The sequence below is a fragment of the Pandoraea iniqua genome (assembly GCF_902459685.1).
GTDB lineage: Bacteria > Pseudomonadota > Gammaproteobacteria > Burkholderiales > Burkholderiaceae > Pandoraea > Pandoraea iniqua.
In genome coordinates, this window is the sequence record NZ_CABPSF010000006.1 from 1 (window position 1) to 111,732 (window position 111,732).

A 111,732-nucleotide genomic window follows, 5' to 3' on the forward strand; every position below is an offset into this window, starting at 1 on the left:
TGCGGGAGTAGCTCAGTTGGTAGAGCGCAACCTTGCCAAGGTTGAGGTCGCGAGTTCGAGACTCGTCTCCCGCTCCAGTTTTCACACTGGACATTGAGTGAATGAATCCTTGATGTCGGGTGTCATGCGGGAGTAGCTCAGTTGGTAGAGCGCAACCTTGCCAAGGTTGAGGTCGCGAGTTCGAGACTCGTCTCCCGCTCCAAATCCAGAGGGAAGCCTGGCTTCCCTTTTTATTTGCCGAAAAGCCCACGGCGATCGATCCGAAGGGCGCCCTCGATGGCGACAGCGAGTGGTTACAATGCGGCATACCCGATGGCGGGATGGCAGAGTGGTCATGCAGCGGCCTGCAAAGCCGTGTACGCCGGTTCGATTCCGACTCCCGCCTCCAAAATTCAAAAGCCCTGACTTGTCAGGGCTTTTTCTTTTGCTGCGCCCGATTTCATACCCACGTAATGCCGCTGAAAGTGGCATAAGTCGGTCTCTGCCAACCGGGAATTGGTGTTTCGCCACCCGGAATACATGAATATTTGCCGTGTACGTGAGTTGAGGAATGGCAATTAAAAGGCTTCGGGGTAGTGCGTGAGAGTACGTCGTCAAGCGCAGCGGCCTGTTGCCCAAACCAATCTATCTGCGATTTGAGAGCGAGGTCGGGGGTGGCGATTATTTGCACCGTCTCGAAGCGCTGCTAGATGCGGGTGTCGTGCCCGAAGAGTTTTCGTCGACTGCGGCCGGTAAGTTGACGCTCGCCGAGCTGAATCGAGAATACCAAGTTGCTTTGCACGTGCCTGACGAAGATCGAGTGCTGCTAAATGCCATTCACGCACGTCTTGGTAAAACGCTGTCGTTGACGCTCGTCGACAAGTGGGTTGAGCGTTGGGTGTCCGATATGAAGCGCGAGCAGAATCTCGCGCCGTCGACGATCTGCCATTATGTTGGAGCGCTGATCCGGTGTTTCGCTTGGGTGTGCAGATCCGGCCAACACCCCGAACTGGTGATTAACCCGCTCGAGTTGCTGCGAGCAGACGTCCTTCTACCTTGGTCCGTCTTACTGGCAGACGGAGGGGGTACGGCGTCGCGTTTCCGTTTGCCGAGTATGAGCGCATGGCGCATTTGCTGCGGACGATCAAAGGGAAGGCGATTGTTAGCCTAAATGATCATCCAGATATTCGGCGCGTATTTGTGGGATTCGAGATCGACGCGTGCGATATCAAATACACGGTCGGGGGCGCGGGTAAGGCCGCAGATCGGACGGAGGTGATTATCTACAGTTGAGGCCGGCACGCGGAGCCAACTGGGCTCTTCGGGTGGGCCGTGTGCGCCCGTCGACTACACATCGACCGCTGTGCAAGGCAGTGGTGCGGGCGCTTCCGAGCGTCAAGCCGTTGCGGCCTCCGCCGGCTCAGAATTTGCCGTCAATGTGAGGTGCAGGCCAAGGGCACTTACGACTTTCACGATGGTGGCAAATTCGGGGTTGCCTGTGTTAGACAGTGCCCGATACAGTGCTTCACGAGCGATTCCGGATTCTCGTGCAAGCGTACTCATTCCTCGCGCGCGGGCGGCCGTGCCGAGTGCCCGCTGAATCTCGCGCGGGTCTCCCCCTTCGAAGGCGAGCGACAGATAGTGTCGGATCGTCTCGTCGTCTTTGAGCGCCTCTGCGGCGTCAAATTCTTTCAATTCACTCAGTTTCATTTCTCAGTCCTCCAACTCGTCAGCCAGCCTATTAGCATGCTTGATATCTTTCGCCTGCGCCGCCGTAGAGCAACACAACCAGCACGGCACCGCGTTGCACGAAGTACACCCGATAGCCCGGGCCGACATCCACCTTCAACTCCGATACCCCTTCGCCTACGAGCTTCACGTTGCCGAGGTTACCGAGCGCAATACGGTCGAGTCGTTGCGCGATGGCGGCGAGGCCTTGCGGTCACGCAGACCGGAAAACCACTTGCTGAACTCGGGGTGTTGATGGATTTTCGTTATGAAGCATAACGTAATCCATGGGTTACAGTTTTGCGATGAAAAGTTACTTTGCAAAGATTTACTCGTGGTTGGCCTAAGGAAATTGTTTGCGAAGCCATGCGACCACCCGGGCATGCTGTGCTTCGGCATCGGCGTACGTGAATGCGTACCCTTTCCGACTGTGGTTGCGCCCGCTGGTGATGCTCGTCCAGAAGTATGCGTCTTGTTCGTTCGGCATGCCCGCGAAGAACGTGAAAACGCGGACGTTGGTCGGAGGAACTTCCGTCGCCCTGCGGGGGGGGGGGGGGGGCACAGCAGACCGGCCATCTACCTGCACCACTCTGACCAGTCAGACGCGAGCACGATGTTTCGCGCTTTATCGAGCATGTATCTATCGTCCCGCGAGTCAGCGGTATCGGATAGAACAATGGGCATTGTTGGAATATTGCTGTGTTTATCCGCAGTGGTTAATGTGGCCTAAAGTGTTGATAATTTGAGGCGGGTAAACGTTGGCCCCGCGCTAACACGCTGGAAACGAAAGCTCGCCAAAAAAAATATCGTCGCTACCTCAACATAGGTTTGAATCATGAGTGGAACTGAGAACTGGGAATGCCCGCACTGCAATCGCCACGTGACGCTCCGAGATGGCGATCGGTCGAGCAAGTGGCACACGCTGGAGATCGAGAATATAGACGGCCGCATGTCGCTTATATCCAAGTTCGTGGTGTGCCCGAACGACAAGTGTCGAAAGGTCACACTGACCGCGTTTCTCCGCCCATCTGAGGAAAAGTTTATTCAGGGTCGGGGACACGTAGAGAGCGTGCTGACGGGGCAACCGAAAGGTGACTGGAGGCTGCTTCCGGCCAGCTTCGCAAAGGTCATCCCGGATTACATTCCGCAAGTGCTCCGGGACGATTACAGAGAAGCGTGTGCAATTTCTGACCTAAGCCCAAAAGCGGCAGCAACGCTGTGCCGACGCTGTCTCCAGGGGATGATTCGCGACTATTGGGGCGTAAATACTAAGAGCAATCGGCTTTGGGATGAAATGAAGGAAATCAAAAACCTCATTGACCCCGGAACGTGGGCGGCAATCGTTGCGCTAAAGGATCTCGGCAACATCGGTGCACACATGGAGCAAGACGTAAATGTGATTGTTGACGTGGAGCCGGAAGAAGCGAAGCTGCTCATCAATCTGATTGAGTCGCTGTTCGAAGATTGGTATGTCACGCGTCATCAGAAGGAAATGCGGAACGCTAGCCTGAAGGCCGCCGTTGAGAGAAAGAAGCCGCGTCCAGATGCGACATCCGCTGGTGCGTAAAGGTGGTTGATTCGGTGGTTTGGTTTATAAGTAATTGATATTTATGGATGATTGCCGGCCTGAAAAACCGATTTGCTGAATGACGGATCATGGCCTCGGTCCTAGGAGGGAGATATGTGTTTCAGCCGCCGGAGATAGTTTTTCCGAACCGCGTCGAACAACATTTGCCGAAAACATGCGAGGAAATTAGGGTATGAAAACCTGTGCGTATTGCAATGTTGCGAATGTCAAGTTCACAAGAGAGCATGTTTGGCCTGACAATATAATTGAGAAGTGTGAGTCTCTTCTGACTTACAATCCAAAGCATGAAAATTTTTACAAAGGCGATCCGATTGTTAAAGACGTTTGTGGGTCGTGTAACAATAATCATCTGAGCAAGATTGACGATTATCTAGCAAGCCTATTTGACAAATACTTTGCAAGCTATATCGAGAGTGGGCAGTCAGCTAAATTCTCGTATGACTATAATTTTCTGCTTCGCGGCTTGTTAAAAATTTCCTATAACTCAGCACGAACAACAGATAATGAAAAGCAAAGAAAATTATTGGCGAAGTTTGCTAGGCAAGTATTGCATGGTGGAGCATTCACCTCTGTTATGGTGCGATTGCAGATCGTAACGAAATCGAAGGCCGTTACCCTGATGGGGAATGAACTTGGAGTTTTGAGGCCGGACGTATTGCGGTGCGGCGTCGTTGCCTATGATGGACGATTAGGAAATCGGTTCTGTATTAGACTGGTTGGGTTTCGGAGTTATTGGTTTTACGTGATCATTCCTTATAAAATTGAACCAAAACATATTTGGATGGAGTTGGTTTCAAATCTTGAGAGGTGGGTAACGCCAATGGGGGTGCTGGTGAATCCGATCGAGAATAATCTGACTATTCCAGTCGATAAAACAACGTGGTTTACGCCCACCCTACTCGGTAATCTCGCTCGTGATTTTAAGAGTTAGAGATATAACGACTTCCCGCGAAAGCGAGTTTCGCCGAATCAGACGCCGCATCAATCCGAAAGAATAAGAACCATCGACAGAACTCCGTACCAACGACCGTTCACCGAAGATCGCGTTCCTGCATGGGCGTGTCCGGAATGCCGAAAGGGACATTTGCGTCTCGATAAGGGATCGCTAAGTAATCGGGAGACTGCGGCAAGCCTTAAAAAGCACGCTCACGAAGCGTGAAAGCCCGACTGGATTCGGAGTGTGTTCGTTTGCGTATTCCGCAGCGACAACGCTGACTGCAACGAACCTGTTGCATGTAGTGGTGTAGGTCGAGTTGATCGGTTCGATTCCGACTCCCGCCTCCAAAATTCAAAAGCCCTGACTTGTCAGGGCTTTTTCTTTTGCTGCGCCCGTTTCTGTCCCGGTTGGCGCAACGTTTTCCTGCCGCGCCCGGCAATCGCTCCCCAATCGAATTTCGGCTAGTATGCGACCAAGTCTTGGGTCGCAGCAGGCATCCTGACCCTTGTCGCCGTTCGAGGGAATACCGCTTCTGGTGGTGTGTGAATCTCGGGGGAGGCTTGCAAAATGTTCAGACGACTGTCGCTCATTTCGGCGTCTATCGCGCTCGGTTGTGTCGGCACGGTCCTGCCTGTGCTGACCAGCATCTACATTGCGCGTGAAGACGCGCAAAAGCGCGAGCAGGAAGACCTCCAGCAGTTTGCCGCGAAGGCGGTCATGCGCGCCGAGCAAGTCACCTATCAGGCGTTCGCCGCCATCGCCGATCTGTCTGCGGGTATCGAACCCCGCTGTTCACCCGCCTACATTGCACGAGCGTCCCGCGTCATCTTCAACTACGGCTACGTTCAGGACGCGGGCGCCTACGGCGACTCGCAATACCTTTGTTCCCCGTTGCTCGGCGACGTGCGCGACAAACACTACGTGCTGCCGGCACCGAGTTGGCGCAGTAACGACGGGTATCTCATCTGGCTCCGGCAGCGCAACCCCATCAGCGACGTTCGCGACGACATTCAGTTCGGGCGCGACGGCAATTACGTGTCGATCAATCCGCAATCGTATGTGGACATCATCGACCCGGCGCGGCGTCCCATCGCTGCCGTCAACATCGACACCAACAGCATCATCGCCATGTCGTACGGCGCCGACGGCGACGACATGCTCAACGCATGGCGGCGTGGCGGCAAGATTAAGAGTGATGCATGGCATTACGCGGTTGCCCGCTCGTCGTCTCGCCCCATTGGCGTCGTCGTCAAAGCGCCTCGCAGTGGGCTGATCGCCAACTGGACGGGCCTGCTAGCAGTCTGGCTCGCCATTGGGGTGGGCGTCGGCGCATTGATCGGGTGGCTGTCGTATAAGCGCATTTCCCGGCAAGTCTCATTCCCCGCCACGCTCGAATGGGCCATCGCACGCCGGTACATCGAGGTGCACTACCAACCGATCGTGCGCCTTGAAGACGGCGTTTGCGTCGGTTCTGAAGCGCTCGTTCGCTGGAATTTGAACGGCCAGAATATCCCGCCGGATATTTTTGTTGCCGTCGCGGAGGAGAACGACCTTATCCAGCCGCTAACGGATCTCGTGCTCGAAAAGACGGTCCGCGAGCTTCAGGAATTGCTGCGAGCGCAGCCATCGTTCTATGTGTCGATTAACGTGGCTGGCGAAGATCTGCAAACCGACCGGTTTATTAAAAAACTAAATGCGAGCTTGTCGGGCACAGGCATCCATCCTTCTCAAATCAGAATCGAGGCGACCGAACGCGGTCTGCTCAAAGCCGAGTCAGCACGAAAGATCATCGCCGCGCTAAGGCAGGCCGGTCACCCTGTGTATATCGATGACTTCGGCACCGGTTATTCCAGCCTGTCTTACTTGCAGTCTTTCACGGTCGACGTGTTAAAGATCGACAAATCGTTTGTCGACACTATCGGGCAAGGCGCTGCTTCGAGTGTCGTTGCGCCGCACATCATTGAAATGGCACACGAACTAGGCCTTGGCATCGTGGCGGAGGGTGTCGAAACCGAAGCTCAGGTTGAGTACCTGAAGAGCAAGGGCGTCGAATACGGCCAAGGCTGGCTTTTCTCGAAAGCGATGCCGGCGGCGAAGTTGGTTGCGTGGTTAAAGGCGCGTAGTCAGAACTCACGCAATCAAAATGGGCCGGAAAACACTTCGGCCCATTGAGATAAACACGCAACGAAGCGTCGATCGATGTCGACGCGCTTCGTTACGTCACGGCAAGTTGCGACTGCCCGGCTCCTTGTGCCGAACTTCCGCTGAGTAGGGCAGTTGTGTCACGCCGCGCTCATCGATCGAGAAGCTCATCAAATCTTCACCGATAACAAAATTCCCACGATAGGCCGCCTGAACGCGCTCGCGCAACTCATCCACGGTTGCTCGCGCTATGCCCGGCTGACTATAAAGCGAGATGTGGGCAAAGACCGCGAGTTTCGGCTGCGTTTCCGCGAGAATACGACCAGCATTTTCCGGACTGGCGAGATAGCCATAGAAGTGATTGACGTAATCCGGCGCGGCGCGCTCCAAAGCGCGACTGCCGATGGCGACACTCTGCACCATAAGGTCCGCCTGCTTCGAATGCGCGACGAGGTTTTCGGAATACGTCGTGTCATCGGTAATCACAACCGCATGCCCGTCGTACTCGATGCGATAGCCGAAGTCCGGCTTGACGTGACCGTGCTCGATCAGAAATGCCGTGACTTTCACGCCGTCCTTTTCATAAACGGTCCCGGGCTCGACCCGCTTCGTCGTGATGTGCGTGGCAGGTTCGACCACTTCACCTTCCAGCATGCGCATCCGGTTCTGATCTTTGAACATGAGTTCGATGCCTTGCGCTACGTTCTCTATCCCGTCAGGACCATAGAGGCGCATGGGCGTTTTTAAACGTCCATCGTCGGTTGGCAACGGCGCTGTCGCATACAAATCCGGCAGCCCGGTGATATGGTCCGAATTCAGTAAGCTGATGAAGACGGCGGAGATGTCGCGAAGCGGCACCTGCTGCTGATGCAAGCGCATTGCAACGCCACGTCCTGCATCGAACAACAACTTCTGCGAGCCCGCTTCGACCAACACGCTGATACCGAACCGGTCAATGTTCAAAATCGGCGTACCCGTACCGAGAAGCGTCACCTTCATCGCTGCCGTACTCAATGGCGCATAGCCAACGGCGCATAGCAACGTTACGATCGCTCCACACTTTCGAAGCATGTTCTTCATACGGGTCTCCGGTCGTTTTGATGTGTCGATAAATCTCGCGTAGGTAGAATTACACGGCGCTTCTGTACGTCGGTAATGCTTTCTTTTCAGGTGCTGATAACTTCCCGGTATCGGGGTATTCCATGCCATCAGTCGTAGAAGGACATCTTCTCGCCCGCTTGCGGGCGCGGCATCTGGCGTTGCTCGTCACGCTTGCGGACACGCTCAGCATTCACCGCGCGGCGGCACGTCTTCACATGACGCAGCCCGCCGCGAGCAAATCGCTTCGAGAACTGGAGACGCTGTTCGGCACCCAACTATTCGAGCGCCATCCACGTGGCTTGCGCCCGACGGCGGCGACCCAGATCGTGATTGATCGGGCACGCATCATGTTGGTAGAAATGCAGAAGCTCGGCAGCGATCTCGAACTCATTGCCAACGGTGCGCTAGGCAAAGTGCGTGTCGGCATCATGCCGGTCGCGATGCCCACGCTGTTGAGCAAGGTCTTACTGCAATTAGGAAACGATGCCCCGCGCGTGGTGGCGGAGTTTCATGAAGGGTCGCTCGACTGGATGCTGGGTGCGCTCTCGCAGGGCAAGCTCGATTGCGTTATTTGCCGGCTAGGCGACGGCACAGCGGCGACACAATTTCGCAGAGAGGCGCTGTTTGACGAGAGCGTCTGTATTGTGGCCCGAAGCGGTCATCCGATCGCTCGGCGTAAGACCATCACGGCGGCCATGCTGGCATCGGCCGACTGGATATTCCCGGGCGGCGATGCGCCGTTGCGAACGTCAATCCGGCAATTCTTCACCGATGCAGCGATGCCGGTGCCGGTTCCTAAGGTCGAATGCGTCTCGGTGCTTGCAAACCTACAGATGCTGCAAGACACCGATTGGCTCGCCTTCCTCCCTCGGCCAATTGCGCTTCAATATGCAAAGCTCGGTGTCATCGCGATTCTGAACGCGTCGCACGAGTGGCCGATGCCGGCCGTTGGATTAGTCACGCGCGCGGAGACACAACAGACGCCGGCGCTGGATGCCTTTTTGAGAGCGGTTCGAAGTGCCGGAAGTGAGAAATCCGATGGGTGAGATGGAGTCGGCGCTACAGCTTCCGTTTCCTGAATTGAGAAATAATTGCGGTGTTCCGAATACCGACGAGCGGATAACGATGGCGATGTGTGCGTATGCTCGCGACGCAAAGATTTTTCCTGTTTGACACCGCGAGCCTCGAAACTTGGAAATGAACTGATTCAGAATTCTTTTGCGGGCGGCGTAGAGCCGGTCGCGTATATTCACAACCTGCAATTTTCGTGTACTGGAGTATCCGATGAGCTATGACTTGATGGTGTTTGAACCAACCGCTGCTCCGAAAGACCGACAGCAGTTCATGACATGGTTTCAAGGGCAAACAGCATGGAGCGAAGCGCACAGCTACGATGACCCGGTGGTTTCATCACCGGCGCTTCAGGCGTGGTTTCTTGAAATGGTTCAACACTTTCCGGCCATGAATGGTCCGTATGCGTCAGACGATGTAGACGACCCGAAAGTGACAGATTATTGCGTTGGACAGGTGGTGATCTATTCGGCCTTCGCTTGGTCGTGCGCTGAGGAGGCGTACGGAGCAATGAAGCGGTTGGCCGACAAACATAGCGTTGGTTTTTTTGACGTCAGCGCAGATCAAGGTGAAATCATCTTTCCTGACAATTGACCCGCCGAAGTGTTCGCCTCCAATCCATGGTGAGCCCTCGGTAACATGTATCAGCCAACATGAGACCCAAGCTGCAAGATCCTGTAGATCAATTTCTGTTCCGGCAACTTCTGCCTCTGACCGAGGCAGTGTTCCGTCTGCACGAGGCGGGCCAGCGGTACGCTGAGGAGCTCAAAGCAATCTCTCAGTTGGTCGGGCGCACTGTCGGTGAGCCTGATGTTATGGCAGCGTTTGGTTCGACTGGTGCTGAGGGCTTTGCGCGAGAACTGGCGATTGACTGGAACACCGTCCCAGTGGACCTTTCCGAGCGAGAACTCCTCGAGTTGCTGGACGCCGTTTCCGAGGGAAGTGGTAATCAAGAGCAGACGAACTATTGGCTGCGGTGCCTTGTGGTCAACACAGGCGATACCCGCATCTCGGACCTCATCTTTTGGCCCGATAAATACGTCGGTAGTTCGTACGATGGTCGTGAATACACGTCAAATGAAATACTCGAAATCGTGCTCAAGAATGGACGAACGAAGTGATGGTCTTGATGGGTTTTTTCGAGAGGCACTGGTAGGCGATGAGGACCTAAATCCTGTCCCCATGCGTCCGCATTACTTCGTCAAATCACAATGAATTTGCAGACTCTCCGTCTCATTGTGATGAATCGAAAACCCTTGGCTGACGAGTGCCGACTTCACCAACACCAGCGCCGAAGCACAACGTGCCATACGACGCCGCTGCCACGAAGGCGGTGTAAAAACACCTAGCGGCAGCATTCGTACACGTCGACCATGCAAGCGAAAAGACACGTCGACGTGTGTGCCGTCGACATCATGTCCGTTGCTGCCGAAGATATCGGCGAGTTCGTCGTGTCGCGAGGGATAGACCAAGCGAAACACGCCGATACCCAACGCGCGAAACTGGCGCCGCGCGAAGCCGAGATTCGACGCTTTCGGCTCGAAGCCCCGCGTGAGAATCAACGCGACCTCGGGCGGTAATCCGCGCTGTATTGCCTGAAGCTTACTCAGCGCCCGTGCGTCGACGTGCACGTGACGCGCAGGCCAGCGCGGCCGCACGATCAGGCCGTCCAATTCTCCCGGAGACAACGTCAGCAAAGTCAAAGGCACCTCTCGCGAATCGACGAAATCACATCACCTGCCGCAACACCCCAGTCACCACCACGCTGATCACCACTGTCGGCAACAACGAAAACCGTGTCGCCACCAGCAACGTCACCGCAAGCGCCAGCAAATCGGCCGGGTTACGCGACACGAAGGCCGGCGCAATTACCGAAATCAGCACGCAGCCGGGCACGCTTTCCATAATCGCGCGCATGCGCGGGCTCAGCGTGCGATCGCGCAGCGCCACAAAGCCGACAATGCGCGTCGCATAGGTCGACGCGGCCATCAGCACGATGGTCAGGACCGTCATCGCATCAAGCATCTTTCTTCTCCAGAAGGACGGCCGTAATCAACCCTGCACACGTGCCCGCGGCAACGTACCAAGCCCCCGGCACGAGCAGATAAGTGATCGCCGACACCACGAGGCTCACGAACCACGGACGGCTGGCCTTCATGCCTTTCCACATGCCCTTGAGCAGCACCACAAACACCGCCGTGAAGGCCATGTCGAAGCCGTACTTCTCGATATCGCCCAACACCGGGCCCAGCACCGCGCCGAGTGCCGTGAACGCCACCCACGTCAGCCAAAGATTAATCGCGGCCCCAACGTAATACCCGAAGCTGATGCGCTCCTTACCGCGCGCGTCGGCATCGGCGAGCGCCATCGCCCAGCTCTCGTCGCACATCAGGAAGAGGGCGGCGAGCGCGCGCCGCAACGGCACGTGACGCATACGCGGTGCAAGCGCCGCACCCATCAGAATGTGTCGCGCATTCACGAGCAGCGACATGGCGATGATCAGCGCGATATGCGGCGGCGACGTCCAGATGCGGATCGCCGTGAACTCGGAGCCGCCCGCGAAGTTGAGACCGGTCATCAGGGGCACTTCAATGGCGCTCAGGCCCTTCTGGGCGGCTTGCGCGCCGAGCACCAACGCGAATGGGATAAAACCGACCATCACCGGCAGCGCCGCGCGCATGCCTCGTGCCAATTCGGTGCGAAACGGCGACGCCTGCGCCGCGACCGATGGCGAATACAAACCACTCATTACACTTCCTTCTACAAAAACGCTGACGCCAACGGCGACGTCGCGTCGTGACATCGAACACGCAGTTTTCTCTTTGGAACCCGTCGTGTGGGAATGCGAGAGCGAAAGACTAGCGCAGCCGACAGGGGGCTGGCTTGTACGATCTTGCGATTGAGGACTTCAGGGGGGAATGACCTGCTTAGGGGCTTACCGACCTATCCACTTACACGGCATCCGACACCGGCAACCATCGCCCGGAATTCGCGCACAACACGGCGGCGGCGCCGTTCGCGAGAACCTGCGCGTCCTGCGGCATTGCCGAATTCGACGGCAACACGTCGAAGGCCATCCCGAGCGCCTGCACGACGCGGCTATCGTCCACCGGCAGTTCCCACGTGAGAAACATCTGCACGTGGTCTAGTGCATTCGCAGGGTTCGCAGGGCTCGCGGGGTTCGCGAAATCGGCGTCATCAAAGCCGTCGTGACCTCGCCGGATGACAGCATGCGGCTGACAAGTGTCGAACACGAGCATCGTGCCGCGTTTCAGGGGAATGCGATACCCGCCATCCCGACCATTCCCGGCATACGGGAAATGCACGTCCAGCCCGCAGTCGTCGCTCAGGAACAGGTTGCAGAACACAAAGCCACCGTATTGCTCGCCATCGTGGTGATAGCGCGCACCGCGACACGCCATCAACGCGATATCGCTCGCCGGCAGCAAACCCGGCAGACCTTGCGACGCCGTCCAGTCATACGCCACCTGCACGCATTGCGAATAGTCCGGCCAACGCATGCGTGCCCGCGCGAGCGGCATCGGTTCGACATCGCCGGCGGCCAATGCCATGTGCGACGCAATGTCACGCGTCCAATCCGCGACCAGCCGCTCGGGCGGCGCCGGCACATCCACGATGCCCGACAGCACAATGCCGCTCACGCTGCGACTGCGCAGTGTGTCGTCATGCCAATAGAGGGAAGTGAGGGTGGTCGACGCGTCGTGCACTTGATAGTTTTGAGAGGGGTGAGGGCCGAACCGGCCAAAAAATGGCTCAAAAAGCCGTGCTAGCATACGCCGTTCGCGCGGGCACCGCTCCCGCCCCCCCGACGCCATGCTGATCGACGACTTCCTGCCACGCTTTGATTTTCGTGAGTCTCACACGATCGCCATTCGCGCGCCGTCCGCGGTCATTCTGGATTGCGCGCAACGCCAGAGCGCGCAGGACGACCCGTTGATTCGGCTGGCGATCCGGCTCAGAGAAACCCCCGCGCGGTGGCTTGGCCGCTCAAACCGGCCGCCGCTCGATCTCGGCGACTTCACGTTCCTCGGCCGCGACGCCGACCAAAGTCTGGCCTTCGGTCTGGTCGGCGCGTTCTGGCAGAGCGATTACGGATTGGTCGCAGTCCGCTCGCCGGACGCCTTCCGCCACATCGACAACCACGACGTCTGCCAACTCGTGATGGGCTTCGACGTGCAGACGAACGGCAGGGAAGACAGCATCCTCACGACGGAAACGCGCGTCTTTTGCCCTACACCCGCCGTCTGGCGCAAATTCGCCCCGTACTGGTATCTCATCCGCCCGGTCAGCGGCCTCATCCGGCGCCGCATGCTGGCGCGTATTCGCCGCGAAGCGGAAAGCACCGAACGCAGCATCGAACGTCAGCCCTGACGTCGGTTCGGAGACCGGCATACCGCGTCGCGCCCGGCCCAGCAGCTCCCGGTCCCCGTTCCATTCCCCAAAATCCTTCTTGCGTCCCGTTGTCACTCACGGTCATAATGCGATTAATTCTCATTTAATTTTTCCGTGCGCAGATGCGGCGGGCTGCCGGAAGACTGCCGTGGTTGCGCATTACTACACCGAGCTGGTCAACTTCTTCGCGAAGTCGCTGAACAATCGCGACAACGCGAAAGACTTGGTGCAAGAGGCCTATGCGAAGGTGCTCGCTTTGCAGACGCGTGGCACGGAGATTCGCGACTGGCGCGCCTTGCTCTATCGCACCGGCAAGCACCTGATCGTGAGCGACGCGCGCCGCCATGATGCCGAAGCGCGCATGCTCCAGACGCTGGCGCTCATCGGTGCCGAGCATGCGCCGTCCGCCGAACATCACGTGGATATCCGGCAGCAACTCGAGCGGCTGCTCAGCCGTCTGGAGCGCATGCCACGCAAACGCCGCGACGCATTCATCCTAGTGCGCATTCACGGCATGAGCTATGCCGAAGCCGCTGGCCACATGCAGGTCTCCCTCGAAGCGATCGACAAGCACGTCGTGCGCGCCGTCATGGATTGCGTGAGCTACCGCCCATGAACGCCCGCGCTACCCGAACTCCCGGCACTCCCGAATCTGCCGACACCACGCCCAATACGCCCAATACGGCCAATACGGCCAATACGGCCAATACGGCCAATACGCCCGCCTCGCGCGCGTTGAAGCCGTCTCGCCGCCAGATCGCCCACGCGCTCTCGCTCATTGGACGCACGCACCACGGCGACGCCGATGACGCCGCTGCCGCCGCGCGCGAACTCGCCGGCTGGCGAGCCGAAGCCCCCGTGCACGATGCCGCCGCCGGTATTGCCCAATCGTATTGGGAACAGACCGACGGCACCGCGTTGCGCGACCGAGTCGCCGTGCCGAAGCGCAGCGATGGCGCAGCGCGTCACTCTCGCCGCCAGATGCTGACGTGGCTTGGCGTCGGCGGGCTCGCCATCGTGTTCGGCGGCGCTGCGCGGCGTCAGTGGTTGCAGCCGACGCTGACACTAGCGCTGCGCACCGGCAAAGGGGAAGTGCGCCCGCATACGTTGCCCGATGGCAGCGTCGTGACGCTTGCACCGCACACCGACGTGCAGATTACCTACTACCGCAACCGCCGCGAGTTTCAACTCTCGCGCGGCGGACTGCATCTCGACGTGCAACCCGATACGTCGCGGCCACTCAGCGTTGCCACGCAGTTCGGCAACGTGCGTGTGCTGGGCACGGTCTTTACCGTGGCGCTGCGTGACGACGGCATGGACGTGGCCGTCGCACGCGGACGCGTCGCCGTCTGGGCGCGCTCGCCCGATGGTGAGGTCCATGTGAATCGCGACCCCGATGTCACGTTGGGTGCCGGTCAGGCCGTGGGGACCACGCCGCGTGGCATCGGCTCGCCACAAGTCGTCACGTCGCAGAGTGTGGGGGCTTGGCGCGAAGGATGGCTGGTCTTTCAGGCCACGCCGCTGCCGCAGGCCATCGCGCAGTGGAACGACTTTCTCGCGCAACCGGCGCAATCGATTCGCATTGCCGATACCGATGTCGCGGCATTGCGCGCGTTGCAACTGACGGGCACGTTCCCGGTGTCCGACCCGGCGGGCTTTCTCCAAGGCCTGCCCGCGATGCTGCCGGTGCGGGTGCGCCGGGAGAACGGTCAGGCCGTCATCACGGCACTTCGCTAAGTCCAAAAAACTTTTTGTCTGTCTTTTGCGTTCTCGTGCGTCTTCACCGGGTAAGCCAACAGAAGACTCACGGAAATGACCAGACATCTGCACGCTTTGCCCAACTCGAAACGCTCGGCCACGACGCCATATTCCCGCGCGATGGCTCGCGCTATTGACCTTCGCCGCGACCGGCAGGTCTGGCAACGCGCCACGCTCATCAGCATTGCCGTCGCCTGCCTGTGCGCGGCGTCGATCCCGATGGAAGTGCGTGCTCAGACGCCCGCGGCCGCCAACGCGAGTGTGGCCGCCATGCCGCTCGACTTGTCGCTGCCCGCCCAACCGCTCGCCCTCACCATCGACGCGCTGGCGCGTCAGTCGGGCGTGGGCATCGGCTACGACGCGAGCCTCGCTGTCGGCAAGGCCGCCCCAGCGCTGCAAGGCCGCATGACACTGGGCGACGCCCTCGCACGGGCGCTCGCCGGTTCGGGCCTCGCGGTGAGCATCTCGGGCCGCACGGTGTCGATTCATGCCGATACGGTGGCGTTGCCCGCGACGGTCGTCACTGCCGGTGCGCAACGTGTGACCGAGGGCACCGGCTCGTACACGACACGCGTGACCGATGGCGCAACGCGCATGGACCTGTCGTTGCGCGAAACACCGCAATCGATGACGGTCATCACGCGCCAGCAGATCGAAGACCAAAACCTCATGTCGCTGACCGACGTGCTGCGGCAAACGCCCGGCATCGTGGTCGATACGCTCGACGAGCGGGCGAGCTTTTCGTCGCGTGGCTTCGATCTCGCCACCATGATCGACGGCGTGCCGACACTCTCGTACGACACCATCGCCGGCATGCGCAATCTGCTGAGCATGGTGATGTACGACCGGATCGACGTGATCCGCGGACCGGCCGGTCTGCTCAACGGTGTCGGCAATCCCGGCGGTGCGATCAACCTCGTGCGCAAGCGCCCGGGTAAGGACTTCGCAGGCTACGTCACCGCCGGTGGTGGATCATGGGGCCGCTACGACCTCGAAGCCGACGTGGGCGGCAAGCTCAACGAATCGGGCTCGTTGCGCGCACGCGTGGTCGGCTCGCACACGGCGGGCAACAATTTCGTAGACGACAAGCGCTCGCGCGAAGACGTGTTCTACGGCATTGTCGAAGCCGACGTCACCGACAACACCACGATCTCGGTCGGCTACGAGTATCAGAAGAACAAGATTCACGGCGCCAACTTCGGCCAGAGCCCGCTGTTCTACAGCAATGGTGCCGCGACCAACCTGCCGCGCTCGTTCAATTCGTCCACGCCGTGGAGTCTGTGGAACATGACGACGGATCGGGTCTTCATCGATCTCGACCATCGTTTCGACTCGGGGTGGAAGGTCAAAGCGGAAGGCTCGTGGACGCGCAATCAGCGCGAGCGCTACAGCGGCGACATCTGGCTGTATCCGGCCAACATCGACGCCAACACGCAGATGGGCACGATGCAGCTCGCGAGCAATCCGGCGTACGGCATCAACAAGGCATTCGACGTCTACGCAACGGGGCCGTATCACTTGTTCGGGCGTACGCATCAGGCGACGTTCGGCGCGAGCATCAACCACAACGACTACCACTACGGCAACGATTCGGCGGTGCCGAATGCGTTTGACCGCCGTCCGGTCAACATTCTCGATCTAGGCAGCATCGCCATGCCGTCGTTCGCCTATCCGCTCAACCGGCTTGGCGGCACGACGCAGCAAACGGCAATCTACGCCGCCACGCAGATCAAGCCGATCGATCGCGTGTCGGTGATTCTCGGCGGCCGCTTCACGTGGTATCGCGCCACGTCATGGGCGCGTTACTGGAACAACGGCACGAACGGTGCCATGGTGACCGGTGCGCCGATCGAGCAGAACGCCGTGTTCACGCCGTACGCCGGGCTGGTGGTCGATGTCAGCGAAGACTTCTCGCTGTATTCGAGCTATACGAGCATCTTCACGCCGAACACCGTGCAGGACACCTCGGGCAATACGCTGGCGCCCAAGCGCGGCAACAACATCGAGCTGGGCCTGAAGGGCGAGCATTTCGGTGGACGCCTGAATACGGCGGTGGCGATTTTCCGAACCTATGAAGACAACCTCGCCGTGGCCGACGGCACGCTCACGCCGGGTGGCACCGCCGCCTACAAGGCGGTGAGCGGTGCGAAGACGCAAGGCTTCGAGGCGACTGTCGCAGGGCAGGTGCTGCCGGGCTGGCAGGTGCAGGCCGGCTATACGTACAGCGCCAAGCGTGACCGTAGCGGCGCGCTGGTCAACCCGACGTATCCGCAGCGGCTTCTGCGCATTGCAACGACGTACCGACTGCCGGGCGTACTCAGTAAGGTGACGATCGGCGGCAGCCTGAGCTATCAGAGCGCGATCACGTATGTGGAGACGTACAGCGGGCTGACGGCGCGTCAGGGCGGCATCACGCTGATCGATCTGCTGGCACGCTACGACGTGACGCGTCAGTTGAGCGTGTCGCTCAATCTCGGCAACGTGACCGATAAGCGCTATTGGGCCGGGTTGGGTGGCTACAACGGCTACACCTACGGCGCACCGCGTAATGGCTGGGTGAAGCTGACGTATCGCTTCTGAGCGGAGGTGATTCACACGAGTGATCCGCGTGAGCGCCAGACCCGGCAGCGGGCCTGAGCGCGCATCGCGGACGCACTCAAAACCCGACTTGCTTCAGGAATTTATCGAGGGGCACCGACCACATCTTGCCGCCGTAGGTGAGCAGCATGTGGCCATCGTGACCGGGCAGGTCATCGGTGTGGACGAACTGCACCGGGCTGCCCCCGGCGGCGAAGGCGTCGAACCAGCCTTTCGGCGCGTCCGGTCCCCAGTACTGGTCGTTCTTCGCATAGAGCCACAGACCGGGGATGGTCGTGGTCTTGCCCATCTCGCCGTAGATCGCCTTCATTTGCTCCGGGTCGCAGCTATGGCCCGGTGCCTTGTCGGGTGAGCCCCCGGCGCCGCCCGAAAAGTTGATATAGGCGACGACTCCGGGCGGCCGTGCGGCGGCCGTTGCCACCGTCGTGAAGCCACCGACCGAGCGGCCTTCCAGCACGATGCGGTCCTTGTCGGCCCACGGTTGTGCTCGTGTCCAATTCACTGCCGCCAGATTCGCCTCGGAGGTGACCTTCCAGAGTTGACGGAAATCGGGGCGGCGCTTGCATTCCCCCGCATTGCCGAACGACGCGCCCGAGTTCTCCCGATCAGGGCCGCCCGTCGCGCCGTACCCGACACGAATCGGTGCGACGATCGCGAAGCCCTTTCTGAGCCAGAACCGCACATGGCCCTGAAGGATCGGGTGGTCCAGTTTGGCGCGCACCAAAGGGTCGCCGGAGCGGCCATGTTCGAAGATCAGGACGGGGAACGGGCCAGCGCCGCTGGGTTTGTAGACTTCGGCGCGCATCGACACGTCGCCGCCGAACGTGCCGGCACCGGGCAGCGGAATGGCGACGATCTCTGGTTTGATCTCAGCCGTAGCCGTAGCCGCAGTCGCGGCAGGGGCCTCGGACTCGTTTTCCTCTGCGTGTGCGTACGGTGTGCTGGCGAGCAGCGTCATTGGCAGCATGGCTGCGAAGATCACAGCGCGGTAGAGGAGGGGAAGTCGGCGAGGCAGCAGGCGAACGCGTGGCGTGGCGGGCATCATTTTTATATTTGCCTTCAGCGAGGAAATGCGGCGAGGAAACACGGCGAGTGAGCGTGACGAGTGAGCGCGATCCGGTTCGCCGACATACTACTCCCGCCAAATGCCACCGGGAACGGGTTACGAGGCGTGCCGCACCGGCGATGTGTTATGCCGTATTACTAGGCTTACTAAGCTTACGAAGCAAAGTAGCGCCCCGGCGTGGTGTTGAAAGTGCGTCGGAAAAGGGCGATGAATGCACTGGCGTTGTCGTAGCCCAGATCGAGCGCTACGGTGTTCACCGGCTGGCCCGCCGCCAGCAGTTCCACCGCACGAAGCAGCCTAGCGCGCTGCCGCCACGCGGTAAACGTCAGCCCGGTTTCTTCCACAAATCGGCGGCTCACGGTGCGCGGTGCGGTATTGGCCCACGCGGCCCATTCGTCGAGCGTACGCGCGTCGGCCGGGTTGTCGACGAGCGCGGTGGCGATGCGTCGCAAGCGCGCATCGCCCGGCATCGGCAGCAGGAAGGTGTCGGCGTCGCTCGCGGAAATCTCGTCGAGCACCACGTTGACGACGCTCGTCTGACGGCGATCCGGTTGACCCAGATCCCACTCGGCCGCGCGCAACACTGCCTCGCGCAGCAGGCCGGTCACTTCGATGGCGCGCGGCGTGTCGGGCAGACCGCCGCATTGATCGGGGCGCACGTACACCGCCCAGCCATAGAACGGCCCGTGCGAAAACGCCGCATGCGGATGATTGGGCGGAATCCATACGGCGCGTGTCGTGGGAATGACCCACGTGCCGAAGCTCGTGCGCACGGTCAGCAACCCGGCGAGCAGCCCGAGCAATTGCCCCGAATCATGCTGATGCGTTTGCGACCCGCGCGGCTCGTCGATGCGTCCCATCACGGCGATGAGCGGCGGGTCCGTCGCGTCCATGCAATGCACGCGCGCGATCTTCGGCAGCAGATGTTCGGGATAGGTCATGACGGGGGTGATTCGTTGGGTGCGCGCTAATTGTGGCGCATCTGCGCTATTGAATGGCAGAAATAATCTATCAGTGCCACCGGCCCCGGCGATATGCTGCGTCAGCAAACCTGTGAAGGAGGGTACGTCTATGACACACACCGCTATCGATCTCGATCAACTCTACGACCCGCCGTCGGAGATGATCGTCAAAGGTGTCATGCCGAGTCTGTTGCCGTTTCACGTCGCATATCTGAAGGCGGCCACGTTCTTTTGTCTTGCCTCGGGCAGCGCACAGGGGCTCGATGCCTCACCGCGCGGCGGCGAACCCGGCTTTGTTCACGCGCTCGATGACAAGACGGTGGCGTTTGCCGACTGGCCGGGTAACAACCGCATCGCGTCGCTGCGCAATCTGAGCGAAGACAGCCGCATTGGCATGCTGTTTCTGTTTCCGGGACTGGAGGTTTTCATGCGCATCAACGGGCATGGCCAGATTTCCACGTCGCCCGATTTGTTGGCGCGGCTGAAGGAAAACGAGCGCACGCCGAAGACAGCTATCGTCGTCACGATCGACGAAGTACTGTTTCACTGTGGCAAAGCGATCAACCGCGCGAAGCTCTGGCGGGCCGAGTCGCAACTCGACCGCAAGGCGGTGCCGTCGTTAGGTGAGATGAAGGCCGCGCTTACCGGTATCGATAAGGCAAAGGCGCAGGAGATGGATGAAGGGTATTACCGCGCGGTGCGAGGCAATCTCTACTGAGCTGACGGCGTTTGTTGCGCCGGCGGAATGACTCAGTTTTGCGCCGCCGATTCTTGCGCGCGGCGAAGGCGTTCGCGGCTGTTCGTCAGGTGCGTGCGCATGGCCGCGCGGGCAGCTTCCGGATCGCGGCGTGCGATCGCATTGTAGATGTCTTCGTGCTCGCGGTTCACGCGATTCAGATACGTCACCTGATCGTCGTCGGCGAGCGCAGCGGAGTTCACGCGGGTACGCGGAATGATCGTGTTGCCGAGCTGTTCGAGGATGTCGTGGAAGTAACGATTGCCGGTGGCGGTCGCCACTTGCAAGTGGAACGCGACGTCGGCCGTTACGGCATTGCCGGTGCGCTGACGCACGTGCATCTCGAAGTCGTCGAGCGCCTGACGCATGAGCTTGAGCTGCGTGTCGGTACGGCGGTTCGCCGCCAGCCCGGCCGCTTCGGTTTCGAGCGAAATGCGCAACTCCAGAATGGCCAGCACGTCGAGCATCGTGAGGATGCTGTTGGTGTCCACCTGCAACGCGTTTTCGCGCGGCGCTTCGAGCACGAAGGTGCCGATGCCGTGACGCGTTTCCACGAGTTGCGCCGCTTGCAGTCGCGAAATGGCTTCGCGGACCACGGTGCGGCTCACGCCCAGACTTTCCATGATGGCCGACTCGGTCGGCAGCTTGTCGCCGGGCCGGAACGTGCCGGCGCGAATCTGCTCGGACAAGGCGCTCACCACCTCTTCCGTGAGGCTGCGAGACTTGCGGCGAGGACGTGCGGGCAACGAGCTGTTCATGGACATGGCGTCGGATAAAGAGGTGATGACGAAAAAAACGCCCCCAGTTTACCTTATCGACCGTCGCATACATACGACAACCGATAAGAATCGACCGCCGACGCCAGATAAGGCACCGACGGCCCAACGTGCGCCTTCTCGCGACCACTCATGAAGCGCAGGCCGGCGCGCGCACGGCGCCGGCCATCAGGACAAACAACAAGCAGGGAGACGTCAGAAGTCGACGCGGATACCCAGCATGCCGACGAACTGCGAGCTCGTCGACGACGGCGTGCCGTTCTGCGAGTCGCCCACCACCGGACCGGCGTTGATGATGCTCGTGGCGTTCGCCGAGAGCGACTTGCCATTGGCGTGCTGCCACGCTTCGAGCGCATACAGCGACGTGCGCTTCGAGAGCGAATACACCTGCGCCAGCGAGACCTGATGATAGGTCGCGGCATCGTTGATGCCGTTGGCCTTCGACGCTGCCGTGTAGCTGTACGCGGCGGCCAGACGCCATTGCGGCGCCACGATCCACGACGCATGCACACCGGCCGTGTTGAAGATTGCCGTGTCGTGGAACAGCGACGCGGCACCCGGCTTGTACTGCACGTTGCTGTAGCTCGCGCCGAAGGTCAGGCCGCCGATGGTGTACACGCCGGCAAACGCGATGTGTTGCAGCACGTCGGCCGTGACATAGCCCTGATTGACGGCCGAGGTGCCGTACGTGCCGGTCGATGCACTGTTCCAGCTCGTGCCGCCGCCACCCACGTTGTTCATGCGCAGATAACCGGCTGCCAACGACAGCGGGCCGCCGTCATAACGCAACGCGCCGGAATACGTGTTGCCCTTGCTGAACGCGCCCGGTTGTCCGCCGAAGCCGTATTGCAGGCTGGCCGTCACGCCCCACAGCACCGGCGACGTGTACGTCACGGAGTTGTTGATGCGGATGGTCGTATCCAGACCGTCGATATCGCCCGGGTGTGCGCCGGTTGCGCCCGTGACGTAAGCGACCGGGCCGATCGTGCCGACCATCAGGTAGTACGGCGTGTACTGGCGGCCGATGGTGACGGTGCCGACGGTGTCGTTCTTCAGGCCCACGAAGGCCTGACGATTGAACATCACACCCGACGAGCCGAGCGTGCCGTTGTTCACGTCAAAGCCGTTTTCCAACTGGAACAGCGCCTTGGTGCCGCCGCCCAGATCTTCGGTGCCACGAATGCCCCAGCGGCTGCCTGCCAGATTGCCGTTGCGCAGATACGTGTTGGACTTGCCGTTCTGGTTGCTGCTGTACGTCAACGCATCGTCGACGATCCCGTACAACGTGACGTTCGATTGTGCGAACGCCGGTACGGCGCCGGCGGCGAGCCCGGCCAATGCGAGCCCGGCAATCAGTTTCGTTTGTCTCACGACATCTCCTCAGGTGGTGTGTTTTCTTGTGTTTCTGAAATTACGGTGCATCGGTGCTTCAGTACTTCGGGACTTCGGATACGGCGTGTGCAGGGTTCAGAAGCAGATTCAGAAGCAGGTTCAAAAGCGCGGCGCCTTGCCGCTCCAGTCGGGTTGGTACTTGCGCATCTGAACCGCGTCGTTACGGGTACGCACCCCGCAACGCAGGTACTGCTCGTGCAGCTTGGCCAACTGGTCCTGATCGATCTCGAGCCCGAGCCCCGGGGCCTTCGTGAGCGCCACCGCGCCATTGCGGATCGCGATCTTGCCGCCGCGCACGACTTCCTCATCGGCCGCCTGCCACGGGTAATGCGTATCGCAGGCATACGACAGGCGCGGCACGCTCGCGGCCAGATGCGTCATGGCCATCAGGCTGATGCCAAGGTGCGAGTTGGAGTGCATGGAGAGGCCGAGATCGAACGTCTCGCACATGCGGGCGAGCACTTGCGTATCGCGCAGACCGCCCCAGTAGTGGTGATCGGACAAGATGATCTGCGCGCCGTTGACGCGCACGTTCTCGCGGAACTGGCGCAGATCGGTCACGACCATGTTGGTGGCGAGCGGCATGCCGGTTGCGCGATGCAGTTCGGCCATGCCTTCGAGCGTGGGCGTCGGGTCCTCGTAGTACTCGAGATCGCCCTCCAGGTCGCGGCCCATCCGGATCGCCGTGGCGAGCGACCAGTTGCCGTTCGGATCGATGCGCAACGGCTTGTCGGGAAAGGCGCGCTTGAGCGCCTTGAGACACTTCACTTCTTCGTTCGGATCGAGCGCGCCGGCCTTGAGCTTGATGCTGCCGAACCCGTAGGCGTCGATCATGGTGCGGGCTTGCGCGACCAGTTGCGTGGCGTCCAGCGTCTCGCCCCAAGGGTCGGGCGCATACGGGTTGTCGATGTGCTGTGCGTACTTGAAAAACAAGTACGCGCTGTACTGCACCTCGTTGCGCACGGCACCACCGAGCAATTCGACCAGCGGAATGCCCAGATGCCTCGCCTGCACATCGAGGAACGGCACTTCGAAGGCGGAGTAGATCTTCTCGGCGTCTTTGCGCGGGTCGGTGCCCGGCGCCAACTCGTACTCGACGCGCTCGCCACCTACACCGCGCGCCACCACTGCGACCACCCGGGCACGCAGGCCGTTGGTGTCGAATGGGTCCATGCCGATCAGGTGCTCGCGGGTGTTTTGCAGCAGCGTGAGCACCGGTGCGTCGCCATACGTCTCGCCCAGCCCGACGTGCCCGTTATCGGTCTCGATTTCGATGATGGTGCGCAGGGCGTAGGGCTCGTGGATACCGGCTGCGTTGAGCAGCGGCGGGTCGCGAAAGGCAATCGGGGTGATGGTGATGCGCTGGATTTTCACGGTGTCTCGGCCTCTTCTGCGGCACCGTAATCTGCGGTGCGCTGATATCTTTTACGTCATCGTATGACTGGCCGTAATTTAGGTGACGCATTGGACGTCTCTCTATCGGTGTTTCCCCTGATCATTGTCGCTATTCCCCACTGAAATAAGGCTTTAAAAGCAATAAAAACAAAGGTATCTCGTCATCCTAGGGAAATCTCTGACGTGATTCCCGGCGTCTCCTAATTGCAAAATGACAACGTCAGTCATATGATGACTTACGAGAAATTTAACCAAAAGAGGAGACAGCATGGCCTTCAGCCGCAGGGGATTCTGGCAACGCACGCTAGGCGCACTGGCATGTGCCGCCGTAGTGGGGAGCATCGCGAACACCGCCGCTGCCGCGCCGGTGACGCTCAACATCGTGGACGTGGCGGGCAACCTCGCGCTCACGCAGAAGGGCTTCGAAGCGTTCCGCGACAAGTACCCGGATCTGGTCTCCCGGATCACCTTCACCAACGCACCGGCCCCGCAACTGCCGGGCAAGATCAAGGCCATGCAGGCCGCCGGCCGCGCCGACATCGACATCGTGCTGACCGGCACCGATGCGCTCGCCGCCGGTATTCAGCAAAACCTCTGGCAACGTCTGCTGCCCGATTACAGCGCCCAACTGCCGGGCGTGCTCGACAAGTACGCGCCGAATGTGCGCGCGATGCAGGAACTCTCAAAGGGCTATGGCCTCGCCGTGACCTTCATGCCGGCGGGCCCGTTGGTGGAATTCAACCCGGCCAAGGTGAGCAACCCGCCGAAGACGCCCGCCGAATTGCTCGCGTGGTGCAAGGCGAACCCGGGCAAGCTGATTTACGCGCGTCCGGCCAACTCCGGCCCGGGCCGCACGTTCCTGATGGGCCTGCCGTACCTGCTCGGCGACAAAGATCCGCATGATCCGATCAAGGGCTGGGACAAGACGTGGGCATTCCTGAAAGAACTCGACACGTGCATTCCGTACTACCCGGGCGGCACGTCGGCCGTGATGAAGGAACTGGGCGAAGGCAGCCGCGACATGACCCTGACGGTCACGGGCTGGGACATCAACCCGCGCGCGCTGGGCATCGTGCCGGCCAGCTTCAAGGTGCAGGCGTTCGACAAGTTCACGTGGGTGAACGACGCGCATTACATGGTCGTGCCGAAGGGTGTGTCGAAGGAAAAGATGGACGTGATCATCAAGCTGATCAACTTCATGCTTGAGCCGGCACAGCAGGCGCTGACGTATGACGATGGCTACTTCTACCCGGGCCCTGCCGTGAAGGACGTGCCGCTCACGGCCGCCCCCGCGAAGAGTCAGGAAGTGATCGCCAAGTACGGCCGTCCCGAGTACACCAAGCTGATCGCGGACTTCCCGCACGCCGTGCCGCTCGACGCTACCGCGATGGTGGCGGCCTTCCAGAAGTGGGATGCCGAGATCGGCGCTCTGAAGTCGAAATAAGTCGCTAAATAAGTCGGCCGATTCACAAGGGTTTCGTCATGAAGCACAACTTTCAGCACCTGCGCCTCGACAACGTTGCGCGTAGTTTCACCAACGCCGAAGGCCAGTCCGTTGCTGCACTGAACGGGCTGGACCTGACGATCGAGCGGGGCGAGTTCATCGCCTTGCTCGGCCCGTCGGGCTGCGGCAAGTCCACGGCGCTCAACTGCATTGCCGGGCTCACACCGCTCACGGGCGGCGCGATCTGGCTCGATGACGAGCGCATCGACGTACTGCCCAGCGAGAAGCGAGGCTTCGGCATGGTGTTCCAGAACTACGCGCTGTTTCCGCACATGACCGTGCTCGAGAACGTGGGCTTCGGTCTGCGCATGCGCGGCGTGCCGCGGGCCGAGATCGAGAAGCGGGCGCGCGACGCCCTGCAACTCGTGCAACTCGTGGGGCACGAGCGCAAGCTGCCCGGTCAGCTCTCGGGCGGGCAGCAGCAGCGCGTGGCCATTGCGCGCGCCATCGTGATCGAGCCGCCGGTGGTGCTGATGGACGAACCCTTGTCGAATCTCGACGCGAAGCTGCGTATCGAGATGCGCGCCGAGATTCGCCGCATTCACGGCAAGCTCGACCGCGCCACGATCTACGTCACGCACGATCAGGATGAAGCGCTGTCGATGGCCGATCGTATCGTCGTGATGAAAGAAGGCGTGGTGCAGCAGATCGGTATCCCGCGCGACGTTTATTGCCGTCCGCGCAATTTGCACGTGGCGCGCTTCATGGGCTATCGCAACGTGCTGGACTTCTCGGTCACGTCGACGCAGGGCGATCACGCCCGAGTGTCGGCGGGCGGCGCGTCGTTCGAGGGTGTGCTGATGGAGTCGCCGAACGGCGGCAAGGTCAGTGTGGCGATTCGCCCGGATGACTTCGAACGTGCGCAAGCGGCCAACGACAACGCGTTCGAGGCCGTCGTGGAAACCGTGGAATACGGCGGCCACGACTCGCTGCTGCGCGTGGCGTCGCCGTTCGGCCCGCTCTATGCGCGCCTGCCCGGCGACTTCGCCGTGGGCGAGCGTGTGCCGCTGCATGTGCCGGCGGATCGCACGCTGGTCTACGCAGGAGAGCGGGCATGAGTGCCGCTACGTCTTCGGCACCGGTGGCCGAGCGCGGTGAGCGTGGGTGGCGCTTCGATGCGCGCGGCTGGCTGGTCGTCCCGGCGCTGGCGGTGCTGGTGGCGATGTTCGTGTATCCGTTCGCCTATGGCCTGTTCCTGTCGTTCCAGCCGATGGACGGCGGTGGCATATTCGCGAACTATCTCAAGTTCTTCACCGAATCCACGCTCTGGCCGACCGTCTGGATCACGCTCAAGCTCGCAGTGCCGGCCACGCTGATTAACGTGGGCATGTCGATTCCGGCCGCGTTTGCGCTGCGTCGCAACACACCCGCGGCTAAGTTCGTGACGATGCTGCTCGTCGTGCCGGTCACGCTGGGCACGGTGCTGATTGCCGACGGCATGTTGACTTACTACGGGCCGAACGGCTGGTTTCCGCAGGCGCTGCACGCGTTGCATTTGTACAGCGACGAAGTGCGCCTGACGCACAACTACTGGGGCGTGCTGATCTCACTGGTGATCTCGGGTTTCCCGTTCGCGTTCCTGCTGATTCTGTCGTATGTCACGGGTATCGATCCGACGCTCGCCCGCGCAGCAGGCACGCTCGGCGCCGGGCCGTGGGAGCAGTTCCGGCTGATTTATCTGCCGTTGCTCGTGCCGGGCTTGACGATGGCGGCGTGTCTGTCGTTCGTGCAGGCGTTTTCGGTGTTCCCGTCGGCAGTGCTGCTCGGGGTGCCGGCCGGTGCCACGCGGGTGGTGTCGATTGCGGCGTACGAAGCCGCGTTCGAGAGCTACGACTATTCGCTCGCCTCGTGCGTGGCGATCGTGATGGGCTTTGTGCAACTGCTGATCGTGGCGGGCATGCTCGGCGCACGCCGGGCGTTCTATAGCGGTCCGACCTCGGGAGGCAAAGGATGAGCGCCGCAGACAAACCTCTGGCCGGTGCCATGGCCGTGCAGAACGGAGATTTCATGACCACGCCGTCATCCACGGGCAATACCACCGCGTCTCGCGAGGCAACGGCCACGCGTCGTAATTCACGCCGCGAAGGGCCGGGCGCGCGTATCTGGCGCGTGCTGGTGTGGGGCGCGATGATCTTCTTCCTCGTGAATGTGGGCCTGATGATTGCCACCGTCACGATGAACTCGGTGGCCACACGCTGGTTCGGCACGCCGTTGCCGGAGAGCTTCACGCTGCATTGGTATGCGCAGGCGTGGAACGACTTTCAACTGGCCAACGTGCTTTGGGTGACCTTTGAAGTGGTGGGTGCGGTGGTGTTGCTGTCGATTGCGTTGGGTGTGCCTGCGGCCTATGCGTTGGCACGCGCGCAGTTCCCGGGCAAGCGCATTGCGATGCTCGTGTTTCTGCTGCCGCTGATGGTGCCGCCGGTGACGTACGGCATTCCGATGGCGACCGTGCTCTACAAGATCGGCCTTGGCGGCACGCTCTCGGGCGTGATTCTCGCGAACCTCGTGCCGTGGCTGCCGTTCGTGATTCTGGTGATGACGCCGTTCATCGAGCAGATCGATCCGAATCTCGAAGCCGCCGCCCGCATCTTCGGTGCCAACACCTTCAAGTACTTCCGCCACGTGCTGCTGCCGCTGCTGGTGCCGGGCATGCTCGCGGCGGGGCTGCTGGTGCTGGTGCGCACGATCGGCATGTTCGAGCTGACGTTCTTCACGGCGGGGCCCGACACGCAGACGCTGGTCGTGGCGTTGTACTACGCAGTGTTTTCTACCGGCGTGCGAGCGCCGCAGTCGATCGATGCGATGGCGATGATCTACATGGCGATCACCTTGCTGTGGGTGCTCATCGCGCTGCAATTCGTGAGCCCGACGCAGTTGGTCAGCCGCGTGAAGGAAGCGCCGAAGGGCGAGTAGCCGAAAGCAACGAAACGAACGAAAGCAACGAAAGCGAGTTTGTCAGGCAGGTGCGCCGAATATCCCCCGGCGCGGTCTGCCCGGTGACGGCCATCCGAGGGGGCTCGGATGGCCGTTGTCGTATGCGACGGCGAAATGTAAATGTTGCACTGCACCTAAGGGCGCGGCGTAAAGCGGCCACGGGCGTCTGCGACAAGCGGAAAATATCGATAGCTCGCGATGGAATAAAGCGCTGCGGGCGAACGTTCTGTAAATGTCGACACCGACAATTACCTGAGGAGCCAATCTGATGAACCAACGTCAATCGATGTCCGCTGTTCTGACCGCTCTCGTCGTCGCCGCCGGCGCGTTTGCCGCCACCGCTGCGCACGCGGAAGTTCCGTTCAAAGCCTCGAACGGCATGATGGTCGACGGCCAGAACCGTACCGTCTACACCTTCGACAAGGATGTGGCCGGCAGCGGCAAAAGCACCTGCAATGGCCCGTGTGCCGAGGCCTGGCCGCCGGTGATGGCCACGTCGGGTGCCGCCGCAGAAGGCAACTACACGATCATCACGCGTGACGACGGCATGAAGCAATGGGCCTACAAGGGCAAGCCGATGTATCTGTTCACGAAAGACGCCGCCCCGGGCGACATGAAGGGCGAGGGCTTCAAGGACGTGTGGCACACCATCAAGCCCTGAGTGAAGTGAAGGAAGTAAATTTGGTGAGCGAGGCGTTGGGGTGTCTGAACCATTTCACGCAGGTGACCCAACGCCGGCTGGGCGAAGCGGGAGGCCGCGAATGCGAACTCCCGCCGGGCAGGTTTCGCGGCGGCTCAGTATAATTTCGCGGCGTACGCTGGCGGTCATCGCCAGCGACGCTTCGGACTGGCTTGCCGCCAGGCACCCTCCGCCAGGAAATTCGCCGATGACCGGTCAGGATTTGCCCAGCATGCTCCCGGGCCTGCTGCCTCGCCTCTGGGCATTCGCTCTGCGTATCGCGGGCGATCGCCACGATGCCGAAGACCTCGTGCAACGCGCGTGCGTGCATGCGCTCGAGCGCGTGCATCAATGGCAGCCCGGGACGTCGGCATTGAGCTGGATGTACAGCATCGTGCATACCACGTGGATCAACGAGATTCGCTCGCGCCGCGTGCGCTCGCGTGGCAGCCTCGCGTGGGAAGACGCCGACGTGGAAACGGTGCCCGACCTGCACGCCGCGACGCCGGAAGATCTTGCCAGCTACCACCAGGTATTCGGTGCCGTCGACCAGTTGCCGGAGGCGCAGCGTCTTGTGGTGCTGCTCGTCGCGGTCGAAGGCCTGAGCTATCAGGAGGCCGCGCAGGTGCTCGACGTGCCCATCGGCACCGTCATGAGCCGTCTGTCACGTGCCCGGCGCACCATCGGCGACCGGTTCCGCAACCCTGAGGGGCAACCCCGCCGGATCGACAACACGGCCGGCGCACGTGAGGAGGACGCGTGATGAACGAAGACGATATCCGCCTGCTCGCGTACGTCGATAACGAACTGGCCCCGGCCGAACGCGCCGAGGTCGAGGCCGCACTGGCCGCATCGCCGGTGCTGGCCGATGTGGTGGCCTCGCTGCACGCATCGCGCCTGCCGTATCGCGAAACTTTCGCGGCGCAGTCGCTGCCCCCTGTTCCCCAAAGCCTGAGCGCCAATCTCGATGCCTTGCTGCGCGCGCATGCGCAACGTCAGCCGATGGGCTCGGGGGCAGGCGAGGGGGGCATCAGTGGCGGCGGCATTGCCCGACCGGCCGCTACTGTCGCGAACGATGAACCGCCAGCATCGTCGGCGTCATCGAACACGTCGGCACCGGGGCGCCGTGTGCGTCCGTGGTGGCTGGCCGCCGCCTTTGCGGCCGGTGTTGCCGCGACGGCCGTCACGATGCCGCTGCTGCCGGGGGTGTTGCAGAAAGCCGGACTCGGCGGCGCGGTGCTGACCAGCGCCACGACACCGCCGCCGAAGTCGCCGCAAGGGGTGACGTGGGTGCGCGCCGCCGCCGAGTATCAGCAACTCTATGCCCGCGACACCGTCGCGTCGACGCATGTGGACGACGGCGACACCGCGCGCACCGTGGCGGATATTCAGCGTGACGACAAGCTCGATATCCGCGTGCCCGATCTGAAGGCGCAAGGGCTGACGTTCAAGCGTGTGCAACGGCTGCGCTGGCAGGATCGTGCGCTGGTTCAGATGGTGTATCTGCCCGAGAAAGGCGACCCGATCGCGCTGTGTGTGGTGAAAGATCCGCGTCCCGATCAGGGCGTAGCCGAGCAGCACATCGACCGCATGGGTGTGGTCACGTGGCGTAAGGGGCAGGTCGGGTATGCGTTGATCGGTGCGCCGGGTTCGGCGGACCTGAAAGCGATTGCGAGCGCACTCGCCGAAGGGCCCGTGACGCCGTTGTACGGCTGGCTGATGTCACCGGGGCTGTCGATGGCCGCAGCCGAGCGCCCGGCGTCCTGAGCGTTCAAAGCGACAGGATGTTCGGCAGCAGCGGCCGGTTGAGCCGCTGACTCCACCACTTCAGCGCTTCACCCATGCGTTCGGTGCGCCATGCCAGCCAGAAGGTTTCGGGCGGGCGTGGCTCCTCGACCTGCAATTCCACCAGCGCGCCGCGCGTCAGTTCCGCGCACACGCAGGCGCGCGGCAGAAAACCGTGCCCCAGTCCTGCCAACTGCGCCGCAATCTTCGCCTGCATGCCGGGCACGGTAATCCGCCGTTGGCCCAGCAACAGCCCCACTGAACGATCGGCCAGCGAGCGTGCCCCGTCGCCCACGACGATAGCGGTGTTCTCCAGCAGATCGTCCCGCGTGAGCGGGCGCCCCAGCTTGGTGAACGGGTGGGTGGCGCTCACGCAGAACGCGAAATCCAGCGTACCGATCGCCACCGCCTTGTAGCCGCCGCTTGCCGGCCCTTCCCCGGCGGCCACGACCAGATCGGCCCGCCCTTCACGCAACAACTCCCACGTGCCCGTGAGCGTCTCTGTGCCAATGCGCAGACGCGTGCCGCATCTCAAATCTTCGAAGGCGCAGATATCGGGATTGAAGGCGCTCGTGGGGATCAGCGAATCGTGTACCAGCCGGATTTCCGCCTCGTAGCCGGTGGCGATCTGCCGCATGCGCGATTCGAGCTGGCCGGCAGCCGCGAGCAGCCAGCGGCCCTCCTTGAGCATTTCCTGTCCCGCGTCGGTGAGCGTGACGCGCGGGCCGTTGCGCACGAACAGCGCAATGCCGAGCTGATCTTCGAGCTTGGAGACGGCGTAAGAGATGGTCGACGGCACCTTGTGCAGCCGCTCGGCCGCTGCGGCAAACGAGCCGTAGCGCGCGATGGCATCGACGATTTCGATGGCTTCCAGAGACAGTTTGAGCACGGGTGAATCTCCAAAAATTCCATCATCGAAATTTTCGATGATAAGTCGACAAAACCTTCAACCTTGCGGGCCTTGATTCCGACGAAACTTCTTCCAACGCGGCGGGAAACACAGACGAAAGCATACATGAGCCGCTGATGTTGACTTAGTGAATTTTATCGAACAGCAAGACGCAATTCCCCGTTCATTTTTTCTTTTTCTGACATTAGGAGACTTACCATGGCCCTCACCCAACCCGTCGCCGTTGCCAAGCCCGGTGCGCTGTTGCTCACGCCGCAGGACCACACGCTGATCATGATCGACTTCCAGTCGCAAATGGCCTTCGCTACTCACTCCATCGACGCCGTCACGCTGCGTAACAACGCGGCGCTGGTCGCCAACGCTGCTGCCGGTTTCGGCGTGTCCACGATCCTCACCACCGTGGCGGAAAAGAGCTTCAGCGGCCCGATGTTCGACGAAGTGACTGCGCCGTTCCCCGGTCAGGCGATGCTGGACCGCACCTCGATGAATACGTGGGAAGACGAGGGCGTGATCCGCCGCGTGAACGAGATCGGCAAGTCGCGCATCGTGCTGGCGGGCCTGTGGACCGGCGTGTGCATCGTCGGGCCGGCCCTCTCGGCGATCGATCAGGGCTTCGAGGTGTACGTGATCACCGACGCCAGCGGCGATGTGTCGACCGAGGCGCATGAGCGTGCCGTCGAGCGCATGATTCAGGCGGGTGCCCGCCCGATGACGGCCTTGCAGTATCTGCTTGAGTTGCAACGCGACTGGGCGCGCACCGACACGTACGACATGACCACGGGCATCGCGAAGAAGTGGGGCGGCGCTTACGGTATCGGCATCAACTACGCCAAGACGATGTTCAACGCCCACGAAGCCTGATCGGGAGCGTCACAATGAAGCCCTACCTTTTGTCACTGGCCATCGGGATGCTCGTTGGCGTGATCTACGCGCTGTTCCACGTGCGCTCACCGGCCCCGCCGGTCATCGCTCTGGTAGGGCTTCTCGGGATTTTGCTCGGCGAGCAGATCCCGCCGCTCGTCAAAGGGTGGATTAAGCCTGAGACTGTGACGACCTCGTGGTTGCGCCAGCAGGTCAAGCCGCATGTGTTCGGCGAATTGCCGCGCTGCGACAAGACCGACATCGCAGCCACGCCCTCCATGCCCTCCACGCCCTCCACCCAGAAAGACCGCACCTGATCCTCCCGGTAATGCGACGCGTCACTTCGTAAAACAAAGGAAACCGACATGCACGACACGACCGCCTCGACTGCCCCCGACCTCATCCTGCACAACGGGCGCTTCACCACGCTGGACCGCACCAATCCGACGGCGAGCGCCGTGGCCATCAAGGACGGCCGTTTCGTGCGCGTTGGCCGCGCCGAAGACGTGCTGCCGCTGGCCGGCAGCGCCACCCGGGTGGTCAATCTGCAAGGCAAGCCGGTGCTGCCCGGCTTGATCGACAATCACCTGCACATCATTCGCGGCGGGCTCAACTTCAATCTGGAATTGCGCTGGGACGGCGTGCGCAGTCTGGCCGACGCCATGGGTATGCTCAAGCGTCAGGTGGCGATCACGCCCGCCCCGCAATGGGTGCGCGTGGTGGGCGGTTTCACCGAACATCAGTTTGTCGAGAAGCGCCTGCCGACCATTGCCGAACTCAACGCGGTGGCCCCGGATACCCCCGTCTTCATCCTGCACCTTTACGACCGTGCGCTGCTCAACGGTGCAGCGCTGCGCGCCGTGGGCTACACGCGAGATACCCCTGCGCCGCCGGGCGGTGAAATCGTGCGCGACAGCGCAGGCAACCCCACGGGGCTGCTGCTGGCCAAGCCGAATGCCTCCATCCTTTACGCCACGCTGGCCAAGGGCCCGAAGCTGCCGCTGGAGTATCAGGTCAACTCCACGCGCCACTTCATGCGTGAGCTCAATCGGCTGGGCGTGACCGGCGCCATCGATGCGGGCGGCGGTTTTCAGAACTACCCCGAGGACTATCAGGTGATCCAGCAGTTGGCCGACGCGGGCCAACTCACGATCCGGCTGGCTTACAACCTGTTCACGCAAAAGCCGAAGCAGGAGAAGGAAGACTTCCTGAACTGGACCGCGACGTCCACGTACAAGCAGGGCGACGATTACTTCCGTCACAACGGCGCGGGCGAGATGCTGGTGTTTTCCGCGGCCGACTTCGAAGACTTCCGTCAGCCGCGCCCGGACATGGCGCCCGAGATGGAAGGCGAACTCGAAGAGGTGGTGCGCGTGCTCGCGCAGAACCGCTGGCCGTGGCGCCTGCACGCGACTTACGACGAAACCATCGAACGGGCGCTCGACGTGTTCGAGAAGGTCAACCAAGACACGCCGCTCGAAGGGCTGAACTGGTTCTTCGACCACTGCGAGACGATCTCCGAGAAATCGATCGACCGCATCGCAGCCCTCGGCGGCGGCATTGCCGTGCAGCACCGGATGGCCTATCAGGGCGAGTATTTCGTCGAGCGCTATGGTGCCGGTGCGGCCGAGGCCACGCCGCCCGTCAAACGGATGCTGGAGAAGGGCGTGAATGTGTCCGCGGGCACCGACGCGACGCGTGTGGCGAGCTACAACCCGTGGGTATCGCTGTCGTGGCTGGTCACGGGCAAGACAGTGGGCGGCATGCAGCTTTACCCGCAGGCGAACTGTGTGGACCGCGAGACTGCGCTGCGCATGTGGACCGAGAAGGTCACGTGGTTCTCCAACGAAGTCGGCAAGAAGGGCCGCATCGAGGCAGGCCAGTTGGCCGACCTGATCGTGCCCGACCGCGACTTCTTCGGCTGCCCTGAATCGGACATCGCCGACACGACGGCGCTGCTCACGATGGTCGGCGGCAAGATCGTCTACGGTGCCGGGCCGTTCGCGTCGCTCGACGAAGGCACGCCGCCGGTGGCCATGCCCGACTGGTCGCCTGCACGCACCTTCGGCGGCTATGCCGGTTGGGCCGACAAGGAAGCGCCGGCAAACGGCACGCCGATGCAAAAAGCACTGCACAACGCAGCAGCAGCGTGCGCCTGCGCCAACAACTGCAACGTGCACGCGCACCAGCACGCCACGGCGTGGAGCAGCAAGCTGCCGGTGTCTGACCTGAAAGGTTTCTGGGGCGCGTTGGGATGCGCCTGCTGGGCGGTGTGACGATGCGCCCGTCAACCGTTGCGCGTTGGCAACCCGCGCCAGCCTTGCGGTGGATTGCCCTGCTGTTGTTGTGCGCCGCCTACTTGCAGGGCGGCTTGGACAAGGCGATGGACTTCGATGGGGCCATCGCAGAGATGCAGCACTTCGGCGTGTCGCCGGCGGCGCCGATGGCCGCTGCGGTCATCGTGCTTGAGTTGGGCGCTTCCGCGCTCATTCTCTCGGGCATCTACCGCTGGCTCGGTGCCGTGGCGTTGGCGGCGTTCACGCTGTTCGCCACGTTCGTGGCCCTGCGCTTCTGGGAGATGCCGCAGCCCGGGCGCTTCATGGCTGAGAACGCGTTCTTCGAGCATCTGGGTTTGGTCGGCGGTTTTCTGCTGGTGGCATGGCACGACTGGAAGTCACGTGCGGATGCCTGAACGACAACGGTAAGTGCTTCGTTTTTTCGATCTTGTTTCCTCACTCTTTTGGAACGCCCCATGACCACGTCATCCGCGCCGATTCAGGTACACGACAACCCGGCGAAGCACCGCTTCGAATATCTGGCTGAAGGCGAGCACGCCGTTGCGATTTATTCGATCGAAGGCAACGTCATCACGTTCATCCATACGCTGGTGCCCGACGCATTGCGCGGGCAGGGCATCGCAACGAAGCTGGTGCTCGCGGGGCTCGCCTCTGCGCGTGAGCGCGGGCTTCGAGTGATTCCGCAGTGCCCCGTGTTTGCGGCCTACATGCGCGCCCATCCTGAGACGCACGATTTGCTGGCCGAAGAAGGCCGCGTTTTGCTGGGTCTCTGAAGTCAGACGACATGGAGCTGTCATGACATCGCCTGCTGCCACCGATTCGATTGACGTCCAACATCCCCGGGTTCGACTGCTCGGGCTGGCCTACTCCGCGCGCGCGTTCGAGATTCGCGACTTCCTGAGCCGAAGCGTCGTCACCTACGATTGGGTCGAACTGGACGAGGATGCCGCGCGCCGCATTCCCGGTATCCGTGGGCTGGACGATCCGGGCCTGCCGGTGTGCGAATTCCCCGACGGCACCCGGTTATTCAACCCGAGCGTTGCCGACGTTGCCAAGCGGCTCGGATGGGTGGAAAAGCCCCGGCGAAAGACGTACGACGTGTCGATCTACGGTGCCGGCCCGGCCGGGCTGAGCGCGGCGGTGTATGCCGCGTCCGAAGGCTTGAGCACCGTGCTCGTCGAGCGCGATGCGATTGGCGGGCAGGCGGGCAACTCGTCGCTGATCGAGAACTATCTGGGCTTTCCGCAGGGTATCAGCGGCGGCGAACTGGCCGAGCGCGCACGCCAGCAAGCGGTGCGTTTCGGCGCGGAGATTCTCCGGCTGCGCGAAGGTATCTATGCCGTCTTTGGCGACGGTGGCATTCACGTCGATCTGGCTGACGGCACACAGCTTTGCGCGAGCACCAACATCTGCGCGACCGGCATCGAGTGGCGCCGGCTTGGCTTCCCGGACGAAGCGCGATTGCAGGGGCTCGGTCTCTTCTACGGCGCTGGCGCCAGCGAAGCGCCCATGTGCGCCGGTGAAACGGTGTATGTCGTGGGCGGCGGCAATTCGGCAGGGCAGGCGTCGATTCATTTGGCCGCGTATGCCCGCGAAGTCGTCATTCTGGTGCGGGGCGCGCGCTTGGCGGATACGCTGTCCGACTATCTGATTCAGAAGATACAGAACACGCCCAACATTCGAGTCGTTGTCGGCAGCGAAGTGAGTGCGCTGCATGGCGGCAATTTTCTGGAAGCGATCACGGTTCGCGAGCGGGAGCGCGGCACCGAGCAAGTGCTGACGACGCATCATCTGTTCGTTTGCATCGGCGGGCTGCCGAATACCGATTGGGCCCGCGACACGGCCATCGCGCGCGATGCGTCCGGTTATCTCGTCACGGGCCCCGACCTCACGCCCGCGATGCTGGCAACGGCGCGCTGGCCCTTGGCGCGTGCACCTTTTCCACTCGAAACCAGTGTGCCCGGTTCCTTTGCCGTGGGGGATGTGCGGCATGGTTCCATGAAGCGCGTCGCGTCCGCGGTGGGCGAAGGCGCGATGGCTGTTGCGTTTATCCACCAGCATCTCGCAACCCTCTGAGGAGAGATCGCCATGTCCAAACGTTGCACGCATACCGACAGCATTCAACACGTCACGCCCAGCGCACTCGGTTGTGAAGAGTGTCTGAAATCCGGCAGCCGCTGGGTGCATTTGCGACTGTGCCGCACCTGCGGCCACGTCGGCTGTTGCGATGATTCGCCGAACCGTCACGCCAACGCGCACTTTCACGAAACGGGCCATCCCATCATCGAAGGATATGACCCGCCGGAAGGCTGGGGCTGGTGTTATGTCGATCGCGTCATGCTGGATTTAGGCGACGACACGACACCGCAGAACGGGCCGATTCCGCGCTACGTCTGAAACGTTTAAATGACCCGAAGAGGTTTTTATGCAACTTGAAGAATCCACGCCCTCCGTCGATCAGCGCGATCCCACGCTGCGAAGCGCTTCGCTGGATGATTTGTCGGCGCGCCGTTTACCACGCCCCGATAGCGTGACGGCGGTCATCGAGCATCACGTGCGTGCGGAATCGGTCGAGGCGTACGAGCAGTGGCTCAAACGCATCGTCCCCATCGCGGAACGTTTTCCCGGGCATCGCGGCGTTCATGTCCTTCGTCCCGTGGCGGGCTCGACGGTCTACACCGTGACGCTGCGCTTCGATTCGCTGCCGCACGCCGAAGACTGGTTTCAGTCGGATGCACGGCAAACGTTGCTGAGTGAAGTCACGCCATTCCTGTCGCGCGACGAGCAGCGCCAGACCGTGACGGGGCTTGAGTTCTGGTTCCACCCGGCGCCGGGGCAAAAACCCGCCAAGCGTTACAAGCAGTTTCTGCTGACGCTGTCGGTGATTTTTCCACTGACGCTGGTGGTGCCACTTCCCGTGCACTGGCTCTCGCTGCGGCTGCCGTGGCTCGAGAATGTCTTTTTGGCGAAGCTGCTGGTGGCAGCCGTCATCGTGGGTCTGATGACCTATGTCATCATGCCGCGCGTGACTCGGGCGGCTGCGCGATGGTTGTACGAGTGAAGTGAAAGGAGTGTGGCGCAGCGACTCGTCAAACCGGGTCGCTGCGCCACGAGTTTCAACGCGTTAGATTTCGCGTCAAGCCTGTTTCATTGGGTTAGCGCCCCGTCGACCAGACGCCACAGGCCGAGCGGATTGTCTTGGCGAAGGGCGTCCGGCAGCAACGCATCGGGCAGGTCTTGATAGCAGACCGGGCGCAGGAAGCGATCGATCGCCGTGGCACCGACGGACGTGAACATGGCGTTCGACGTGGCCGGGAACGGCCCGCCGTGCACCATCGCGTGACACACTTCGACGCCGGTCGGAAAACCGTTCGCGAGAATGCGTCCGGCGCGGCGCTCCAGACTCGGCAGCAGACGGCGTGCCGTCTCCACGTCGCCGGCATCGAGTTGCAACGTTGCCGTGAGTTGACCCTCGAGACGCTCGGTGATCGCAATCATCTCGTCGACACTTTCACAAGCAATGACGACCGATGCTGGGCCGAACACCTCGTCGTGCAGCGCCGGAGTGGCGAGAAATGCCGCCGCCGTCGTGCGGAAGAGCGCGGCTTGCCCCTGACATCCCGTACCTGCCTGACCGCGTGCCACCAGCGACACGTTGCCCTCGTCGGCCAGACGCGCGACGCCCTTGTCGTAAGCCTGATGAATCCCCGCCGTGAGCATCGTGCCTGCCGCCTTGGCGGTGAGTGCTTCACCGGCGGTTTGGCAGAACCGCTCCAGCGCATCGCCCGCGATACCCAGCACCAGCCCCGGGTTCGTACAGAACTGACCGACGCCCATCGTGAGCGAGTCGGCGAAGCCCTTGGCGATCGCGTCACCGCGCGCCGCGAGTGCTTCGGGCAATACGTACACTGGATTGATGCTGCTCATTTCCGCGTACACGGGAATCGGCACCGCCCGCGCTTGCGCGATGCGTTGCAGGGCAAGACCTCCCGTGCGCGAGCCCGTGAAGCCGACAGCAGCAATCGCCGGGTGCGCGACCAGTGCCTCGCCCACGGCACGCTCGCCGACGAGCAGCGAGAAGACGCCTTCCGGCAGGCCCAGCTTCTGCACGGCCGAGCGCACGGCGCGGGCCACGAGTTCCGACGTGCCCAAATGCGCCGAGTGCGCCTTCACGACGACCGGACAACCGGCGGCAAACGCCGACGCCGTATCGCCACCCGCCACCGAGAACGCCAGCGGGAAATTACTCGCACCGAACACGGCGACCGGACCGAGGCCGATCTTCGTCAGGCGCAAATCGCTACGCGGCAACGGCTGGCGCGCAGGTTGTGCCGGGTCGATGGTGGCGTCGAGAAAATGCCCGTCGCGCACCACCTGCGCAAACATCCGCAATTGACCGACCGTGCGGCCACGCTCGCCTTGCAAGCGCGCCACGGGCAGGCCGCTTTCGGCATGCGCGCGCTCGATGAGCGTGTCGCCCAGATCGAGAATCGCCTGCGCGACGGCTTCGAGAAATTCGGCGCGCTTGGCCAGCGGCAGTGCACGGAACGGATCGAACGCGGCGCGTGCGAGTTCGCAGGCACGGTCGACGTCTTGTGGGGTGCCCGCGCCGAACGCGGGCGCAATCCGCTCGCCACGCGCAGGATCGAACGCGTCCAGCGAGCCCGCGCTGCCGCGCACGTCGGCGCGGCCAATCAACATCTCACCGGTGATCTGCATGCGGGGCTCCTTAGCCTTCGACCTTCTTGATCAGCGCGTCGAGCGCGTCGAGTTCCTGCGGCAGCAAGTCGGTCAACGGTGCGCGCACCGGGCCGGCGTCGTGGCCGACGAGTTTCGCACCGGCTTTCACGATGCTCACGGCATAACCCGCGCGGCGATTGCGAATTTCGAGATACGGCAGGAAGAACGTGTCGAGCAGGCGGCCCATCGTGGCCTGATCGTCTTCACACACGGCGCGGTAGAACGCCATGGCCGTCTTCGGAATGAAGTTGAACACGGCCGACGAGTACACCGGCACGCCCAGTGCGCGGTACGCTGCGGCGTAGACTTCGGCGGTGGGCAGGCCGCCCAGATACGAGAAGCGGTCGCCCAGACGGCGGCGAATCTGCACCATGCGTTCGATATCGCCCACGCCGTCCTTGAAGCCGATCAGGTTCGGGCACTTGTCGGCCAGACGTTCGAGCTCGTCGGCGCTGAGCTTCGAGTTGGCGCGGTTGTAGACGATCACGCCGATGTTCACCGACTGGCAGACCTGTTCCACGTGCGCGGCGATGCCGTCGAGGCTGGCTTCCGTCAGGTAATGGGGCATGAGCAGCACGCCCTTCGCGCCGAGACGTTCGGCTTCCTGTGCGTACTGAATCGCCATGCGGGTGGGGCCGCCGGCGCCCGCCAGAATCGGCACCTTGCCGGCGCAGGTGTCGACGGCGGTCTTGATCACGGCGCTGTAGTCCTGCGGTGTGAGCGAGAAGAATTCGCCCGTGCCGCCGGCCGCGAACAAGGCCGTCGCACCGAACGGCGCCAGCCATTCCAGCCGATCCGCGTAAGCGCGCGCGTTGAAGTCGCCATTCGCGTCGAAGTCGGTCACGGGGAAAGACAACAAGCCGTCGGAGACGATCTGTTTGAGTTCTTGGGGTGCGGTCATTTCGGCAGTTCCTGTCGGCCCGCGGGGCCGGATTCGGTAATAAAAGGGATCGCTCAACTAGCGTCCGGCGCTTAGTTATATGTCATCGTATAACATGTCATTCGGACGATCAAGAGGGCGGTGGCCGGAATGGCAGTTGGGATAAACCCGGAAAGGGGTTGTCACGATATAGACGCCACCGCGAAAGCGTACGCGCATCAAGCGTCTAGATGTATGATGACGCATAAGTGACGGTGGGTTGAGCCAACATCAACGACGCCGGATGGGACCCAGTCAGCAGGAGGAGAGGTACGCAAGATGTCTTCAACACAGGACACGCGCCACGCAGGCGATACGCAACAGGACGCTGCACCCGGCGCGCCGGGATCGACGGTGGCATCGGTGGCATCGGTGGCTCCGTCAGCTTCGGCAACGTCGGGGCTGTCGGATATTTCCAACAAATCGACGGCCGCACCGCGCTATATCCGGATGCAGCCGGAAGATAACGTCGCCATCGTCGTGAACGACGGCGGCTTGCCCGTGGGCAGTCGTTTTGCCGACGGGCTCGTACTCATCGATGCGGTGCCGCAGGGACACAAGGTCGCGCTGGCCGATCTCGCGCAAGATGCGCCGGTGATTCGCTACGGCGTGGTCATCGGCTACGCAGCGCGCCCGTTACCGGCGGGCAGTTGGGTCAACGAGCGCAACCTGCACATGCCCGAGGCGCCGTCGCTCGACCGGCTGCCGATCGCCACGCGCGTGCCTGCGGCATTGCCGCCGCTGGAGGGCTTCACGTTTCAGGGCTATCGCAACGCCGACGGCTCGGTGGGCACGCGCAATATTCTGGCGATCACCACGACCGTGCAATGTGTGGCCGGGGTGGTCGAGTTCGCAGTGAAGCGCATCAAGGAAACGCTGCTGCCGAAATATCCGAATGTCGACGATGTCGTCGGTCTGGAGCACACCTACGGCTGTGGCGTCGCCATCGACGCGCCGGACGCCATCGTGCCCATCCGCACACTGCGCAACATCGCGACGAATCCGAACTTCGGCGGCGAGGTGATGGTCGTGAGTCTGGGCTGCGAGAAGCTCCAGCCCGAGCGGCTGCTCCCGGCGGGCAGCATTCCCATCGGCAGCGCGGATGCCGACGGCAAACCCGACACGGTCTGCCTGCAAGACGAGGCCCACGTCGGCTTTCTGTCGATGATCGATTCGATTCTTGCTACGGCGGACGTGCACTTGCAGCGTCTGAATGCGCGTCAACGCGAAACGGTGCCCGCGTCGGAGCTGATCGTTGGCGTGCAGTGCGGCGGCAGCGATGCGTTCTCGGGCGTGACGGCGAATCCTGCGGTGGGGTTCGCCACGGACCTGCTGGTGCGCACGGGCGCCACGGTGATGTTCTCGGAAGTGACCGAAGTGCGCGACGGCATCGATCAACTGACCTCGCGCGCGGCAACGCCCGAAGTGGCGGCGGCCATGATCAAAGAGATGGCGTGGTACGACGCGTATCTTGAGCGCGGCCGCGTGGATCGCAGCGCGAATACGACGCCCGGCAACAAGCGGGGCGGGTTGTCGAACATTGTCGAAAAGGCGATGGGGTCGATCGTGAAGTCGGGCAGCGGGCCGATTCACGGCGTGGTGTCACCGGGCGACAAACTCGACCGTTCCCGTCAGCGCGGGCTCATCTATGCCGCGACGCCTGCCAGCGATTTCATCTGCGGCACGCTGCAACTGGCGGCCGGCATCAACCTGCATGTGTTCACCACCGGGCGTGGCACGCCGTACGGTCTCGCGGAAGTCCCGGTGATCAAAGTCGCGACTCGCAGCGATCTGGCGCGCCGTTGGCACGATCTGATGGATGTGGACGCGGGCCGCATTGCCACCGGCGACGCCACCATCGAAGACGTGGGCTGGCAGTTGTTCCACCTGATGCTGGCGGTGGCCAGCGGCGAGAAGACGTGGGCGGAGCGCTGGGGATTGCACAACGCGCTCGTCCTGTTCAACCCTGCACCGGTGACTTGATGTGACTTGATGTGACTTGATGTGGCGTGCGGGGCGGCCCGGCGTCACCGTTCATCAAAGGTCGGCTTGCGTCTGCGCGAGACCGAACTCGAGCATGGCGGGCACGAAGCAATGGTTGAGCGTGTCGCGTCGCGAGAGTTTGGTCAGCACATAGCGGCGGAAGGCGGTGAGGGTGCCCCAGTCGCCGACGTCGGGCGGCAGCAGATCGGCCAGTTCGCACTGTTTGAGCAAGCCCGGGGGCAGGGCATTGGTGTCTTGCCATGCGGTGGGCGCCGCGTCGGTACTGCGTTCGACCGGCTGGCCCAGATGCTGTTCTGCAATCTCATCCAGACGCGCCGCAAAATCTTCATCGCCGGGCACGCAGGAGGCCAGCGTCTCGCGCGCCTCATAGGGCAGCCGTTGCCAGTCGGCCAGTGACAGATGCTGACCGCTGTGATCCAGATTGAAACGGATCGCCATCGTGATGAACTTCAGGTCTTCGCAGGCTTCGATCTCGAAGACAAAGATCGGCAGACGCTGATAGAGATGCATGAGCGTAACTCCTCGTGAGGCGACATATCGTGGCCAGACGATTGTACTCGCGCCATGCGAGCCGATGCGACAGCACGCACGATAGGGTGATGTCTGCGAAGTTGCGGTGAGGGTTCTTGGGTGAATTCCGAAAGTACATAGCCAAAACGAGATCGCGAGACGCTCCGCGCGACGCCTGCGCGTGACGTTCGTGGTTAACACATGGTCGGCATGGTCGGCATGACCGCCATGATCGCAGGATGGCCGCAGCACTCGGTGTCGCCGGTGTGCCGTCAGCCGCCCTGTAGATGCCGATCGCCGCAAGCCTGCCGTCCGATTCGGTGACGACGGGGGAATCAGCGGATGACGACAGAATCGGCGCTGTGAAAATTCCTAGAGCGGTGCCCCAATCACGAAACCCTCCGGTTTTCCTAAGGTAAGCGTTTGCTCGCAGGATTCGACAGGAACCGACATGCCGACCAACGCCTCGCCGCTACCCTTCCCATTTGTGCCCGTCGTGCCAGCCTCGCGCCCGGCATCGCAGGCATACAGCGCCACGCCATCCACCACGCTTTCCACGCCTCCCTCACCTACCACACCCGCCACGCCCAAGGCCCGCGCGGCGCATCGAAGTGTCTCGGTCGGCGCGCGCCAGACGCCGGTCATGTCGCCCGACAGCGGGCTCGCCGACCTGCGCATCGATGTCGTTCGTGCCGTGGCGTGCGCCGACGTGCCGTTGCTCGGCGCGATTGTCCGATGAGTGCCGTGCCTGTCGTGCCTAATTCACCCGATAGTTCTCGCCCCGTGCCGGACGCCGGGAAGCAGAGTCCGGCGGTCTGGCTCATCGTGTCGCCGCATGCGGAGTGGTCGTGTGCGGGCGATGTGGTCACCGTGGCGTCGCGCGAGGTGTCGTGCACGTTGCGCGGCACTTCACCCGAAGTGCCCGCATGGCTGGAGCGCTTGCAACATGGCGTGCTGCTGGCGTCGGCACCCGCCCCGGGCACATGGCTCGCGACGCTCGTCGACGAAGAACTCGCCAGTGTGTTGCCCGCCACCGATCCCGATATCGTGGCGGCCTTCGGGAAGATCTGCGATGTGTGGATGCGCGGCATTTTCGCGTCGCCGTTCTGGGCGCGCTTTCTCGCCGGGGAGTCGAGCGAAATTCAGGTGCTGGCGTTTCTCGCCCAGTTGTATCACCGGGCGGCAGGCGCCGACGTGCACAACCGCATTGCCGTCGAGCGCTGTACCGACCCCGTGTTGCGACCGATTCTGTTGCGGCAATACCGGGAGCAGCGCGGGCAGGCGACCATGCTCGCTGCCGGGTTGTTGCGGTGCGGTGCGGCGGCACGCACGTTTCTCGATAGCGGGGCGTTCGATGCGACACATGCGCTGGTCGATTTCATCATCGAAGCGGCGGGTGACATGCCGGGCTATGTCGGCTGCTGCGCGTTGTGTCAGGCCCCCGCGGCGGCGCGTGCCGTAAGCGAGATCGAAGCGCAGTTCGATGCGTTATCGCAGCGCTATCCTTCGGCGGCCGACGGCTTCGCGGCGGTGTGTGCACATGCGCGCCACGATGCCAGCGTCTGCGGGGGTACGCCGTTGTTGTCGCTCTGGGTGCAGGAGGCCGGGCCGCCCGATGCGGCGGCGCGCCTGCGCATGTTGCGCGGGGCGTTCGGCGTAGCGGCGGCGTATCGCGCGATGTTCGACGCGTTGTACCGGCTCGACGAGGATCTTTGAGCCTGCATAAGATGCACCCGGATGGGGCGCACGCCTCGTATAATGGCGTCCCAACGGCGGGGGCGGTTGCGACTTCGCGCCGTCCGCCCCCTGACCATGACAACCCAACTCGCCTACCTCGCCGCGCTCGGTGCCGCCCTTTGCTGGGCTTGCAGCGGCATGATCGCCATCACGCCTGTTCGTCAGGCCGGTTCCTTCCCGTTCAACTACGCCCGCATGCTGCTCGTCTTCGCGATGTTGCTCTTCGCGCTGGCGGTGTTGCGCGGCTGGCCGTCGCTCACGGCTGAACAGTGGCTGCGGCTGTGCGCATCGGGGCTCATCGGCATTCTGGTGGGCGACACCATTCTCTACACGTCGCTCGGCCGTCTCGGTCCGCGCCGCAACTCCATCATCTTCGCGACCAATGCGCCGATGACCGCCATGCTCGGTTACTTCTGGCTAGGCGAAGCCTTGGGCTGGCGAGCGATCGTCGGCGTCGCGCTGGTGACGGCAGGCGTGGCGCTGGCCATTGCGTTCGGCGGCCGGCGCGAAGATGCGCACCACTGGGAATCGGTGCGCGGTGATGTGCGCGTGGGCGTGTTGATCGGCCTGACGGCGGCGCTCTGTCACTCGATCGGCACCTTGATCGCCAAGCCGGTGATGGCGGCGGGCGTCGACCCCGTGGGGGCGTCGGCGGTGCGTGTGGGGGTATCGGCGCTTGGGCTCACGATACTGGCCGCACGGCGCGGGCGCAGCATCTTCTCGGCGTTCACGCCCGGTACACTGGCCCTGACGGCGTTGTCGGGCTTCGTTGGCGTGGCGGTCGGCATGACGCTGCTGCTCTACGGCATGGGCCACGGCAATACCGGGGTGATCGCCACGCTCTCGGCGACCACGCCGGTGATGGTGCTGCCGTTGCTCTGGATCCGAACGCGTCAGCGTCCGGCAGCCGGGGCGTGGGTGGGGGCGCTGATTGCGAGTGCGGGTGTCGCGATGATCTTCAATCGCTGAGTGTTTTAGCGTTTGAGTGTTTGGGCGTCGTGCGTTGGTGAATCAACGCGTCAGCGGCGACCGCAAGCTTTCGGTGTTCTGCGACGGGGCGTCGTCAGACAGACTCGCCAGCGCAGACGCGGCGGTGGGCTGCGTTTCGCTCACTGCCGGGCGCGGCGCCGACGGCGTGAGCAGGCGGCGCAGCCATGCCGCAAGCCGTTCGAACACACTCGGATCGTCGTTGAAGATCTCGGGGCGCAGCACGCGCAGGTACTCGAGAATTTGATCGGCCTCCTGACGACCGACCGAACCGTAGATCACGGCGAGATCGAGCAGGGCCTGCAATTCACCCAGCTTCTCGCGCGCCTGCAACGGGCGCGCCGTTTCCACACCGCGTTTAGCCTCGAACACGCGCTCGCGCAACACCGACGCTGCGCGCCACGCAGGGGTCTGCAAGGTGGCCTCCAGTGTGCGCAAATCTTGGGCCGACGTGACGATCTGTCCGGCCAGCGACTCCACGATGCGCTCTTCTCCCTTCGCTTCACGCACGATGCCTTCGGCCCAGCGGCTGGCCTGACGCGACATGTCCTCGCGCGTCCATTCCGGGCGCGAGACGAAGTAGAAACCGTGCTGGCGGGCCTGATTCAGGATGATCGAAACGACATCCGGAAACTGCTTATCGAACGTGCGCTTGGCCCACGCGTAGTGACCGCCTGCGAGCAGTTGCGCGACGGCGGCTTCGGTCAGCGGCACGGTGCTGTCGAGCAGGCGTGCGCGCAGGAAATCGTCGAACAGGGGCGGCGTGAAGTGACGGTCGACGGCGGCAGAAATGCGCACGAACGCGTCGAAGTCCTTTTGCAGATCCGCGAGTGCGGTGTCGGACAGGGTGAGAGAGATACGGCTCATCGTGACAGGCTCCCGGCCACTGCGACGGCGCGATACCAGTCGTCACGCGAGCCTGTCATGGCCCGGCGAGCGTCTGCCTGAGTGCAGCGGGCCGGATGCGGCGTCGCCGGAGCCCGTGCCACGTGCATCCCCGTTGCGCGTGAAGTCATTGCAGCGATACGTGTAATCGGTGCGCCCGGGTCGTTGCCGTGCGCTATGAAGATGGCCATCGATACGCGTCGCAGTCTCGCGGCGTGCGTGGCCCCATATGGCGGCGATTCTAGCGTATTCGTCGCCAGCAAGTCACCGCGATTCATTAAACCGCTGTCGAATCCACAGTTTGCAGAGCGATTGTTGTGGATCCCCTCAGGTAAACGGCACAAACGCAGCAGAACTTTAGGGCTGCTGCGTTTGTGCGTTACATGCACTGCGTTGGGGCGTTCAGCCGGTGGCCGGGCCCAGTAGATAGACGGCGAAGCGCGAGCGCGCGTCGTGCCACACGCGCTCGACATCCCAGCCTGCCGAGGTGGCGAGTGTGCGGAATTCCGTGGGACCGTATTTGTAGGAATTCTCAGTGTGGATGGACTCGCCGGCCGCAAACGTGAAGCGCTGGCCGAGCACGTCGGCGTGGCACGGGCGCTGGGCGACCAGATGCATCTCGATGCGGCTCGCGGCCGCATTGAAACGCGCTTCATGCCGGAAAGCGTCGAGCGGCAGGTTGCCGTCGAGTTCGCGGTTGATGCGCACGAGCAGGTTCAGGTCGAACTGCGCCGTCACGCCGCGTGCATCGTCGTAGGCGGGTAGGAGCACCGCCGGGTCTTTGCAGGCATCCACCCCGACGACCATGCGTCGGCGCGGTCCGAGCATTTTGCCCACATGAGCCAGAAATGCGGCCGCCTGACCCGGCGCGAAGTTGCCGATGGTCGAGCCGGGGAAGAAGCCCAGACGCGGGCCTTGGGTGTCGTGCAATTGCGGAGGAAGCCGGAAGGGCCGCGTGAAGTCGGCACGTACCGGCAGCATCGGAATGCCCGGACAACGGCGCGCCAAGGCGGCGACGGCGTCGTCGAGAAAATCGTCGGCAATATCGACCGGCACGTAGGCCCGTGGCGTGACGAGGGCGTCGAGCAGCAACGGGGTCTTACGGCTGGAGCCGCTGCCGAATTCGACGACGACGGCGTCCGGGCCGATCACATCGGCAATCGCGGCGGCGCATTCGCCGAGCAGGGCGGTTTCGGTGCGGGTCTGGTAGTACTCGTCGAGGCCGGTGATTTCCTCGAAGAGCTCGCTGCCGCGCCGGTCGTAGAGCCAGACGCTGGGCAGCGACTTGGGGGTATGGCCGAGACCGGTGAGCACGTCGGTGGCAAACGCGTTCTCGGGCAGTGACGGGCAAACGAATGCCGTGGCTTGGGTGGCATGCGACATCAGCGGTCCTCCGCGAGCCTCAGGCCGCAGAACTGCCAGCGCTGATGCGGGTAGAAGAAGTTGCGGTACGTCGCACGCGAGTGTCCCGCCGGGGTTGCCAGCGAGCCGCCACGCAGCACGAATTGTCCGCACATGAACTTGCCGTTGTATTCGCCGACGGCCCCCGCTGCCGTCCGGAATCCGGGATAAGCGACATACGGGCTCGCGGTCCATTGCCAGACCGGGCCATAGAGCTGCTGCATCGGGGAGTTCTCGTGCGCGGCCTGTGCTACTTGGGCTACGTGTGCCGCGACCTCCCACTCGTGTTCTGTTGGCAACCGCTTGCCGGCCCAGCGCGCAAACGCGTCGGCCTCGAAATAACTCACGTGTTGCACGGGCGCGTTGTCGTCGACCGGTTGCATGCCGGCGAGTGTCATCGCGTGCCATTCGCCGTTGCGCAATTCCCAGTAGAGCGGATGCCCCCAGCCGTCGCGCTGAACGGTGGCCCAGCCGTCAGAGAGCCAGAGGCCCGCGATGCGATAGCCGCCGTCTTCGATGAAGTCGCGCCATTCGCCGTTGGTCACCACGCGCGAGGCGATGGCAAAGGGGCGTAACAGGTAGTCGTGCGCTGGGGTTTCGCAATCGAACGCAAACGACTCGCCGTTGTTGCCGATGGTATGCCGTCCGCCCGCGTGTTCGATCCATTGCAACGGGAGGTCGCGATGCGTTTCACGACCGGCATCGCGAATGATTTCACGATGCGCGGGCCGCAGCGGATTCTGCGAGAACAGATGCAGCAAGTCGGTGTGCATCAGTTCCTGATGTTGCTCTTCGTGATGCAGGCCGAGCGTGATCAGGTCGGAGACTTCGCGCGGCAGATCGGCATGCAGCAGCATCTCGTGCATGGCGCTGTCGACATGTTGCCGATAGCGCACGATCTCATCGAGCGTGGGGCGCGTGAGCAGCCCCCGTTGCGGACGCGGATGACGCGGACCAGCGGCTTCGTAATACGAGTTGAAGAGAAACGCGAAACGCGGATCGTAGGGGTGATAGCGCTTGCCCGAGAGCGCGCCGTGTTCACCGAGCAGAAAGGTCTCGAAGAACCACGTCGTGTGCGCGAGATGCCACTTGATCGGGCTCGCATCGGGCATCGACTGCACGGTGGCATCGGCGTCCGACAGGCCGGTGGCGAACGCGACCGAGGCGGCGCGCACGGCATCGAACCGGTCGGCGAGCGCGCGGCCAGACGCACCATATGCGCCAGATGCACCCAATGCGCCATCAGGCCCATCGCGCGCGGTGCGCGAGACAGTGGCGGAGGGGGAGGTGCCGGAGGGCGCCTCGGCTTGCGACGTACAACAAGGGACGGTCATGGGGACACACCGTGTTGTGAAACGTGCGCTCTATTGTAGACCTGTTGACGTCGCTCCGTATGACACTCGGGGAGGACATGTCCTGCGCCCGGGTCAATGCCCGGTGCACCTACATCGATGGCCTACATCAACCACCCGGTGAGACCGAGCAGGCTGCCGCCGGCGATGAGCCAGAGCGGGTTCCAGCGGGTACGCAGGGTGATGACGATGGCGACAACCGTCACCAGCGCGCGGGCGAGATTGATGTCGATTTCACGGGCCAGAATGGCGCTGCTGGCGGCGAGCAGGCCAACCGTGATCGGGGCAAGCCCCGCGCGCACGGCCCGCACCCAAGGCGAGCGCTCGTGCCGGTCGACCCAGCCGCCGACCAGATACGCGAGTAACGAACTCGGCGCGCATTTGGCGAGCGTGGCGGTAAGGGCACCGGGCAGCCCGGCGGCTTGCAGGCCGATCAGCGTGACGGCCATGCCGTTCGGGCCGGGAGCCGCCTGTGCCAGCGAGAAGAAGGTGACGAATTGCGCGTCGGTGATCCAGTGGCGGGTTTCGACGGCGTAGCGATGGATGTCCGCGAGAGTGACGTTGGTGCCGCCGACCGCGAGCAGCGACCAGAGCGAACCGTGCAGAAAAAGATCGATGAGCGTGTGCATGGTGTGGCGCGCTCAGGCAGCATCCGGCGGCGGGCGCATGCCATTGGCGTCGCGCTGTCGTCGCAGGTGGTAGGCCATGAGAATGGCACAAGGGCCCAGCACGCCGAGCACGACCAGCAGGGGCAGACCGAAGACGAAGCTGCCGATGAAGGTGGCGGCGGCGAAGGTCAGCGTGCTCCAGTGGCGTTCCAGCCCCGCGAGCAGGCGTAGGGCAGTGGCGATGACCAGCCCCGTGGCGGCGGGCATCAGTCCCGAGAGCAGATGCTGGACAACTTGCGTCTGTCCCCACTGTGCGTAGGCGAAGCCGATGAGGATGATGACGATGGTCGGGCAGAAGTAGAGCCCGGCGACGGCGGAGGCGGCACCGCGCGGCCCTTGAAAGCGCCGGCCGAGCACGGTGGCGATATTGGCGACGTTCGGGCCGGGCAGCAGTTGGGCGAGCGGCAGGAGTTCGGCGAATTCGCGATCGGTGAGCCACTGCTTCTGATCGACGACCATGCGGCGCGCCCACGGCAGCACACCGCCGAAGCCGGTTGCTCCGACGCTGCCGAACGCGACAGCAAGCTGCCAGCACGAGGGCCGCGGCGCCGTGACCTGAGGATCGGCGGTGGGTTGTGTGCCCGCACCTGATGGCGTGGAGGGCAGGGAAGTTACGTCGTGACGATCGGAATTATCTGAATCGGCAGGCATGACGACGAAGCGATAGGAAGGAGAGGGCGTCTGGGAACGCGCACAAAGGCGACGTGCGGTTTCACTCGAGAACGGTAACGCGTGCGATGCTGCGCGTCTTGTTGGCTCGCTGCGTTGGCTGGCGGTCTCAGCGCATCAAGTGGGCCCGCTACCGGATGGGCCATGAATCTCGTGCTCCAGCCGGACGACTTCTTGGGCGACGAGTGCGATGGCGTTACGAATTTCCATCAACGCGGTGTAGAGCGCCTGTGCATTCTGGGGAGATTGCATGGCGACATCGCGGGCAGCGGATTCGATGGCGTCGAGCGACAGGGCGATGCGGTCGAGATTCTCCAGCATGGGATCGATCTCCGGTGGAGCGCGCGCCGCGCGCATGCCGTCATGATACTCAACTGACGTAACGCGGTGGGGATGTTAGAATGCGCGACCCTGCCGGGGTGATGAAATTGGTAAACATAGCGGACTTAAAATCCGCCGCCTTCGGGCTTGCCGGTTCAAGTCCGGTCCCCGGTACCACTATGGCTCTAAGCCTAATCAAGCTAAACGCAGCAAACCCTATTATTTCAAGGGTTTGCGTGCTATCTTCCCTTCCCGACGCGGTGCTGGAACGTAGCCAGAAATAGCTGTTTTTTGCTACTCAGTGCACCGGATTTGCACCGGAATTTGCACCGGGAAAAAATAGCGATATACATCAAGCGGGATGGGGGGGCAGGCGCAAGTGCGCCTCAAAGGGGTTAGCGTTTCGAAGAGATTCGCTAGTAAGGTCGATGCCGTCGCATGGACCACCCGCACCGAACACGACATCAACGTCGGCAAGATCACGCCCTGCACAAAGCACACGCTTGCGGATGCGTTCCGCGAGTACGAAAAGCGGGTCTCCCCGACAAAACGGTCGGCCCGTTGGAAGGCGATCAGATTTGCGGCGTTCGTTCGCGACTTCCACGAGCTGGCCGCCAAGAACATCGCTGACGTGACCCCTGACGATATGGGCCGGTGGCGCGATGCTAGGCTCGCGGGCGAGTTGGCAGCAGGACGTCCGCCTGTTTGCAACGCAACCGTGCTGCGCGATATCAATCTCTATTCGAACGTATTCACAATGGCTAGGGATGAATGGCGCTGGATGCGTGAGAGTCCAATAACCGGGATGCGTCGTCCAACGGAGCCGCAGCCGCGCACCCGGCCAAGAGTAGTTTGACCGTTACCGGTCGGGCAGACATTGGGGCGGAGAAGACGGTCGCACTCACGGGATTCAAGAAGGATGTCGACGGCGAGTATCTGGTCGAGACCGTGAAGCACACATACGAGGGGAGAAATTGGGAAACGAAAATCGACCTCAACCCGAGTAACAAGGGCAAGGTGACGGTGGGGCACGGCAAGAACAAAGCTAAGAGCGTAAATCTTGTTGTGCCACCGCCTCGCCAATCGGTCTAGACCTGCATTCTGTGTGCCGCCTTCGGGCGGTTTTTTGTTGCCCGAGAGGGCTGGGCGCTGAGGCGCTAGGGGATGTGAATGGACGGTATGACGAAGGGCGGTGTCGTGCTCGTGTGCACGGCCCTGATGCTGCTCGCCGGGTTCGCTGGCGGGTGGGGTGGTGAACGGCTGGCGAATGTCGGCCGAAGTTGCGGCGGCGAAGCAGGCACGAGCCGAAGATCGGGCGGACTCTGTGGAGTCCGCTCTGGTGGATTTCGCCGAGTTGGCAGGCCGGGTAAGAACTATGGCTGATGCATACAACACTGGGAGCACAGCCATTACGGGCCAGCTCACCCAACTCTCAAAGGACCTGAAAAACTACGCGAAAGACAAGCCTTTCCCTGTTGATGGCCGGGTGCGCAGTCTCTCCGAAGCCGTTGCCGCCGCCAAGCAAGCCGTTGCTCGATAGCAGTCTAGCGGCACCCTGCACGATACCCGGTGTGCCTCCTGCGGACGATTACGACATTTGGCAGGAGTGGGTGCAACGAGACTTGTTAGGGGCGCTGGTGGATTGTGCGCCGCGGCACGCTAAGACTGTGTCGGCGTGGCCGTCGTGACTTCGGTGCTCGCCGCTTCCCGTGCAATCGCTGCGTCGATGTCCGCCAGTTTGACGAGTTGCCGCAACCGAGGCGTGCCAGCTTGAACGCCCTCGCCAGGTGAGTCTAAGCCTCCGCCGACAACACGGAATGATACGAAGCCAGTTCGCTGGAGGGCGGTCATGGCAGCTTCGAACTCATCCTCCGTTGCTCCGTAATCCACCCGAACGAGCGTCGAAGCCATCCCGAAGGGCGTCATGCCGATATCTGCGGTCCCAGCGCCATTGAGGAGATCCAATTCAGAGAACACCCCCTCTGGCCGGTGAAAGAGGCCGTGTCGAACTATCGAGGCCAACAAATGGATTTCAGATTCTCGCAAATCCGCGATTTGCTTCGCAATGGCGAGAAATTCCTCGTCGGCTTTGGTGGGGGACTGTTGCAACTGACCGTTAAGTGCGGAGGCAAGAAGGCGAAGGTTTATCCGGGCAGAGCCTTCGAGGGCGGCTCGTTCGAATATGAATATCGCATTGAAAACCATATCGCCTTTCCCTGCTCGTTCCGGCGAAATCTTGCCCACGCGAATCTCCTCGGCAAGGATGCGTTGTGTTTCACGCGACTTCTGATCTCTGAATTTGTTCAGTGCTGCGCTAAAACCGCCAGTGGCGGCTGAACCCAGTGCATTCAACGCGCCGGGCGTATGCATGGCCTGATTCAGGAAACCAACAATATCGCCAATTCCGTCCAATTTTATTTCTCCGGTTGGGCGCAACGCGTGATTTCTACAGATGGGACCGTCACGCGGAGCCAGTAGGTCTCTTTGGGTAGACCGTGTGCGCCCGTTTACCACACATCGCACGCTGTGCGTGTCAGTGGTGCGGGCGCTTCCGAGCGTCAGGCCGTTGCGGCTTCCGTCGGCTCAGAATTTGCCGTAAGTGTGAGGTGCAGGCCAAGAGCACTTACGATTTTCACTATGGTGGCAAATTCCGGGTTACCTGTTTCAGACAGCGCCCGATAAAGCGCTTCACGAGCGATCCCGGATTCTCGTGCAAGTGCACTCATTCCCCGCGCACGGGCAACTGTGCCGAGTGCCCGCTGAATCTCGCGCGGGTTTCCCCCTTCGAAGGCGAGCGACAAATAGTGTCGGATCGTCTCGTCGTCCTTGAGCGCCTCAGCGGCGTCAAACTCTTTAAATTCACTCAGTTTCATTTCTCAGTCCTCCAACTCGTCAGCCAGCTTCTTTGCGTGTTTTATGTCTTTTGCCTGTGTCGACTTGTCTCCACCGCAGAGCAGGACCACGAGCACGGCACCGCGTTGTACAAAGTACACGCGATAGCCCGGGCCGATATCGACCCTCAATTCCGACACACCTACTCCGACCGGTGGGTTGCCAAGCGCGAGACGGTCGAGCCGTTGAGCGATGGTGGCGATGCCCTTACTGTCACGCAGACCGGAAAACCACTTGCTGAACTCGGGGTGTTGAAGCATTTTCGTCATGAATCAAAATGTAATCCATGAGTTACAGTTTTGCGATGGAAGGTTGCTTTGCAAAGATTTACCAGTGGCTGGATACGGGGAGACGTTTGCGAAGCCATTCGACCACCCGGGTGTGCGGCGCTTCGGCATCGGCGTACGCAAATGCGTACCCCGTGCGACCGTGGTATCGCCCGCTGGTGATACTCGTCCAGAAAAAAGCGCCTTGCTCGCTCGGCATTCCTCCAAAGAACGTGAAAACGCGGACGTTGGTCGGCCGACCCTCGTCACCCAGCGTGGGCACAGTGGCCCCGCCATCCATTTGCACCAGTCGAACCAGTCGGTCGCTGGCACGATATTGAGAGCTGCGTCCAGCATGCGGCGGTCGGCAACCGGGGCGGAGGTGTCGGAAAGAAGGGGCGGCATGATTGCGGCGCTGTATTTTTGCACAGCACGCGCCACCCACAACAAGCGCCACCTTTCCGTAGGCTTTGTGGGCGATAATGAACTAGTTACAAAGTGTAAAAAACCGGTTGATAGTCATGCAAATAATTGTTTTTAAACAAAAAATATGTTTTTGCTGTAGGTAAAATGAGGGAACTCTTTCTAGAACTGCGGTGAGGTCTCATTAAAATGCGATTCACTTAACAACCGCGGAGTAGCAAATGCAAGACGTTCCGAAATTCCTCTTTGAGTCGATTGTTCAACTTCAGGCCAATCCAACAGCATTGATAGCTGTTATTGCGATTTCGGCATTCCTACTTATCGGGTTCGCGCTGCGCGTAGTCTTGGCTGCGATCAATAGGGCCTAATATCATGTGGGCAAAATTCCCTAGCCGATGGGTTCTTACGAAGCCTTGCCCGCTTAAGTCGATAGAGTGGGGCAAGCACAGAGTTCAAGGGACGGCCGCGTTCGTCCTATTGATGGCAATCGCTATCAAGTTGAATCAATCACATATGGGCAGTGCGGCAGTCCGCACCACAAGGGTCGCGGTTACCTATAGTGAGTTTGAAGACCTGACGGGATTTTCGCGGGCGACCATTTCGGGGGCCTTAGAACTGCTGGAAGGGATGAATGCGATCACGTCGGAGAGGGTGGGCAGGCGCCGGTACTACGACCTTCCGCAGACGGCAGTCATGGGGGATTGGTGTCAATTGCCGCAGAAGCACTTGATCGGAGGGACAGCGAGCGGTGTGCTGCGTCGCCTGACGACGTTGCCGACCTCTAGGCGAGCATGTCTGAACGCAATGAAGTTATATGTTCTCCTGCTAGCGTATCGCAATCGGAGGATCAACATCGCCGCAATTGGCTATGACAAAATCATGGAGCTGACTGGCATGAGGCGGCAGGACATACCCGAAGCCAGTTCGCTGCTGGTTGCTCATGAGTTGATTCGGGCGCAAGGCGAGACTGACGACATGCAGATCGAATACAGGAGCAAGCGCTATAGGGTTATTGGATTGGAGGCGGTAGTGGGCGGCATGGTGGCGAGCACGGCCTTCTAAGAATTTCTCGATCCGCTGATGCGTGAAGAACCGTCATCGCGCAATTGAGTGGCATACACACCGTACAATCGCCTGACCCAATCCGCTTGTCGTCAGGTGCGAAGATATGAAAAGAAAATTCGTTGGAGAGTGTTCGCTTACTGGGGAGCATGGACAATTGGTAAAGTCACACCTTATCCCTCGTGCGCTCACGCGACTTTCTCTTGCCGGGGAAAAGCACATTCAATTTGCGATTGGCGGGCGAGGGCAGCGGGTGCCCGACAGTTGGTATGACTTGAAACTTGTCACGCAGAAGGGCGAGGATATCTTGAGCGATATTGATTCTCGCGGAATTGAAGAACTAAGAGCGCATCATCTTGTGTGGAGCGGTTGGGGTGGGCGAGCGGTGCTTTGCTCGGTCTTGGAGTTGGAGGCCGGCGCACCATTCCGCATGCTGCGTTTGTCCGATACTTCTACTCTTCGCTTGTTTTTTCTGAGTCTGCTTTGGCGTGCCGGTGCGTCCGAGCTAGACGCGATGACGTATGTGCAGCTAACCACGGCTGAGCTCGAAGATTTGCGCAAGCGTGTTTTGTCGTGCGACCCGGGGAGTGTGGCGAATTTTCCCGTCGTACTCCACCAGCTTTCGACTTTAGGGCCTCCTCACAACCGCGTGCCGCTTCTCGAAGAGGAGCCCTTGTTCGGTCTCGATGGGCAGGCAACCGGAGAGGTTGTGAGCTATGTCAGGTTTTATTTTGAGGGGTTAGTTGCTCGCATCTATTTGGGGTCTCGCCAGCCACTTCCCGACTGGATCGAGCAAATCGCACTTCGTGACGATGGTAACGCCCTGATCTCGCTCCGTCCCTTCGACGATTCGCGAACGAAAGACGATATCAATAGCCTGATGGCTGCGTATGATCGATGGACACGGCAGTGCGACGGCACTCGCGGCTGAGCGCAGGTGATGGCGCTCGCTCTCGGGGTGAGTCGCGATGCGAGTAGTCGATAAATTTCGCAATGCAGCGGCCTGTAAAGCTGCATCAGTGAGTGTGCAGTGTCGGCAAAAAGCGCCCTGATGGATAAGGGCGTTTCGTTTCGTCGCGTAATGATTTGCGATGCTACTGACGCATAACCTTGTTCCAGTCGATTTCGTAACCTGCCGCCTCCAGTTCCCGGCCAAGCGCCATTTTCCATGCACCATCGTCGTTCATGGCTTCCCATACGACACCGGCAAAGTCACTCGGGATGTCGAGCGTTCCGCGTTTAAGGGTACATACCCGCTCACGTCCAAGCCTTCCCAAGAAAAATCCGAGTTCGAGGAGTACGTTTTGTCGTGCGCGAGGCTCTGGCGTACCGCCGACGGCATGCCCAACGTCGTCGGGCGACATGATTACTACAGCAAACCCGACGTTTCCGTGAGCAACGACTTTCTCGATGACGGTGCGTCCCTGATTGGCTTGTTCGTGCAGGATAATGGCTTTGAATTCGAGTCGTTCTAGGAACCGGGCAACGGATTGCAACGCGGCCACGTCGTGCCCGTGGACCACGAAGACGCTTCTGTCCATCGAGGGCTGTGCAGCTTGTTCCTGACTCAGATGGGAAGGCGGGTGGTCGTGCTCGCTGTCTGCAAGGTCCTCGGCAAGTGCCTGCTTCGCGGCACCAAGCAGACTAACTGCGGTAGCAATTTGCTCTTTGACACCATCCACATATTCCGATTGCGGGATCGAGTAGCCCATAGTGATAATGCCCGGCGACCCGTACAACGTCGCAGCATCACTGTATCGGTGGAAAGCCGACGTTGCCTCGCCAAAACTTCGGACCAGCGTGTCCGTAATTGACCTAGACAACGCCTGAAGCGCCGGGGAGTCGCCATCGACGGTGGAACTCGGATCGAATGCCTTCAATTCTTCGACCCGAGTGTCGATGCGCTCCATGCATCTGCGGATTTGCTCAGGTGTCAGGTTGGGTTTCGGGGCGGGTTGTGGTACTGGTTTTCTTGATCGCGAGACCATGCTTGTTGTTCTCTCCACTTGAATGTTGAAAGAACTTACCAAATTTGGCGCTATTTGAGGTTATCGAGGTTTGGGCGGCAGTCGGAGTAGCTCCGCAACAACAGGCTCGTCACATTCGTATTGAATTGCACCAAATTTGCAGCGTATTTATATAAGTACATGAAAAATATGGTGATATGGTTCTGGTCCCCGGTATCACATACCGTTTTTTGAGCGCAGGCGCACGAAGAACCGGTCACGTATTCTTTTCCGAATCGCAATCTCCCCAATCGGGCCGATTGACGTTGTTTTCGCCGACGTCATCGAGCACGAACGCATCGCCCGGTTGCACCATACAAGGCCGTCGATCCGGCACCTACCTTTGGGGAATGCATGCAATCACTTTCTGTGCAGCGGTCCAAGCGCAAATATATTTTGCTGTTGCTGGGGTGTCTCGGCTTTGTCATCGCCGGTGCTTTCATCATCCGGTCTGGCGGGACGCACCGGCATTCAGCCACTTCGGCGTTGTGGATCGGTTGGTCGACCATCGTCTTTTTCGGCGCAGGCATTCCGATTGCCTTGTGGCAACTCTTCGATGGACGCCCCCGTTTGCAGATCGACGGCAACGGCATTCTGGACCGAAGACTTGGCGTGGGCCCGATTCCATGGTCGGAAATCACCGGCGCCTATATCAAGGCCGCCGCGGGCAATGCCTTCATCTGTCTCGACGTCAACGATCCGGAAAAATGGCGGCAGAAAATGTCGAAAGCTCAGCGCATGTTGGTCGCGGGCAATGTGATGCTTGGCTACACCGCGCTTGTGCTGAATGTCAGCGACGTCAAAGAGGACCCCGCCGCGATCCTCGATCTCATTCTCAAGAACCTGACGACGTGGCATGACACGCGAAGTCAGTTCGTCGGCTGGACCGGCTGAACCTGCCATAGCGGCAGCCGCCAGTCACGTTTTCTTCAACGGTGCCATGAAATTAGAAGGTTAACTTGCAAGTTAGCCTTCCGAGTTCTATGCTCCGTCCATGACTGTTCCCAACGAATCCGAAAGCGCTATCGCCGACCTGTTGCCGGTGATGGGCCAACTCATGCGCCGCCTGCGGGCGGTGACCAACACCCGTGAATTGAGCTGGTCGCAAGTGGCTGTCATGGCGCGTCTTGAAGAGGCCGGTCCCATGACGACTGCCGATCTAGCCCGTGCCGAAGCCGTGAAGCCGCAGTCGATGGGCGGCACGCTGGCGGTCATGGAGGCGGAAGGGCTGGTGCAGCGGTACCCGCATCCGGACGATGGCCGGCAGATGCTCGTTTCGCTCACCGACGACGGCCGCGAGACGCGGCGTAAGGTGCGGCTCGCCAAACACGACTGGCTGATGCATGCCGTCGCCGATTTCACGCCGGCCGAACGCAAGACGCTTGTCTCTGCGGTCGACCTCATTCGCCGACTCGGCAACTCTTGAAACACATCAAACTCACGATGCCACTCTCACAACTCGATTCCCGTCCCGGCTTGCCCGCGCTTGTCGTCATCGACATGCAGAAGGGCATCGTCAGACTGCCGACCGCCCACCCCGTCGCCGACATCACGGCCAACAACGTCGCGCTGTTGCGTGCCTTTCGTGCCAAGGGGCTGCCGGTGGTGCTGGTGAATGTTGCGGGTCTGCCGCCGGGCCGCACCGACGCGCCGAAGCACGCAGGACTTCCCGCCGATTGGGCCGAACTCATTCCTGAGCTTGAACAGCAGCCGGATGATCACACGGTCACCAAGCGGCAGTGGGGCGCGTTTTATGGAACGTCGCTCGATCAGTTTCTGCGCCGTCGCGGTGTCACGCAGGTCGTGCTTGCGGGCATTTCCACGAGCATTGGCGTGGAGTCCACCGCGCGCAATGCGCACGAGTTCGGCTACAACGTGGCGCTGGTGCTCGACGCGATGACCGATCTGAATCTCGTCTCTCACGAGCACAGCGTTGAGAAAATCTTCCCGCGCCTCGGCGAGACGACGACCACTGCCGACGTGCTCAACGCACTGACGCAGCGCGTTGATAGCTGAATCGTATTATTTGAACGTGTGCAGATAGGCCAGCAAGTCCGCGATCTTGCGCGGATTGCTGATGCCCCAGAAGCGCATCTTGGTCCCGGGCACCAATTTGCCCGGGTTCTCGATGAAGGCGGCGAGCGATTTGTCGTCCCAGACGATGCCCGACTGCTTCATCGCATTCGAATACTCGAAATCCTTCAGGCTGCCGGCGTGGCGGCCTGCGATCGCGTTCAGTTGCGGGCCGAACCCCGAGCTCGCCATCGGGCCCACCGAGTGGCACGACGAACAGCGGGACGTGAAGAGCGTTTTCCCCTCGGCAATATCGCCCGCAGCAAAGGCCGGTGAGGCGAACGTCAGCGCCAGAAGAAGCAGGGGGCGCATGGCAGCAACGGGTAAGGGAAAACGGGTCATCGGCGGACGGAAGTTGAGAGGGTGATGCGACAAGCGTGGTGCGGGCAAGGCGTTAAGTTACCGCGTTCTAAATCTCGGGGCCAGCGATTCTGCTGCAACACGTTGCGACATCCTGTCGCGGTGCTTGCTCACGCTGCTCTCGCACCTTTCAAACTTCACGCCACTCACGCAACCTGATGGCAACTCGCGCCCGGCCGCTGCCATTCGTCGCATCCCCGTCGAGAAGTGCTCCGCAATCTCCGATGCTTCAGTTATCGCCGCTGCTGAGCGGTCATCTTCCGGAGAGTTGCGATGGCGTTTTTGTCACATGTCCCGATGTGGGTCGGGATTCTGTTTTTGGCGCTGGTGGGTTTGGGCCTGTCGGCAACACGAACGCAGCAAAAGCCGTTGTGGGCGGCACTGGCGATGCCCGTCGCCATGACGCTGTTCTCGGCGTATGGCGTCGCGAATACCTTTGGCGCGAGCACGCCGTCGCTGATCGCGTGGACCAGCGCGGTGGTGATTGTCGTGGTGATGCGTGCCGCGTTGGGCATCTGGGGAGACGTGCGCTGGCTGCCTGAGACACGCAGGGTGCTCGTGCCGGGAAGCTGGATGCCGCTGGTCTGGATGCTCGCAATCTTCGCGATGAAATTTGCCGTGGCGGTGCAACTGGCGATGCATCCGGCGCTGCATGAGCAAGGCAGCTTTGCCGCGTGGATCAGCCTTGCTTACGGCGCGTTCACGGGGGTGTTTCTCGGCAGAGGGCTGGCGATTCGCCGCGCGATTCGGCTGGCCGGTAACAAGGCGGTGCCGATGACTTCGTAAGTGATTTTGTAAGGGGTGACGCGAGTGATGCGAGTGATGCGATGAGGACAAGCCGTGGCGTCGCATCGCTGCGACGCCACATTCACGCGTGTCGATCAGAAGGTCACGATGCCTTCGTCACGCTGTCGGGCAGATCGCGCCCATGGTACTTCTTGTAGATCGCGTTGAGCTTGCCGTTCTTCAGATTGGTCTTTACCCATTCGTTGAGCCACTCTTTCAGGCGCGGTTGATCCTTGTTGAGTGCGATGCCGAGATCGAAGTCCTTCTGCGTGAATTTCAATTCAAGGTTCTTGCCCGGCGCGCGCTTGACCATTTCGCCGAGGTTCGACGGCGTGCTCGAGAAGATGTCTACCTGACCCGTGACCATCGACGTGATCAACGTCGCGTCGTCTTCATAGCGCACGATCTGCGCGCCCTTGGCATTCTGTGTGGTCTCGGTGTCGTTGACGGTGGCGCGCGTGAGGCCGATGCGTTTGCCGTCCAAGTCGGCGTAGCTCTTGATGTTCATGCTCTTCGGGCCGCCGACAATGATCGAGATCACCGCGTACGGCACCGAGAAGTCGATGACCTTCGCGCGCTCGGGCGTGATCGACAAGTCGGCCACCACGACGTCGGCACGGTTGGCTTGCAGCGTCGGCACGCGCGCGGCGTTGGTCACCGAGACGATGTCGAGCTTCACGCCGAGATCCTTGGCGAGCAGTTGTGCCGTTTCGACGTCCGAGCCTGCGGGTTGCAGGTTGGCATCGGCAAACGAGAACAGCGGCGTGCCCATGGCAATGGCGACGCGAATCTTGCCCGCCTTCTTGATGTCGTCGAGCTGATCGGCCAGCGCAGCGTGCGCCATGGCGCCGAGCACAACGGCGGTACAGGCTTGGGCGAAGAGTGTCTTGAGTTTCATGCAGTGGTCTCCTTAGCGTGATGTGTTGTCAACTGCGTTTAGCGAATGGGCGAGCGCTCACAGGCCATTGGCGAGGAACGTGCGCAGTTCGGGCGTCTTCGGGTCGTCGAGCATTTCACCCGGACCGACTTCCCAGACCTTCCCCTGATGCATGTAAATGATCTGATCGGCCACGCGCTTCGCGAAGGCCATTTCGTGCGTGACCAGCAACATCGTCATGCCGCCGGCGGCGAGGTCTTCCATCACGCGAAGGACTTCGCCAGTGAGTTGCGGGTCGAGTGCGGAAGTCACCTCGTCGAACAACATGACTTTCGGTGACATCGCCAACGACCGCGCAATAGCTACGCGCTGTTGCTGCCCGCCCGAGAGCTGTTCCGGATAGCTGTCGGCCTTTTCTGCGAGGCCCACTTGGGCGAGCACGCGCTTGGCAACGGTCTCGGCTTCGCTGCGCGGCATGCGCTTCACATGACGCAGCGCGAGCATGATGTTCTCGCGCACGCTCAGGTGCGGAAACAGGTTGTAGCTCTGGAAGACGATGCCGACTTCGCGGCGCAATTCGTGCAGATCGATCTTCGGATCTTCCACGCGAATGCCGCACACTTCGATGGAGCCTTCGTCAATCGTCTCCAGCCGGTCGATGCAGCGCAGCGCCGTACTTTTGCCCGAACCGCTCGCGCCGATGATCGCGACCATCTTGCCGCGCTCCACTTCGAACGACACGCCCTTGAGCACCGGGTTGTCGCCGAAGCGCTTGTGAATCTGGTTGACCTTAACGATTGCCGACATTGAGTCTGTCCTCCAGTGCCGCGCTCCAGCGTGAGAGTGGGTAGCACAGCACGAAATAAAACACCCCTACCAGCGAGAACACGAGGAAGGGCTGGAAAATCGAGTTGTTGATGATCTGGCCGGCGCGCGTGAGCTCGACGAAGCCGATCACCGACGCCAGCGACGTCATCTTGATGATCTGCACCAGAAAACCGATCGTGGGCGGCAGCGACAAACGAATGGCCTGCGGAATGATCACGAGACGCAACGTCTGCCAGCGCGTGAACGACAGGCATTCGGCCGCTTCCCACTGCGCTTGTGGCATTGCTTCCACGCAGCCGCGCCAGATGTCGCCCAGATAGGCGCTCGTGTAGACCATCAGCGCGAGCGCTGCGGCCACGATGGCGGGCAATTCGAAGCCGTACACCGACAGGCCGAAATACACGATGAACAGCAGAATCAGCAGCGGTATGCCCTGAATCGCTTCGATGAAAACTTGCGCCGGCAGGCGCAGCCAGCGACGCGGCGAGATGCGTGCAAGCATCACCAGAAAGCCGCCGGCGCTGCCGAGCACGAACGCGATCAACGAGAGCACCAGCGTCCAGCCGATCGACTGCACGAGATAGCCCAGATAGGTCCACGAAAAACTGCCGATCATGACGCGCTCCGTTGCGCGGGGGTACCGCTGGTGTTGGTCGCACTGCCGCCATTGGCTACTGCCACGCGGGCGGCTGTCGCGCGACGGCGGGCGGCTTGGGCGGTTTGGGCCGCGGCACGCCGCACGGTGCGGCGGCGCTTGAACAGGTATTCGCCGAATGCCCATGCCACGAGCTTCACCAACAGCGACAGCGCCACATAGAGCACGGCCACGACGATGTAGGTCTCGAGCGAGCGGAACGTGTCCGACTGCACCGTGTTGGCGACAGCGGTGAGTTCTTCAGCAGAAATCTGCGAGGCCATGGCCGAGGCCTGCATCATCAGAATGAATTGCGTCGTGAGCGCGGGGTACACCTTCTCGATGGCCGGTTGCAGCATCACGTGCCACGCGATGCGCCATTTCGACAGGCCCAGACACTCGGCGGCTTCGATCTGGCCACGCGGCACCGACTCGATGCCCGCGCGGATGATCTCTGCCGCGTAAGCGCCGATGTTGATGACCATCGCGATGACTGCCGCCGCGAACGTCGGCATGTGAATGCCCAGACTCGCGAGACCAAAATAGAGAAGGAAGATCTGGACGAGGAAGGGCGTGTTGCGCACCGACTCGATATAGATGCCGCACAGTCGCGACAACAGGCGGTAGCGGCTTCGTTTGGCGAACGCTACGAGTGTGCCGAGGGCCGTGCCGATGATCACGGACAGCACCGTCATCTTCAGCGTCAGCCACGCGCCTTCCAGAAAAACTGGCCAATAAGGGACCAGTGGAGCGAAATTCAACGAAAAATGCATGGCTAACGCCTGTCTCCGGTGACGTTCGGGGCCGACGCGCCAGGCAATGGATAAGCGGCTATGACATCCGCGATCGCCGTGGTGGGTCTTTCTTGTACGTCGTCATATAAGTGATGTGATTTTGCGCATTGGTATTCCGCATTGTCAATACCGGAGGCTTGCGGGGATACCCGAGGCTATAGCCTTGATAGGACTAGGGGTAAGTCGCTCGGGATGCCGTGCAGCGGGGATCTGGCAGGCCTGTGAGGCCGCCTCAACGATCGGTTGACGGGGACGTGTTTCCACCATGTCATCGTATCTCTTGGCCCGGTGAGAGCGGCGGGCTGAAAAGGAGACGCGGGGGGGAGATGCCGGGTGCCGCGTGGCAAGGGACCTTTTATAATTGCGCTTTATCGCTCGCGGGCCCGGCTTTGGGTCCGCGCACCTGCCGAGTCCGTCATGACCACCACCGACCGCAAGCCCCTCACCCCGAGTTCAACCACTGTGGTGTTCGCCCGGCCTGACGCCGAGCGTTGCTGTGAGCGGATGTCACTGGGTATGACGTGCGATGGCGACGCTGCGTCGCAAGGCGGGGTCTGATGGCCTTGTCCGCAACGCCGCTCGACGAACTCGACCGGAATCTGCTCGCGCTGTTGCGCGTGAACGCCCGCGAGAGTGCGGCCAATCTCGCGCGTCGGCTGGGTGTGGCGCGCACGACGGTGCTTGCACGCATCGGGCGCCTTGAGCGCGCGGGCGTGATCGCGGGCTATACCGTGCGGCTCGGGCAAGACGCCGTAGGTGGCGGCTTGCAGGCATGCGTGGGTATCAGCGTGCAGCCGCGCTCGGGACGCGATGTCCAGCGACGGCTCGACAAGATGCCCGAGATTCATCTGCTTTGTACCGTTAGCGGCGAGTTCGACTACGTGGCGTGGCTGCACGCGGCGTCGCCCGATCAACTCGATGCGCTGCTCGACACCATCGGCGAGATCGACGGCGTGACGCGTACCACCACGTCCGTGGTGCTCGCCCGGAAGATCGACCGGGGCGGCGTGTTGCCGTAATCCGGTGTCGATGCCGTCCTAATACCGTACTAATTCGGTGCTAAGAATTCGGCGCTAAGGTGTCGACCGGCCATCGGGCAGGGCGGTTTGGCAATCCCGGACGGGATTTTCCGCAGGCTTGGTAATTTTCCGTAAACGCTAAGTGGGTGTTTGCTAAGAAATCTGCGACGCCATGCCGCGGCGGGCGTGCCTTGTTGTTGCGCCGCAGCAAGGTGTGACGGTGTGCCGGCGCGGCCAACCCCGCGCCTGTCGGGCGTCCCCGCGATTTGGTGAGTCTGCGGCGAGTGCGCAACGCTGGCGCGCGACCGGAAGCGAGGCGTTCCAGTCCTGCGCAAAAATGGGGCAAAATGCGTCCCAATCGTCTTCTCAATCCCCGCAATACCCCATGGAGCGTCGACTTCAGGTTTGTCGGGTAGTGGCGATAGTGCTAAACTTATTGAGAATAATTTGCATTAACTTCCTCACATTCTGGAGTTTGTATGCGCGTGAAATCCCTCGTGGCAGCGGTGCTGCTCGCCGGTGCGGCGACCCTGGCGCAAGCCGCCGAGTTTCCGATCGGTAAGCCGCTGGTCACGGCAGGCATGGAAATCAATACCGTTTATCTGCAACCGATCACGATGGAACCGGCCGGCATGATGAACGATGCCAAGAAGTCGGATATCCACCTCGAGGCAGATATTCACGCCGTGGCGAAGAACCCGAACGGTTACGCCGAAGGCGACTGGATTCCGGGTCTGGAAATCACGTACAAGCTGCAAAAGGCCGGTAGCGCGAAGGTCATCGAAGGTCTGATGATGCCGATGGTCGCGAGCGATGGCCCGCACTACGGCGACAACGTGAAGCTCGACGGCGTGGGCAAGTACACGCTGACGATGGTGGTGAATGCCCCGGGTACGCTGGCCGAATTCGGTTGCAAGATGGGCGCCGGCGCAATGGCCGCATCGGGCGCACACGCTGCCCACGGCGGTATGGGCCCGTGGTGCTTCGGCCGTCACGTCGACAAGGAAACCGGCGTGGGTCCGTGGTTCAAGCCGATCACGAAGACCGTCGAATTCACGTTCAGCGGTATTGGCAAGAAGGGCGGCTACTAAGCCCGGACTATCTTGATGCAGCGTTGGCCTGTTGGCGGGCCGACGCTGTTTTCATTTGGAGCATGAAGGATGATTCAGCGCATCGCGCGCCTGCTGGCCACGATGATGGCCGTGCTGGCCACGTTGTTCGCACTTGGCGGCCCCTCGCTTGCCCGCGCGGACGAACTTCCCACGTTCAAGCTGGAAATGAACAACGGCAAGCTCAACCCCGCCCGCATCGAAGTACCGGCCGGCAAGCGCATCAAGATCGAAGTGCATAACACCGGCACGAACGCGGTCGAGTTCGAGAGCCTGCAACTGCGCAAGGAAAAGGTGCTCGCACCGGGCGCGCAGTCGTTTGTGGTGATCGCCCCGTTACAACCGGGCGAGTACAAGTTTTTCGACGACTTCCATCAGCAGGCGCAGGGCGTGATCGTCGCCAAGTAAGTATCAGCAAGCATCAACAAGTATCAACGAGCAACACTAAAGGAATTGCACGATGGGTCAGGTCATGTTCATCGTCTGGCGCGAAAGCGTCGAGGCACTGCTGGTCGTAGGCATTCTGCATGCCTGGCTGGCCAACCCCGAGCACGGCGCCAAGCGCGGTCTGCCCTACCTGTGGGCCGGTGTAGCCCTCGGGATTGCGGCGGCTGTGGCGCTCGGTGCCGCACTGGTCGGTTTCACCGAAGTGCTCTCGGGCGACGCGCAGGATTACTTCCAGACCGCCATGGTGCTGATCGCCTGTGTGCTGATCGTGCAGATGGTGTTCTGGATGAAGCGGCATGGCCGCACGCTCAAGCGCGACATGGAGTCGTCGCTACAGAAGACACACGATCAGGGTACTTGGTGGGGTGTGTTGATTCTGGTGGCGCTGGCGATTGCCCGTGAAGGCAGCGAGACGGCGATCTTCCTGTATGGCATCGGTTTCGGTCAGCAGGGCAGTGTGCCGCTGACGATGTGGCTGGCCGTCGCGATCGGTTTCGTGCTGGCGCTGCTGACGTTCTGGCTGTTGCAACTGGGCGGCAAGGTGTTCTCGTGGCGACTGTTTTTCCGCGTGACGGAAATCATGTTGCTGTTCCTCGCGGCAGGCCTGCTGGAGTCGGGTCTGGACCGGTTGATCTCGCTGGAGCTCGTGCCGACACTGGTCGATCAACTGTGGGATACTTCCGCGATTCTTGACGACACCAGCCCGTTTGGCGGTCTGGTCGCCACGCTGACCGGCTACCGGGCCCACCCGGCCGGCATGAACCTGTTGGTGTATGCGCTGTACTGGCTGTTCATCTGGGCGCTGTTGAAGCGCGCAGGTGCCCCGGCCAAGCAGGTGAAGGCTGCATAAGCGGTAAATGAGCGGCAAATGAGCGGTAAATGAGCGGTAAATGAGTCGTAACTGAGCCGTACCCGGGCGGCATGCGCCGCCCGATTGGCCATTTGGCCAGACCGGCCCGCACGGACCACGCTGGATAAAGAGTCCGTCAGGCCGCTGAAGCAATCCCCCGAAGCACGAGTTGAGCATGAGCATCGCCATACCTGTCCCGAACCTGCTGGCCCGCGTGGGCCTTTGGATGCAACGCCACGGCAAACTGATCCGCGGCGTGCAGTGGGGCATCGTCTTGGTTTATGCGTTCCTCATCTGCGTGCCGGTCATGATGCCGTTGCCTGACGAGACGGCGCACATTCTCAACAACCTCACCGTCTTCGCCCAGTTCACCTTCTGGGGTATCTGGTGGCCGTTCGTGCTCATCAGCATGGTCTTGATGGGACGCGTGTGGTGCGGGGTGCTCTGCCCCGAAGGCACTCTCTCCGAATTCGCCAGCCGTCATGGCCGTGGCCGCGCCATTCCGCGTTGGATGCGCTGGGGCGGATGGCCCTTCGTGGCGTTTGCCGGGACCACGCTCTACGGCCAGATGGTCAGCGTCTATCAGTATCCGAAAGCGGTGCTGCTCGTGCTGGGCGGCTCGACCATCGGCGCCATGGTGATCGGTTACTTCTACGGACGCGACAAGCGGGTCTGGTGCAAGTATCTGTGCCCGGTCAATGGCGTGTTCTCGTTGCTGGCGCGCCTCGCGCCGTTCCACTTCAAGGTCAACGAAGACGCGTGGCGTCAGTCGTATCACACCAACGGTCACAAGATCATCCCCGTCAATTGCGCGCCCATCGTGCCGCTGCGCAATATGAAGGGCGGTGCGCAGTGCCACATGTGCGGCCGTTGTGCCGGCCACCGCGACGCGATCGAGCTTGCCGGGCGTTCGCCGAGCGAAGAAATCGTGAAGTTCGGCGCGACCGAAAACAATAGCGTTTGGGACAGCATTCTCCTGATGTACGGCCTGCTCGGCGTGGCCATCGGCGCGTTCCACTGGACCGTGAATCCGTGGTTCGTCACCGTCAAGACGGCGATTGCGTCGTGGCTCATCGATCGCAACATCATGTGGCCGTTCGAGACCAATGCGCCGTGGTTCGTGTTCACCAACTATCCCGATCAGAGCGACGTGTTCTCGTGGCTCGACGGCGGTCTGGTCGTCGCCTACATCGTCGGCAACGGCGTGTTGCTCGGCTTGGCCTTCACGATCATCTTTGCGCTGGCCAACCGCGCGATGGGCCCGTGGCAGACCTCGCGCTTCAATCATCTGGTGCAGGCGCTGATTCCGATTGCGGGCGCAGGCGTGTTCATCGGCCTGTCGGCGACCACGGTCAGCCTGCTGCGTGCCGAGCATCTGCCGGTGTACTGGGCCAACGACGTGCGTGCCACCATTCTGGCTGCCACCACGCTGTGGAGCCTGTGGCTGGGCTGGCGCGTCACGGGCCGCCACGCGCGCACGCTGGGCCGTCGTCTTGCCGGGATGACCGGCATCGTGGCGGCGCTGGCGCTGGTGAACTGGCTCTGGCTGTTGATGTTCTGGATCTGGTAAATCCGGTAAGCATGGTCTCACTGGCCGGAACCCCGCATTGGCGGGCATCCGGCGCGTGACCTACAATGTCGCCACAAGTCTCCCTGTGTGCCGCCCATGTTGCTCGCTCAACGCCTTCCGCTTTACTTCCGACTCGTTCGACTCGATAAGCCGATCGGCACCGTGCTGCTGTTGTGGCCGACGCTCGCCGCGCTGTGGATCGCCTCCAGCGGGCATCCCGATCCGCTGCTCGTTCTGATCTTCACGCTCGGTACCTTCCTGATGCGCTCGGCCGGTTGCGCGATCAACGATTACGCCGACCGTGACTTCGACAAGTACGTTAAGCGCACGCAGGAGCGTCCGATCACCTCGGGCCGCATTCGCGCGTGGGAAGCGGTGGCCGTCGCCGCGACGCTGGCACTGGCGAGCTTCCTGTTGATCCTGCCGCTCAATGCGCTGACCAAGTGGCTGTCGATCCCGGCGTTGTTCGTCGCGGGCACGTATCCGTTCACCAAGCGTTTTCTGGCGATTCCGCAGGCGTATCTGGGCGTCGCGTTCGGCTTCGGTATTCCGATGGCGTTTGCGGCTGTGCAAGATCAGGTGCCGATGCTGGCGTGGATTCTGCTGCTCTCCAACGTGTTCTGGTCGGTGGCCTACGACACCGAATACGCGATGGTCGATCGCGACGACGATCTGAAGATCGGCATCAAGACTTCCGCCATCACCTTCGGGCGCTTCGATGTTGCCGCCATCATGCTTTGCTACGTTGTGGCGTTGGGCATTCAGGCCGGCGTGGGCGCGTATCTGGGGTTTGGCTGGCCGTTCTGGCTGGGCATCGCGGTGGCGGTGGGTTGCGCCATCTATCACTACTTCCTGATTCGCGAGCGCGAGCGTATGCCGTGCTTCGCGGCGTTCCGTCATAACAACTGGCTCGGTGCAGCAGTCTTCGCCGGTATCGCCGGACATTACCTGCTGACGGCGCACGGCTGACGGCGCACAGCCGCGGAAAGCGCGGAGTAGCGCAGCAAAGAAAAACGGCGCGGTGATCTGTCGATCATTCGCGCCGTTTTTGCATTCACCGACACGTCGTGCCGGTGAAGTTGGATCTAAGCAGGCCTCAGGCATCCCCGAGTTCGTCGCCCAGTTCCTTCGCGCGCGTATTGGCGGCGTGCACACCGCGCACGATGGCGGCCTTGATCGAATCGCGATCGAACGAGCTGAGTGCGGCGAACGTGGTGCCGCCCTTCGAGGTCACGCGCTCGCGCAGCACGCTGGCGGGTTCGCTCGACTGCGCAGCCAGTTGCGATGCGCCAGTGAACGTGGCGATCGCCAATTGGCGGCCTTGTTCCGGCGAGAAGCCCAGTTCTTGTGCGGCTTGCTCGAGGGCTTCGATGAAATAGAACACGTAGGCCGGACCGCTGCCCGAGATGGCCGTGACGCCGTCGAGCTGGCTTTCCTTTTCCACCCAGACGATCTGGCCGGCGGCACCGAGTACCGTTTCGGCGCGCTTGCGCTGATCCGTGTCCACGCCCGAGAGGGCTGCCAGCCCCGTGATGCCCATGCCGATCAGGGCGGGCGTGTTCGGCATGCAGCGCACGATCTGGTTATGGCCGCCGAGCCAGCGGGCCAGATCCGACGCGCGGATACCGGCGGCGATGCTGATGACCAGTTGCGTGTTCAGGTGCGGTTGCAGGGCTTGGGCCACGTCCTTGAGGACTTGCGGCTTCACGGCCAGCACCAGCGTGTCGTAGTCGCGCAGGCGGTCGTTGGGCGCGCTGGCGGTTTCGATACCGTATTGTTTGACGAGGCCCTCGCGGGTCGATTCGTTGACGTCGATCGCGAGAATGTCGCGCGGTGCCGTGCCGCGTCCCACCAGTCCGCCGATCAGGGCGTTGGCCATATTGCCGCCGCCGATGAATGCAATTCTCATAACCATCCTTTGCGTTGCGTGAGTCGTTTGCGTCGTTACCGTGTCATGCCGTGGCGAGTCTGCGACTCGTCCGTCATCCGAAATCGCCTGCGTGCGCTACACCCGTAGCGCCTCAGGCTTGGGACCCGTAGTCACGGGCCCCGAAAATTGCGGTGCCGATGCGCACCATTGTCGCACCCTCGGCGATAGCGGCTTCCAGATCGCCGGACATGCCCATCGACAGCGTGTCGAGCGCCATGCCGTCGGCGCGCAGTGCGTCGAACAGTTCACGCATCGCCCGCAGCGGCGCACGTTGGCGCACGGGGTCGTCATCGGGTTCGGGAATGGCCATCAGGCCGCGCAGTTGCAGGTTGGGCAGGGCGGCAATCGCGCGCGCCGTCTCCGGCACCTCGGCCGGAGGAATGCCGCTCTTGCTGGCTTCACCGCTGATATTCACTTGCAGACAGACCTGAAGTGGCGGCATATCGGCGGGGCGTTGCGCGCTCAGGCGTTCCGCGATCTTGAGCCGGTCGACCGAGTGGACCCAAGCGAAGTGTTCCGCGACCGGGCGGGTCTTATTGCTTTGCAGCGGCCCGATGAAGTGCCATTCGAGCGGTTTGCCGTCGACCGTCGCGTCGGCCAGCGCCGCGATCTTGTCGAGGGCCTCTTGCACGTAGTTCTCGCCAAAGGCGCGTTGGCCGGCGGTCATGGCATCGCGCACTGCGTCGGCCCCAAAGGTTTTCGAGACGGCGAGCAGTTGCACGCTGCCGGCGGGTCGATGGGCGTTGGCGGTAGCTTGGGCGATCCGGGAGAGGACGGCGTCGAGGTGGGCGGCGATGGTCGACATGAGGCGAGTTCGGGCGTCGATGGGGGCGGAGGGCGGGAGCAGAAGTGCGTCACCGGCACGCCGATGGGGGTGCAGGCCAACGATTATAGCTGTGCGTATGGGGAGGTGCTACCCCGGGAAAAAACAAGGTGCTACCCGATGGCAAGCGGGCTCGAGGGGATAAATGAGGCGGCGGCGGCGGCGGAGGTTAAGACGGAGCGGGGCCCCTTTCCGAGGCGAGTTGAACTTGTCTGAGCAGCGGAAAGGGGCCCCGGTCCGTCTGGGGGGAGGTGTTGATTTGTGGCAGACTGCGCGTGCCGACAAACAAAGGGAGTCGAAGATGAGCGCGAGTTCACAGCAGGCAACGCAGGCACGGCAGGTCTATGATTTTTCCGTCCAGACGTTGGCGGGTGAGACGGTGAGTTTGTCGCAGTATCGCGGCAAGGTTTTGCTCATCGTGAATACGGCGAGCGAGTGTGGTTTCACGCCGCAGTATGAGGGCTTGCAGGCGTTGTATGCGGAGTTGGCGCCGCGCGGTTTCGAGGTGCTGGCGTTCCCGTGCAATCAGTTCGGCAAGCAGGAGCCGGGGGATGCGCAGGCGATCCGCAGCTTTTGCGACTTGCGCTTTCACGTCACGTTTCCGATGTTCGCCAAGGTGGACGTCAAAGGCCCTGACGCCGCGCCGCTTTACCAGTATCTGACCGATGAGAAGCGCGGCGTGCTGGGCACCAAAGCGATCAAGTGGAATTTCACCAAGTTTCTGGTCGATGCCAACGGTAAGGTCGTCGAGCGTTACGCACCGACCGCCAAGCCTCAGGCGATCCGTGCGGATATCGAGCGCTTGTTGCCGGCGTGAGATCAGGCCCGGTTAATTTTGGCCAAAGATCGGTCAAGACTCGATTCAAAAGCCGAACCGTGCCCGCAGCCCACGCCACGACATCGTGAGCCAGCGTTCGGGCGGCGTGTCGCCGTCGTGGCAGGTCAGTTCCGCACCTTGGTCGGCGCTTAGCACCAGCCAGCCGGTTTCCTGAACCACATAGGCATGACCGGCAGTCAGTTGCACTGGTGCCGCCCAAACCGTCGCGGCGAGCCAGCGCGGGGCCGGGGTGAGCGCCACGCTGCCGCGCTTCACGTGGAAAACAGCGCCACGGCGCACGTACGTGTGGAACGCCTGTGCGCGGGCCAGCGTCAGTTGCTCCGGCAGCGCGACAAGATCGCCAGTGGTGTTGGGGGAGTTCGTGGTGGCAGCGCGTGAATGCCGGCGACCTTGCGTGAGGGTGAGATCCGACGAAAAGACGGGCTGGAGGGGCTGGATGGGCTGGAGGGTTTGGGGGCGCTTTGCCATGACAGACTCCGGGGCGTTGAACAGGTACGAATAGCGTATCGACCCGAGCCCCCCGCCGGTAGGCACACAGTTCGCCGGTTTCGCCCATAACAGAAGGGCTTTCGGGCATCTGTTACGATGCCAATTCCGCAAATCTGTATCTGTTATGGTGGCCGCCGATGCCCGATGATCTCCCCATGGATGCCGCCATCGCCCCCCCGCCCTCAGCCGCCACGAGTACGCCTGACGTTCGGTCGGACATGAATTCGTCCGCATCTCCTTCGTCTCCGTCAGCCGCGCCGGCCCTGCCGCTGTATCGCCAGCTCGCCGGACACTATCTGTTCGCCATCGAAGCCGGTACGCTCGTGCCCGGCGACCGCATGCCGAGCGTGCGCACGCTGATGGAGCGGCATCAGGTCAGCCTGTCGACCGCGTTGCAGACCTGCCGCCATCTCGAAGCGCAGGGCGTGCTCGAAGCGCGTCCGCGCTCCGGGTATTTCGTGCGTACGCCCGCGCGCGCCACGCTCGCCCCGCTGGACGAACCGCGGCCGTGGGTGCCCGATCTCGCGCAGTACGTCGGTATCAATCAGCGTGTGTCGTCGATTCTTGCGCGTGGCCTTCAGGCAAGCGTGCACACCAACTTTGCGGTCGCTCACGGTGCGCCCCCGCTGTATCCGGTGACCGAGCTGCGTCAGGCCACGTTGCGTGCGTTGCGCGACAACCCGCTGCTCTACGGTGTACCGCCCCCGGGCGGCGGCGAAGCCCGCTTTCGTGCCGCCATCGCCCGCCGCGCGTTGGCCGCGCGCATGAATATCGCGCCGGAAGAAATCGTCGTCACGCATGGCTGCATCGAGGCCATCAATCTCGCGCTGCGCGCCGTGGCGAGCCCCGGCGACGTGGTAGCCGTCGAGTCGCCCACGTACTACGCGCTGCTGCAAACGCTCGAGAGCATGGGCATTTGCGCGCTCGAAATCCCGACTAGCCCGCAGACCGGTATCTCGCTCGAAGCGCTGGATCTTGCCTGCGAGACCTACGACAACATCAAGGCCGTTATCGTCGTTCCGCATTTCCAGAACCCGATCGGCTCGGTGATGCCCGACGCCCACAAGGCGCGCCTCGTCAAATGGGGCGAAACGCGCAACATCGCGATCATCGAAGACGACACCTATTCAGCGCTCGGGGACGACGACACCACCCCCGCCGCCATTCGCGGCTGGGATACCACTGGCAACGTGATTCACTGCGCCTCGTTGCACAAGACCCTCGCCCCGGGCATGCGCTTGGGCTGGATCGCGGGTGGCAAGTGGCAGTGGCGTATTGAGATGCTGAAGTACGCGCAGACGCGCCCGAACGAAGCGCTGGCGCAGATCGCGATGGGGGAGTTCATGGACTCGCCGAAGTACGACCGGCACCTGCGCCGCCTGCGTGCTCACTTGCGTGAGCAGCGCGCGGCGATGGCCGAGGCGATTGCCACGTATTTCCCGGCCGGCACGCGTCTGACGCTGCCGACCGGCGGGCTGAGTCTGTGGGTAGAAATGCCCGGTGGCGTGAGTTCGGAGCAACTGTTCGACGCGGCGCTGGCCAAGGGCATTCGCATCGCGCCGGGGAGCCTGTTCTCCAATTCAACGCGCTACGACCACTTCCTGCGCATGAACACCGGACACCCGTTCACGCGCGAGATCGACCGTGCGGTGCGCACGCTCGCGACGGAAGTCACGCGTCTGGTCGACGCGAAGGGGTGATGCGAACCGCTGATGTGAACGGCTGATGTGAACGGCTGATGCGAACGGCTGAACGCGATCAGAACTCGGGATACATCCGCCCCGGGTTGAAAATGCCCGCCGGGTCGAATACCGATTTCAAGTTGCGGTGAATGCGCATGACCGGCGCGGGCAGCGGCGTGAAGACACTGACGCCGGGTTCGCCATAGCGGAACAGCGTCGCGTGTCCGCCATCCTGCCGGGCCGCCGAGCGCACGATCTGCGCGTCCGCGTCCGTAATCCACCAGCGCTGCGCGCCTCCCCATTCGATCAACTGCTTGCCCGGCAGACGATGCGGTTCTGCCGTGGACGGTACCGCCAGACGCCACAGTGCCTGACCCGGTCCGGCATCGGCAAAGAAGTTATCCGTCTGCTCGCGAATCGCGTGCCAGAACTTGGCCGCATGGATCGCATCGACCAACTCACCGCCCATTTTCACGCGCGCGGCCTTGATCGCCGCCGAAGCGCCGGCCAATCGAATCACCAGCAAATCGTTGCGCCACGCACTGCCGGTGATCGGCAGCGGTTGCCCGCCCCATTCATTGAGTTTGCGCACCGCGTCCACCGCGTTCATTTCGAATTGCAGCGTCAGCTCGGCAAACGGCTGCGGCAACACCTTGATCGAGACTTCGAGAATCAGCCCGAGCGTACCGAGCGAGCCCGCCAACATGCGCGAGACGTCGAACCCGGCCACGTTCTTCATGACCTGTCCGCCGAAGTTCAGCACATGACCCCGGCCGTCCATCAGCTTCGCACCCAGAACGAAGTCGCGCACCGCGCCCACGGCAGCCCGGCGTGGCCCCGACAACCCGGCAGCCACCGCGCCGCCGATCGTCGCACCGGGCCCAAAGTAGGGCGGCTCGAACGGCAGCAATTGATTGCGTTCGGCGAGCGCCGCTTCGATATCGGCCAATGGCGTGCCGCAGCGCGCCACGATCACCAGTTCGGCCGGGTCGTAGGCCACGATGCCGCTATACGTGCGCGTATCCAGCACTTCGCCCACGCGTTGCTGGCCGTACCACGCCTTCGTTCCGCCGCCGCGCAATTGCAGGGGCTGACGCCGGGCGGTGGCGTGTTCGATGACGGCGCGGAAGTGATCGAGAGTGTCGTTCGTGTCGGTCATCAGCTCGGTTCGGCCGGTGGCGGTGTGTCGGTTTGGTAGGGGCCAAGCTCGCTGCCGCAATGCTTGCAGAAGCGGGCGTCGGCGTCGTGCCCTTCGGTGAGGCAGTCCTGACAGGTGCGCGTCGTGATCGGCTGCTTGCGCATCGCCAAATGAATTTCGGCACCCATGATCCCGGTCGGAATCGCAATCACGCTGTAGCCGAGCAGCATCACGAAACCCGTGATCGCCTTGCCCAGCCCGGTCACGGGCACCACGTCGCCGTAACCGGTCGTCGTGAGCGTGACGATGGCCCAGTAGATGCCGACGGGAATGCTCGTGAAGCCATGCTCCGGCCCCTCGATGATGTGCATCAGCGTGCCGAAGATCACCACGATGATCGACACGAAACCGAGAAATACGAAGATTTTGCGGCGCGCGTTATACAGCGCGAGGCTCAGCACGCCGGCTTCGTTCACATACGCCGTGAGCTTCAGAATTCGGAACGCGCGCATCAGGCGCAGCAGCCGCACGTCGATCAGGCCGTGCAACTCGGGCACGAGAATGGCGAGATACGTCGGCAGGATCGAGAGCAGATCGATGATGCCGTAGAACGACAGCGCATAGCGCAACGGCCGGTGCGCGCACAACAGGCGTGCGATGTACTCGGCCGTGAACAGCAGCGTGAAGAACCATTCGAGAATGGCCATCGGCAGCGGCAGCGTGTTCTGCACCATCGGCACGCTGGAGATGACGACCACGAACACCGACATGACGATCGCGATGAGCAACGCGATGTCGAACAGACGCCCTTCGCGGGTGTCGGCCTCGAAGATGATGATGTAAAGCCGCTGCCGCCAATCGTGCGGCAGCCATTCCGACAGTGCTCGCACGTCAGAACCTCGGCAGGTCGGGGTGAGGCAGCAGGCCGCCGCGCACGTGCAGCTTGCCGTATTCGGCACAGCGCGCGCGGGTGGGAATGCCCTTGTCCGGGTTGAGCAGGCCGACCGGATCGAAGGCGCGCTTCACACCGAAGAAAGCGTCGCGCTCCTCGGCCGAGAACTGCACGCACATCGAGTTGATTTTCTCGATGCCCACGCCGTGCTCGCCCGTGATCGTGCCGCCAAGTTCGACGCACGCTTCGAGAATGTCGCTGCCGAACGCTTCGGCGCGATGCCATTCGTCGAGGTCGTTGCCGTTGAAAAGAATGAGCGGATGCATATTGCCGTCTCCCGCGTGAAAGACGTTAATACAGCGCAATCCGTATTGTTGTTCCATCCGCTCGATGCGTTTGAGCAAAGTCCCAATCGTGCGGCGAGGGATGGTCCCGTCCATGCAGTAATAGTCGGGCGAGATGCGCCCGGCGGCGGGGAACGCGTTCTTGCGGCCCGACCAGAACCGCAGGCGCTCCTCTTCACTGCGCGAAATCTGAAGCCGGGTGGCGCCGGATGTGCGCAGCACATGCGAGATGCGCATGATCTCTTCGGCCACTTCTTCCGGCGTGCCGTCCGACTCACACAGCAGAATGGCGGCGGCGTCGAGATCGTAGCCCGCGTGCACGAACTCTTCGACCGCCTGCGTGGCGGCCTTGTCCATCATCTCAAGCCCCGCCGGGATGATGCCGGCGGCGATGATCGCGGCCACGGCGTTGCCGCCGGTTTCCACGTCGTCGAAGCTCGCCATGATGACTTGCGCCGTTTGCGCTTTCGGGATGAGCTTGACCGTGATTTCGGTCACCACGCCGAACATGCCTTCGCTGCCGATAAACACCGAGAGCAGATCGAGGCCCGGCGCGTCGGGGCCGAGCGAGCCGAATTCGATGGCTTCGCCCGACATTGTGATGGCGCGCACGCGCAGCACGTTGTGCACCGTCAGACCGTATTTCAGGCAATGCACGCCACCGGAATTTTCCGCCACGTTGCCGCCGATGGTGCAGGCGATTTGCGACGACGGATCGGGCGCGTAGTAGAGGCCGTAGGTAGCGGCCGCGTCCGAGATGGCGAGGTTGCGCACACCCGGCTGCACGGTGGCCGTGCGCGCGTACGGGTCGATCTCGACGATCTTCTTGAACTTGGCCAGCGACAGCACGAGCCCATCGGAAATGGGCATCGCGCCGCCGGACAGGCTGGTGCCTGCACCGCGCGGCACCACGGGGATGCCGAGTTGATGGCAGGCCTGCAAGATGCGCTGCACCTGCGATTCGGATTCGGGCAACGCGACGGCCAGCGGCACGCGCCGATAGGCGGCGAGGCCATCGCACTCGTACGGTGTGGTGTCCTCGCGGCGATGCAGGATGCAGTGCGCCGGCAGAATCTGCGTCAGCGCATCGAGCAACTGGCGCTGGCGCTCTTCAAGCGGCGTCTGCCGATCGGGCACGTCGGCGTCGCGTGGGCTTTGCGAAATCGCGGGAGCGTTCATGCGGTGCTCAGCCCGCCGAGCGCAACCGGAAAATCTTGCCCGGATTGAGCAGGTTCTGCGGATCGAGCGACAGCTTGATGCCGCGCATCACGTCGATGGCGTCTTCGCCGTGTTCGGTCACGAGAAAACCCATCTTGTGCAGGCCTACCCCGTGTTCGCCCGTGCACGTGCCGCCCATGCGGATGGCGCGCTCGACGATACGCTGGTTCAGGTGCTCGGCTTCTTCGATCTCTTCGGGCTTGTCCGGGTCGATCAGAATCGCCACGTGGAAGTTGCCGTCGCCGACGTGGCCCACGATCGGGCAGGGCAGGCTCGACGCGCGCAGATCGACTTCCGTCTCGCCCACGCATTCGGCCAGACGCGAGATCGGCACGCACACGTCGGTCGTCACGGCGCGGCAGCCCGGCTTGAGTTGCAGCATCGCGAAGTACGCGCTGTGACGTGCGCCCCACAGGCGGTTGCGGTCTTCCGTGCGGGTGGCCCACTCGAAGCCCGTGCCGCCATTCTCGTCGGCCAGTGCCTGCACCGTCTCGGCCTGCTCTTTCACGCCGGCTTCGCTGCCGTGGAATTCAAAGAAGAGGGTCTGCGTTTCGGGCAGTTCCATCTTCGAGTGCTTGTTGATCGCGCGCACGGCGAGGGCGTCGACGAACTCGACGCGCGCCACCGGCACGCCCAACTGAATCGTCTGGATCGTGCAGTTGACGGCGTCCGTCATGCTCGGGAACGAGCAGATCGCGGCCGACACGGCTTCGGGTTGCGGATACAGGCGGACGGTGGCTTCGGTAATGATGCCCAGCGTGCCTTCGCTGCCGACGAACAGGCGCGTGAGGTCGTAGCCAGCCGAGGACTTGCGGGCGCGCGTGCCGGTGTGGATCACACGGCCGTCGGCCAGCACCACGGTGAGGGCGAGCACGTTCTCGCGCATCGTGCCGTAGCGCACGGCGTTGGTGCCCGAGGCGCGGGTTGCACACATGCCGCCAATGCTGGCGTCGGCACCCGGATCGATCGGGAAGAACAGACCCGTATCGCGCAGCGCTTCATTCAGCGCTTTACGCGAGATGCCCGGCTCGACCGTGACCGTCAGGTCTTCGGCATTGATCGAGACGACTTTGTTCATCTCGGAGAGATCGAGCGACAGGCCGCCTTCGACGGCCAGCAGGTGGCCTTCGAGCGATGAACCGGCGCCGTAGGGAATCAGGGGGACGTTGTGCTTGGCGCAGAGCTTGACGATCTGCGAGACCTCGTCGGTGCTGTGCGCGAACGCGACGGCGTCGGGCAGCATCGGGTCGAAGGGAGACTCGTCACGGCCGTGGTGCTCGCGCAGCGCCTCCTTGGTGCTCACGCGCTCGCCCAGCAGGGCTTGCAACTCGGTGAGCAAGGCGTCGGGGAACGCACGCTTGGCGGCAAACGGCAGGTGGGGGTGATTCACGGCTTTCTCCTTCGGGTCTCCGGGCGGCCAGCGCAGGATGGCGCTGGCGTGCCCCTATTAGGCGGGGTCTCGGGGGCGCTGGTCGGAGACCGCGCGTGCCCTGACACCTCATGAGCGTGGATTTTACGCCGGGACGGCGTTTTTCCCCACCCTTTGCGTCATATCATACGAACTTGTCGTCGGCATGCGTCGTCACGACTGCCTGAAAAACGGGCAGCGCATGGCAGATGACGTTTTTCTATCACAAGAAGGTAAGTCGTACCGCCACCGGGGCATGACAACCGGCGGGCATGGCAAGCCGCAAGGAGCAGGGTTCGCAAGATGGGGAATCGTTTGAGCAAGATCGTCACGCGCGCGGGCGATGGCGGCAGAACCGGTCTGGGCGACGGCGCCCACGTCGACAAACACAGCCTGCGCATTGTCGCCATCGGCGAAGTCGACGAAACCAATTCGCATATCGGTGTGTTGCTGTGTGAAGACCTGCCGGCGGACGTGCGCGACGTGCTGGTCGCGATCCAGCATGACCTGTTCGATCTCGGCGGCGAACTGAGCACGCCGCGTCATACGTTGCTGGGTGCCCCGCACGTCGTCAGGCTCGACGGCTGGCTGGCGCATTACAACTCGGCACTGCCATCGTTGAAGGAATTCATCCTGCCCGGCGGCACGCGCGCGGCGGCGCTCGCGCATGTGGTGCGTACGGTGGCTCGCCGTGCCGAGCGCGCGATGGTTGCGCTGGGTGCCGAAGAGACCGTGGGTCCGGCGCCGCGTCAGTACATCAACCGTCTGTCGGACCTGATGTTCGTGCTGGCCCGTGTGCTCAACCGCGCTGGCGGTGGTGACGATGTGCTGTGGCAGCGCGAACGGGACACCGGCAACGCTGCCTGAATCAGCATCAGCGTCAGCATCAGCGCATCACCGGACACCCGACGGGCGTCGGGTACGGTGAATGCGCGTTTTCCTGCCGGATCAGTTACCTGAACCGCGCGCCAGACGGCGGGCACGCACGGCTTCGGCCAGCGTGTCGAGCACGCCCAGACTGTCTTCCCAGTTGATGCAGGCGTCGGTAATGCTCTGGCCGTAGGTCAGCGGCTTACCCGGCACGTGGTCCTGACGGCCAGCCACGAGGTGCGATTCGACCATCACACCGATGATGCGGTCGTCGCCACCGGCGATCTGGCGGGCGATGTCTTCGCACACCGGGATCTGGTTCTCGTGCTTCTTCTGGCTGTTGGCGTGCGAGGCGTCGATCATCACGCGCGCGGCCAGACCCGACTTGGCGATGTCGTCGCAAGCGGCTTGCACGCTGGCAGCGTCATAGTTCGGGGCCTTACCGCCGCGCAGGATCAGGTGGCAGTCCTCGTTGCCCGCGGTCGACACGATGGCCGAGTGGCCGCCCTTCGTCACCGACAGGAAATGGTGCGGCTGCGAGGCGGCCTTGATCGCGTCGACGGCGATCTTCACGTTGCCGTCGGTGCCGTTCTTGAAGCCAACCGGGCACGACAGGCCCGAGGCCAGTTCGCGGTGCACCTGCGACTCGGTCGTGCGCGCGCCGATGGCACCCCACGACACCAGATCCGCGATGTACTGCGGGCTGATCATGTCGAGGTATTCCGTGCCGGCCGGCAGACCCATTTCGTTGATCTCGGCGAGCAGTTCGCGGGCGAGGCGCAGGCCGTCGTTGATCTTGAAGCTGTTGTCCATGTGCGGGTCGTTGATCAGACCCTTCCAGCCCACCGTCGTGCGCGGCTTTTCGAAGTACACGCGCATCACGATTTCGAGCTCGCCCTTCAGGCGCTCGCGCTGTTCGACCAGACGCGCGGCGTATTCCAGCGCGGCTTTCGGGTCGTGGATCGAGCACGGGCCGATGATCACGACGAGACGGTCTTCCATGCCGTGCAACACGCGGTGGATGGCGCCGCGCGAGCGATGGATGAGGTCCGCGCTCTTTTCCGAGCAGGGGGATTCGCGAATCAGGTGCGCCGGGGGCGTCAGTTCCTTGAGCTCACGAATACGGACGTCATCGGTGTTGTGGGGAGGCATGGTTTTTCTCCTGGGCAGTTCGGACTGCGGTTCGGTTCTCGGGAATTCGGGTCAAAAAAAAACCGCCAGACTCGCTGGCGGTTTTTCAGGATTCGTTTCGGTGCTTACTGCTGCAACTGTCCCTCTCCATCCGCCAGCGGTGTGAGATACGCAAAAAAGTAAAAGTAAAACTTATTGGCGGTCATGAGGGATATCTGACGTTGCATCGCAGGCGTTTGCCGTGCACAGAATCAACTTTATACGCCGAATCGGATGACGCTGCAACCGTGACTCTGCGCTAAACGTCTGCAAAACGCGCGGAAATATTGCATTTTTCATTGTCGAAATGCGTCGTGAAAGCGCGATATTTCGAATATTCGCAAAAACGCCCGGTTTGACCCGGGCGCTTTGCTAAGCTTCACGCATTTTTTGCAGTGCGCCATCTTTTCCGTGACATCGAGCCAACCGAAGCGATGACGCGCTGTGGTGCTGGTATTACGCCGTGCCGCCGACCGTCATGTTTTCCATGCGCAGCGTCGGCTGGCCGACACCGACCGGCACGCTCTGGCCTTCCTTGCCGCACACGCCCACGCCCGAATCCAGCGCCATGTCGTTGCCGATCATGGTCACGTCCTTGAGCGATTCCGGACCGTTGCCGATCAGCGTGGCGCCCTTGACCGGATACGTGATCTTGCCGTCTTCGATCATGTACGCCTCGGACATCGAGAACACGAACTTGCCGTTGGTGATGTCGACCTGACCGCCGCCGAAGTTCACCGCGTACAGACCATGCTTGACCGAGGCGATGATTTCCGCCGGGTCTTTGTCGCCGCCGAGCATGTACGTGTTCGTCATGCGCGGCATCGGCAGGGCGGCGTACGATTCGCGGCGGCCGTTACCGGTCACCGGCATCTTCATCAGACGGGCGTTCAGGCTGTCTTGCATATAGCCCTTGAGAATGCCGTCTTCGATGAGCGTCGTGCACTGCGTGGGGTTGCCTTCGTCGTCGATGTTGAGCGAGCCGCGGCGGTTCGACAGCGTGCCGTCGTCCACCACCGTCACGCCCTTGGCCGCAACGCGCTCGCCGAGGCGTCCCGAGAAGGCCGACGAGCCCTTGCGGTTGAAGTCGCCTTCCAGCCCGTGGCCGATGGCTTCGTGCAGCAGCACGCCGGGCCAGCCCGGTCCAAGCACCACGGTCATCGCACCGGCCGGGGCCGGACGGGCGTCGAGCTTGACGATGGCGCCGTCGACCGCTTCCTTGACGTACTTTTCGAGCAGATCGTCGGTGAAGTAGCCGTAGTCGAGACGGGCACCGCCACCGCTGTTGCCGATTTCACGTTTGCCGTTCGATTCGACGATCACCGTCACCGACACGCGCACCAGCGGGCGCACGTCGGCGGCGATCACGCCGTCGCTGCGGGCCACCAGCACCACATCGTATTCACCGGCCAGACCGGCCATGACCTGCGAGACGCGCGGGTCCTTGGCGCGGGCGAGCTTTTCGATGCGCTCAAGCAGGGCGATCTTGCCGTTCGCGTCGAGCGATGCGAGCGGGTCGGACGGCAGATACAGCGCGCGGCCCGTGACGTTCGAGAGCTTGCTGCCCACCTTCACGCGGCCACGGCCTGCGGTGGCGATGCTGCGCGTGGCGGCGGCGGCTTCCTTCAGCGCGATCTCGGAGATGTCGTCCGAGTAGGCGAATGCCGTGCGGTCGCCCACGATGGCGCGCACACCGACGCCCTGATCGATCGAGAACGAGCCGGATTTGACGATGCCTTCCTCGAGGCTCCATGCCTCGCTGCGCGTGTACTGGAAATACAGGTCGGCGTAGTCCACACGGTGCGTGAAGATGTCGCCGAGCGCGCGTTGCAGGTGGGTTTCGTCGAGGCCGTACGGGGTGAGCAGCAGCTCACGGGCGGTGGCCAGATTCTGAATGCCGGGTTCGATGATTTTCATGCGGTGTCAGGCCAAGGAAATATGTTCGGAATATGGGGACGGAAGACGCTATGTCAACCTTGCGCACGGGCAGGTGTGGCAGGTGTGGCAGGCGCGGCGGCGTGGACGTCGTCGGCGGCGCCCAGCACACGGTGTCGCAAGGCCGGCAGGCTCTGACGCACGGCCGCGAGTCGCGCCGGATCGATGTCGCCGACCACTACGCCGGCGCCGTCGTCTTCACGCTGGGCGACGATATCGCCCCACGGATCGATCAGCATCGAATGCCCCCAGGTGCGCCGCCCGTTCTCGTGGACGCCGCCCTGCGCGGACGCCAGCACGTAGCATTGGTTTTCGATGGCGCGCGCGCGGAGCAGCAATTCCCAGTGCGCGCGCCCCGTGGTGTAGGTGAAAGCGGCGGGTACGACCATGAGCGTACAGTCGCCCATGGCCCGGTACAACTCGGGAAAACGCAGGTCGTAGCAGACCGACAGGCCGACGCGGCCAAACGGCGCTTCAAACGTGCGTACGGTTTCGCCGGGGCGAATGGTACGCGCTTCGTCATAGGCTTCTTCGCCTTTGACGAAATTGAACAGGTGGATCTTGTCGTAGCGGGCGGCGGGCGCGCCATCCGGGCCGTAGACGAGCGTCGTGTTGAGCACGCGGTCGGCTTCCGGGGCGGCCAGCGGCATCGTGCCGCCGATCAGCCAGACGCCGTTGCGACGTGCCGTTTCCGCCAGAAAGTCCTGAATCGGACCGTGACCGGGTTGTTCGCGCAGGGAGAGTTTGTCGGTGTCGCGCTGGCCCATGTAGCAAAAGTACTCGGGCAGCAGCACCAGTTGCGCGCCGGCGTCGGCCGCCTCGGCGACCCACCGTCCGGCGTCCGCGAGATTGCGCGCAACGTCGGGGGCGCTGACCATCTGTACTGCGGCCACGCGTGCCGGCGCGTTGGGCGGCGTGGCGCGGGTGGCTGAACTATCGGGGCTCGTCATGAAGTCGCTGAAAAGACGCTCTCAAAGCCGGCTCAGTTGCCGCGCAGCCCATTGGGCGTGGCGGTGTTCTGGGCTTCGGGCCGGGATTCCGGGGATGGATCGATCTTACTCTGATTGCCGCTCGCCTGTCCGATGACGGGGTTGTCCCACGAGCCCGTCACGTGATACGTCGTCGAGAGCGTACGCGAGAGCTGCTCGCCGAGCGCCAACTGCGCGAAGAAGGAGCCGATACCCAGTGCCGGGTTGATGATCGCCCAAGCCAGCGAGGCCGACGCCGCATTGATCTTCGGCAGCACCAGCACGTTCAGGTCCTGCGTCTCGCGCGCCAGATCCGTGTGGCCGTCAATGCGAATCGTGGCCGCGTTCGCGTGAATCGTCAGATCGTCGGTACTCGCCACGCCGCCTTGCATCGTCGCGTTGCCGTCGATGTTGTCGAACGGCAGGCCGCTGCCCACCACGCTGTTGAAGTCGAACGTGAGGATCTTGGCGAGTGTCTGCACCGAGAGAATCCCGAGCAACTTCGCGAGACCCGGGTCTGCCTTCAGAATCTGTCCGCGCTTGAGTTCGACCTTCACCTTTCCGCCGAGCGTCGGGTAGTCGATGGCATCGGGGCCGCCGCGCCAGCCGAAACGGCCCGACACCGTGCCCGAGCCATCCTTGAGCGTCTTGGGCAGGCCCAGCCGGTCGAGCAGCGCGCCGGCATTCTTGACCTCGAGATTGAAGTCGAGCACCGTGCGGCGCGGGATGTCGTCGTCCGAGCCGGCCGCGATCGCGGCGGCGGCGCGCCGGCGCGACGTGCGCCAGTTGCCCGTCACGTCGAGCGTGGCGGCGCTGTTGCTCAACTCCAGCTTGGTGAGTTGCCAGACCGGCACGCCGTCTTCCAGATCGTTGTGCGCGTTGAGTTGCAAGCGGCCCAGCGGCTTATCGCGCAGCACGAAATCGTTGGCCACCACGTCGATCGCAGGGAATTCGTCGCTGGGCTCGTCGAGCACTTGCGTGAGCACGTCGTCGCCGTGTTCTTCCTTGGGAATTACCAGTTTGGCGAGCCGCGCGCGGATCGCGCCCGACGGGTTCTTGGCGTCCGGCGCACGCCATTCGGCAAAGCCCGAGACCAGATCGGAGGCCAGACTTACCTGCCAGTCGCGGTCATTGCGTTGCGCGCCCAGCACCAGTTCCGGCCACAGACGCGACATCAGCCGCACCTGCTTGGCGTGCAATGCCAGTCGCGTCGGCAGGTAGGGCGTGAGTGCACCGAATTCCTCGCGGGCGGCGGCGGCCGTCTCGGCGGGCGAGGGCGGTGTGCCTTGCGTGCCGGGCGTGGCCGCATCGGTGGAGAGCGACGCGATCACGCTGCGCCACGCGTCCACGTCGAGCGTGTCGAACTGCGCCGTGGCCTGCACGCCTTCACGTGGTGCGGGCACCGGCTGATTGATGCCGATACCGCCGCGCAGCACCTCCACGCGATTGCCGTTGCGTTGCTGCACGTAATTGCCTTGCACGCTGCCGATGGCGAAGTCGAGCGTATCGATGCGGCGTCCGCCCGCGTTCGGCTGCGGACGCAACGAGAAGCGTGCGGGCAGTGATGTTTCGGCGCTCTTGCCCAGCGGCGCGGGCAGATTCACCGCGAGGCCGGCGAGCGAGGATTGCACGGCGACATCCGTCATGCCCTGCCGCACGGTGACCACCGCCGTGTAGGGCGTGGCACCGGTCATGCGCTTTGCCAACTGGGCGAGCGAAGCGTTTTCGCGGTTCTCGCGCAGGCCTTGCGCGCTCATCGTGCCGGCGACATTCAGCGCGATGGTGCCGTCGTCGCGGCTGCCGCCCGACGCGCGCACATCGCCCCCGAGGAACGTGCCGCGCAGGTTGTCCAGCGAAATGCCGCGTTCCGTGAAGGCCAGTTCGCCATCCACGGCGCCGAACGTCGGCAGTCCGTTCAGCAACGCGATGTCGTTGCGCAGGAAGCGCGCGCGCCCGGTCACCTTCGAGCGGTCCGTGTGTTCGAGCGGCATCGAGAGTTGCAGGGCGAGCTGTGTCGTACCGTTCGCGCGTGTTTCGTCGGTGAAATCGCCGATCCAGTGTCCGACCGGGCTTGAATTGATGTATTTCACGAAATCCGCTGCCGGGCCGCGCGCATCGCCCTTGAGGACGAGCGTCGAATCTTCTTGGCCGATCTTGTCGATGTCGCCGATCACCTGCGTGAGCGTGACGCCGTAGATCGAGCCGGTGTCGATGGCGATATGCAGCTTGTCGGCGTCGAAACGCAAATTGCCGCGCACCTTCTCGAACGCGGGCCAGACTTCCGTATGCCCCGGGCGCAGCGGCGACGGATTGAACGTCACGTCCACCAGCGGAATGTCGATGCGGAACTTGCCGTGCCCCTTATCGAACGGGAAGAATTCCAGATCGCCCTGCACGGCGAACGGCGCGTTTTGCACCGTGCCCGCAATGAGTGCGCGTTGCAGGTAGTCGCGCACGGCGGCGCCGATATCGGTGGGCAGGTAGCGCGGCACCGCGTTGGCATTCGCGCGCGTGATCGTGCCCTTCAGATCGACGATGCCGTTGTCCCGGCCACCGTTCTGCCACGTGCCGCTCACGTCGCCCGCGAGTTCCGCGTTTTGCAGATGCAGCGCGTCCACGCGTACGTGAATCTCGGCCGGGGCATCGCGCTTCGTGACCGGATGCGAGACGCGCCAGCTGGTGCGCGCCGTGAGCGTGTCGAGGGCGATACGGGGCTGATCGAAACGGCCCGGGAAATCGAGCACCGAGCCCTTCGAATTCAGCATGAGGCTGCCGCGCGACTGATCGGCGTCGATGTGGCCGCTCAAGTGCGAGAAACCGGGGCGTCCGGCATTCGGGCCACCGGCGCGGGCCGGCGGGTTCGGATTGGGCAGGCTATCGATGCCCGCGTCTTCGAAGTCGGCGACCACCCGGTAGCGATCGCGCTCCGGCGGCAGTTGCCGGATACCGGGCAGATCGCGCCAGTTCGTGCTGCCGTGGGGCTTGGGCGCCTGATAGCTCAGATCGAAGTTCGCCAGGCGGCCGCGCGGCTGGAAGCTCGTGAACTGGTCGCGGGTGGGCTTGTCGATCGGGAGCGCGGGCACCAGTGCCATGGCGGCACCGATATCGAAGCGTTGTCCGGCCAGCGTGACATGCAGCCCGTGGTCGGCCGTGGTCGGGGCGTAGCTGCCGCGCATGTCGGGAACGTCGAGCGTCGGGCGGCCGGCCGCCTGCAACGTGAGATCGCGCACCCGCCAGTTCCAGCCGCTGTCCGCCTGCGGGCCGATGCGGGTGACGTCGATCCGGCCTTGCGTCGCATCGAACGACAGCGGCGGCAGGTCGTCGGCGAGTTGGGCCGAGGTGTTTTCTCCGGCGGCGCGCAGCGTTGCGCCCGTGATCGCGCCGTTATCGAAGTTCACCCAAGCGCGCGCGGCGAGCCGGCCGCGTGTGTCGCGGGCGTCGTGTTCGCCGGGCAGGTCGACGTGTTGGGCGAGGGCAGCGAGATCGATGGTGCCGACGTCGGCGTAGATCTCACCGCGCCAGCGCTTGAGTTCGCCGGGACGGGCGAAGAGCGGGGTCGTGAAGCGTGCGCGAACGTCGAGCGGTGCCACCATGCCGGCGGGCGGCGTGGCTTGCATGCCGAAGCGGTGTTCGAGGCCGCGATTGCGCAGCATCGCGTTCACGTTCGTGATGACGGTTTCGGGTACGTCGCGGGTGGCGTCGCGCCAGCGCACCGTGCCGCCGCGAATGATCACGCGCGCTTGGCGCATGAGCCAGTCTGTCGCCTGCGTGTCCGAACTGCTGCCGTTGCCGGACACCGGCATGCCGGCGACGAGGATCGAGCCATCGGCGAGGCGCTCGACGCTGAGATCCGGCTGGTAGAGCGTCAGGCTCGAGAGGCGCAGGTCGAGGTGGATCAGGCTCGTCCACGACAGCACTGCGTCGAGGCGATGGAGCGTGAGACCGGGTTCCACGGGCGGCGGCGCGCCGGGTGGTGCGTAGGTTTGCGCGGTGGCTTTTGCACCGTTGCGGGGCTTGCCGGGGGTGACTGCGGGCGCGCGCGCATGCAGGATGCGCACGTCTTCGAGCGTCAGATAGGGGTGCCAACCGCGCCAGACGGCGTCGATACGGCCGATCGAGACGGGTAAACCGAGCGCGCGCGACGCGGCCGCCTCGATTTGAGGGCGGTAATCCGACACACGGGGGAGGATCACGTACCGGGTCGCCAGCACGACGGCACCGAGTCCGAAATACACGACCACGATGAGCGCCAGCAGCCATTCCAGGCCCAGGCGCATGCCACGCGGCAGTGACGAGAACCAGGACCGGGTCGCAGTGGGCGAGGCAGGCGGCTTACGGTCGGTCATGCTGCTCGTCTACGAGGGAATGTGGTAGTTTCTGTGGCAAAGACTGTAACACAAGCCCATGGCCGTTCGACGGGCGGACCGTCGCACAAAGAGACAGGTATTCCGCCGTTTAATTTCACGCGGGTAAGCCGGCGAAAGCTCGCGTAAGTGCGTGAAAGTTCACCGCGCGGTATCCACAAGGTGCTGCCAAGCGTGTCGGACGCCCCGCGTCGCGCGCGTTCCGATACGTGCTCACCTGCCTGCGAAGCCTTGCAGTGCAAGGCTCGCCGTCCGGCTGGGGGTGTGTTTCTGTCTTGCCGACAGACATCGTGTGTCTCCATTCTCATTGCTGACCGGAACCCCGCCAGTGAGTTCACCCGAAATTCAGACTGACATCCAGACTTACTCCCGCTATGCCGCACGCATGCTGGCGAGCCGCCCCGCGCTGGCCGAAGCGTTGCCTGCGCTGAGTGAGCATCCCGTCGACGCGCGCTGGCTGGCGCGGCGTTTCGAAGCCATTGCGGGCGTGACGCTCACGCCGCCCGACCAGCCGTCGGGCGTGAGCGGCATCGACGAAGCCGGGTTGACGCGGGCGCTGCGCGTGTTGCGCGTCGAGGCCTTGTGCGCCGTGATGCAGCGCGATCTCGACGGGCGTGCCGAGTTGGCCGAAGTGACCGGCGCCATGACCGCGCTGGCCGAATTTGCCGTGCAGGCGGGCATTGCTGTGTTGTCGCGCGAGTTGGAGGCCATCCACGGCGTGCCACGCAATACCGAGGGCGAGCGCCAGACGCTGGGCGTCGTCGGCATGGGCAAGCTGGGCGGGCGCGAGTTGAACGTGTCGTCCGACATCGACCTGATCTTCCTTTATGAGGACGACGGCGACACCACGGCGCCCGATGGTGGCACCACCACCGGGTTGCGGCTGCTGTCCAATCATGAGTTCTTCACCAAGCTCGGCCGCAAGCTGATCGGGCTGATTTCGGAACTGACGCCGGACGGCTACGTGTTCCGGGTAGATATGCGGTTGCGTCCGAACGGCGATTCGGGCCCGCTCGTGTGCAGTCTGCCGATGCTCGAAGAGTATTTCTACGTGCAGGGCCGCGAGTGGGAGCGCTATGCGTGGATCAAGGGCCGTCTCGTGTCCGAGGTGGCGAGTGAGCCGGGCAAGCGAATCGAGCGGCTGCTGTCGGCGTTGGTGCAGCCCTTCGTATTCCGTCGCTATCTCGATTACGGCGTGATCGGTGCCATTCGTGCGTTGCACGAACAGATTCGCCACGAAGCCGAGCGCCGCGCGCGCGCCAAGCCGGCGCGTATCAACGACATCAAGCTGGGGCGCGGCGGCATTCGCGAAGTCGAGTTCTCGGCGCAGGTCTTCCAGTTGATTCGCGGCGGGCAGGAGCCGGAGTTGCGGGTGCGCCCGACGCTGGCGGTGCTGGGCGTTGCCGCCCGGCGTGGCTGGCTGGCGCAGAGTGTGGCCGATGCGCTGGCGAACGCGTATCTGTTCCTGAGAAAGCTCGAGCACCGTATTCAATATCTCGACGACGCGCAGACCCACATTCTGCCCACGTCCGGAGACGACCGTCTCGCGGTGGCGAGGGCGATGGGGTTTCCTGACGAAACGGCCTTCATGACCGTGCTTGACGAGCATCGCGAGTTTGTCGCGGCACAGTTCGACGAGATTTTTGCCGACAAGGCCGGCGCGAATGGCCAGAAGGGCGGTTCGTCGGGTGAGGGTGATTGTGAGTGTCCGCCCGAGTTGTGGAGCGAGTGTCTGGCCGATGAAGCGCAGACCGGCGACTTGGGCAACCAACTGACAAAGCTGGGCTTTAGCGATGCCGAGGGCGCGCTGGATCGCTTGCGCGCCGTGTGGACATCGTCGCGATATAAGGCGCTGAACGAGACCAGCCGGCGGCGCTTCGATCAACTGGTGCAGCGTGCCGTCGAGGGCGCCTCGGGCACGAAAGAGGCCGATGCCGTGTTGGGGCGGATGCTGGACCTGCTCTCGACCATCAGCCGCCGCAGTTCCTATCTGGCGTTGCTGACCGAGTATCCGCGGGCGCTTGAGCGGGTGGTCAAGGTGTTGGCGGGGTCGCGGTGGGCGGCGGGTTATCTCATCAGCCATCCGCAGTTGCTGGACGAATTGCTCGATGACGAGGCACTCGCGGCACCGTTCGACTGGCCGTCATTCAAGACGCAGTTGTTGCTGAGCCTGAATGCGTCGGGCGCCGTGGGCAACGTCGAAGTGCAGATGGATATTTTGCGGCGTGCGCATCATGCCGAAGTGTTCCGCATTCTGTTGCTCGACTTGCAGGGCACTTTGTCGGTGGAGGCGATTGGCGACCGGTTGTCCGAGTTGGCCGATGTGATTGTCGACGTGACGATTGCGACTGTTTGGCCGCACGTGGCGACGCGTCACCGCGAGGTACCACGCTTCTCCGTGATTGCGTACGGCAAGTTGGGCGGCAAGGAATTGGGCTACGCGTCCGATCTCGACCTGATCTTCTTATATGACGATGACGACGATCGCGCACCCGATGCGTATGCGGCATTGGCGCGTCGCTTCGTGACGTGGCTGACCACGCACACTGGCGCGGGCATGTTGTTCGACGTGGATTTGCGGCTGCGACCCAATGGGTTGTCGGGGTTATTGGTGACCAACATCGAGAGTTTCCGCCAGTATCAGTTCAGAGAGGGGAATGCGAATACTGCGTGGGTTTGGGAGCATCAGGCGCTGACGCGGGCGAGGTTCTGTGCGGGCGACGACGCGATTGGCGCGACGTTCGAGGATATTCGCAAGCAGGTATTGGCGACACCGCGCGAGGCGTTGCCGTTGGCGCAAGAGATTGTGGCGATGCGTCGCAAGGTGTTGGAGGGGCATCCGAACCCGACGCAGTTATTCGATTTGAAGCACGACCGTGGCGGCATGGTGGACATCGAGTTCACTGTGCAGTACTTAGTCTTGTTGCACTCCGGCGCCCATCCCGCGTTGTTGCGTAACGCGGGCAACATTGCGTTGTTGCGAGAGGCGGCCCAGTTGGGGTTGATCGATGCCAAGTTGGCGGATGATGCCGCGGCGGCTTACCGGACGTACCGAAAGCGCCAGCACAAACTGCGGCTGGACGGGGTGGAGGCGGCGAGAGTCCCGGCGGCCGACATTGAGACTGAGCGTGGTGCGGTGATGGCGTTGTGGGATTCCGTGTTCGCCGATGCCGGGCCGGTTTGAGATGTAGTGGGGCGGATGCGGGGACGGATCGGGGCCCCTTCCCGAGGCGAGTTGAACTTGTCTGAGCAGCGGGAAGGGGCCCCGGTCCGTTCTTGGGGGGAGGTGTTTGGGATGCGAAGGGCGCGTTAGGATTAAAGCGAGAACTAAAGCGAAAACTAAAGCGCCAACATTTCCCGGGCGTGCTTGCGAGTCGTCGCAGTGATTTCAACGCCACCGAGCATGCGAGCGATTTCCTCGACGCGTTCCGTGCGATTGAGCGGTTCGATTTCGCTCATGGTGGTATCGCCGTCGCTGCGTTTCTTCACGCGCAGGTGTTGATGGCCGAGCGCGGCGACTTGGGGCAGGTGGGTGACGCAGAGCACTTGGCGGCCTTGACCGAGTTCGCGCAGGAGGCGCCCGACCACTTCAGCGACCGCGCCGCCGATGCCCGAATCCACTTCATCGAAGATCAGTGTCGGCGTGAGGCTTGCGCTGCTGGCGATGACTTGCAGCGCGAGGCTGATACGCGCGAGTTCACCGCCTGAAGCAACTTTCGCGAGTGGGCGCGTCGGCACACCGGGGTGACCGGCCACGAGAAACTCCACCGTCTCCAGCCCGAACGATTGCGGTTCGGCGGCCGGGGTGATGGCCACTTCAAAGCGTCCACCGGGCATCGACAGGTCCTGCATCGCGCGGGTGACTTCGCGCGACAGCGAGGCGGCCGCTTTCGCGCGCGCTTTCGACAGCGCTTTGGCGAGTTCCAGATAAGCCGCGTGCGCCGCGTCGGTCGCGGCCTGCATCGCCGCCGTGTCTTGCGACGCCGTCAGTTCTTCCAGTTGCGCCCGTCGCTCTGCATGTTCGGCGGGCAAATTTTCAGGCGCCACGCGGAACTTGCGCGCGGCCGAATGCAGCGCGTCGAGACGTTGCTCCACGACAGCCAGTCGTTCCGGATCGAGATCGATGCGTTGCGCGTAATGAGAAAGCGAATGCACCGCTTCGCGCAGTTGAATCTCGGCGGGTTCCAGTGCGGCGAGCGCGTCGGCGAGCCCCGTGTCGATTTCTGCCAGTTCGCGAATCTGATGCACCACATGCCCGAGCGACGGCACGATCGCCCCGTCAGCTTCGGCCAGCACATCGAGCGCGCTCTGCACGCCGTTGATCAGACTGGCGGCGTGAGAGAGGCGGCGATGCTCCGCGTTCACCTCATCCCATTCCCCTTCCTGCGGGCCAAGCTTGTCCAGTTCTGCCGTCTGCCATTCCAGACGTTCGCGCTCCAGTTGCAGTTCGCGGTCGCGGCCCTGCGCTTCTTCACAGCGCTTGACCAGACGCCGCCATTCCTTGTGTGCCGCTGCTGTCTCCGCCGCGAGCCCCGTAGCGCCGGCGTGCGAATCCAGCAGGCGGCGCTGCGCGTCGGGGCGGAGCAACTGCTGGTGTGCGTGCTGGCCGTGAATATCCACCAGCATCTCGCCGAGTTCGCGCAATTGCGTGAGCGTCGCGGGCGTGCCGTTGATGAACGCGCGCGAACGCCCGGTCGTATCCAGCACGCGGCGCAACAGCACGCCGCCGTGTTCTTCCAGCGTGAGTGCCTGTGCTTGCAGCCAGTCTTCCAGATCGGGGCGCGCCTCGGCATCCGCTGCAAATTCTGCCGTGATGTCCGCACGCGTCTGACCCGTGCGCACCATGCTGGCGTCGCCTCGTTCGCCCATGGCCAGTGCGAGCGCATCGATCAGAATCGACTTGCCTGCACCGGTCTCGCCGGAGAACACCGTAAAACCGGCGGAGAATTCCAGATCGAGACGATCGACGATCACAAAATCGCGAATCGAGAGACTGCGTAGCATGGGGTATCGGGTGCCTGACGTTCGGACACCGGCCCGGCGGGCCAGCGGGAAGCGTCAATGATAAGGGGACTTTGCGACGAACGGGAGGGCCAGTGTTGGCAAGGGCGTGCGCTCCCCGTGCGCAAAAACACACGCCACCGGGTGAGGTGGCGTGTGGGCAGAATCAGTTTTGCGGCGCGTCTTCGTCCGAGATATGTTCGTTCCAGTGCAGCTTGCGGCGCAGCGTGGCGTAGTAGTTGTAGCCCACCGGATGCAGGAACGTCACCTGATGCTCCGAGCGGCTCACCAGAATCTTGTCGCCCTGACGGAGTTCCGCAAACGACTGCATGTCGAAGTTCGCGCCGACTTCGCGGCCGCCCGTGATCGTGATCACGATGTCGCTGGAGTCGGGCAGCACGATCGGACGGTTCGACAACGCGTGCGGGGCAATCGGCACCAGCACCACCCCGCCGAGACGCGGGTGAAGGATCGGGCCGGACGCCGACAACGCGTAAGCCGTCGAACCGGTCGGCGTGGCGACGATCAGGCCGTCCGAGCGCTGCTTGTACATGAAGCGCCCGTCCACATCCACGCGCAGTTCCACCATGCCCGAGATGCCCGAGCGGTTCACCACCACGTCGTTGAACGCGAGCGTCTCGAAAAGCGTCTGCCCGTCGCGGTCGATGCGTGCGGCCAGCAGTGTGCGCTGCTCCGCTTCGAAATGACCTTCGAGCATCGCCGGCACCACCTGACGCATGTCGTCGAGCGGAATATCCGTGATGAAACCCACGCGCCCGTGGTTCACGCCGATCAGCGGCACCCCCGACGCGGCCAGTTGGCGGCCGACGCCGAGCATCGTCCCGTCGCCACCCACGACGACGGCGACATCGGTCTGCGTGCCGATCTCCTGAATATCGAGCGTGCCGTACGGGTCGGCGCCGGCGCCGATGTTATGCGCCGTATCGCGCTCGAAGACGACGTGATGCCCGCGCTGGGCAATGCATGCCGCGAGCGTGAGCAATGGTTCGGCAACGCCGTCGGCATGGTACTTCCCGACGAGCGCTACGGTCTTGAAAGGGCTCCCTGTTTTCATGCCGCCATTACACCATAAGTCGATGACAGCAACCATCGCGTATGCCGCGCAAAGTCAGGCTGTGCCATTGTGCCGACACGCCCGCGCGCCAAACGCCGCGTGCGTACGTTTCGCGTTACAATTTTTGCCATGCTAGATCAACGTGCGCAGACTCTCCTCAAAACCCTGATCGAACGGTACATCGCCGATGGCCAACCGGTCGGTTCGCGCACGCTTTCCCGTTATTCAGGCCTCGATCTCTCTCCGGCGACCATCCGCAACGTGATGGCCGACCTTGAGGCGCTGGGCTTTGTGGCCAGCCCCCATACGTCTGCCGGTCGAATCCCCACGCCGCGCGCCTATCGCCTCTTCGTCGACACCATGCTCTCCGTGAGCCCGCTCGAAGACGCCGTGCATCGCCTTGCGTCGCAGGTGCAAAATCGCCTGCAACCGGCCGGACCGCAGCAACTGGTGGCGTCTGCCGCGCAGGTGCTGTCCAACCTGTCGCAATTCGCCGGCGTGGTGCTGACCCCGCGGCGCAGTCAGGTTTTCCGCCAGATCGAATTCCTGCGCTTGTCCGAAAAACGCGTGCTGCTCATCATCGTCACCCCCGACGGCGACGTGCAAAACCGCATCATCCTCACTGAAAAAGACTACTCGCCCGCCCAACTGGTCGAAGCCGGCAACTATCTGAACGCCCATTTCGGCGGTCACAGCTTCGACGATGTGCGCGCTTACTTGCGTGGCGAGCTCGATGCACTGCGATCCGACATGAGCGCGCTGATGCAGGCGGCGGTCGATGCCGGCAGCGATGCCATGGCCGACACCACGCGCGAAGAGAGCGTGCTGATCTCCGGCGAGCGCAACCTGCTCGGTGTCGAAGACCTGTCGTCCAGCATGGAACGGTTGCGCAAGCTGTTCGACGTGTTCGAGTCGAAGACTGGCCTGCTGCAACTGCTCGACGTGTCGAGCCGGGCGCAGGGCGTGCAGATCTTCATCGGCGGCGAGTCGAGTCTGGTGCCCATCGAAGAGATGACCGTCGTCACCGCGCCGTACGAAGTGGACGGCGAGGTGGTCGGTACGCTGGGCGTGATCGGCCCGACGCGCATGGCCTACGAGCGCGTGATTCCGATCGTCGATATCACGGCCAAGCTGCTTTCCAACGCGCTCAGCCAGCATTGAGCTGGGTGCGGGCGCACGCGAGATCCGCCAGATTCACCGGATTCACCGGATTTGCCCGCATTTCCGTGCCTCCCCGCCGCCTTCGCGTTACAAACCCGTAGCATTCATTTACACGCTGTCACAAGCGGCAGGCTTACGCTCAAGGTGTCACTTACGGCGGGGTGAAAGGGCTGGTTGACTCGCCGAAGGATTCGGACAGAACAACAAGGCGGCACGCAGCACACGCGACGCATGCGGGTCCGCCGGAAGGGCCGGGAGTCGGTATGAAACCCCTGAATTCATGGCGGACCGTGGTTCGCTTAGTTGGCGCCGGGCTGATGTTCGGCGCCATCGGTGCGCTGGTGGCGCCCGCGCTGGCACAAGCCCAGAGCGCCGACCCGCCCGGACGCGTGGCGCGGCTCGGCGAGTTCGACGGCACCGTGACCTACGCGCCCGCCGGTACCACCGACTGGCGTTATGCCGACCGCAATCGCCCGCTCACCACCGGTGACGCCGTCTGGGTCGACCGCAACAGCCGCGCCGAGATGCATGTGGGCGGCACGGCAGTGCGCATCGGCGCCTCCACCAGTGTCACGCTGTCGGCCGTGACGGACCAGAATGTGCAACTGAACGTAACGCAAGGCACTGTCGGCTTGCGTCTGCGCAGCTACGATCCCAACCAACCTTACGAAATCGATACGCCCAATCTCGCCTTCGTGCCGCAGCAGGCCGGCGAGTACCGCATCGACGTCGATCCGAATGGCGTGACGACGGTCAGCGTGTGGCAAGGCGCGGGCACCGTGTACGGACAGGGCGCCTCGGTGCCGCTGCGTCAGGGGCAGCGTGTCGCCTTCACCGGCCAGAACCTTGTGCAGCAACCGACCGGGCCGCTGGCCGCCGACACGTTCGATCAATGGGTGCGTGAGCGCGATGCCCGCGAAGACGCCTCGGTGTCCGCCCGCTATGTGCCGCGCGACATGACCGGGTTCGAAAGCCTCGACGATTACGGCTCGTGGCAAGGCACGCCGACCTACGGCGCCGTGTGGGTGCCGTCGAGCGTGCCGTCCGGCTGGGCGCCGTATCGCACGGGGCACTGGGTCTGGGTCGATCCGTGGGGCTGGACGTGGGTGGACGAAGCGCCGTGGGGCTTCGCGCCTTATCACTATGGCCGCTGGGCGTACGTCGATACGCGCTGGTGCTGGGTGCCGGGGCCGGTGGCGGTGCGTCCGGTGTACGCGCCGGCACTCGTCGGCTGGGTCGGCGGCAGCAGCGGCGGCAATCAATGGGGCGTGGCGTTTGCCGCAGGCGGCGTCGGGCTGGCATGGTTCGCACTTGGACCGCACGACCCGTATCGCCCGGCGTATCACGCCAGTTCGTCGTACGTCACCAACATCAATCGTTCGACGGTGATCAGCACGACCAACATCAACAACATCAATAACGTCCACAACGTTACGAACATCAACAACATCTACGTGAACCGCAACGTGCGCGGTGCCGTGTCGACCATGCCCGCGCAAGCCTTCGTACAGGGCCGCCCGGTCGGCGCGCCGACGGCACTGGCCGCGCCGCGTGCCGGTCAGAACTGGCGCGTGGGCAACACGCCGGGTGTGGCGCCGGTGCAGCAGAGTCTGGTGGGCAACAGCCGTCCGGCCGCAGGGGTGCCGCCGATGGCCGCGTTCAACCGCCCGGTGCTGGCGACACGTGCGCCTGTGGTGCGTCCGGTGGCGTCGCGTGAGCTGACGAGCAACCTGCATGCCGTGCCGAATGCCGGCGGCACGCCGCTGGCGTTCACACCGAACAACCGTCCGGGCGCTGCCGCACCGCAAGCGCATGTTCAGCCGCGCGTGACCGTGGTCGGGACGCGTGGGCCAGTGGGCGCTCCGATCGGGCAGAACGGGCCGAATGGTTCGAATGGCCCGAATGGTCCGAACGGTGCGCAACCCGCGCTGAACCATATCGGTGCGCTGCCTGCCACTGGCGCCGTGCCAGCGATGCATGGCGCACCGGGTGTGCCGGGGCAGCCCGGGGTACCGGGTGTACCGGGTGTACCGGGCGTACCGGGTGTCCCCGGTCAGCCGGGCGTGCCGAACCGGGCAGGTGAACCGGGGGTGCCGCATCCGCCCGGCGTGCCGGGTCAGATGGGGCAGCCGGGCCGTCTGGAACAGCCGACGGTTCGCGGCGAAGTGAATGGTCAACCGGGTCAGCCGGGGCAGCGCGGACAGCAGGCCGTACCGGGCCAACTGGGCCAGCCGGGGCAGCCGGTTCAATCGGGGCAGCCGGGCCAGCCGGGACATGACGCGGCGCAGCGCGACATGCAGATGCACCGCCAGAATCCGGCCTCACCGACCGCGCCGACAGCACCGGCAGCCCAGCCGCAGCGTCCGGAACCCAACGACGCCGAGGCGGCGCGACGCCCGCAGCAGTATCAGTCGCGTCCGCAGGCCCAGCGTCCGGAACCGCAGCCGTTCCAGCAACCGGCGCAGCCGCAGCCTCGCGTGCAGCCGCAGGCGCCGCAAGCACCGCAGGAGCACGTGCAGCCGCAACCGCGTCCGCAACCGCAGTCGCAGCCGCAGGAGCACCCGCAGGCCGCCCCGCGTCCGCAGCCTCAGGAACGTCCGCAACCGCAAGAGCGCCCGCAACCTCAGGAACGTCCGCAACCGGCACCGCGTCCGCAGCCGCAGGAACACTCGCAGCCGCGACCGGCCCCGAAGGAAAACAAACCCGAGGCGCACGCGCCGGCGCATGAAGGCCAGCACCCGTCGGCCGAACATCGTCCGGTCCACGAAGACGACCATCAGCACGGCTGATCGGACGCACACCCAGCCGCCGCCCCGCATGAACTGGGGCAACCGGGGTAACCGGGGTGGTGGCTGGCGCTGATTGCCGCGCCGGATTTCGTCCCAGTTTGCGGTAAAGTACGCCTCATGCGCTTCGATCCCGAACCTATTTCGCATGGCCAGTCCGGCAAGACCGCCGTTCTGCTGATCAACCTCGGCACCCCCGACGAGCCGCGTCCGGCGGCCGTGCGCCGATACCTGCGCGAGTTTTTGTCCGACCCGCGCGTGGTGGAAATTCCCCCGCTCATCTGGCAGCCGCTGCTGCGTCTCGTGATCCTGCCGTTCCGCTCGCGCCAGTCGGCGCAGAAGTACGCCACGGTCTGGACGCGCGAGGGCTCGCCGCTCAAGGTCAACACCGAGCACCAGACCACCGCGCTGCGTAACCTGCTGCACGCAAACGACTACGACGTGGTCGTCGACTACGCCATGCGGTACGGCAATCCGTCGATTCCCGACCGTATTCGCGCGCTGCGTCAGAGCGGCGTCGAGCGCATTCTGCTGCTGCCGCTGTATCCGCAGTATTCGAGCAGCACGACGGCCACGGCTACCGACGCGGTGTATCGCGTGCTGGCCCGTCTGCGCAACCAGCCCGACGTGCGCACGGTGCGCGACTATCACGACCATCCTGCCTATATCGAGGCACTGCGCCAGCAAGTGGAAGGCTACTGGCAGCAGCACGGCCGCCCCGACTTCGCCGCCGGCGAGCGCCTGCTGCTGAGTTTTCACGGTGTGCCGCGCCGCACGCTCGATCTGGGCGATCCGTACCACGATCAGTGTGTGAAAACCGCACGCCTGCTGGCCGCGGCGCTCGGCCTCGACGAGACGACCTGCCGTCTCACGTTCCAGTCGCGCTTCGGCAAAGCCGAATGGCTTCAGCCGTACACGGCGCCGACGCTCGAAGAACTGGGCCGTGGCGGCACGCCGCGCGTGGACGTGTTCTGCCCGGGCTTCACGTCCGACTGTCTCGAAACGCTCGAAGAAATCAATATGGAAGGCCGCCACATTTACGAGGCGGCGGGTGGCAAGGCATTCCACTTCATTCCCTGCCTGAACGGCGCGAGCGCATGGATTACGGCGCTGGGCGAGATCGCCGCGCGCAATCTGCAAGGCTGGCCGGTGCTGTCTCCTGAAGGTCAGGCGGACGCCGCCGTTGCCGCAGCGGCATCCACGCGGGCCCGTCAGGTCGCGGCCGTGGCGGCGTTCGACGAAGCGAATGCGGCGGCCAACCCCGGAGCGCGCGCATGACGGTGAAGGTCGACGATTCTGCCCACGCCGCCACGCGTATCGACAAATGGCTGTGGGCGGCACGCTTCTTCAAGACCCGTTCGCTCGCCACACAGGCGGTGGATCGCGGTCGCGTGCTGTGCAACGAAGTGCGCGTGAAACCGGCGCGCGACGTGCGTCCCGGCGACATCCTGTCGGTCGATAACGGCAGCACGCGCTGGGAAGTCCGCGTCAAGGCGATTGCCGAGGTGCGCGGCTCCGCGCCCATCGCCCAGTCGCTCTACGAGGAAACCGAAGCCAGTATTCGTGCGCGAGCCGAGGAAAGTGAGCGCCGGCAACTGTTTCAGGAGCCGGCGGCGCAGATGCACGGCCGCCCGACCAAGCGTGACCGCCGCCGCATCGGCGGGCTGGGCGACTAGTTCGTTTCCCTGTTTTCAATGCCCGAATGAACGCCGCCGCCGGCAAAATGCGCGGCGGCGGACGAGAGGGAGCGGAAATGAACCAGGGCAGTCGGGAAAACGGTAAGACGGTGAGACAGGCAAGTCCGGAAAATCGACGGCTAACGGGGCGTCCAGCGGGGTCCGGTCAGACTGGGATCAGCGCGTAGGTAACCCGTTCGAAGACTGGTGGGCTGGCACGCCCGGCATGTCGACATAATGGTTCAGCACCGCGCGCACGCCACCATATTCGGTGTCGCGCCGGGTGACTGCACCGGACAGGCAGATCGTAATCGTTACCATCGTCACCAACGCAAGGATGAAGACGACAGCCAGTGGCAGCTTCATGATGCGCTCCTAACGCTACATAACGCTCAACGGGACGGGGGGTGTCCGGCGAGCGGCCGGGTCCAGAAATCGGCACAACTCCTGACTGGACCGTAATTCATGTTAGGTCGCAGCAACGGCCGATACAATAGAGGACTCGTAACGCGTGTAACCGGATATTTTTCGGCACGCCGCGCGCACCGACACGGGGCACAGAATGCCCACCCACTCTTGAAATCGGTGTGAACGCCCCTACTATCCAAAGGGATTTGAACCGGTGGCGCATCGTCGTGGTGCGCTGCAAGAACCTTTTGACGACTCATTCTCATGACTGAACAGCAAAACACTCCCGACCAGCCGATTCCGTCCCAGGCCGACGCGGCCCCGACCGACGCTGCGGGCGCGACCGACGCGCTGCCCTCGGTCGAGGCGCTGCTGCTTGCCGCACAGGCCGAAGCGGCCGACCTCCGCGACCAGCTCCTGCGGGCGCGCGCCGAGACCGAGAACATCCGCCGCCGGTCGCAGGAAGACGTGACCAAGGCCCACAAATTTGCCGTGGAATCCTTCGCCGAGAACCTCCTGCCGGTGATCGACAGTCTGGAAGCCGCCGCCGCCGACACGAGCGGCGACGTGACCAAGCTGCAAGAAGGCGTGCAACTGACGCTGCGCCAGTTGCTGGCGGCGCTGGAGCGCGGCCGGGTCAGCGTGATCGACCCGGCAGGCGCCAAGTTCGACCCGCATCAGCATCAGGCCATCTCGATGGTGCCGGCCGATCAGGAGCCGAACACCGTCGTGCAAGTGCTTCAGAAGGGTTACCTGATTTCCGAGCGCGTGCTGCGCCCGGCGCTGGTGACCGTCGCCGCCGCCAAGTAAGGCGGGCGGTGAGCAGCCAGCATCAAGTAGGACTGCAATAAGCCGGAAATCTGCTCAAAAAACGAGCAGCACCGGCAGGAAGGCATCCAGAACGACCGAGCTTGTCATGACATCATGGCAAGCTTTGGTTTTTTCAGGATGGGCGGCACGGCGCGGGCATGGCAACACGGTGCCCGTAGACGATCAGCGGATCAGCAGCAAATTCGGCAACAACGACATCATGGCAAGCGATCTTACGGGCATGCGCGGCGTAGACGGCACGGCTTTCGAGGCATTCTCGATGCGCGAGCTGACGGCGGCGACGTTCGACGAGGGCTTGCTGGCGGCGGGCGACGGACTCGCCGTGGTGTTTTTCTGGGGCGTCGACTGCTTTAACTGCGAAGTCGCCAAGAAAACCATGCTGTCGCAGCGTGAGGCCATCGAAGCGCTGGATTTGCGCTGGTTTCACGCCAATGTGTATGCCGATATGGCGCTGGGCCGGCGTTTCGCGCTGCACGGGGTGCCGACGTTTTTCTTCTTCCATCACGGTAAGAAACTGGGCCGGGCGACCGGCTGGCAGGGCTTGCCCCAGTTCCGGCTGGCGGTAGCCGCCGCCCGCGAGAAGATCGCGGCGGCCGGGGGCAAAACCGGACCGCAAGAAGGGTCTTGAAAAGCACCGCGCGGCACCCATATGTCGTGCAGATCAATGAATTGAACGGGCCACAGGCCTGACGGAAAGACGCAAAGGACGCTAGGAGAAATTTTATGGGCAAGATTATCGGTATCGACTTGGGCACCACGAACTCGTGCGTGGCCGTGATGGAAGGCAATCAGGTCAAGATCATTGAAAACGCGGAAGGTGCTCGCACCACGCCGTCGATCATCGCTTATGTCGAAGACGGCGAGATTCTGGTCGGCGCGCCGGCCAAGCGTCAGGCAGTGACCAACCCGCGTAACACGCTGTACGCGGTGAAGCGCCTGATTGGCCGCCGTTTCGAAGAAAAAGAAGTGCAGAAGGACATCGGCCTGATGCCCTACAAGATCGTCAAGGCCGACAACGGCGACGCATGGGTGGAAGCGCGCGACCAGAAACTGGCCCCGCCGCAGGTTTCCGCCGAAGTGCTGCGCAAGATGAAGAAGACCGCCGAAGACTATCTGGGCGAGCCGGTCACGGAAGCCGTGATCACGGTGCCGGCATACTTCAACGACAGCCAGCGCCAAGCTACCAAGGACGCAGGCCGCATCGCCGGTCTGGAAGTCAAGCGCATCATCAACGAGCCGACCGCCGCCGCACTGGCTTTCGGTCTGGACAAGAAAGAAGGCGGCGACCGCAAGATTGCCGTGTATGACCTGGGTGGCGGCACGTTCGACATCTCGATCATCGAAATTGCCGATGTGGACGGCGAGCACCAGTTCGAAGTGCTGTCGACCAACGGCGACACGTTCCTGGGCGGCGAAGACTTCGACCAACGCATCATCGACTACATCATCGGCGAGTTCAAGAAAGAACAAGGCGTCGATCTGTCGAAGGACGTGCTGGCGCTGCAACGCCTGAAGGAAGCCGCTGAAAAGGCCAAGATCGAACTGTCGTCGGCCCAGCAGACCGAAATCAACCTGCCGTACATCACGGCTGACGCCTCGGGTCCGAAGCACTTGAACCTGAAGATCACGCGCGCCAAACTCGAAGCGCTGGTCGAAGAGCTGATCGAACGCACGATCGAGCCTTGCCGTCTGGCCATCAAGGATGCCGGCGTGAAGGTGAGCGACATCGACGACGTGATTCTGGTCGGTGGTATGACCCGTATGCCGAAGGTGCAGGACAAGGTGAAGGAGTTCTTCGGCAAGGAACCGCGTAAGGACGTGAACCCGGACGAAGCCGTGGCCGCAGGTGCCTCGATTCAAGGTTCGGTGCTCTCGGGCGATCGCAAGGACGTGCTGCTGCTCGACGTGACCCCGCTGTCGCTGGGTATCGAAACGCTGGGCGGCGTGATGACCAAGATGATCACGAAGAACACCACGATCCCGACGAAGCACTCGCAAGTGTTCTCGACGGCTGACGACAATCAGCCGGCCGTGACGATCAAGGTGTATCAGGGTGAGCGCGAGATGGCCGCCGGCAACAAGTCGCTGGGCGAGTTCAACCTCGAAGGCATTCCGCCGGCCGCCCGTGGCACGCCGCAGATCGAAGTGACCTTCGACATCGACGCCAACGGTATTTTGCACGTGGGCGCCAAGGACAAGGCCACCGGCAAGGAAAACAAGATCGTCATCAAGGCGAACTCGGGTCTGTCGGACGCCGAGATCGAGAAGATGGTCAAGGACGCCGAGCTGAACGCCGAAGAAGACAAGAAGGCCCGCGAACTGGCGGACTCCCGTAACCAAGGCGACGCGCTGGTGCACAGCACCCGCAAGGCGCTGACCGAGTACGGCGACAAGATCGAGGCTTCGGAAAAAGAAGCGATCGAATCGGCCATCACGGCACTCGAAGGCGCACTGCGCAGCTCGGACAAGGCAGATATCGATGCCAAGGTCGAAGCGCTGGGTACTGCGAGCCAGAAGCTCGGCGAAAAGATGTACGCCGACATGCAGGCTCAGGCAGGCGCCGCAGGTGCTGCCGGTGCCGAGCAAGGCAAGCCGCATGACGACAACGTGGTTGACGCCGAAGTGAAGGAAGTCAACGACAAGAAGTAAAGCGTGCATGGCGCGCGGCACAGGCAGGAGTCTGCCGGTGTCGTGCGTATGGGCCGGGTATCGAAGTTCTCCGTACGGAGAATCTCGACCCGGCTTTTTGCCTGATGGCGACATGCGCCAACATTGGAAAGAGTTATGGCCAAACGTGATTACTACGAAGTCCTTGGCGTCGCCAAGAACGCCGACGGCGACGAAATCAAGAAGGCATATCGCAAGCTGGCGATGAAGTACCATCCGGACCGCAATCCGGACAGCAAGGACGCCGAAGAGAAGTTCAAGGAAGTCAAAGAGGCCTACGAGATGCTCTCCGAGCCGGAGAAGCGCGCAGCGTACGACCAGTACGGTCACGCAGGCGTCGACCCGAACATGGGCGGCTTCGGCGGTGCGGGCGGTCAGGGCTACGGTGGCTTTGCCGATGCGTTCGGCGACATCTTCGGCGATATCTTCGGTCAGGGCGGCCCCGGTGGCGGCCGTGGCGGTGGCCGCGGCGGTCCGCAGGTGTATCGCGGTGCCGACCTGCGCTACAACATGGAAATTACGCTGGAGCAGGCTGCCAACGGTTTCGACACGCAGATTCGCGTGCCGAGCTGGGAAGAGTGCGAAGTCTGCCACGGCAACGGCGCCAAGCCGGGCACCAAGCCCGAAACCTGCCCGACCTGTAACGGCTCGGGTTCGGTGCGCATGTCGCAAGGTTTCTTCAGCATTCAGCAGACCTGCCCGAAGTGCCACGGCACGGGCTCGTACATTCCTGAGCCCTGCACCAACTGCCACGGCTCGGGCAAGCTCAAGAAGACCAAGACGCTGGAAATCAAGATTCCGGCGGGTATCGAAGACGGTATGCGCATTCGCTCATCGGGCAACGGTGAGCCGGGTGTGAACGGCGGTCCTGCGGGCGACCTGTATGTGGAAATCCACATCAAGGCGCACAACGTGTTCGAGCGCGACGGCGACGATCTGCACTGCCAGATGCCGATTTCGTACGCGACGGCAGCACTGGGCGGCGACATCGACGCCCCGACGCTGCACGGCAAGGCCACCTTCGAAGTGCCCGAAGGCACGCAGACGGGCAAGACGTTCCGCCTGCGCGGCAAGGGTATCAAGGGGCTGCGCGCGAGCTATCCGGGCGATCTGTACGTGCATGTGCAGGTGGAAACGCCGGTCAAGCTCGACGACAAGCAGAAGCAGATGCTGCGCGACTTCGACGCGTCGCTCAAGGAAGGCGGCGCGCGTCACAGCCCGCAGACCAAGGGCTGGTTCGACCGTGTGAAGCAGTTCTTCGAGTAATTTCATGTCTACTGAAGCGCCCTTGGCCGCGTTCGCACTGTTGGACGACAGTGCAGACCCGGCCGGCGGGGCGCGTCTGTATACCGGGCTCGTACGCGAGGTAACTTGCGACGAGCCCGGTGTGCTTTCCGACGCGCTACGCGAGATTGAAGACGCCACGCGTCACGGCCTGCACGCCGTGCTGCTGGCCGATTACGAATTTGGCGTGCGTCTGGCCGGTGTGCATACCGTGGCAACACGCCGTGCCCCCGGACAATTCCGCGCGCTGCTGTTCCGTGAATTGCAGAAGCTCGATGCCGAGCAGACACAAGCTTGGCTCGCGGCGCAAGAGGGCGCGCCAGATGCCGGCGTCATCGGTCCTGCCGGTGTCGCCGCGCTACAGCGCGACGTCAGCGAGCCCGCCTTCGACGACGCCATCGCACGCATTCACGACTGGCTCTCGCAGGGCGAGTGCTACCAGATCAACTACACGTATCGCCTGAATTTCGATGCCTTCGGCTCGCCGGTCGCGTTGTATCGCCGTCTGCGTGCGCGTCAGCCGGTGCCGTACGGTGCACTGGTGGTGCTGCCCGGTGCGCGCAATGTGGCGGGCCGGGCAATTCTTTCGCTGTCGCCCGAGTTGTTCCTGCGCCATTCGCGCAGGCAACTCGAAGCCAAGCCGATGAAGGGCACGGCGCCCGCCTCGGGCGATGTCGCGAGAGATACCGAACTCAGTGCAGCGTTGGCCGCCGACGAGAAGAACCGCGCCGAGAATCTGATGATCGTGGACTTGCTACGCAACGATCTCGGCCGCATCGCCGTGCCCGGCACGGTCAAGGTGCCGAAGCTGTTCGAAGTCACGCGTTTCGCCAGCGTGTTGCAGATGACCTCGACGGTCACGGCCACGCTGCCCGAACAAATGCCATTTCACGCGGTGCTGCGCGCGCTGTATCCGTGCGGCTCGATCACGGGCGCGCCAAAACATCGCACGATGCAGTTGATTGGCGAGCTGGAATCGTCACCGCGTGGTCTTTACACCGGCGCCATCGGCTGGCTCGACGCGCGAGAGGATGCGCCCGGCGAACTGGGCGACTTCTGCCTGTCGGTCGCGATTCGCACGCTCGAACTCGAATCGCCGCGCACGGACGGCCTGCGCCGTGGGCGGCTTGGCGTCGGCGCGGGGATCGTGCTCGACAGCAAAGCGGACGAAGAGTGGGAAGAGTGCAAACTCAAGGCACGTTTTCTGACCGCGCTCGATCCCGGCTTTGCGATCTTCGAGACGATGCAGGCGACCCGCGACAAGGGCATCGCGCATCTCGATCGTCATCTCGCGCGTTTAGGCAAGTCGGCGCAGTATTTCGGCTTCCGTTTCGACGAAGCTGCACTGCGCACGCAACTGGGCGACGTGGTGAAGACGTTGCCGGAAGACGACACGCATCGCGTGCGTCTGGCGATCTCGCATGACGGCACCCCGGCCATCACGCACGGTGTGCTGACACCGTTGCCTCGCACCGTGAAAGTGCTGCTGGCCGACGCCACCGATGCCACCGGTGCCACCCATACGACACGCGCTGACGATCTGTTCCTGCGTCACAAGACCACCGTGCGCGAGCGCTACGACGCCGCGTGGAAGCACGCCGAAGCCAACGGCGCGTTCGACACGCTGTTCTTCAATGACCGGGGAGAATTGACCGAAGGCGGACGAAGCAGTGTGTTCGTCAAGCTGGGTGGTCAGTGGGTGACACCGCCGCTCACGTGCGGTGTGCTGCCCGGGGTGATGCGAAGTGTGTTGCTCGAAGACCGCGCATTCAACGCGGTCGAAGCGGTGATTACACGCGATGACCTGCTGAGTGCGCAGGCCATCGTCGTGTGCAATGCACTGCGAGGCGTGGTGCCCGCAGTCGTTCAGCTGCCCTGACGCGACGCGATCTGCGGCACGAACAGGTCGCTCCACTTCGCCGGACGCGTCTTGATCGTGCCCGCGCGGCCCATAAACTCGACGTACTGCATCAGGCCATTGGGCGTCGTGGTGAATTGCAGGCCGGGGTCGGCAATCATCTGCTCGATTTCGGCTTGCGGCAGGTTCATTTTCGACACGCGCAGGAAGGTCTGCGCGGCGCCCACGTGATCCTTCGCGATATAGGCGGCCGCCTCTTCCTGTGCGGCGAGGATGGCCTGCACCAGCTTCGGATTCTGCACCGTGAACTGTTTCGGCGCGAACACCACGTCAATCGTGATGTTGCCGAGCACGTCGGTCGAGTTGAGCACGCGCTTGATACGCGGATCCTTCAGTTCCTGATACGAGAACGGCGGCGACGTGAAGTGCGCGGTGATTTCCGTCTTGCCTGAGAGCAGGGCGCTCACGGCTTCCGGATGGCTCAGGCTGACCGTTTGCGGGTCGAGCTTCGCATAGTTCTCGATGCCGAACGTCTTGGCCACGGCCATTTGCAGCAGCACGGCGGAGAGCGACGTCTTGATGCCCGGAATCGCGATCTTGTCCTTCGACGTGAAGTCCTTGAGTGACTTGATGTTCGGGTTGTTCGTGTTCAGCCAGAGCGGGCCGGTCGACAGCGCTGAGAGACCGATCACTTCCGAGCGCGGAATGCCGTGCGCCTTCGACCACAGCGTGATGAAGCCGGGCGCGCCCGTGCCTGCCACGTCGAGGTTGCCGGCGAGCATGGCGTCGTTGATCACGTTGCCGCCGTCGAGGATCGTCCACGTGGTTTTCACGTCACCCAGCCCCAAGGCCTTCGCGTGCTTCTCGACGAGATGCTGATCGCGCATGACCATCAGCGGCAGATAAAGAATGCCGTAGCCGTGCGAGAGGCGCACGGTGCTGGCTTCGGCATGGGCCAGATTGCCGACAGTGGAAAGTGCCGTCGTGGCGGCCAGCGCAAGGGTGCTGACCCAGCGCGTGAAATGACGTCGATTCATGGTGTGCTTGTCTCCGGATCGTTGGAATTATTCACGCCCCCGCCAGTAAATCAAGCGCAGGCGCGGTACTTATCAATCAGTCAGTCGCTCAATCAGTGCTGCATGCCCCAGCGGTGCAGCGTGCGCTTCTCGATGCGCGCAAACAGCAGGTTCTCTACCGCCAGACCAATCAGAATCACGAAGAACAGGCCGGCGAACACGTTGGCCGTCTCCAGCGAATTGCGGTTCTCGAAGATGTACCAGCCGAGGCCGCCCGACCCCGACGACACCCCGAACACGAGTTCGGCGGCGATCAGCGTGCGCCACGCAAACGCCCAGCCCACCTTCAGGCCGGTGAGAATGCTCGGGAACGCGGCCGGAATCAGCACGTGCTGCACCAGCGCAAAGCGCTTGAGCCCGTAGTTCTGACCCACCATGCGCAGCGTCTTCGACACGCCGCGAAAGCCGCTGTGCGTGTTGAGCGCCACGGCCCACAGCACCGAGTGCACCAGCACGAAAATCACGCTGCCGTTGCCCAGACCGAACCAGATGAGCGCGAGCGGCAGCAGCGCAATCGCGGGCAGCGGGTTGAACATGGCCGTGAGGGTTTCGAGCAAGTCGTTACCGATCTTCGAACTGATGGCCACCGTGGTGAGTATCGCGGCCAGCGCGATACCGATGCCGTAGCCGATCAGCAGGGTCTTGAGCGAGACGACCGCGCGCAGCAGCAACACACCGCTCGTGATACCGCCGACGAAGGCTTCCAGCGTATCGGTAAAGCTCGGGAACAGCAGCGCGTTATCGAGCCAGCGGCCGTAGATTTCCCAGATCAGCGCCAGCACCAGCAGGATGACGGTCTTGCGCAGCCAGCTCAGGCGGTAAAGCGTTTCGAACGTGGAGAGCGGGCGCTGGATCGACGAGAGTTCGGCGGGCACCGGCTCCAGTACGAATTCCGGGCGGAACACGGGCTGGATGCCGGATTTGATGGAGTCGGCAGAAGACGCCGTCGGCGCAGCTTGCACGGGTTGCAACGTTGTCATGGAAATCTCCTCAGTGCGCCGCGAACAGCAGTTGGTCGATACGCGTTTCGAGCGCGCTCTGATGGGCGGTGCCCAGTTGCTCGGGGGCGATGCTGTTGAGTTCGGCCTTGACCTGTCCCGGATGCGGCGAGAGCAGCAGAATGCGCGTGCCAATGCGAATGGCTTCGTCGATGCCGTGGGTGACGAACAACACGGTGAAGCGCGTGTCGTCCCACAGGCGCAGCAACTCGTCCTGCATCTTGCGGCGGGTGAGCGCGTCGAGCGCGGCGAACGGCTCGTCCATGAGCAGCACGTCCGGCTCCATGGCCATGCCGCGTGCAATCGAGACGCGCTGCTTCATGCCGCCCGAGAGCGTGTGCGGATAGCTGTCGATGAACTTGGCCAGCCCGACCTTCTCGATGTAATGCGCGGCGCGATCAGCGGCTTCGCGGCCTTTCAGACGGCCGCTGGCGGTGAGGGCGAATTCGACGTTTTGGCGCACCGTTTTCCACGGCAGCAACTGATCGAACTCCTGAAACACCATCATGCGGTCCGGGCCCGGCTCGGTGACCGTGCGGCCCTTCAGGCGAATTTCGCCATTCACGGGGGGCAGATAGCCGCCGATGGCCTTGAGCAGGGTCGATTTGCCGCAACCGGACGGCCCGAGCAACACGAACCGGTCGCCGGGGTACACGTTGAAGCTGACTTGCTGGGCGGCGGTCACGAGGTAGTCGTCGGTCTTGTACTGAAGCGTGACCTGATCGATTTCCAGCAACGGCTGTGCGCCAGCCGGCACCGGCCCGGCGGCCGGATGGGGGTTGTTGGGCATTGCCTGTCTCCTGATTGATGCTCTTATAATCGGCTCCGATACTAAGCAGCGAAGCTGTAACGAAGCTGACAGGACGCGGTGTGCAGGGGGTGGGATAAACCCTGTGTCGATCGCGCTCCAAGTCGGAAAAGGAGACTTTGTAACCATGCGCATCATGCTGGTGGAAGACACCGTCGATGTGGCGGAAGCGATTGCCACGCAGTTGCGGCGGCTCGGACACGCGCTCGACTGCGAGACGGACGGCGCCTCGGCGGCGGCGCGCATCGGTGACGATTACGATCTGCTGATTCTCGATGTGATGCTGCCGCACGTCGACGGATTGGAGCTGCTTCGGCGTGTGCGCGAACGCGGGCTGTCCACGCGTGTGCTGATGCTCACCGCGTGTGCCGAAATCGAAGAACGCGTGCGCGCACTCGATCTCGGTGCGGACGACTATCTGACCAAACCCTTCGATTTCCGCGAACTGGAAGCGCGCGTACGTGCGCTTATGCGCCGCACCGGGCAGGACGCGACCAATCAACTCGCCTGCGCGAATCTGACGCTCGATCGCAAGAGCCGTGGCGTGGAAATCGACGGACTGCCGGTCGAACTCACGCGTCGCGAAGTGACGTTGCTCGAAATTCTCGCCGCGCGTCCCGGGCGCATCTTCGGCAAAGACGAGTTGATGGATCGCCTCTATGGCGACGAATCGCCGCCGAATGCCAACGCGCTCGAACAATACGTCGCGCGCCTGCGCAAGAAGCTTGCTGCTGCGCAATTCCAGATTCGCACGTTGCGCGGGCTGGGCTACCAACTCGTGCTGTCATGATCGTTCCCGGCCGGTCACTGTATCTACGGCTCGTCGTCCGGATGGGCGTGGTGCTGGCGCTCGCCGTGGCGGCGGTGCTGCTCGGTATCTGGTTCTCCACGCGCGCGGCCGTCGATCGTGCGTATGACCGGTGGTTGCTCGGCAGTGCACTTCAGGTCGCGGAAAACACGTGGTATCAGAACGGTGAAGTGAACGTCGACGTGCCGCTCGCGGCGTTCTCGGCACTCGCGCCCGGCGACCAGATTTTCTATACCGTGCTCGATCCTAACGGGCGCTCGGTCGCGGGCGATTCGGAATTCCGTCCAACGATTCCGTGGGACAAGCTCGCCGACGGCCCCATCGTCGTCGATGGCACGTATCAGGAGATGCCGATTCGCATCGCCATCGTGGGGCGGCGCATGCCGGTCGCGGCAGCGCATCCGTGGGCGGTCGTGGCGATG

The 111,732-nt window shown here is 62.8% G+C and carries 107 protein-coding genes, 4 tRNA genes and 2 pseudogenes (1 of these 113 only partly in view); 65 read left to right on the forward strand and 48 right to left on the reverse strand.

The features are described 5' to 3' along the window. The first annotated feature begins 1 nt into the window (after window position 1). The 4 genes and pseudogenes from PIN31009_RS19345 to PIN31009_RS28205 form a co-directional block, all read left to right on the forward strand. Window positions 2-77, forward strand: a tRNA-Gly gene (locus PIN31009_RS19345). A 49-nt stretch (window positions 78-126) separates the two neighbouring features. Beyond that, window positions 127-202: transfer RNA gene (locus PIN31009_RS19350), tRNA-Gly, on the forward strand. Between the two features lie 112 nt (window positions 203-314). Then, window positions 315-388, forward strand: a tRNA-Cys gene (locus PIN31009_RS19355). Between the two features lie 634 nt (window positions 389-1,022). Next, window positions 1,023-1,272, forward strand: a pseudogene (locus PIN31009_RS28205) (DNA adenine methylase); the annotation flags it as partial. Window positions 1,273-1,374: 102 nt separating this feature from the next. Here PIN31009_RS28205 and PIN31009_RS19365 read toward each other — a convergent pair. Continuing rightward, entirely contained in the window at window positions 1,375-1,689 is a 315-nt protein-coding gene (locus tag PIN31009_RS19365; RefSeq protein WP_150791329.1) for an addiction module antidote protein, read from the reverse strand. Window positions 1,690-1,692: 3 nt separating this feature from the next. Further along, window positions 1,693-1,977 (reverse strand): annotated as a pseudogene (locus PIN31009_RS19370) (type II toxin-antitoxin system RelE/ParE family toxin). A gap of 679 nt (window positions 1,978-2,656) precedes the next feature. On the opposite strand from PIN31009_RS19370, the gene PIN31009_RS19375 reads away from it, so the two are divergent. The 3 genes from PIN31009_RS19375 (at window position 2,657) to PIN31009_RS19385 (ending at window position 6,404) form a co-directional block, all read left to right on the forward strand. After that, the gene (locus PIN31009_RS19375; protein ID WP_150791461.1) at window positions 2,657-3,274 is read left to right on the forward strand and encodes a DUF4145 domain-containing protein; all 618 of its coding nucleotides are present in this window, start codon (window positions 2,657-2,659) and stop codon (window positions 3,272-3,274) included. Window positions 3,275-3,467: 193 nt separating this feature from the next. After that, a complete protein-coding gene (locus tag PIN31009_RS19380) occupies window positions 3,468-4,226 on the forward strand; it encodes a hypothetical protein (RefSeq protein ID WP_150791330.1) in 759 nt (252 codons plus the stop codon). Window positions 4,227-4,865: 639 nt separating this feature from the next. After that, complete coding sequence (locus PIN31009_RS19385; RefSeq protein WP_246185759.1) at window positions 4,866-6,404, forward strand: EAL domain-containing protein; 1,539 nt, start codon at window positions 4,866-4,868, stop codon at window positions 6,402-6,404. 48 nt (window positions 6,405-6,452) lie between these two features. On the opposite strand, the gene PIN31009_RS19390 is transcribed toward PIN31009_RS19385, so the two are convergent. After that, window positions 6,453-7,454, reverse strand: a complete 1,002-nt coding sequence (locus PIN31009_RS19390) for an MBL fold metallo-hydrolase (protein ID WP_150791332.1) — start codon at window positions 7,452-7,454, stop codon at window positions 6,453-6,455. A 122-nt stretch (window positions 7,455-7,576) separates the two neighbouring features. Here PIN31009_RS19390 and PIN31009_RS19395 point away from each other — a divergent pair, with 122 nt between their 5' ends. From PIN31009_RS19395 to PIN31009_RS19405, 3 genes are all read left to right on the forward strand, one after another. Beyond that, window positions 7,577-8,521, forward strand: coding sequence for a LysR family transcriptional regulator (locus tag PIN31009_RS19395; RefSeq protein WP_150685752.1), 945 nt, complete (start codon window positions 7,577-7,579; stop codon window positions 8,519-8,521). A gap of 238 nt (window positions 8,522-8,759) precedes the next feature. Beyond that, window positions 8,760-9,140 (forward strand): hypothetical protein, encoded by a 381-nt coding sequence (locus PIN31009_RS19400; RefSeq protein ID WP_150685753.1) that lies wholly within the window; start codon window positions 8,760-8,762, stop codon window positions 9,138-9,140. A 59-nt stretch (window positions 9,141-9,199) separates the two neighbouring features. Then, window positions 9,200-9,667, forward strand: a complete 468-nt coding sequence (locus PIN31009_RS19405) for a hypothetical protein (protein WP_150791333.1) — start codon at window positions 9,200-9,202, stop codon at window positions 9,665-9,667. A gap of 72 nt (window positions 9,668-9,739) precedes the next feature. On the opposite strand, the gene PIN31009_RS19410 is transcribed toward PIN31009_RS19405, so the two are convergent. The 4 genes from PIN31009_RS19410 to PIN31009_RS19425 form a co-directional block, all read right to left on the reverse strand. After that, window positions 9,740-10,249, reverse strand: a complete 510-nt coding sequence (locus PIN31009_RS19410) for a hypothetical protein (protein WP_246185760.1) — start codon at window positions 10,247-10,249, stop codon at window positions 9,740-9,742. A gap of 25 nt (window positions 10,250-10,274) precedes the next feature. Further along, the gene (locus PIN31009_RS19415; RefSeq protein WP_058375931.1) at window positions 10,275-10,571 is read right to left on the reverse strand and encodes an AzlD family protein; all 297 of its coding nucleotides are present in this window, start codon (window positions 10,569-10,571) and stop codon (window positions 10,275-10,277) included. Then, a complete protein-coding gene (locus PIN31009_RS19420) occupies window positions 10,564-11,295 on the reverse strand; it encodes an AzlC family ABC transporter permease (protein WP_150791334.1) in 732 nt (243 codons plus the stop codon). The genes PIN31009_RS19415 and PIN31009_RS19420 overlap by 8 nt, the downstream gene beginning before the upstream one ends. Window positions 11,296-11,497: 202 nt before the next feature. Further along, the gene (locus tag PIN31009_RS19425) at window positions 11,498-12,208 is read right to left on the reverse strand and encodes a hypothetical protein (protein ID WP_246185761.1); all 711 of its coding nucleotides are present in this window, start codon (window positions 12,206-12,208) and stop codon (window positions 11,498-11,500) included. Window positions 12,209-12,380: 172 nt separating this feature from the next. Here PIN31009_RS19425 and PIN31009_RS19430 point away from each other — a divergent pair, with 172 nt between their 5' ends. The 4 genes from PIN31009_RS19430 (at window position 12,381) to PIN31009_RS19445 (ending at window position 17,297) form a co-directional block, all read left to right on the forward strand. Further along, complete coding sequence (locus tag PIN31009_RS19430) at window positions 12,381-12,938, forward strand: hypothetical protein (RefSeq protein ID WP_150791336.1); 558 nt, start codon at window positions 12,381-12,383, stop codon at window positions 12,936-12,938. Between the two features lie 169 nt (window positions 12,939-13,107). Then, window positions 13,108-13,575 carry a sigma-70 family RNA polymerase sigma factor gene (locus tag PIN31009_RS19435; RefSeq protein WP_150791337.1) on the forward strand — a complete coding sequence of 156 codons (468 nt, stop codon included), beginning with the start codon at window positions 13,108-13,110 and terminating at the stop codon, window positions 13,573-13,575. Beyond that, window positions 13,572-14,696, forward strand: a complete 1,125-nt coding sequence (locus PIN31009_RS19440; protein ID WP_150791338.1) for a FecR family protein — start codon at window positions 13,572-13,574, stop codon at window positions 14,694-14,696. Before PIN31009_RS19435 ends, PIN31009_RS19440 begins: the two co-directional genes overlap by 4 nt. Before the next feature lie 75 nt (window positions 14,697-14,771). Further along, on the forward strand, window positions 14,772-17,297 hold the full coding sequence (locus PIN31009_RS19445; RefSeq protein ID WP_246185762.1) for a TonB-dependent siderophore receptor: 2,526 nt from the start codon (window positions 14,772-14,774) through the stop codon (window positions 17,295-17,297). 76 nt (window positions 17,298-17,373) lie between these two features. On the opposite strand, the gene PIN31009_RS19450 is transcribed toward PIN31009_RS19445, so the two are convergent. After that, window positions 17,374-18,360 carry a dienelactone hydrolase family protein gene (locus PIN31009_RS19450; RefSeq protein WP_246185763.1) on the reverse strand — a complete coding sequence of 329 codons (987 nt, stop codon included), beginning with the start codon at window positions 18,358-18,360 and terminating at the stop codon, window positions 17,374-17,376. Between the two features lie 173 nt (window positions 18,361-18,533). Then, window positions 18,534-19,322, reverse strand: a complete 789-nt coding sequence (locus tag PIN31009_RS19455) for a helix-turn-helix domain-containing protein (protein WP_150791339.1) — start codon at window positions 19,320-19,322, stop codon at window positions 18,534-18,536. Window positions 19,323-19,452: 130 nt separating this feature from the next. Between PIN31009_RS19455 and PIN31009_RS19460 the strand changes: the two genes are divergently transcribed. After that, window positions 19,453-20,061, forward strand: a complete 609-nt coding sequence (locus tag PIN31009_RS19460) for a pyridoxamine 5'-phosphate oxidase family protein (protein WP_150791340.1) — start codon at window positions 19,453-19,455, stop codon at window positions 20,059-20,061. A gap of 32 nt (window positions 20,062-20,093) precedes the next feature. Here PIN31009_RS19460 and PIN31009_RS19465 read toward each other — a convergent pair whose 3' ends face one another. From PIN31009_RS19465 to PIN31009_RS19475, 3 genes are all read right to left on the reverse strand, one after another. Next, window positions 20,094-20,837, reverse strand: coding sequence for a FadR/GntR family transcriptional regulator (locus PIN31009_RS19465; RefSeq protein WP_087691286.1), 744 nt, complete (start codon window positions 20,835-20,837; stop codon window positions 20,094-20,096). Window positions 20,838-21,050: 213 nt separating this feature from the next. Further along, on the reverse strand, window positions 21,051-22,226 hold the full coding sequence (locus PIN31009_RS19470) for a porin (protein ID WP_246185764.1): 1,176 nt from the start codon (window positions 22,224-22,226) through the stop codon (window positions 21,051-21,053). A gap of 120 nt (window positions 22,227-22,346) precedes the next feature. After that, a complete protein-coding gene (locus PIN31009_RS19475) occupies window positions 22,347-23,621 on the reverse strand; it encodes a glucarate dehydratase family protein (protein WP_150791341.1) in 1,275 nt (424 codons plus the stop codon). A gap of 289 nt (window positions 23,622-23,910) precedes the next feature. Between PIN31009_RS19475 and PIN31009_RS19480 the strand changes: the two genes are divergently transcribed. The 7 genes from PIN31009_RS19480 (at window position 23,911) to PIN31009_RS19510 (ending at window position 30,529) form a co-directional block, all read left to right on the forward strand. Continuing rightward, window positions 23,911-25,086: an extracellular solute-binding protein gene (locus tag PIN31009_RS19480; protein ID WP_087691288.1), complete on the forward strand. Its 1,176-nt coding sequence runs from the start codon at window positions 23,911-23,913 to the stop codon at window positions 25,084-25,086. A 38-nt stretch (window positions 25,087-25,124) separates the two neighbouring features. Next, the gene (locus PIN31009_RS19485) at window positions 25,125-26,204 is read left to right on the forward strand and encodes an ABC transporter ATP-binding protein (RefSeq protein WP_150685764.1); all 1,080 of its coding nucleotides are present in this window, start codon (window positions 25,125-25,127) and stop codon (window positions 26,202-26,204) included. Continuing rightward, complete coding sequence (locus tag PIN31009_RS19490) at window positions 26,201-27,100, forward strand: ABC transporter permease (protein WP_150685765.1); 900 nt, start codon at window positions 26,201-26,203, stop codon at window positions 27,098-27,100. The genes PIN31009_RS19485 and PIN31009_RS19490 overlap by 4 nt, the downstream gene beginning before the upstream one ends. Next, window positions 27,097-28,062: an ABC transporter permease gene (locus tag PIN31009_RS19495; RefSeq protein WP_150791342.1), complete on the forward strand. Its 966-nt coding sequence runs from the start codon at window positions 27,097-27,099 to the stop codon at window positions 28,060-28,062. The genes PIN31009_RS19490 and PIN31009_RS19495 overlap by 4 nt, the downstream gene beginning before the upstream one ends. A gap of 289 nt (window positions 28,063-28,351) precedes the next feature. Continuing rightward, window positions 28,352-28,744, forward strand: coding sequence for a COG4315 family predicted lipoprotein (locus PIN31009_RS19500; RefSeq protein WP_150791343.1), 393 nt, complete (start codon window positions 28,352-28,354; stop codon window positions 28,742-28,744). A gap of 226 nt (window positions 28,745-28,970) precedes the next feature. Then, window positions 28,971-29,525: an RNA polymerase sigma factor gene (locus tag PIN31009_RS19505; protein ID WP_058375918.1), complete on the forward strand. Its 555-nt coding sequence runs from the start codon at window positions 28,971-28,973 to the stop codon at window positions 29,523-29,525. After that, window positions 29,525-30,529: an anti-sigma factor family protein gene (locus PIN31009_RS19510; RefSeq protein ID WP_150791344.1), complete on the forward strand. Its 1,005-nt coding sequence runs from the start codon at window positions 29,525-29,527 to the stop codon at window positions 30,527-30,529. Before PIN31009_RS19505 ends, PIN31009_RS19510 begins: the two co-directional genes overlap by 1 nt. Window positions 30,530-30,533: 4 nt before the next feature. Here the strand turns inward: PIN31009_RS19510 and PIN31009_RS19515 are convergent, their stop codons facing one another. Continuing rightward, window positions 30,534-31,436 (reverse strand): LysR family transcriptional regulator, encoded by a 903-nt coding sequence (locus tag PIN31009_RS19515; RefSeq protein ID WP_058375916.1) that lies wholly within the window; start codon window positions 31,434-31,436, stop codon window positions 30,534-30,536. A 219-nt stretch (window positions 31,437-31,655) separates the two neighbouring features. Between PIN31009_RS19515 and PIN31009_RS19520 the strand changes: the two genes are divergently transcribed. Genes PIN31009_RS19520 through PIN31009_RS19555 form a run of 8 tightly spaced genes read left to right on the forward strand, consistent with a single transcriptional unit; the run spans window position 31,656 to window position 37,676 of the window. Then, on the forward strand, window positions 31,656-32,318 hold the full coding sequence (locus tag PIN31009_RS19520; RefSeq protein ID WP_150791345.1) for an isochorismatase family protein: 663 nt from the start codon (window positions 31,656-31,658) through the stop codon (window positions 32,316-32,318). 14 nt (window positions 32,319-32,332) lie between these two features. Beyond that, entirely contained in the window at window positions 32,333-32,635 is a 303-nt protein-coding gene (locus tag PIN31009_RS19525) for a DUF1427 family protein (RefSeq protein ID WP_150791346.1), read from the forward strand. A 48-nt stretch (window positions 32,636-32,683) separates the two neighbouring features. Further along, window positions 32,684-34,594, forward strand: a complete 1,911-nt coding sequence (locus PIN31009_RS19530; RefSeq protein WP_150791347.1) for an amidohydrolase — start codon at window positions 32,684-32,686, stop codon at window positions 34,592-34,594. A 2-nt stretch (window positions 34,595-34,596) separates the two neighbouring features. After that, a complete protein-coding gene (locus PIN31009_RS19535; RefSeq protein ID WP_150791465.1) occupies window positions 34,597-35,010 on the forward strand; it encodes a DoxX family protein in 414 nt (137 codons plus the stop codon). 60 nt (window positions 35,011-35,070) lie between these two features. After that, window positions 35,071-35,388, forward strand: a complete 318-nt coding sequence (locus tag PIN31009_RS19540) for a GNAT family N-acetyltransferase (RefSeq protein ID WP_150685773.1) — start codon at window positions 35,071-35,073, stop codon at window positions 35,386-35,388. A 22-nt stretch (window positions 35,389-35,410) separates the two neighbouring features. Then, window positions 35,411-36,691 carry an NAD(P)/FAD-dependent oxidoreductase gene (locus PIN31009_RS19545; RefSeq protein WP_150791348.1) on the forward strand — a complete coding sequence of 427 codons (1,281 nt, stop codon included), beginning with the start codon at window positions 35,411-35,413 and terminating at the stop codon, window positions 36,689-36,691. Window positions 36,692-36,703: 12 nt separating this feature from the next. Then, window positions 36,704-37,012 carry a UBP-type zinc finger domain-containing protein gene (locus PIN31009_RS19550; RefSeq protein ID WP_039367056.1) on the forward strand — a complete coding sequence of 103 codons (309 nt, stop codon included), beginning with the start codon at window positions 36,704-36,706 and terminating at the stop codon, window positions 37,010-37,012. Window positions 37,013-37,040: 28 nt separating this feature from the next. After that, window positions 37,041-37,676: an antibiotic biosynthesis monooxygenase gene (locus PIN31009_RS19555; RefSeq protein WP_150791349.1), complete on the forward strand. Its 636-nt coding sequence runs from the start codon at window positions 37,041-37,043 to the stop codon at window positions 37,674-37,676. An 86-nt stretch (window positions 37,677-37,762) separates the two neighbouring features. On the opposite strand, the gene PIN31009_RS19560 is transcribed toward PIN31009_RS19555, so the two are convergent. Both PIN31009_RS19560 and kdgD read right to left on the reverse strand, forming a co-directional pair. Further along, on the reverse strand, window positions 37,763-39,334 hold the full coding sequence (locus PIN31009_RS19560; RefSeq protein WP_150791350.1) for an aldehyde dehydrogenase (NADP(+)): 1,572 nt from the start codon (window positions 39,332-39,334) through the stop codon (window positions 37,763-37,765). A gap of 10 nt (window positions 39,335-39,344) precedes the next feature. Next, a complete protein-coding gene (kdgD, locus tag PIN31009_RS19565; protein WP_150685778.1) occupies window positions 39,345-40,256 on the reverse strand; it encodes a 5-dehydro-4-deoxyglucarate dehydratase in 912 nt (303 codons plus the stop codon). 468 nt (window positions 40,257-40,724) lie between these two features. Between kdgD and garD the strand changes: the two genes are divergently transcribed. Further along, window positions 40,725-42,257 carry a galactarate dehydratase gene (gene garD / locus PIN31009_RS19570; protein WP_217426819.1) on the forward strand — a complete coding sequence of 511 codons (1,533 nt, stop codon included), beginning with the start codon at window positions 40,725-40,727 and terminating at the stop codon, window positions 42,255-42,257. A gap of 54 nt (window positions 42,258-42,311) precedes the next feature. Here garD and PIN31009_RS19575 read toward each other — a convergent pair whose 3' ends face one another. Beyond that, window positions 42,312-42,788: a nitrate reductase associated protein gene (locus PIN31009_RS19575; protein WP_150791351.1), complete on the reverse strand. Its 477-nt coding sequence runs from the start codon at window positions 42,786-42,788 to the stop codon at window positions 42,312-42,314. Between the two features lie 451 nt (window positions 42,789-43,239). On the opposite strand from PIN31009_RS19575, the gene PIN31009_RS19580 reads away from it, so the two are divergent. The 3 genes from PIN31009_RS19580 (at window position 43,240) to PIN31009_RS19590 (ending at window position 45,494) form a co-directional block, all read left to right on the forward strand. Continuing rightward, the gene (locus PIN31009_RS19580; RefSeq protein ID WP_150791352.1) at window positions 43,240-43,527 is read left to right on the forward strand and encodes a hypothetical protein; all 288 of its coding nucleotides are present in this window, start codon (window positions 43,240-43,242) and stop codon (window positions 43,525-43,527) included. Then, entirely contained in the window at window positions 43,524-44,504 is a 981-nt protein-coding gene (locus PIN31009_RS19585; protein ID WP_150791353.1) for a hypothetical protein, read from the forward strand. The genes PIN31009_RS19580 and PIN31009_RS19585 overlap by 4 nt, the downstream gene beginning before the upstream one ends. 96 nt (window positions 44,505-44,600) lie before the next feature. Then, entirely contained in the window at window positions 44,601-45,494 is an 894-nt protein-coding gene (locus tag PIN31009_RS19590) for a DMT family transporter (RefSeq protein ID WP_150791354.1), read from the forward strand. 42 nt (window positions 45,495-45,536) lie between these two features. Here PIN31009_RS19590 and PIN31009_RS19595 read toward each other — a convergent pair whose 3' ends face one another. The 6 genes from PIN31009_RS19595 to PIN31009_RS19620 all read right to left on the reverse strand — a co-directional run bounded on the left by PIN31009_RS19595 (window position 45,537) and on the right by PIN31009_RS19620 (window position 50,808). After that, window positions 45,537-46,379: a DUF4088 family protein gene (locus PIN31009_RS19595; protein WP_150685783.1), complete on the reverse strand. Its 843-nt coding sequence runs from the start codon at window positions 46,377-46,379 to the stop codon at window positions 45,537-45,539. A 420-nt stretch (window positions 46,380-46,799) separates the two neighbouring features. Then, window positions 46,800-47,780: an L-histidine N(alpha)-methyltransferase gene (gene egtD / locus PIN31009_RS19600; protein WP_150791355.1), complete on the reverse strand. Its 981-nt coding sequence runs from the start codon at window positions 47,778-47,780 to the stop codon at window positions 46,800-46,802. Continuing rightward, the gene (gene egtB, locus PIN31009_RS19605) at window positions 47,780-49,132 is read right to left on the reverse strand and encodes an ergothioneine biosynthesis protein EgtB (protein WP_150791356.1); all 1,353 of its coding nucleotides are present in this window, start codon (window positions 49,130-49,132) and stop codon (window positions 47,780-47,782) included. The genes egtD and egtB overlap by 1 nt, the downstream gene beginning before the upstream one ends. Before the next feature lie 122 nt (window positions 49,133-49,254). Then, window positions 49,255-49,779, reverse strand: a complete 525-nt coding sequence (locus PIN31009_RS19610; RefSeq protein WP_150791357.1) for a chromate transporter — start codon at window positions 49,777-49,779, stop codon at window positions 49,255-49,257. Window positions 49,780-49,791: 12 nt separating this feature from the next. Next, on the reverse strand, window positions 49,792-50,469 hold the full coding sequence (locus tag PIN31009_RS19615) for a chromate transporter (protein ID WP_150791358.1): 678 nt from the start codon (window positions 50,467-50,469) through the stop codon (window positions 49,792-49,794). Window positions 50,470-50,604: 135 nt separating this feature from the next. Further along, on the reverse strand, window positions 50,605-50,808 hold the full coding sequence (locus tag PIN31009_RS19620) for a hypothetical protein (protein WP_087722548.1): 204 nt from the start codon (window positions 50,806-50,808) through the stop codon (window positions 50,605-50,607). 92 nt (window positions 50,809-50,900) lie between these two features. On the opposite strand from PIN31009_RS19620, the gene PIN31009_RS19625 reads away from it, so the two are divergent. The 3 genes from PIN31009_RS19625 (at window position 50,901) to PIN31009_RS19635 (ending at window position 52,348) form a co-directional block, all read left to right on the forward strand. Then, a tRNA-Leu gene (locus PIN31009_RS19625) sits at window positions 50,901-50,985 on the forward strand. 202 nt (window positions 50,986-51,187) lie between these two features. After that, on the forward strand, window positions 51,188-51,664 hold the full coding sequence (locus PIN31009_RS19630; protein ID WP_246185765.1) for a site-specific integrase: 477 nt from the start codon (window positions 51,188-51,190) through the stop codon (window positions 51,662-51,664). A gap of 411 nt (window positions 51,665-52,075) precedes the next feature. Further along, window positions 52,076-52,348 (forward strand): hypothetical protein, encoded by a 273-nt coding sequence (locus PIN31009_RS19635; protein ID WP_150685788.1) that lies wholly within the window; start codon window positions 52,076-52,078, stop codon window positions 52,346-52,348. A gap of 119 nt (window positions 52,349-52,467) precedes the next feature. Here the strand turns inward: PIN31009_RS19635 and PIN31009_RS19640 are convergent, their stop codons facing one another. From PIN31009_RS19640 to PIN31009_RS19650, 3 genes are all read right to left on the reverse strand, one after another. Next, complete coding sequence (locus PIN31009_RS19640; RefSeq protein ID WP_150685789.1) at window positions 52,468-53,220, reverse strand: hypothetical protein; 753 nt, start codon at window positions 53,218-53,220, stop codon at window positions 52,468-52,470. Between the two features lie 146 nt (window positions 53,221-53,366). Next, window positions 53,367-53,681 carry an addiction module antidote protein gene (locus PIN31009_RS19645; protein WP_150685790.1) on the reverse strand — a complete coding sequence of 105 codons (315 nt, stop codon included), beginning with the start codon at window positions 53,679-53,681 and terminating at the stop codon, window positions 53,367-53,369. A 3-nt stretch (window positions 53,682-53,684) separates the two neighbouring features. Continuing rightward, complete coding sequence (locus PIN31009_RS19650) at window positions 53,685-53,969, reverse strand: type II toxin-antitoxin system RelE/ParE family toxin (RefSeq protein WP_150685791.1); 285 nt, start codon at window positions 53,967-53,969, stop codon at window positions 53,685-53,687. Between PIN31009_RS19650 and PIN31009_RS19655 the strand changes: the two genes are divergently transcribed. The 3 genes from PIN31009_RS19655 (at window position 53,968) to PIN31009_RS19665 (ending at window position 56,382) form a co-directional block, all read left to right on the forward strand. After that, window positions 53,968-54,507 carry a hypothetical protein gene (locus PIN31009_RS19655; protein WP_150685792.1) on the forward strand — a complete coding sequence of 180 codons (540 nt, stop codon included), beginning with the start codon at window positions 53,968-53,970 and terminating at the stop codon, window positions 54,505-54,507. The two genes, PIN31009_RS19650 and PIN31009_RS19655, sit on opposite strands and share 2 nt — an antisense overlap. Window positions 54,508-54,869: 362 nt before the next feature. After that, on the forward strand, window positions 54,870-55,451 hold the full coding sequence (locus PIN31009_RS19660) for a helix-turn-helix domain-containing protein (protein ID WP_150685793.1): 582 nt from the start codon (window positions 54,870-54,872) through the stop codon (window positions 55,449-55,451). Between the two features lie 106 nt (window positions 55,452-55,557). After that, complete coding sequence (locus PIN31009_RS19665) at window positions 55,558-56,382, forward strand: hypothetical protein (RefSeq protein ID WP_150685794.1); 825 nt, start codon at window positions 55,558-55,560, stop codon at window positions 56,380-56,382. Between the two features lie 163 nt (window positions 56,383-56,545). On the opposite strand, the gene PIN31009_RS19670 is transcribed toward PIN31009_RS19665, so the two are convergent. Next, window positions 56,546-57,361 (reverse strand): TIR domain-containing protein, encoded by an 816-nt coding sequence (locus tag PIN31009_RS19670; protein WP_246185766.1) that lies wholly within the window; start codon window positions 57,359-57,361, stop codon window positions 56,546-56,548. A gap of 450 nt (window positions 57,362-57,811) precedes the next feature. Here PIN31009_RS19670 and PIN31009_RS19675 point away from each other — a divergent pair, with 450 nt between their 5' ends. The 3 genes from PIN31009_RS19675 to PIN31009_RS19685 all read left to right on the forward strand — a co-directional run bounded on the left by PIN31009_RS19675 (window position 57,812) and on the right by PIN31009_RS19685 (window position 59,473). Then, entirely contained in the window at window positions 57,812-58,351 is a 540-nt protein-coding gene (locus tag PIN31009_RS19675) for an STM3941 family protein (protein ID WP_150791360.1), read from the forward strand. Between the two features lie 100 nt (window positions 58,352-58,451). Beyond that, window positions 58,452-58,883 carry a MarR family winged helix-turn-helix transcriptional regulator gene (locus PIN31009_RS19680; protein ID WP_150791361.1) on the forward strand — a complete coding sequence of 144 codons (432 nt, stop codon included), beginning with the start codon at window positions 58,452-58,454 and terminating at the stop codon, window positions 58,881-58,883. Between the two features lie 17 nt (window positions 58,884-58,900). Continuing rightward, window positions 58,901-59,473: an isochorismatase family protein gene (locus PIN31009_RS19685; protein ID WP_150791467.1), complete on the forward strand. Its 573-nt coding sequence runs from the start codon at window positions 58,901-58,903 to the stop codon at window positions 59,471-59,473. Between the two features lie 6 nt (window positions 59,474-59,479). Here PIN31009_RS19685 and PIN31009_RS19690 read toward each other — a convergent pair whose 3' ends face one another. Then, window positions 59,480-59,842, reverse strand: coding sequence for a c-type cytochrome (locus tag PIN31009_RS19690; RefSeq protein ID WP_150686110.1), 363 nt, complete (start codon window positions 59,840-59,842; stop codon window positions 59,480-59,482). Between the two features lie 321 nt (window positions 59,843-60,163). On the opposite strand from PIN31009_RS19690, the gene PIN31009_RS19695 reads away from it, so the two are divergent. Further along, the gene (locus tag PIN31009_RS19695; RefSeq protein WP_150791362.1) at window positions 60,164-60,676 is read left to right on the forward strand and encodes a DUF6622 family protein; all 513 of its coding nucleotides are present in this window, start codon (window positions 60,164-60,166) and stop codon (window positions 60,674-60,676) included. A 103-nt stretch (window positions 60,677-60,779) separates the two neighbouring features. Here PIN31009_RS19695 and PIN31009_RS19700 read toward each other — a convergent pair whose 3' ends face one another. Genes PIN31009_RS19700 through PIN31009_RS19715 form a run of 4 tightly spaced genes read right to left on the reverse strand, consistent with a single transcriptional unit; the run spans window position 60,780 to window position 63,788 of the window. Continuing rightward, window positions 60,780-61,574 carry a transporter substrate-binding domain-containing protein gene (locus tag PIN31009_RS19700; protein ID WP_150685799.1) on the reverse strand — a complete coding sequence of 265 codons (795 nt, stop codon included), beginning with the start codon at window positions 61,572-61,574 and terminating at the stop codon, window positions 60,780-60,782. Between the two features lie 57 nt (window positions 61,575-61,631). Further along, window positions 61,632-62,360 carry an amino acid ABC transporter ATP-binding protein gene (locus PIN31009_RS19705; protein ID WP_150685800.1) on the reverse strand — a complete coding sequence of 243 codons (729 nt, stop codon included), beginning with the start codon at window positions 62,358-62,360 and terminating at the stop codon, window positions 61,632-61,634. Next, entirely contained in the window at window positions 62,344-62,997 is a 654-nt protein-coding gene (locus PIN31009_RS19710) for an amino acid ABC transporter permease (protein WP_150685801.1), read from the reverse strand. Before PIN31009_RS19710 ends, PIN31009_RS19705 begins: the two co-directional genes overlap by 17 nt. Further along, the gene (locus tag PIN31009_RS19715) at window positions 62,994-63,788 is read right to left on the reverse strand and encodes an amino acid ABC transporter permease (RefSeq protein WP_150791363.1); all 795 of its coding nucleotides are present in this window, start codon (window positions 63,786-63,788) and stop codon (window positions 62,994-62,996) included. Before PIN31009_RS19715 ends, PIN31009_RS19710 begins: the two co-directional genes overlap by 4 nt. A 578-nt stretch (window positions 63,789-64,366) precedes the next feature. Here PIN31009_RS19715 and PIN31009_RS19720 point away from each other — a divergent pair. The 6 genes from PIN31009_RS19720 to ubiA all read left to right on the forward strand — a co-directional run bounded on the left by PIN31009_RS19720 (window position 64,367) and on the right by ubiA (window position 69,773). Beyond that, window positions 64,367-64,828: an Lrp/AsnC family transcriptional regulator gene (locus tag PIN31009_RS19720; RefSeq protein WP_087691316.1), complete on the forward strand. Its 462-nt coding sequence runs from the start codon at window positions 64,367-64,369 to the stop codon at window positions 64,826-64,828. 479 nt (window positions 64,829-65,307) lie between these two features. Next, entirely contained in the window at window positions 65,308-65,919 is a 612-nt protein-coding gene (locus tag PIN31009_RS19725; protein ID WP_058375888.1) for an iron transporter, read from the forward strand. Between the two features lie 102 nt (window positions 65,920-66,021). After that, entirely contained in the window at window positions 66,022-66,345 is a 324-nt protein-coding gene (locus tag PIN31009_RS19730; RefSeq protein ID WP_058379858.1) for a cupredoxin domain-containing protein, read from the forward strand. Window positions 66,346-66,397: 52 nt separating this feature from the next. Further along, window positions 66,398-67,234, forward strand: a complete 837-nt coding sequence (locus PIN31009_RS19735; RefSeq protein ID WP_150685804.1) for an FTR1 family iron permease — start codon at window positions 66,398-66,400, stop codon at window positions 67,232-67,234. Between the two features lie 175 nt (window positions 67,235-67,409). Then, a complete protein-coding gene (locus PIN31009_RS19740) occupies window positions 67,410-68,804 on the forward strand; it encodes a 4Fe-4S binding protein (RefSeq protein WP_174997294.1) in 1,395 nt (464 codons plus the stop codon). Between the two features lie 96 nt (window positions 68,805-68,900). Then, complete coding sequence (gene ubiA, locus PIN31009_RS19745; protein WP_087722544.1) at window positions 68,901-69,773, forward strand: 4-hydroxybenzoate octaprenyltransferase; 873 nt, start codon at window positions 68,901-68,903, stop codon at window positions 69,771-69,773. A 127-nt stretch (window positions 69,774-69,900) separates the two neighbouring features. Here the strand turns inward: ubiA and proC are convergent, their stop codons facing one another. After that, a complete protein-coding gene (gene proC, locus PIN31009_RS19750) occupies window positions 69,901-70,713 on the reverse strand; it encodes a pyrroline-5-carboxylate reductase (RefSeq protein ID WP_087691320.1) in 813 nt (270 codons plus the stop codon). 112 nt (window positions 70,714-70,825) lie between these two features. After that, window positions 70,826-71,539 carry a YggS family pyridoxal phosphate-dependent enzyme gene (locus tag PIN31009_RS19755; protein WP_150791364.1) on the reverse strand — a complete coding sequence of 238 codons (714 nt, stop codon included), beginning with the start codon at window positions 71,537-71,539 and terminating at the stop codon, window positions 70,826-70,828. A 319-nt stretch (window positions 71,540-71,858) separates the two neighbouring features. On the opposite strand from PIN31009_RS19755, the gene PIN31009_RS19760 reads away from it, so the two are divergent. Then, window positions 71,859-72,374: a glutathione peroxidase gene (locus tag PIN31009_RS19760; RefSeq protein ID WP_150685807.1), complete on the forward strand. Its 516-nt coding sequence runs from the start codon at window positions 71,859-71,861 to the stop codon at window positions 72,372-72,374. Window positions 72,375-72,419: 45 nt separating this feature from the next. Here PIN31009_RS19760 and PIN31009_RS19765 read toward each other — a convergent pair whose 3' ends face one another. After that, window positions 72,420-72,863 (reverse strand): hypothetical protein, encoded by a 444-nt coding sequence (locus tag PIN31009_RS19765; RefSeq protein WP_150791365.1) that lies wholly within the window; start codon window positions 72,861-72,863, stop codon window positions 72,420-72,422. Between the two features lie 239 nt (window positions 72,864-73,102). On the opposite strand from PIN31009_RS19765, the gene PIN31009_RS19770 reads away from it, so the two are divergent. After that, the gene (locus PIN31009_RS19770) at window positions 73,103-74,584 is read left to right on the forward strand and encodes an aminotransferase-like domain-containing protein (protein WP_150791366.1); all 1,482 of its coding nucleotides are present in this window, start codon (window positions 73,103-73,105) and stop codon (window positions 74,582-74,584) included. A gap of 58 nt (window positions 74,585-74,642) precedes the next feature. Here the strand turns inward: PIN31009_RS19770 and glcE are convergent, their stop codons facing one another. From glcE to PIN31009_RS19790, 4 genes are read right to left on the reverse strand one after another with little or no spacing between them, the layout of a single operon-like run. Beyond that, the gene (gene glcE / locus PIN31009_RS19775) at window positions 74,643-75,725 is read right to left on the reverse strand and encodes a glycolate oxidase subunit GlcE (RefSeq protein ID WP_058375880.1); all 1,083 of its coding nucleotides are present in this window, start codon (window positions 75,723-75,725) and stop codon (window positions 74,643-74,645) included. Next, window positions 75,725-76,594: an ion transporter gene (locus PIN31009_RS19780; protein ID WP_150685809.1), complete on the reverse strand. Its 870-nt coding sequence runs from the start codon at window positions 76,592-76,594 to the stop codon at window positions 75,725-75,727. The genes glcE and PIN31009_RS19780 overlap by 1 nt, the downstream gene beginning before the upstream one ends. A 1-nt stretch (window position 76,595) precedes the next feature. Next, window positions 76,596-78,119: an FAD-linked oxidase C-terminal domain-containing protein gene (locus PIN31009_RS19785; RefSeq protein ID WP_087691326.1), complete on the reverse strand. Its 1,524-nt coding sequence runs from the start codon at window positions 78,117-78,119 to the stop codon at window positions 76,596-76,598. A gap of 7 nt (window positions 78,120-78,126) precedes the next feature. Continuing rightward, window positions 78,127-79,548, reverse strand: a complete 1,422-nt coding sequence (locus PIN31009_RS19790; protein WP_150685810.1) for an FAD-binding oxidoreductase — start codon at window positions 79,546-79,548, stop codon at window positions 78,127-78,129. A 321-nt stretch (window positions 79,549-79,869) separates the two neighbouring features. Between PIN31009_RS19790 and PIN31009_RS19795 the strand changes: the two genes are divergently transcribed. Further along, on the forward strand, window positions 79,870-80,433 hold the full coding sequence (locus tag PIN31009_RS19795) for a cob(I)yrinic acid a,c-diamide adenosyltransferase (RefSeq protein WP_150791367.1): 564 nt from the start codon (window positions 79,870-79,872) through the stop codon (window positions 80,431-80,433). Window positions 80,434-80,514: 81 nt separating this feature from the next. On the opposite strand, the gene aroG is transcribed toward PIN31009_RS19795, so the two are convergent. From aroG to PIN31009_RS19815, 4 genes are all read right to left on the reverse strand, one after another. Further along, the gene (gene aroG, locus PIN31009_RS19800; protein ID WP_150685811.1) at window positions 80,515-81,588 is read right to left on the reverse strand and encodes a 3-deoxy-7-phosphoheptulonate synthase AroG; all 1,074 of its coding nucleotides are present in this window, start codon (window positions 81,586-81,588) and stop codon (window positions 80,515-80,517) included. A gap of 474 nt (window positions 81,589-82,062) precedes the next feature. Then, window positions 82,063-83,523 carry a metalloprotease TldD gene (gene tldD, locus PIN31009_RS19805; protein ID WP_150685812.1) on the reverse strand — a complete coding sequence of 487 codons (1,461 nt, stop codon included), beginning with the start codon at window positions 83,521-83,523 and terminating at the stop codon, window positions 82,063-82,065. 53 nt (window positions 83,524-83,576) lie between these two features. Beyond that, complete coding sequence (locus PIN31009_RS19810) at window positions 83,577-84,491, reverse strand: carbon-nitrogen hydrolase family protein (RefSeq protein ID WP_150791368.1); 915 nt, start codon at window positions 84,489-84,491, stop codon at window positions 83,577-83,579. Between the two features lie 32 nt (window positions 84,492-84,523). Continuing rightward, a complete protein-coding gene (locus tag PIN31009_RS19815; RefSeq protein WP_150791369.1) occupies window positions 84,524-88,855 on the reverse strand; it encodes a YhdP family phospholipid transporter in 4,332 nt (1,443 codons plus the stop codon). Between the two features lie 346 nt (window positions 88,856-89,201). On the opposite strand from PIN31009_RS19815, the gene glnE reads away from it, so the two are divergent. Then, a complete protein-coding gene (gene glnE, locus PIN31009_RS19820; protein WP_150791370.1) occupies window positions 89,202-92,057 on the forward strand; it encodes a bifunctional [glutamate--ammonia ligase]-adenylyl-L-tyrosine phosphorylase/[glutamate--ammonia-ligase] adenylyltransferase in 2,856 nt (951 codons plus the stop codon). A gap of 155 nt (window positions 92,058-92,212) precedes the next feature. Here the strand turns inward: glnE and recN are convergent, their stop codons facing one another. Next, window positions 92,213-93,877: a DNA repair protein RecN gene (gene recN / locus PIN31009_RS19825; RefSeq protein WP_150791371.1), complete on the reverse strand. Its 1,665-nt coding sequence runs from the start codon at window positions 93,875-93,877 to the stop codon at window positions 92,213-92,215. Between the two features lie 163 nt (window positions 93,878-94,040). Further along, entirely contained in the window at window positions 94,041-94,985 is a 945-nt protein-coding gene (locus tag PIN31009_RS19830; protein WP_058375871.1) for an NAD kinase, read from the reverse strand. A gap of 93 nt (window positions 94,986-95,078) precedes the next feature. Here PIN31009_RS19830 and hrcA point away from each other — a divergent pair, with 93 nt between their 5' ends. The 4 genes from hrcA (at window position 95,079) to PIN31009_RS19850 (ending at window position 100,572) form a co-directional block, all read left to right on the forward strand. Continuing rightward, window positions 95,079-96,110, forward strand: a complete 1,032-nt coding sequence (gene hrcA / locus PIN31009_RS19835) for a heat-inducible transcriptional repressor HrcA (RefSeq protein WP_058375870.1) — start codon at window positions 95,079-95,081, stop codon at window positions 96,108-96,110. Between the two features lie 263 nt (window positions 96,111-96,373). After that, entirely contained in the window at window positions 96,374-98,899 is a 2,526-nt protein-coding gene (locus tag PIN31009_RS19840) for a DUF6600 domain-containing protein (protein WP_150791372.1), read from the forward strand. 117 nt (window positions 98,900-99,016) lie between these two features. Then, a complete protein-coding gene (gene hemH / locus PIN31009_RS19845) occupies window positions 99,017-100,174 on the forward strand; it encodes a ferrochelatase (RefSeq protein ID WP_150791373.1) in 1,158 nt (385 codons plus the stop codon). After that, window positions 100,171-100,572 (forward strand): RNA-binding S4 domain-containing protein, encoded by a 402-nt coding sequence (locus tag PIN31009_RS19850; protein ID WP_150791374.1) that lies wholly within the window; start codon window positions 100,171-100,173, stop codon window positions 100,570-100,572. Before hemH ends, PIN31009_RS19850 begins: the two co-directional genes overlap by 4 nt. A gap of 177 nt (window positions 100,573-100,749) precedes the next feature. Here PIN31009_RS19850 and PIN31009_RS19855 read toward each other — a convergent pair whose 3' ends face one another. After that, window positions 100,750-100,938 carry a hypothetical protein gene (locus PIN31009_RS19855; protein WP_306439732.1) on the reverse strand — a complete coding sequence of 63 codons (189 nt, stop codon included), beginning with the start codon at window positions 100,936-100,938 and terminating at the stop codon, window positions 100,750-100,752. Window positions 100,939-101,244: 306 nt separating this feature from the next. Here PIN31009_RS19855 and grpE point away from each other — a divergent pair, with 306 nt between their 5' ends. The 5 genes from grpE to pabB all read left to right on the forward strand — a co-directional run bounded on the left by grpE (window position 101,245) and on the right by pabB (window position 107,641). Further along, window positions 101,245-101,790 (forward strand): nucleotide exchange factor GrpE, encoded by a 546-nt coding sequence (gene grpE / locus PIN31009_RS19860; RefSeq protein ID WP_058375866.1) that lies wholly within the window; start codon window positions 101,245-101,247, stop codon window positions 101,788-101,790. A gap of 220 nt (window positions 101,791-102,010) precedes the next feature. Next, the gene (locus PIN31009_RS19865; protein ID WP_246185767.1) at window positions 102,011-102,439 is read left to right on the forward strand and encodes a thioredoxin family protein; all 429 of its coding nucleotides are present in this window, start codon (window positions 102,011-102,013) and stop codon (window positions 102,437-102,439) included. A gap of 95 nt (window positions 102,440-102,534) precedes the next feature. After that, window positions 102,535-104,460 carry a molecular chaperone DnaK gene (gene dnaK, locus PIN31009_RS19870; RefSeq protein WP_150685820.1) on the forward strand — a complete coding sequence of 642 codons (1,926 nt, stop codon included), beginning with the start codon at window positions 102,535-102,537 and terminating at the stop codon, window positions 104,458-104,460. A 135-nt stretch (window positions 104,461-104,595) separates the two neighbouring features. Then, a complete protein-coding gene (gene dnaJ, locus PIN31009_RS19875; RefSeq protein ID WP_087691337.1) occupies window positions 104,596-105,744 on the forward strand; it encodes a molecular chaperone DnaJ in 1,149 nt (382 codons plus the stop codon). A 4-nt stretch (window positions 105,745-105,748) separates the two neighbouring features. Further along, the gene (gene pabB, locus PIN31009_RS19880) at window positions 105,749-107,641 is read left to right on the forward strand and encodes an aminodeoxychorismate synthase component I (RefSeq protein ID WP_174997296.1); all 1,893 of its coding nucleotides are present in this window, start codon (window positions 105,749-105,751) and stop codon (window positions 107,639-107,641) included. Here the strand turns inward: pabB and PIN31009_RS19885 are convergent. The 3 genes from PIN31009_RS19885 to PIN31009_RS19895 all read right to left on the reverse strand — a co-directional run bounded on the left by PIN31009_RS19885 (window position 107,629) and on the right by PIN31009_RS19895 (window position 110,484). Next, a complete protein-coding gene (locus tag PIN31009_RS19885) occupies window positions 107,629-108,657 on the reverse strand; it encodes an ABC transporter substrate-binding protein (RefSeq protein ID WP_058375862.1) in 1,029 nt (342 codons plus the stop codon). The two genes, pabB and PIN31009_RS19885, sit on opposite strands and share 13 nt — an antisense overlap. A 92-nt stretch (window positions 108,658-108,749) precedes the next feature. Further along, the gene (locus PIN31009_RS19890) at window positions 108,750-109,682 is read right to left on the reverse strand and encodes an ABC transporter permease (protein ID WP_425495503.1); all 933 of its coding nucleotides are present in this window, start codon (window positions 109,680-109,682) and stop codon (window positions 108,750-108,752) included. A 4-nt stretch (window positions 109,683-109,686) separates the two neighbouring features. Then, window positions 109,687-110,484: an ABC transporter ATP-binding protein gene (locus tag PIN31009_RS19895; RefSeq protein ID WP_058375861.1), complete on the reverse strand. Its 798-nt coding sequence runs from the start codon at window positions 110,482-110,484 to the stop codon at window positions 109,687-109,689. Between the two features lie 145 nt (window positions 110,485-110,629). Here PIN31009_RS19895 and PIN31009_RS19900 point away from each other — a divergent pair, with 145 nt between their 5' ends. Together PIN31009_RS19900 and PIN31009_RS19905 are read left to right on the forward strand one after the other, a co-directional pair. Next, window positions 110,630-111,292 (forward strand): response regulator transcription factor, encoded by a 663-nt coding sequence (locus tag PIN31009_RS19900; RefSeq protein ID WP_087691338.1) that lies wholly within the window; start codon window positions 110,630-110,632, stop codon window positions 111,290-111,292. Next, window positions 111,289-111,732 carry the 5' portion of a sensor histidine kinase gene (locus tag PIN31009_RS19905; RefSeq protein ID WP_150791375.1) on the forward strand. 945 nt of this gene lie beyond the right edge of the window, so the window shows 444 of its 1,389 coding nt (coding positions 1-444); its start codon is at window positions 111,289-111,291; its stop codon lies beyond the right edge, outside the window. Before PIN31009_RS19900 ends, PIN31009_RS19905 begins: the two co-directional genes overlap by 4 nt.

What these genes read in the sequence shown, in the direction of transcription:
- dnaJ (WP_087691337.1), top strand. Translation starts at nt 104,596, where the DNA reads ATGGCCAAACGTGATTACTACGAAGTCCTTGGCGTCGCCAAGAACGCC.
- PIN31009_RS19490 (WP_150685765.1), top strand. Translation starts at nt 26,201, where the DNA reads ATGAGTGCCGCTACGTCTTCGGCACCGGTGGCCGAGCGCGGTGAGCGT.
- PIN31009_RS19730 (WP_058379858.1), top strand. Translation starts at nt 66,022, where the DNA reads ATGATGGCCGTGCTGGCCACGTTGTTCGCACTTGGCGGCCCCTCGCTT.
- PIN31009_RS19485 (WP_150685764.1), top strand. Translation starts at nt 25,125, where the DNA reads ATGAAGCACAACTTTCAGCACCTGCGCCTCGACAACGTTGCGCGTAGT.
- aroG (WP_150685811.1), bottom strand. Translation starts at nt 81,588, where the DNA reads ATGCCTCCCCACAACACCGATGACGTCCGTATTCGTGAGCTCAAGGAA.
- dnaK (WP_150685820.1), top strand. Translation starts at nt 102,535, where the DNA reads ATGGGCAAGATTATCGGTATCGACTTGGGCACCACGAACTCGTGCGTG.
- PIN31009_RS19620 (WP_087722548.1), bottom strand. Translation starts at nt 50,808, where the DNA reads ATGCTGGAGAATCTCGACCGCATCGCCCTGTCGCTCGACGCCATCGAA.
- hrcA (WP_058375870.1), top strand. Translation starts at nt 95,079, where the DNA reads ATGCTAGATCAACGTGCGCAGACTCTCCTCAAAACCCTGATCGAACGG.
- PIN31009_RS19695 (WP_150791362.1), top strand. Translation starts at nt 60,164, where the DNA reads ATGGCGTTTTTGTCACATGTCCCGATGTGGGTCGGGATTCTGTTTTTG.
- PIN31009_RS19380 (WP_150791330.1), top strand. Translation starts at nt 3,468, where the DNA reads ATGAAAACCTGTGCGTATTGCAATGTTGCGAATGTCAAGTTCACAAGA.
- PIN31009_RS19505 (WP_058375918.1), top strand. Translation starts at nt 28,971, where the DNA reads ATGACCGGTCAGGATTTGCCCAGCATGCTCCCGGGCCTGCTGCCTCGC.
- egtB (WP_150791356.1), bottom strand. Translation starts at nt 49,132, where the DNA reads ATGACCGTCCCTTGTTGTACGTCGCAAGCCGAGGCGCCCTCCGGCACC.
- egtD (WP_150791355.1), bottom strand. Translation starts at nt 47,780, where the DNA reads ATGTCGCATGCCACCCAAGCCACGGCATTCGTTTGCCCGTCACTGCCC.
- grpE (WP_058375866.1), top strand. Translation starts at nt 101,245, where the DNA reads ATGACTGAACAGCAAAACACTCCCGACCAGCCGATTCCGTCCCAGGCC.
- PIN31009_RS19795 (WP_150791367.1), top strand. Translation starts at nt 79,870, where the DNA reads ATGGGGAATCGTTTGAGCAAGATCGTCACGCGCGCGGGCGATGGCGGC.
- PIN31009_RS19660 (WP_150685793.1), top strand. Translation starts at nt 54,870, where the DNA reads ATGGCAATCGCTATCAAGTTGAATCAATCACATATGGGCAGTGCGGCA.
- tldD (WP_150685812.1), bottom strand. Translation starts at nt 83,523, where the DNA reads ATGAAAATCATCGAACCCGGCATTCAGAATCTGGCCACCGCCCGTGAG.
- PIN31009_RS19610 (WP_150791357.1), bottom strand. Translation starts at nt 49,779, where the DNA reads ATGCACACGCTCATCGATCTTTTTCTGCACGGTTCGCTCTGGTCGCTG.
- PIN31009_RS19495 (WP_150791342.1), top strand. Translation starts at nt 27,097, where the DNA reads ATGAGCGCCGCAGACAAACCTCTGGCCGGTGCCATGGCCGTGCAGAAC.
- PIN31009_RS19465 (WP_087691286.1), bottom strand. Translation starts at nt 20,837, where the DNA reads ATGAACAGCTCGTTGCCCGCACGTCCTCGCCGCAAGTCTCGCAGCCTC.
- PIN31009_RS19405 (WP_150791333.1), top strand. Translation starts at nt 9,200, where the DNA reads ATGAGACCCAAGCTGCAAGATCCTGTAGATCAATTTCTGTTCCGGCAA.
- PIN31009_RS19555 (WP_150791349.1), top strand. Translation starts at nt 37,041, where the DNA reads ATGCAACTTGAAGAATCCACGCCCTCCGTCGATCAGCGCGATCCCACG.
- PIN31009_RS19530 (WP_150791347.1), top strand. Translation starts at nt 32,684, where the DNA reads ATGCACGACACGACCGCCTCGACTGCCCCCGACCTCATCCTGCACAAC.
- PIN31009_RS19665 (WP_150685794.1), top strand. Translation starts at nt 55,558, where the DNA reads ATGAAAAGAAAATTCGTTGGAGAGTGTTCGCTTACTGGGGAGCATGGA.
- PIN31009_RS19735 (WP_150685804.1), top strand. Translation starts at nt 66,398, where the DNA reads ATGGGTCAGGTCATGTTCATCGTCTGGCGCGAAAGCGTCGAGGCACTG.
- PIN31009_RS19450 (WP_246185763.1), bottom strand. Translation starts at nt 18,360, where the DNA reads ATGATGCCCGCCACGCCACGCGTTCGCCTGCTGCCTCGCCGACTTCCC.
- PIN31009_RS19420 (WP_150791334.1), bottom strand. Translation starts at nt 11,295, where the DNA reads ATGAGTGGTTTGTATTCGCCATCGGTCGCGGCGCAGGCGTCGCCGTTT.
- kdgD (WP_150685778.1), bottom strand. Translation starts at nt 40,256, where the DNA reads ATGACCGCACCCCAAGAACTCAAACAGATCGTCTCCGACGGCTTGTTG.
- PIN31009_RS19760 (WP_150685807.1), top strand. Translation starts at nt 71,859, where the DNA reads ATGAGCGCGAGTTCACAGCAGGCAACGCAGGCACGGCAGGTCTATGAT.
- PIN31009_RS19705 (WP_150685800.1), bottom strand. Translation starts at nt 62,360, where the DNA reads ATGTCGGCAATCGTTAAGGTCAACCAGATTCACAAGCGCTTCGGCGAC.
- PIN31009_RS19855 (WP_306439732.1), bottom strand. Translation starts at nt 100,938, where the DNA reads ATGAAGCTGCCACTGGCTGTCGTCTTCATCCTTGCGTTGGTGACGATG.
- PIN31009_RS19755 (WP_150791364.1), bottom strand. Translation starts at nt 71,539, where the DNA reads ATGTCGACCATCGCCGCCCACCTCGACGCCGTCCTCTCCCGGATCGCC.
- PIN31009_RS19510 (WP_150791344.1), top strand. Translation starts at nt 29,525, where the DNA reads ATGAACGAAGACGATATCCGCCTGCTCGCGTACGTCGATAACGAACTG.
- PIN31009_RS19550 (WP_039367056.1), top strand. Translation starts at nt 36,704, where the DNA reads ATGTCCAAACGTTGCACGCATACCGACAGCATTCAACACGTCACGCCC.
- glcE (WP_058375880.1), bottom strand. Translation starts at nt 75,725, where the DNA reads ATGACCGACACGAACGACACTCTCGATCACTTCCGCGCCGTCATCGAA.
- PIN31009_RS19815 (WP_150791369.1), bottom strand. Translation starts at nt 88,855, where the DNA reads ATGACCGACCGTAAGCCGCCTGCCTCGCCCACTGCGACCCGGTCCTGG.
- PIN31009_RS19655 (WP_150685792.1), top strand. Translation starts at nt 53,968, where the DNA reads ATGAATCAAAATGTAATCCATGAGTTACAGTTTTGCGATGGAAGGTTG.
- PIN31009_RS19540 (WP_150685773.1), top strand. Translation starts at nt 35,071, where the DNA reads ATGACCACGTCATCCGCGCCGATTCAGGTACACGACAACCCGGCGAAG.
- PIN31009_RS19430 (WP_150791336.1), top strand. Translation starts at nt 12,381, where the DNA reads ATGCTGATCGACGACTTCCTGCCACGCTTTGATTTTCGTGAGTCTCAC.
- PIN31009_RS19830 (WP_058375871.1), bottom strand. Translation starts at nt 94,985, where the DNA reads ATGGTTGCTGTCATCGACTTATGGTGTAATGGCGGCATGAAAACAGGG.
- garD (WP_217426819.1), top strand. Translation starts at nt 40,725, where the DNA reads ATGCAGCCGGAAGATAACGTCGCCATCGTCGTGAACGACGGCGGCTTG.
- PIN31009_RS19725 (WP_058375888.1), top strand. Translation starts at nt 65,308, where the DNA reads ATGCGCGTGAAATCCCTCGTGGCAGCGGTGCTGCTCGCCGGTGCGGCG.
- PIN31009_RS19900 (WP_087691338.1), top strand. Translation starts at nt 110,630, where the DNA reads ATGCGCATCATGCTGGTGGAAGACACCGTCGATGTGGCGGAAGCGATT.
- PIN31009_RS19740 (WP_174997294.1), top strand. Translation starts at nt 67,410, where the DNA reads ATGAGCATCGCCATACCTGTCCCGAACCTGCTGGCCCGCGTGGGCCTT.
- PIN31009_RS19500 (WP_150791343.1), top strand. Translation starts at nt 28,352, where the DNA reads ATGAACCAACGTCAATCGATGTCCGCTGTTCTGACCGCTCTCGTCGTC.
- PIN31009_RS19440 (WP_150791338.1), top strand. Translation starts at nt 13,572, where the DNA reads ATGAACGCCCGCGCTACCCGAACTCCCGGCACTCCCGAATCTGCCGAC.
- PIN31009_RS19535 (WP_150791465.1), top strand. Translation starts at nt 34,597, where the DNA reads ATGCGCCCGTCAACCGTTGCGCGTTGGCAACCCGCGCCAGCCTTGCGG.
- PIN31009_RS19365 (WP_150791329.1), bottom strand. Translation starts at nt 1,689, where the DNA reads ATGAAACTGAGTGAATTGAAAGAATTTGACGCCGCAGAGGCGCTCAAA.
- PIN31009_RS19375 (WP_150791461.1), top strand. Translation starts at nt 2,657, where the DNA reads ATGTCGCTTATATCCAAGTTCGTGGTGTGCCCGAACGACAAGTGTCGA.
- PIN31009_RS19715 (WP_150791363.1), bottom strand. Translation starts at nt 63,788, where the DNA reads ATGCATTTTTCGTTGAATTTCGCTCCACTGGTCCCTTATTGGCCAGTT.
- PIN31009_RS19690 (WP_150686110.1), bottom strand. Translation starts at nt 59,842, where the DNA reads ATGCGCCCCCTGCTTCTTCTGGCGCTGACGTTCGCCTCACCGGCCTTT.
- PIN31009_RS19720 (WP_087691316.1), top strand. Translation starts at nt 64,367, where the DNA reads ATGGCCTTGTCCGCAACGCCGCTCGACGAACTCGACCGGAATCTGCTC.
- PIN31009_RS19865 (WP_246185767.1), top strand. Translation starts at nt 102,011, where the DNA reads ATGGCAAGCGATCTTACGGGCATGCGCGGCGTAGACGGCACGGCTTTC.
- PIN31009_RS19455 (WP_150791339.1), bottom strand. Translation starts at nt 19,322, where the DNA reads ATGACCTATCCCGAACATCTGCTGCCGAAGATCGCGCGCGTGCATTGC.
- PIN31009_RS19710 (WP_150685801.1), bottom strand. Translation starts at nt 62,997, where the DNA reads ATGATCGGCAGTTTTTCGTGGACCTATCTGGGCTATCTCGTGCAGTCG.
- PIN31009_RS19520 (WP_150791345.1), top strand. Translation starts at nt 31,656, where the DNA reads ATGGCCCTCACCCAACCCGTCGCCGTTGCCAAGCCCGGTGCGCTGTTG.
- PIN31009_RS19445 (WP_246185762.1), top strand. Translation starts at nt 14,772, where the DNA reads ATGACCAGACATCTGCACGCTTTGCCCAACTCGAAACGCTCGGCCACG.
- PIN31009_RS19650 (WP_150685791.1), bottom strand. Translation starts at nt 53,969, where the DNA reads ATGACGAAAATGCTTCAACACCCCGAGTTCAGCAAGTGGTTTTCCGGT.
- pabB (WP_174997296.1), top strand. Translation starts at nt 105,749, where the DNA reads ATGTCTACTGAAGCGCCCTTGGCCGCGTTCGCACTGTTGGACGACAGT.
- PIN31009_RS19585 (WP_150791353.1), top strand. Translation starts at nt 43,524, where the DNA reads ATGAGTGCCGTGCCTGTCGTGCCTAATTCACCCGATAGTTCTCGCCCC.
- PIN31009_RS19850 (WP_150791374.1), top strand. Translation starts at nt 100,171, where the DNA reads ATGACGGTGAAGGTCGACGATTCTGCCCACGCCGCCACGCGTATCGAC.
- PIN31009_RS19615 (WP_150791358.1), bottom strand. Translation starts at nt 50,469, where the DNA reads ATGCCTGCCGATTCAGATAATTCCGATCGTCACGACGTAACTTCCCTG.
- PIN31009_RS19590 (WP_150791354.1), top strand. Translation starts at nt 44,601, where the DNA reads ATGACAACCCAACTCGCCTACCTCGCCGCGCTCGGTGCCGCCCTTTGC.
- PIN31009_RS19560 (WP_150791350.1), bottom strand. Translation starts at nt 39,334, where the DNA reads ATGCAGATCACCGGTGAGATGTTGATTGGCCGCGCCGACGTGCGCGGC.
- PIN31009_RS19675 (WP_150791360.1), top strand. Translation starts at nt 57,812, where the DNA reads ATGCAATCACTTTCTGTGCAGCGGTCCAAGCGCAAATATATTTTGCTG.
- ubiA (WP_087722544.1), top strand. Translation starts at nt 68,901, where the DNA reads ATGTTGCTCGCTCAACGCCTTCCGCTTTACTTCCGACTCGTTCGACTC.
- PIN31009_RS19785 (WP_087691326.1), bottom strand. Translation starts at nt 78,119, where the DNA reads ATGAACGCTCCCGCGATTTCGCAAAGCCCACGCGACGCCGACGTGCCC.
- PIN31009_RS19700 (WP_150685799.1), bottom strand. Translation starts at nt 61,574, where the DNA reads ATGAAACTCAAGACACTCTTCGCCCAAGCCTGTACCGCCGTTGTGCTC.
- PIN31009_RS19685 (WP_150791467.1), top strand. Translation starts at nt 58,901, where the DNA reads ATGCCACTCTCACAACTCGATTCCCGTCCCGGCTTGCCCGCGCTTGTC.
- PIN31009_RS19480 (WP_087691288.1), top strand. Translation starts at nt 23,911, where the DNA reads ATGGCCTTCAGCCGCAGGGGATTCTGGCAACGCACGCTAGGCGCACTG.
- PIN31009_RS19810 (WP_150791368.1), bottom strand. Translation starts at nt 84,491, where the DNA reads ATGACGAGCCCCGATAGTTCAGCCACCCGCGCCACGCCGCCCAACGCG.
- PIN31009_RS19395 (WP_150685752.1), top strand. Translation starts at nt 7,577, where the DNA reads ATGCCATCAGTCGTAGAAGGACATCTTCTCGCCCGCTTGCGGGCGCGG.
- PIN31009_RS19635 (WP_150685788.1), top strand. Translation starts at nt 52,076, where the DNA reads ATGTCGGCCGAAGTTGCGGCGGCGAAGCAGGCACGAGCCGAAGATCGG.
- PIN31009_RS19770 (WP_150791366.1), top strand. Translation starts at nt 73,103, where the DNA reads ATGAATTCGTCCGCATCTCCTTCGTCTCCGTCAGCCGCGCCGGCCCTG.
- PIN31009_RS19895 (WP_058375861.1), bottom strand. Translation starts at nt 110,484, where the DNA reads ATGCCCAACAACCCCCATCCGGCCGCCGGGCCGGTGCCGGCTGGCGCA.
- PIN31009_RS19840 (WP_150791372.1), top strand. Translation starts at nt 96,374, where the DNA reads ATGAAACCCCTGAATTCATGGCGGACCGTGGTTCGCTTAGTTGGCGCC.
- PIN31009_RS19460 (WP_150791340.1), top strand. Translation starts at nt 19,453, where the DNA reads ATGACACACACCGCTATCGATCTCGATCAACTCTACGACCCGCCGTCG.
- PIN31009_RS19595 (WP_150685783.1), bottom strand. Translation starts at nt 46,379, where the DNA reads ATGAGCCGTATCTCTCTCACCCTGTCCGACACCGCACTCGCGGATCTG.
- PIN31009_RS19670 (WP_246185766.1), bottom strand. Translation starts at nt 57,361, where the DNA reads ATGGAGCGCATCGACACTCGGGTCGAAGAATTGAAGGCATTCGATCCG.
- PIN31009_RS19580 (WP_150791352.1), top strand. Translation starts at nt 43,240, where the DNA reads ATGCCGACCAACGCCTCGCCGCTACCCTTCCCATTTGTGCCCGTCGTG.
- PIN31009_RS19765 (WP_150791365.1), bottom strand. Translation starts at nt 72,863, where the DNA reads ATGGCAAAGCGCCCCCAAACCCTCCAGCCCATCCAGCCCCTCCAGCCC.
- PIN31009_RS19645 (WP_150685790.1), bottom strand. Translation starts at nt 53,681, where the DNA reads ATGAAACTGAGTGAATTTAAAGAGTTTGACGCCGCTGAGGCGCTCAAG.
- PIN31009_RS19415 (WP_058375931.1), bottom strand. Translation starts at nt 10,571, where the DNA reads ATGCTTGATGCGATGACGGTCCTGACCATCGTGCTGATGGCCGCGTCG.
- hemH (WP_150791373.1), top strand. Translation starts at nt 99,017, where the DNA reads ATGCGCTTCGATCCCGAACCTATTTCGCATGGCCAGTCCGGCAAGACC.
- PIN31009_RS19575 (WP_150791351.1), bottom strand. Translation starts at nt 42,788, where the DNA reads ATGCATCTCTATCAGCGTCTGCCGATCTTTGTCTTCGAGATCGAAGCC.
- PIN31009_RS19390 (WP_150791332.1), bottom strand. Translation starts at nt 7,454, where the DNA reads ATGAAGAACATGCTTCGAAAGTGTGGAGCGATCGTAACGTTGCTATGC.
- proC (WP_087691320.1), bottom strand. Translation starts at nt 70,713, where the DNA reads ATGAGAATTGCATTCATCGGCGGCGGCAATATGGCCAACGCCCTGATC.
- PIN31009_RS19545 (WP_150791348.1), top strand. Translation starts at nt 35,411, where the DNA reads ATGACATCGCCTGCTGCCACCGATTCGATTGACGTCCAACATCCCCGG.
- PIN31009_RS19680 (WP_150791361.1), top strand. Translation starts at nt 58,452, where the DNA reads ATGACTGTTCCCAACGAATCCGAAAGCGCTATCGCCGACCTGTTGCCG.
- PIN31009_RS19525 (WP_150791346.1), top strand. Translation starts at nt 32,333, where the DNA reads ATGAAGCCCTACCTTTTGTCACTGGCCATCGGGATGCTCGTTGGCGTG.
- PIN31009_RS19400 (WP_150685753.1), top strand. Translation starts at nt 8,760, where the DNA reads ATGAGCTATGACTTGATGGTGTTTGAACCAACCGCTGCTCCGAAAGAC.
- PIN31009_RS19885 (WP_058375862.1), bottom strand. Translation starts at nt 108,657, where the DNA reads ATGAATCGACGTCATTTCACGCGCTGGGTCAGCACCCTTGCGCTGGCC.
- recN (WP_150791371.1), bottom strand. Translation starts at nt 93,877, where the DNA reads ATGCTACGCAGTCTCTCGATTCGCGATTTTGTGATCGTCGATCGTCTC.